General features: G+C 54.9%; 101 protein-coding genes (2 of these 101 cut by a window edge). 64 read left to right on the forward strand and 37 right to left on the reverse strand.

Annotated elements, in window-relative coordinates; genetic code table 11:
- From AC1MKH_RS05155 to AC1MKH_RS05185, 7 genes are all read left to right on the forward strand, one after another.
- Positions 1–2,695, forward strand: the end of a protein-coding gene (locus AC1MKH_RS05155; RefSeq protein WP_327621991.1) for an Ig-like domain-containing protein. 22,577 nt of this gene lie to the left of the window's left edge; only the last 2,695 of its 25,272 coding nucleotides appear in the window; its start codon lies off the left edge, out of view; the stop codon is at positions 2,693–2,695.
- A gap of 173 nt (positions 2,696–2,868) precedes the next feature.
- Entirely contained in the window at positions 2,869–5,061 is a 2,193-nt protein-coding gene (locus AC1MKH_RS05160) for a type I secretion system permease/ATPase (protein ID WP_276222680.1), read from the forward strand.
- Positions 5,058–6,233 (forward strand): beta-barrel domain-containing protein, encoded by a 1,176-nt coding sequence (locus tag AC1MKH_RS05165; RefSeq protein WP_276222678.1) that lies wholly within the window; start codon positions 5,058–5,060, stop codon positions 6,231–6,233. The genes AC1MKH_RS05160 and AC1MKH_RS05165 overlap by 4 nt, the downstream gene beginning before the upstream one ends.
- A gap of 466 nt (positions 6,234–6,699) precedes the next feature.
- Complete coding sequence (ompC, locus tag AC1MKH_RS05170; protein ID WP_276222677.1) at positions 6,700–7,797, forward strand: porin OmpC; 1,098 nt, start codon at positions 6,700–6,702, stop codon at positions 7,795–7,797.
- 182 nt (positions 7,798–7,979) lie between these two features.
- The gene (locus tag AC1MKH_RS05175; protein ID WP_276222674.1) at positions 7,980–9,194 is read left to right on the forward strand and encodes a serine hydrolase domain-containing protein; all 1,215 of its coding nucleotides are present in this window, start codon (positions 7,980–7,982) and stop codon (positions 9,192–9,194) included.
- A 111-nt stretch (positions 9,195–9,305) separates the two neighbouring features.
- Positions 9,306–10,385, forward strand: a complete 1,080-nt coding sequence (locus tag AC1MKH_RS05180) for an efflux RND transporter periplasmic adaptor subunit (protein WP_276222672.1) — start codon at positions 9,306–9,308, stop codon at positions 10,383–10,385.
- 9 nt (positions 10,386–10,394) lie between these two features.
- The gene (locus tag AC1MKH_RS05185) at positions 10,395–13,490 is read left to right on the forward strand and encodes an efflux RND transporter permease subunit (RefSeq protein ID WP_276222671.1); all 3,096 of its coding nucleotides are present in this window, start codon (positions 10,395–10,397) and stop codon (positions 13,488–13,490) included.
- Between the two features lie 38 nt (positions 13,491–13,528).
- On the opposite strand, the gene AC1MKH_RS05190 is transcribed toward AC1MKH_RS05185, so the two are convergent.
- The gene (locus tag AC1MKH_RS05190; protein WP_276222669.1) at positions 13,529–14,518 is read right to left on the reverse strand and encodes an aldo/keto reductase; all 990 of its coding nucleotides are present in this window, start codon (positions 14,516–14,518) and stop codon (positions 13,529–13,531) included.
- 208 nt (positions 14,519–14,726) lie between these two features.
- On the opposite strand from AC1MKH_RS05190, the gene AC1MKH_RS05195 reads away from it, so the two are divergent.
- The 7 genes from AC1MKH_RS05195 to tauD all read left to right on the forward strand — a co-directional run bounded on the left by AC1MKH_RS05195 (position 14,727) and on the right by tauD (position 21,925).
- The gene (locus AC1MKH_RS05195) at positions 14,727–15,848 is read left to right on the forward strand and encodes a ribosomal protein uL16 3-hydroxylase (protein ID WP_149463552.1); all 1,122 of its coding nucleotides are present in this window, start codon (positions 14,727–14,729) and stop codon (positions 15,846–15,848) included.
- Between the two features lie 145 nt (positions 15,849–15,993).
- A complete protein-coding gene (gene mmuP, locus AC1MKH_RS05200) occupies positions 15,994–17,412 on the forward strand; it encodes an S-methylmethionine permease (RefSeq protein WP_276222665.1) in 1,419 nt (472 codons plus the stop codon).
- Positions 17,399–18,331 carry a homocysteine S-methyltransferase gene (gene mmuM / locus AC1MKH_RS05205; protein WP_276222664.1) on the forward strand — a complete coding sequence of 311 codons (933 nt, stop codon included), beginning with the start codon at positions 17,399–17,401 and terminating at the stop codon, positions 18,329–18,331. The genes mmuP and mmuM overlap by 14 nt, the downstream gene beginning before the upstream one ends.
- A 173-nt stretch (positions 18,332–18,504) precedes the next feature.
- Positions 18,505–19,467, forward strand: a complete 963-nt coding sequence (tauA, locus tag AC1MKH_RS05210; protein ID WP_149463549.1) for a taurine ABC transporter substrate-binding protein — start codon at positions 18,505–18,507, stop codon at positions 19,465–19,467.
- Positions 19,468–19,488: 21 nt separating this feature from the next.
- The gene (tauB, locus tag AC1MKH_RS05215) at positions 19,489–20,256 is read left to right on the forward strand and encodes a taurine ABC transporter ATP-binding subunit (RefSeq protein ID WP_276222659.1); all 768 of its coding nucleotides are present in this window, start codon (positions 19,489–19,491) and stop codon (positions 20,254–20,256) included.
- Positions 20,253–21,080: a taurine ABC transporter permease TauC gene (gene tauC, locus AC1MKH_RS05220; RefSeq protein ID WP_276222657.1), complete on the forward strand. Its 828-nt coding sequence runs from the start codon at positions 20,253–20,255 to the stop codon at positions 21,078–21,080. The genes tauB and tauC overlap by 4 nt, the downstream gene beginning before the upstream one ends.
- Positions 21,077–21,925 carry a taurine dioxygenase gene (gene tauD, locus AC1MKH_RS05225; RefSeq protein WP_015965656.1) on the forward strand — a complete coding sequence of 283 codons (849 nt, stop codon included), beginning with the start codon at positions 21,077–21,079 and terminating at the stop codon, positions 21,923–21,925. Before tauC ends, tauD begins: the two co-directional genes overlap by 4 nt.
- Before the next feature lie 114 nt (positions 21,926–22,039).
- On the opposite strand, the gene hemB is transcribed toward tauD, so the two are convergent.
- Positions 22,040–23,014 (reverse strand): porphobilinogen synthase, encoded by a 975-nt coding sequence (gene hemB / locus AC1MKH_RS05230; protein WP_276222653.1) that lies wholly within the window; start codon positions 23,012–23,014, stop codon positions 22,040–22,042.
- Between the two features lie 549 nt (positions 23,015–23,563).
- Here hemB and ehaB point away from each other — a divergent pair.
- Together ehaB and AC1MKH_RS05240 are read left to right on the forward strand one after the other, a co-directional pair.
- Positions 23,564–26,518: an autotransporter adhesin EhaB gene (gene ehaB / locus AC1MKH_RS05235; RefSeq protein WP_276222651.1), complete on the forward strand. Its 2,955-nt coding sequence runs from the start codon at positions 23,564–23,566 to the stop codon at positions 26,516–26,518.
- Between the two features lie 99 nt (positions 26,519–26,617).
- Positions 26,618–27,244, forward strand: a complete 627-nt coding sequence (locus AC1MKH_RS05240; protein ID WP_276222649.1) for a helix-turn-helix domain-containing protein — start codon at positions 26,618–26,620, stop codon at positions 27,242–27,244.
- Here AC1MKH_RS05240 and ampH read toward each other — a convergent pair.
- Entirely contained in the window at positions 27,241–28,398 is a 1,158-nt protein-coding gene (gene ampH, locus AC1MKH_RS05245) for a D-alanyl-D-alanine-carboxypeptidase/endopeptidase AmpH (protein ID WP_327621990.1), read from the reverse strand. The genes AC1MKH_RS05240 and ampH overlap by 4 nt on opposite strands.
- A 438-nt stretch (positions 28,399–28,836) precedes the next feature.
- On the opposite strand from ampH, the gene sbmA reads away from it, so the two are divergent.
- A complete protein-coding gene (sbmA, locus tag AC1MKH_RS05250) occupies positions 28,837–30,057 on the forward strand; it encodes a peptide antibiotic transporter SbmA (RefSeq protein ID WP_276222645.1) in 1,221 nt (406 codons plus the stop codon).
- Positions 30,058–30,075: 18 nt separating this feature from the next.
- Complete coding sequence (locus AC1MKH_RS05255) at positions 30,076–31,176, forward strand: DUF1615 domain-containing protein (RefSeq protein ID WP_276222643.1); 1,101 nt, start codon at positions 30,076–30,078, stop codon at positions 31,174–31,176.
- A 2-nt stretch (positions 31,177–31,178) separates the two neighbouring features.
- Here AC1MKH_RS05255 and AC1MKH_RS05260 read toward each other — a convergent pair whose 3' ends face one another.
- A complete protein-coding gene (locus AC1MKH_RS05260; protein WP_015965649.1) occupies positions 31,179–31,481 on the reverse strand; it encodes a DUF2755 family protein in 303 nt (100 codons plus the stop codon).
- A gap of 241 nt (positions 31,482–31,722) precedes the next feature.
- Between AC1MKH_RS05260 and AC1MKH_RS05265 the strand changes: the two genes are divergently transcribed.
- Positions 31,723–31,944, forward strand: coding sequence for a DUF2754 family protein (locus AC1MKH_RS05265; protein ID WP_276222641.1), 222 nt, complete (start codon positions 31,723–31,725; stop codon positions 31,942–31,944).
- Between the two features lie 7 nt (positions 31,945–31,951).
- On the opposite strand, the gene ddlA is transcribed toward AC1MKH_RS05265, so the two are convergent.
- Positions 31,952–33,046: a D-alanine--D-alanine ligase gene (gene ddlA, locus AC1MKH_RS05270; RefSeq protein ID WP_276222639.1), complete on the reverse strand. Its 1,095-nt coding sequence runs from the start codon at positions 33,044–33,046 to the stop codon at positions 31,952–31,954.
- 99 nt (positions 33,047–33,145) lie between these two features.
- Here ddlA and AC1MKH_RS05275 point away from each other — a divergent pair, with 99 nt between their 5' ends.
- From AC1MKH_RS05275 to idnR, 5 genes are all read left to right on the forward strand, one after another.
- The gene (locus tag AC1MKH_RS05275) at positions 33,146–33,829 is read left to right on the forward strand and encodes an extensin-like domain-containing protein (RefSeq protein WP_276222637.1); all 684 of its coding nucleotides are present in this window, start codon (positions 33,146–33,148) and stop codon (positions 33,827–33,829) included.
- A 168-nt stretch (positions 33,830–33,997) separates the two neighbouring features.
- Positions 33,998–35,242, forward strand: a complete 1,245-nt coding sequence (locus AC1MKH_RS05280; RefSeq protein WP_276222636.1) for a multidrug efflux MFS transporter — start codon at positions 33,998–34,000, stop codon at positions 35,240–35,242.
- A 196-nt stretch (positions 35,243–35,438) separates the two neighbouring features.
- On the forward strand, positions 35,439–36,203 hold the full coding sequence (gene idnO / locus AC1MKH_RS05285; RefSeq protein ID WP_276222633.1) for a gluconate 5-dehydrogenase: 765 nt from the start codon (positions 35,439–35,441) through the stop codon (positions 36,201–36,203).
- A gap of 46 nt (positions 36,204–36,249) precedes the next feature.
- A complete protein-coding gene (locus tag AC1MKH_RS05290; protein WP_276222631.1) occupies positions 36,250–37,539 on the forward strand; it encodes an MFS transporter in 1,290 nt (429 codons plus the stop codon).
- 79 nt (positions 37,540–37,618) lie between these two features.
- Entirely contained in the window at positions 37,619–38,611 is a 993-nt protein-coding gene (gene idnR, locus AC1MKH_RS05295) for a DNA-binding transcriptional regulator IdnR (protein ID WP_149462173.1), read from the forward strand.
- Between the two features lie 24 nt (positions 38,612–38,635).
- Here the strand turns inward: idnR and AC1MKH_RS05300 are convergent, their stop codons facing one another.
- Entirely contained in the window at positions 38,636–39,943 is a 1,308-nt protein-coding gene (locus AC1MKH_RS05300; protein WP_276222629.1) for an ABC transporter substrate-binding protein, read from the reverse strand.
- 317 nt (positions 39,944–40,260) lie between these two features.
- Here AC1MKH_RS05300 and phoA point away from each other — a divergent pair, with 317 nt between their 5' ends.
- Together phoA and AC1MKH_RS05310 are read left to right on the forward strand one after the other, a co-directional pair.
- Positions 40,261–41,688: an alkaline phosphatase gene (gene phoA / locus AC1MKH_RS05305; protein WP_276222627.1), complete on the forward strand. Its 1,428-nt coding sequence runs from the start codon at positions 40,261–40,263 to the stop codon at positions 41,686–41,688.
- Positions 41,689–41,786: 98 nt separating this feature from the next.
- Positions 41,787–42,104, forward strand: coding sequence for a PsiF family protein (locus tag AC1MKH_RS05310; RefSeq protein WP_276222624.1), 318 nt, complete (start codon positions 41,787–41,789; stop codon positions 42,102–42,104).
- 65 nt (positions 42,105–42,169) lie between these two features.
- On the opposite strand, the gene proC is transcribed toward AC1MKH_RS05310, so the two are convergent.
- On the reverse strand, positions 42,170–42,979 hold the full coding sequence (gene proC, locus AC1MKH_RS05315) for a pyrroline-5-carboxylate reductase (RefSeq protein WP_015965639.1): 810 nt from the start codon (positions 42,977–42,979) through the stop codon (positions 42,170–42,172).
- A 137-nt stretch (positions 42,980–43,116) separates the two neighbouring features.
- Between proC and AC1MKH_RS05320 the strand changes: the two genes are divergently transcribed.
- From AC1MKH_RS05320 to ppnP, 5 genes are all read left to right on the forward strand, one after another.
- Positions 43,117–43,569, forward strand: a complete 453-nt coding sequence (locus AC1MKH_RS05320) for a YaiI/YqxD family protein (protein WP_231825154.1) — start codon at positions 43,117–43,119, stop codon at positions 43,567–43,569.
- Positions 43,570–43,842: 273 nt separating this feature from the next.
- Positions 43,843–44,367: a shikimate kinase AroL gene (gene aroL, locus AC1MKH_RS05325; protein ID WP_276222619.1), complete on the forward strand. Its 525-nt coding sequence runs from the start codon at positions 43,843–43,845 to the stop codon at positions 44,365–44,367.
- A 52-nt stretch (positions 44,368–44,419) separates the two neighbouring features.
- Positions 44,420–44,611, forward strand: coding sequence for a YaiA family protein (locus tag AC1MKH_RS05330; protein WP_015965636.1), 192 nt, complete (start codon positions 44,420–44,422; stop codon positions 44,609–44,611).
- A gap of 249 nt (positions 44,612–44,860) precedes the next feature.
- Positions 44,861–45,538, forward strand: coding sequence for an AroM family protein (locus AC1MKH_RS05335; RefSeq protein WP_149462168.1), 678 nt, complete (start codon positions 44,861–44,863; stop codon positions 45,536–45,538).
- Between the two features lie 78 nt (positions 45,539–45,616).
- Positions 45,617–45,901: a pyrimidine/purine nucleoside phosphorylase gene (gene ppnP / locus AC1MKH_RS05340; protein ID WP_015965634.1), complete on the forward strand. Its 285-nt coding sequence runs from the start codon at positions 45,617–45,619 to the stop codon at positions 45,899–45,901.
- Between the two features lie 42 nt (positions 45,902–45,943).
- Here the strand turns inward: ppnP and rdgC are convergent, their stop codons facing one another.
- Positions 45,944–46,858, reverse strand: a complete 915-nt coding sequence (gene rdgC, locus AC1MKH_RS05345) for a recombination-associated protein RdgC (protein ID WP_015965633.1) — start codon at positions 46,856–46,858, stop codon at positions 45,944–45,946.
- Positions 46,859–46,956: 98 nt separating this feature from the next.
- Here rdgC and mak point away from each other — a divergent pair, with 98 nt between their 5' ends.
- Entirely contained in the window at positions 46,957–47,859 is a 903-nt protein-coding gene (mak, locus tag AC1MKH_RS05350; RefSeq protein ID WP_276222615.1) for a fructokinase, read from the forward strand.
- 160 nt (positions 47,860–48,019) lie between these two features.
- Here the strand turns inward: mak and sbcC are convergent, their stop codons facing one another.
- On the reverse strand, positions 48,020–51,157 hold the full coding sequence (sbcC, locus tag AC1MKH_RS05355) for an exonuclease subunit SbcC (RefSeq protein WP_276222612.1): 3,138 nt from the start codon (positions 51,155–51,157) through the stop codon (positions 48,020–48,022).
- Entirely contained in the window at positions 51,154–52,356 is a 1,203-nt protein-coding gene (sbcD, locus tag AC1MKH_RS05360) for an exonuclease subunit SbcD (RefSeq protein ID WP_276222610.1), read from the reverse strand. Before sbcD ends, sbcC begins: the two co-directional genes overlap by 4 nt.
- 193 nt (positions 52,357–52,549) lie before the next feature.
- Between sbcD and phoB the strand changes: the two genes are divergently transcribed.
- The 6 genes from phoB (at position 52,550) to malZ (ending at position 60,836) form a co-directional block, all read left to right on the forward strand.
- Positions 52,550–53,239: a phosphate response regulator transcription factor PhoB gene (phoB, locus tag AC1MKH_RS05365; protein ID WP_015965629.1), complete on the forward strand. Its 690-nt coding sequence runs from the start codon at positions 52,550–52,552 to the stop codon at positions 53,237–53,239.
- 21 nt (positions 53,240–53,260) lie between these two features.
- The gene (phoR, locus tag AC1MKH_RS05370) at positions 53,261–54,547 is read left to right on the forward strand and encodes a phosphate regulon sensor histidine kinase PhoR (protein ID WP_276222606.1); all 1,287 of its coding nucleotides are present in this window, start codon (positions 53,261–53,263) and stop codon (positions 54,545–54,547) included.
- 420 nt (positions 54,548–54,967) lie between these two features.
- Complete coding sequence (brnQ, locus tag AC1MKH_RS05375) at positions 54,968–56,287, forward strand: branched-chain amino acid transporter carrier protein BrnQ (protein ID WP_276222603.1); 1,320 nt, start codon at positions 54,968–54,970, stop codon at positions 56,285–56,287.
- Positions 56,288–56,372: 85 nt separating this feature from the next.
- Positions 56,373–57,728 carry a proline-specific permease ProY gene (gene proY, locus AC1MKH_RS05380; protein ID WP_276222601.1) on the forward strand — a complete coding sequence of 452 codons (1,356 nt, stop codon included), beginning with the start codon at positions 56,373–56,375 and terminating at the stop codon, positions 57,726–57,728.
- Positions 57,729–57,870: 142 nt separating this feature from the next.
- Complete coding sequence (locus tag AC1MKH_RS05385) at positions 57,871–58,851, forward strand: IS5-like element IS5 family transposase (protein WP_000019402.1); 981 nt, start codon at positions 57,871–57,873, stop codon at positions 58,849–58,851.
- Between the two features lie 164 nt (positions 58,852–59,015).
- Entirely contained in the window at positions 59,016–60,836 is a 1,821-nt protein-coding gene (gene malZ / locus AC1MKH_RS05390) for a maltodextrin glucosidase (protein WP_276224735.1), read from the forward strand.
- 1 nt (position 60,837) lies between these two features.
- On the opposite strand, the gene AC1MKH_RS05395 is transcribed toward malZ, so the two are convergent.
- Complete coding sequence (locus AC1MKH_RS05395; RefSeq protein WP_276224734.1) at positions 60,838–61,740, reverse strand: LysR family transcriptional regulator; 903 nt, start codon at positions 61,738–61,740, stop codon at positions 60,838–60,840.
- A 275-nt stretch (positions 61,741–62,015) separates the two neighbouring features.
- Here AC1MKH_RS05395 and AC1MKH_RS05400 point away from each other — a divergent pair, with 275 nt between their 5' ends.
- The 5 genes from AC1MKH_RS05400 (at position 62,016) to AC1MKH_RS05420 (ending at position 69,236) form a co-directional block, all read left to right on the forward strand.
- Positions 62,016–62,657: a hydrolase gene (locus AC1MKH_RS05400; RefSeq protein ID WP_015965623.1), complete on the forward strand. Its 642-nt coding sequence runs from the start codon at positions 62,016–62,018 to the stop codon at positions 62,655–62,657.
- 58 nt (positions 62,658–62,715) lie between these two features.
- Positions 62,716–63,258: an antibiotic biosynthesis monooxygenase gene (locus AC1MKH_RS05405; RefSeq protein ID WP_015965622.1), complete on the forward strand. Its 543-nt coding sequence runs from the start codon at positions 62,716–62,718 to the stop codon at positions 63,256–63,258.
- A 20-nt stretch (positions 63,259–63,278) separates the two neighbouring features.
- Entirely contained in the window at positions 63,279–65,147 is a 1,869-nt protein-coding gene (locus AC1MKH_RS05410) for an amidohydrolase (protein WP_149462160.1), read from the forward strand.
- 142 nt (positions 65,148–65,289) lie between these two features.
- Positions 65,290–67,875 carry a DUF2339 domain-containing protein gene (locus tag AC1MKH_RS05415; RefSeq protein WP_276224733.1) on the forward strand — a complete coding sequence of 862 codons (2,586 nt, stop codon included), beginning with the start codon at positions 65,290–65,292 and terminating at the stop codon, positions 67,873–67,875.
- Positions 67,872–69,236 carry a DUF3999 domain-containing protein gene (locus AC1MKH_RS05420; RefSeq protein WP_327621891.1) on the forward strand — a complete coding sequence of 455 codons (1,365 nt, stop codon included), beginning with the start codon at positions 67,872–67,874 and terminating at the stop codon, positions 69,234–69,236. The genes AC1MKH_RS05415 and AC1MKH_RS05420 overlap by 4 nt, the downstream gene beginning before the upstream one ends.
- 48 nt (positions 69,237–69,284) lie before the next feature.
- Here the strand turns inward: AC1MKH_RS05420 and AC1MKH_RS05425 are convergent, their stop codons facing one another.
- Both AC1MKH_RS05425 and acpH read right to left on the reverse strand, forming a co-directional pair.
- Positions 69,285–69,887, reverse strand: coding sequence for a peroxiredoxin (locus AC1MKH_RS05425; RefSeq protein ID WP_113858772.1), 603 nt, complete (start codon positions 69,885–69,887; stop codon positions 69,285–69,287).
- 140 nt (positions 69,888–70,027) lie between these two features.
- Entirely contained in the window at positions 70,028–70,609 is a 582-nt protein-coding gene (gene acpH / locus AC1MKH_RS05430; protein ID WP_149462157.1) for an ACP phosphodiesterase, read from the reverse strand.
- Positions 70,610–70,703: 94 nt separating this feature from the next.
- Here acpH and queA point away from each other — a divergent pair, with 94 nt between their 5' ends.
- The 9 genes from queA (at position 70,704) to yajD (ending at position 79,309) form a co-directional block, all read left to right on the forward strand.
- Positions 70,704–71,768, forward strand: coding sequence for a tRNA preQ1(34) S-adenosylmethionine ribosyltransferase-isomerase QueA (queA, locus tag AC1MKH_RS05435; protein WP_276224731.1), 1,065 nt, complete (start codon positions 70,704–70,706; stop codon positions 71,766–71,768).
- A 107-nt stretch (positions 71,769–71,875) separates the two neighbouring features.
- Positions 71,876–73,003: a tRNA guanosine(34) transglycosylase Tgt gene (gene tgt / locus AC1MKH_RS05440; RefSeq protein WP_276224730.1), complete on the forward strand. Its 1,128-nt coding sequence runs from the start codon at positions 71,876–71,878 to the stop codon at positions 73,001–73,003.
- Positions 73,004–73,025: 22 nt separating this feature from the next.
- Entirely contained in the window at positions 73,026–73,358 is a 333-nt protein-coding gene (gene yajC / locus AC1MKH_RS05445) for a preprotein translocase subunit YajC (protein ID WP_276224729.1), read from the forward strand.
- Positions 73,359–73,385: 27 nt separating this feature from the next.
- Entirely contained in the window at positions 73,386–75,233 is a 1,848-nt protein-coding gene (gene secD, locus AC1MKH_RS05450; protein WP_327621890.1) for a protein translocase subunit SecD, read from the forward strand.
- Positions 75,234–75,243: 10 nt separating this feature from the next.
- Positions 75,244–76,215 carry a protein translocase subunit SecF gene (secF, locus tag AC1MKH_RS05455; protein ID WP_015965612.1) on the forward strand — a complete coding sequence of 324 codons (972 nt, stop codon included), beginning with the start codon at positions 75,244–75,246 and terminating at the stop codon, positions 76,213–76,215.
- Between the two features lie 113 nt (positions 76,216–76,328).
- Positions 76,329–77,729: a M24 family metallopeptidase gene (locus AC1MKH_RS05460; RefSeq protein ID WP_276224727.1), complete on the forward strand. Its 1,401-nt coding sequence runs from the start codon at positions 76,329–76,331 to the stop codon at positions 77,727–77,729.
- A gap of 81 nt (positions 77,730–77,810) precedes the next feature.
- Entirely contained in the window at positions 77,811–78,176 is a 366-nt protein-coding gene (locus AC1MKH_RS05465) for a VOC family protein (RefSeq protein WP_276224726.1), read from the forward strand.
- Positions 78,177–78,198: 22 nt separating this feature from the next.
- Positions 78,199–78,891, forward strand: a complete 693-nt coding sequence (locus AC1MKH_RS05470) for a helix-turn-helix transcriptional regulator (RefSeq protein WP_276224725.1) — start codon at positions 78,199–78,201, stop codon at positions 78,889–78,891.
- Positions 78,892–78,961: 70 nt separating this feature from the next.
- Entirely contained in the window at positions 78,962–79,309 is a 348-nt protein-coding gene (gene yajD, locus AC1MKH_RS05475; protein ID WP_015965610.1) for an HNH nuclease YajD, read from the forward strand.
- Positions 79,310–79,534: 225 nt separating this feature from the next.
- On the opposite strand, the gene AC1MKH_RS05480 is transcribed toward yajD, so the two are convergent.
- Positions 79,535–80,389, reverse strand: coding sequence for a nucleoside-specific channel-forming protein Tsx (locus tag AC1MKH_RS05480; RefSeq protein ID WP_276224724.1), 855 nt, complete (start codon positions 80,387–80,389; stop codon positions 79,535–79,537).
- A 279-nt stretch (positions 80,390–80,668) separates the two neighbouring features.
- On the reverse strand, positions 80,669–81,211 hold the full coding sequence (locus AC1MKH_RS05485) for a SadB/YajI family lipoprotein (RefSeq protein WP_276224723.1): 543 nt from the start codon (positions 81,209–81,211) through the stop codon (positions 80,669–80,671).
- Between the two features lie 153 nt (positions 81,212–81,364).
- Here AC1MKH_RS05485 and nrdR point away from each other — a divergent pair, with 153 nt between their 5' ends.
- The 6 genes from nrdR (at position 81,365) to pgpA (ending at position 85,458) form a co-directional block, all read left to right on the forward strand.
- Positions 81,365–81,814 carry a transcriptional regulator NrdR gene (nrdR, locus tag AC1MKH_RS05490; protein WP_108474814.1) on the forward strand — a complete coding sequence of 150 codons (450 nt, stop codon included), beginning with the start codon at positions 81,365–81,367 and terminating at the stop codon, positions 81,812–81,814.
- A 3-nt stretch (positions 81,815–81,817) separates the two neighbouring features.
- On the forward strand, positions 81,818–82,921 hold the full coding sequence (gene ribD / locus AC1MKH_RS05495; RefSeq protein ID WP_276224722.1) for a bifunctional diaminohydroxyphosphoribosylaminopyrimidine deaminase/5-amino-6-(5-phosphoribosylamino)uracil reductase RibD: 1,104 nt from the start codon (positions 81,818–81,820) through the stop codon (positions 82,919–82,921).
- Positions 82,922–83,004: 83 nt separating this feature from the next.
- Positions 83,005–83,475 carry a 6,7-dimethyl-8-ribityllumazine synthase gene (ribH, locus tag AC1MKH_RS05500; RefSeq protein ID WP_001021161.1) on the forward strand — a complete coding sequence of 157 codons (471 nt, stop codon included), beginning with the start codon at positions 83,005–83,007 and terminating at the stop codon, positions 83,473–83,475.
- A gap of 21 nt (positions 83,476–83,496) precedes the next feature.
- Positions 83,497–83,916 (forward strand): transcription antitermination factor NusB, encoded by a 420-nt coding sequence (gene nusB, locus AC1MKH_RS05505; protein ID WP_015965605.1) that lies wholly within the window; start codon positions 83,497–83,499, stop codon positions 83,914–83,916.
- A 74-nt stretch (positions 83,917–83,990) separates the two neighbouring features.
- Positions 83,991–84,962: a thiamine-phosphate kinase gene (gene thiL, locus AC1MKH_RS05510; protein WP_276224721.1), complete on the forward strand. Its 972-nt coding sequence runs from the start codon at positions 83,991–83,993 to the stop codon at positions 84,960–84,962.
- Positions 84,949–85,458, forward strand: a complete 510-nt coding sequence (gene pgpA, locus AC1MKH_RS05515; protein ID WP_041686518.1) for a phosphatidylglycerophosphatase A — start codon at positions 84,949–84,951, stop codon at positions 85,456–85,458. The genes thiL and pgpA overlap by 14 nt, the downstream gene beginning before the upstream one ends.
- Positions 85,459–85,546: 88 nt before the next feature.
- Here the strand turns inward: pgpA and AC1MKH_RS05520 are convergent, their stop codons facing one another.
- From AC1MKH_RS05520 to xseB, 4 genes are read right to left on the reverse strand one after another with little or no spacing between them, the layout of a single operon-like run.
- Entirely contained in the window at positions 85,547–86,521 is a 975-nt protein-coding gene (locus tag AC1MKH_RS05520; protein ID WP_276222244.1) for an aldo/keto reductase, read from the reverse strand.
- Positions 86,522–86,578: 57 nt separating this feature from the next.
- Positions 86,579–88,441, reverse strand: a complete 1,863-nt coding sequence (gene dxs / locus AC1MKH_RS05525) for a 1-deoxy-D-xylulose-5-phosphate synthase (protein WP_276222246.1) — start codon at positions 88,439–88,441, stop codon at positions 86,579–86,581.
- Between the two features lie 18 nt (positions 88,442–88,459).
- Positions 88,460–89,359 carry a (2E,6E)-farnesyl diphosphate synthase gene (ispA, locus tag AC1MKH_RS05530; RefSeq protein WP_276222248.1) on the reverse strand — a complete coding sequence of 300 codons (900 nt, stop codon included), beginning with the start codon at positions 89,357–89,359 and terminating at the stop codon, positions 88,460–88,462.
- Positions 89,360–89,602, reverse strand: coding sequence for an exodeoxyribonuclease VII small subunit (gene xseB, locus AC1MKH_RS05535; RefSeq protein WP_108474822.1), 243 nt, complete (start codon positions 89,600–89,602; stop codon positions 89,360–89,362).
- A 210-nt stretch (positions 89,603–89,812) separates the two neighbouring features.
- On the opposite strand from xseB, the gene thiI reads away from it, so the two are divergent.
- Positions 89,813–91,261, forward strand: coding sequence for a tRNA uracil 4-sulfurtransferase ThiI (gene thiI, locus AC1MKH_RS05540; protein ID WP_015965598.1), 1,449 nt, complete (start codon positions 89,813–89,815; stop codon positions 91,259–91,261).
- Between the two features lie 332 nt (positions 91,262–91,593).
- Here thiI and yajL read toward each other — a convergent pair whose 3' ends face one another.
- Both yajL and panE read right to left on the reverse strand, forming a co-directional pair.
- Entirely contained in the window at positions 91,594–92,184 is a 591-nt protein-coding gene (yajL, locus tag AC1MKH_RS05545) for a protein deglycase YajL (protein ID WP_276222252.1), read from the reverse strand.
- Complete coding sequence (panE, locus tag AC1MKH_RS05550; RefSeq protein ID WP_276222254.1) at positions 92,147–93,058, reverse strand: 2-dehydropantoate 2-reductase; 912 nt, start codon at positions 93,056–93,058, stop codon at positions 92,147–92,149. Before panE ends, yajL begins: the two co-directional genes overlap by 38 nt.
- A gap of 127 nt (positions 93,059–93,185) precedes the next feature.
- On the opposite strand from panE, the gene AC1MKH_RS05555 reads away from it, so the two are divergent.
- On the forward strand, positions 93,186–93,677 hold the full coding sequence (locus AC1MKH_RS05555) for a YajQ family cyclic di-GMP-binding protein (protein ID WP_015965590.1): 492 nt from the start codon (positions 93,186–93,188) through the stop codon (positions 93,675–93,677).
- 99 nt (positions 93,678–93,776) lie between these two features.
- On the opposite strand, the gene AC1MKH_RS05560 is transcribed toward AC1MKH_RS05555, so the two are convergent.
- The 8 genes from AC1MKH_RS05560 to AC1MKH_RS05595 form a co-directional block, all read right to left on the reverse strand.
- The gene (locus AC1MKH_RS05560) at positions 93,777–95,138 is read right to left on the reverse strand and encodes an MFS transporter (protein ID WP_276222256.1); all 1,362 of its coding nucleotides are present in this window, start codon (positions 95,136–95,138) and stop codon (positions 93,777–93,779) included.
- 140 nt (positions 95,139–95,278) lie between these two features.
- A complete protein-coding gene (locus AC1MKH_RS05565; protein WP_327621889.1) occupies positions 95,279–96,286 on the reverse strand; it encodes a Gfo/Idh/MocA family protein in 1,008 nt (335 codons plus the stop codon).
- On the reverse strand, positions 96,283–97,647 hold the full coding sequence (locus AC1MKH_RS05570) for an MFS transporter (RefSeq protein ID WP_276222260.1): 1,365 nt from the start codon (positions 97,645–97,647) through the stop codon (positions 96,283–96,285). The genes AC1MKH_RS05565 and AC1MKH_RS05570 overlap by 4 nt, the downstream gene beginning before the upstream one ends.
- A 22-nt stretch (positions 97,648–97,669) precedes the next feature.
- Positions 97,670–98,473, reverse strand: coding sequence for a sugar phosphate isomerase/epimerase family protein (locus AC1MKH_RS05575; protein ID WP_276222262.1), 804 nt, complete (start codon positions 98,471–98,473; stop codon positions 97,670–97,672).
- A gap of 67 nt (positions 98,474–98,540) precedes the next feature.
- On the reverse strand, positions 98,541–100,241 hold the full coding sequence (locus AC1MKH_RS05580; RefSeq protein WP_276222264.1) for an FAD-dependent oxidoreductase: 1,701 nt from the start codon (positions 100,239–100,241) through the stop codon (positions 98,541–98,543).
- A gap of 10 nt (positions 100,242–100,251) precedes the next feature.
- The gene (locus tag AC1MKH_RS05585) at positions 100,252–100,572 is read right to left on the reverse strand and encodes an NIPSNAP family protein (RefSeq protein ID WP_015965584.1); all 321 of its coding nucleotides are present in this window, start codon (positions 100,570–100,572) and stop codon (positions 100,252–100,254) included.
- 13 nt (positions 100,573–100,585) lie between these two features.
- Entirely contained in the window at positions 100,586–102,262 is a 1,677-nt protein-coding gene (locus AC1MKH_RS05590) for an FAD-dependent oxidoreductase (protein ID WP_276222270.1), read from the reverse strand.
- The gene (locus AC1MKH_RS05595; RefSeq protein WP_276222272.1) at positions 102,259–103,080 is read right to left on the reverse strand and encodes a shikimate dehydrogenase family protein; all 822 of its coding nucleotides are present in this window, start codon (positions 103,078–103,080) and stop codon (positions 102,259–102,261) included. Before AC1MKH_RS05595 ends, AC1MKH_RS05590 begins: the two co-directional genes overlap by 4 nt.
- Positions 103,081–103,232: 152 nt before the next feature.
- Between AC1MKH_RS05595 and AC1MKH_RS05600 the strand changes: the two genes are divergently transcribed.
- The 4 genes from AC1MKH_RS05600 to AC1MKH_RS05615 all read left to right on the forward strand — a co-directional run bounded on the left by AC1MKH_RS05600 (position 103,233) and on the right by AC1MKH_RS05615 (position 107,610).
- A complete protein-coding gene (locus tag AC1MKH_RS05600) occupies positions 103,233–103,991 on the forward strand; it encodes an IclR family transcriptional regulator domain-containing protein (protein ID WP_276222275.1) in 759 nt (252 codons plus the stop codon).
- Between the two features lie 192 nt (positions 103,992–104,183).
- On the forward strand, positions 104,184–105,638 hold the full coding sequence (locus tag AC1MKH_RS05605) for a sel1 repeat family protein (RefSeq protein ID WP_276222276.1): 1,455 nt from the start codon (positions 104,184–104,186) through the stop codon (positions 105,636–105,638).
- A 42-nt stretch (positions 105,639–105,680) separates the two neighbouring features.
- The gene (locus tag AC1MKH_RS05610; protein ID WP_276222279.1) at positions 105,681–106,661 is read left to right on the forward strand and encodes a hypothetical protein; all 981 of its coding nucleotides are present in this window, start codon (positions 105,681–105,683) and stop codon (positions 106,659–106,661) included.
- 22 nt (positions 106,662–106,683) lie between these two features.
- The gene (locus tag AC1MKH_RS05615) at positions 106,684–107,610 is read left to right on the forward strand and encodes a tetratricopeptide repeat protein (protein ID WP_276222281.1); all 927 of its coding nucleotides are present in this window, start codon (positions 106,684–106,686) and stop codon (positions 107,608–107,610) included.
- 37 nt (positions 107,611–107,647) lie between these two features.
- Here AC1MKH_RS05615 and AC1MKH_RS05620 read toward each other — a convergent pair whose 3' ends face one another.
- The 8 genes from AC1MKH_RS05620 to ampG all read right to left on the reverse strand — a co-directional run.
- Positions 107,648–108,190, reverse strand: a complete 543-nt coding sequence (locus AC1MKH_RS05620; protein WP_276222283.1) for a GNAT family N-acetyltransferase — start codon at positions 108,188–108,190, stop codon at positions 107,648–107,650.
- Complete coding sequence (locus AC1MKH_RS05625) at positions 108,174–108,485, reverse strand: type II toxin-antitoxin system TacA family antitoxin (RefSeq protein ID WP_276222285.1); 312 nt, start codon at positions 108,483–108,485, stop codon at positions 108,174–108,176. The genes AC1MKH_RS05620 and AC1MKH_RS05625 overlap by 17 nt, the downstream gene beginning before the upstream one ends.
- 186 nt (positions 108,486–108,671) lie before the next feature.
- Entirely contained in the window at positions 108,672–109,562 is an 891-nt protein-coding gene (gene cyoE, locus AC1MKH_RS05630; protein WP_149462128.1) for a heme o synthase, read from the reverse strand.
- Positions 109,563–109,573: 11 nt separating this feature from the next.
- Entirely contained in the window at positions 109,574–109,903 is a 330-nt protein-coding gene (locus AC1MKH_RS05635; RefSeq protein WP_276222287.1) for a cytochrome o ubiquinol oxidase subunit IV, read from the reverse strand.
- A complete protein-coding gene (locus AC1MKH_RS05640) occupies positions 109,903–110,514 on the reverse strand; it encodes a cytochrome o ubiquinol oxidase subunit III (RefSeq protein WP_015965576.1) in 612 nt (203 codons plus the stop codon). The genes AC1MKH_RS05635 and AC1MKH_RS05640 overlap by 1 nt, the downstream gene beginning before the upstream one ends.
- A complete protein-coding gene (cyoB, locus tag AC1MKH_RS05645; RefSeq protein ID WP_276222290.1) occupies positions 110,504–112,495 on the reverse strand; it encodes a cytochrome o ubiquinol oxidase subunit I in 1,992 nt (663 codons plus the stop codon). The genes AC1MKH_RS05640 and cyoB overlap by 11 nt, the downstream gene beginning before the upstream one ends.
- A gap of 19 nt (positions 112,496–112,514) precedes the next feature.
- Positions 112,515–113,462 carry a cytochrome o ubiquinol oxidase subunit II gene (cyoA, locus tag AC1MKH_RS05650; protein ID WP_276222292.1) on the reverse strand — a complete coding sequence of 316 codons (948 nt, stop codon included), beginning with the start codon at positions 113,460–113,462 and terminating at the stop codon, positions 112,515–112,517.
- Positions 113,463–113,921: 459 nt separating this feature from the next.
- Positions 113,922–115,343: the 3' portion of a muropeptide MFS transporter AmpG gene (gene ampG / locus AC1MKH_RS05655; RefSeq protein WP_276222294.1), read on the reverse strand. 54 nt of this gene lie beyond the right edge of the window; 1,422 of the gene's 1,476 nt are visible here — the last part of the coding sequence; its start codon lies beyond the right edge, outside the window; it ends in the stop codon at positions 113,922–113,924.

The following is a 115,343-nucleotide window of genomic DNA, read 5'->3' on the forward strand; positions in this document are numbered from 1 at the left end:
CAGCGGTACGCTGAACTTCGCGCGCTACGCGGACGAGTATCTGGAAGTGACGATTGATGGCACAACCTATAGCTCGCGCACGGGCGATGTGGTTATTGAGCCGAACAAGAACAGTTGGTATGTACAGTTGCAGGATTCGCACGCGCTGGATGTTGGTACTCATGACGTGACGGCGGTGCTGTACAACAAAGACAGTCAGGAGATCAGCCGGGATAAAACGGGCAGTGAACTGACCGTCTCGGCAGCGCCGGTGATTAGCTTTAGTTCAACGGCGGCCACCAGCAGCGATAGCGGAACAGCGATGACTCTCGGGGAGGATGGCACCTGGCGCATTCTGAGCAACTCCACCATCTTTACGCAGAATGGCACCACGTCTTCGACGCTGGGATCGTTTAACTCCGTATCGTTGAACGGAACCGATCGTCAGCAGTCTTCATCGTTTATCGACTTTGACCGTGACGGCCTGATGGATTTGCTGGGATCGGATACGGAATATGGCAACGGTCAGCAGTCGTTTAAGTACAACAGCGACGGCACGTACACCACGTTCCAGGTGGGGTCTTACGGTGTGACCGGGCAAACCAACGATGGCAATGCCAACACCTACTCCTGGTGGGCGGGTGTGATAGGCATTGACTTCGACGGTGACGGCTACGTGGATGTGGCTTACGGCGACGGTACGCCAAACGACTCCGAGGCGCGCGGTGGCTACGACTCGCAACTGGTCATGAACACCAACGGCACCATTCTCGGGTTCGATAAAACCGGGGCCTATGTTTATACCTCCACGACTCAGGATGGCGTGGCGTCCACCAACAACAACAACGCCCAGCCAAGTCGTGAACTGTCGGGCGTTGACCTGAACAACGATGGTTATGTTGACCTGGCTTATCACGGCACGGGCGGGTCGAACACGACCGATACCGGCGGAAGCAGTTCATCGTCGAAACGTCTGGTGATCGTCAGTAATGGCGCGAATGAGGCGGGCAATATGACGCTGACCAACACCCAGATCATCAACGATGTGTTCTACGGTGATACCGGCACGACGGCGAACCGCTTTACCACCATGATGTGGGCAGATCTGAACGGCGATGGCTTTATGGATCTGTTCATTGGCGGGCTGGGTGGACAGGGAGGAAGCTACGGTGCTAACAGTGCCATTTACTATAACGACGGTAAAGGCAATTTGACGCTGGCGGCGAAAGGGATGGGCGCGGGCTACAACGTGCAAAACCTCGGCGATGATATCAGCAGCATGACGTCAATCGCTGTCGACTGGAACGGCGACGGTAAGATGGATGTGATTGAAATTGCTGGGGAAAGGGGCAGCACTGCTCTCGGTAACGCCAATAACATTGTCGCACTGTGGACCAACCAGGGAACGAACGTAACCACTGGACAGGTAAACTGGAGCATGCCGCAAACGCTGTTGCAGAACGCCAACCTGAGCGGAACCTACGTGAGCACCGGCGGTCTCGCCATTGACCTTGACTACGACGGCGACCGCGACCTGGTGGTGTTCAGGGCGCAGGGTGGCGCAACCGCCTACGTTGAGAACAAGAGCGTCATTAAAGACGGCACCAGCATGATCCTGCGTTTAACGGACGCCAACGGCATTAACGTCTTCTATGGCAACACGGTGCTGCTGGTGGATGAAGCGACGGGCAAAGTGGTCAGCTCGCAAATCATCAACCCGCAGGGCGGGGTCAACATGAACGACTCGACGGCACTGGTCTACTTCTACGGGCTGGATGCCAGCAAGTCGTACAGCGCGGTGCTGCTGGCAAACGGTCAGCACTACGGTGGTGTCGAGAACTTCGCCCTGGATAGTTCCGGCACACTGACGTCCGTGGCAAACGTCAACAGCACCTGGGCTGGTCTGAAAGCGGTGGAGAAAAACCATGCTTACGTTCTGACAGCGGAAAGCGGCGCTCGCGCGGAGGACAGCGCGCTGGCCGCCAGCGATGGCAGCAACACCACCGGGATTCTGGGCACGGGTTACAACGACACCCTGTATGCCACGGCGGGCACGCATGTTTACAACGGTGCGGGCGGCAGCGTAGTGGTCTCCGATGAAAACGTCTGGAGTTCAACGGGCGGTATGGACATCGTGGACTACAAACTGGCGGGCGATACGGCGCTGAAGATTGACCTAAGCAATGCCAACGCGCAGGAAACCGGCTTCGGTAAAGCGACCTTCGTCAATATCGAAGGCGTTGCAGGCGGTGGCGGTAACGATGTGTTTACCGGCAGCACCGGCGACAACATCTTCGAAGGGCGCGGCGGCAACGACACCTTCAACATCGGCAACGGCGGCCAGGATACGCTGCTCTACAAACTGCTCAACGAGGCTGACGCCACCGGCGGCAACGGCAGCGATGTGGTGAAAGGCTTCACGCTCGGCACCTGGGAAGGCACGGCGGACTCCGACCGTATCGACCTCAGCGACCTGTTGCAGGGCAGTGGCTACACCGCCAATGAAAGCGCGCACTACATCAACGGCATTGCGCAGATGGACGATCCGAACAGTGAATTGTTGAGCTACCTGAAAGTCACAACAGAAGGCAGCAACACGCTGATTCAGGTTGACCTGAGCGGGGAGGGCGGTGATTTCACCACCCTGGTGACGCTGAACGGTGTCCAGACCGACCTTGCCACTCTGCTGGCAAACCATCAGTTAATCGTAGGCTAACCCTTAACAGACCCGTCCGCCGTGCGCGGCGGGTCTTTGCAGTTCTTTAGCGGCAATGGAGAAATCCTGTCAGCCGCTTTCAAATCTTTACCGCATGGACGGGATAATGGTGAACGGTTTACCCGGACAAACCACTGGCTCATCCCGTCAGGCTGCCACAGGAAGTGATAATAATGAGAACACGAACACAACATGAACCCTGGCTGTTGGCGCTGCTCAGCGTCGCCCGCCATTATCGCCTCGATTTCTCCGAAGAGAATGTCCGAGTTGCGGTGAATCAGGGCAACAATCACTCGGCCCGCGAAATCCAGGAAGATATCGCCCGTCAGCTCGGGCTGGGGCTACGTTACACGCCGCCCGACCTTTCGCTTATCGATCCCTGGCGACTGCCGCTAATAGCGGTGCTCGACAACGACGCCGTTGCGGTTATCTCACGCATGGATGGCGAGGGTAATTTTATCCTGCTGATGAGCGGCGACGGTGAACAGCAAACGGTGGTCAACCGCGAAGAGCTGGCCTCCCGCCTGACCTCGCTGGCCGTGGCCAGGCCGCAGGACACCATTCCCGACGTGCGTGTCGATGAGTACATCAAACCCTATAAGAAAAACTGGTTCTGGCAACTGGCGCTGAAAGACTGGCGGCGCTACAGCGATATTATGCTGGCCGCGCTGGTGGCTAACGTGCTGGCGCTGAGCGGTATGATTTTCTCGATGCAGGTGTATGACCGCGTGGTGCCCTCTCAGTCAGAGGCTACACTGTGGGTACTGTTTGGCGGCGTCATGCTGGCGATTCTGTTTGAATTTACCATGCGTATGATTCGTGTCCATGTTTCCGATATCGTCGGCAAAAGGGCCGATTTACGCATCTCGGACCGCGTCTTCGCACGCGCCTTGCGCCTGAAAAATAACGCCCGCTCCAAATCGACGGGGACCTTTATCTCGCAGCTGCGCGAGCTGGAATCGGTGCGCGAGCTGATCACCTCCACCACCATCAGTACGGTGAGTGACATCCCGTTCTTCCTGCTGTTTGTCTTCATCCTGTGGATGATTGGCGGCCCGCTGGTCTTCGTGGTGCTGCTGGCAATCCCGTTGCTGTTAATCCCTGGCATGTTGATTCAAAAACCGCTGTCCAAGCTGGCCAATGACGGTATGCGTGAAAGCGCGATCCGCAACGCCACGCTGGTGGAAGCGGTGCAGGGTATTGAAGACATCAAACTGCTGCGCGCTGAGCGCCGCTTCCAGAATCAGTGGAACAACAGCAACGATGTTGCCGCATCCATTAGCATGAAACAGCGTTGGCTGACTGGCCTGCTGATGACCTGGACGCAGGAGGTGCAGTCGATTGTTTATGCGGTGGTCTTGCTGGTGGGCTGCTATCTGGTGATGAGCGGTGATATGACGACTGGGGCACTGGTGGGAACCTCGATTCTGGCTTCGCGCACAATCGCGCCGTTGGCGCAAATCTCTGGCGTATTGTCGCGCTGGCAGGCGGCGAAAGTGGCGCGTAAAAGCCTTGATGAACTGATGAAGCGCCCGGTTGATCAGCCGGAGCCGCGCGAGCGCGTGCATCGTACCAATCTGAACGGTAACTACCTGCTGGAAAACGTCGGTTTTTACTACGACGAAGAGGAAAAAGTTAACGTCCTGACGATACCGAAGCTCGAGATTAAAGCCGGTGAGAAGGTGGCGATTCTTGGGCGCAACGGATCGGGGAAAAGTACGCTGCTGCAACTGCTGGCCGGGATGCAGGACCCGCAAACAGGCACCGTGTCGCTGGATGATATCAGTCTGCCGTTGCTGGATGTTGCCGATGTGCGTCGCGATATGGCATTCCTGAGCCAGAATGCGCGTCTCTTTTTTGGATCGGTGCGGGAAAACATCACGATGGGCAGACCGCTGGCCTCCGATGACGATATTCACCGCGCGCTAGCCATGAGCGGGGCGCTGGAGTTTGTGCGTCAGCAGAAAAATGGCCTCAACTATCAGATTCTGGAAGGAGGCTTTGGCCTTTCCGGTGGACAGCGACAGGCGTTGCTCCTGGCGCGCATGCTGATTACACAACCAAATATTGTGCTGATGGATGAGCCAACGGCCTGGCTGGATGAGATCAGTGAACAGCGTTTGATTGGTCATCTTGAGCAATGGATTGGGCGTCGCACGCTGGTGATTGCCACCCATCGGTTGGCGATCCTCCACCTTGTCGATCGCATTATCGTGCTGGATAAGGGCAAAGTGGTTATGGATGGCCCGCGCGATGTCATTCTCAAGCAGCAGCGCCCCGCTGAGGCAGCCAAACCGGCGCAATCCGTTCGGCGCGCCACGCTGAATCGCGCGGCCACAGACCGTAGCAAGGAGGAAACGGTATGAGACGTGAAGATCTCTATGATGGAAACTTTAACGAGCCTCCCTTGCCGCGTGCGACGATTGTCGCCTGGGCGCTGGCGCTGCTGCTGGCGCTCTTTGTGGTCTGGGCCTGGTTTTTCGAACTCGACGAGGTGACGACCGGTAGCGGAACCGTGGTGCCTTCCTCCCGCGAACAGATTATCCAGTCGCTGGAAGGCGGAATTTTAACGCGCCTTAGTGTGAAAGAGGGCGATATCGTTGAGCGCGGTCAGGTACTGGCGCAGCTCGATCGCACCAAGACGGAGTCCGGCGTGCAGGAGAGTATTTCCCGTTACAACGCTGCGCTGGCGCGCGCCGCGCGTTTAAATGCGGAAGTGAACGATACCCCACTGACCTTCCCGGAAGAGTTACATCACTATCCTTCGCTGATTGCGCAGGAAACACGTCTGTATGAATCGCGTCGCAGCAGTTTGACAGAAGGCATTAAGGGGCTTCGGGATGGCATTGTGCTGGTCGATCGCGAGCTGGCGATGACCCAACCGTTGGTTCGCAAAGGGGCGGCCAGTGACGTGGAAGTGCTGCGTCTGCAACGGCAAAAAAACGATCTCAACAGCCGTATCACCGAAATGAACACGCAATATTACGTTCGCGCGCGAGAAGAATTATCGAAAGCGGAAGAGGAAATTGCCGCCCAGCGCTCCGTCATTCGCGGGCGCACGGATTCGCTCGATCGTCTGGAATTTACTGCGCCGGTTACCGGTATTGTGAAAGATATCGAAGTGACCACCGTGGGCGGCGTTATCCCGCCGAATGGCAAATTAATGAGTATGGTACCGCTTGACGATCAGATGCTGATTGAAGCGCATATTTCACCGCGTGATGTCGCATTTATCCACCCCGGTCAGGAAGCGTTGGTAAAAATTACCGCTTATGATTACTCGATTTATGGCGGCTTAAAAGGTGAAGTGGTCATGATTTCGCCCGATACGATTCAGGATGATGTGAAGCGCGATGTGTACTATTACCGCGTTTATATTCGCACTGACCACAACTTTGTCGAGAATAAAAACGGCCATAAATCGCCTATTTTTCCTGGCATGATTGCGACGGTGGATATCCGTACCGGCAGCAAAACCGTGCTCGATTATTTGATCAAACCGTTTAATAAAGTGCAGGAAGCGCTGCGCGAACGGTGAGGGGACCCTCACCCTAACCCTCTCCCTCAGGGAGAGGGAACTGATCGAGCTAACGGTTAAATATGCGCGGTTTTCTCCCTCTCCCTGAGGGAGAGGGCCGGGGTGAGGGGGAAAGCTCACAAACCCACTCCCTCTCCCAATTTCCCACTAATTCCCCTGTTTTTTATTTCTCACCTGATAATACCTCCCGAAATTATATTAGCTAAATATTCATGTTTACTGTTTGTTTACTATTTTATCGCATGATCGTTTTGCGTTAATGAAATGTTTTATCAGGATTGTCTAATTTCGAATTCATCCACCAAATAAGCTAGCTTGATCCTGTTTTTACATTTTGTTACATGTGCCTGCTATTCATTTCTGAATATTTCAATAACGTATAAAACGCTTCACAAAGAAGCACGTATGAATAGTCCTTTTTGGTGTTTCATACTCTTAAAATTAAATATAATGATGGTGGCTTAATATGAAAAAAATTCTCGCAGTCGTTATTCCTGCCATTCTGGCCGCAGGCGCAGCACACGCAGCAGAAATCTATAACAAAGACGGAAATAAACTCGATTTATATGGCAAAGTTGACGCTCGCCATATTTTCTCTGACGACAAAGGCGCTGATGGCGATAACACCTATGTTCGTTTCGGTTTCAAAGGGGAAACGCAGATCAATGACCAACTGACCGGTTACGGCCAGTGGGAATACAACATTCAGGGCAACAAAACCGAAGACGGCGCTGACACCGCAACCCGTCTGGCGTTTGCCGGCCTGAACGCGGGCGAATACGGCAGCTTCGATTACGGCCGTAACTACGGCGTTATCTACGACGTTGAAGCCTGGACCGATATGCTGCCGGTCTTCGGCGGTGATTCGTACACCCAGACCGACGGCTTCATGACCGGTCGTGCGAACGGCCTCGCGACTTACCGTAACACCGGCTTCTTCGGCCTGGTTGACGGCCTGAACTTTGCCGTCCAGTACCAGGGCAAGAACGGTGGCAGCGGCGAAACTAACAACGGTCGCGATAACGTGCTGAAACAGAACGGCGAAGGTTGGGGCGGTTCCGTGTCTTACGAATTCGCTGAAGGCTTCGCAGCTTCTGCGGCGTACTCCGGTTCTAAGCGTACCGACCAACAGCAGCAATTCACGCGTACTCAAAACACGGCTGAACACGCAGAAGCCTGGGCGGGCGGTCTGAAATATGACGCGAACAACCTGTACCTGGCGGCGACCTATGCGGAAACCCGTAACATGACCGGTGGTTCGTATGATTCCAGTACCATCGCATTCGACAAAACTAAAAACATTGAACTGGTTGCTCAGTATCAGTTTGATTTCGGTCTGCGTCCGTCCCTCGCTTATCTGCAATCTCGCGGCGACCATAATGGTTCCGGCGATATGGATATCGTGAAATATATCGAAGTAGGTGCGAACTACTACTTCAACAAAAACATGGCCGTCTACGCAGATTATAAAATCAACCTGCTCGACAGCGATAATGCCAATGTTCAGCGTCAGGGTCTGAATACGGATAACCAGGTTGGTATCGGCGCTGTTTACCAGTTCTGATTAGCCTGAATACGCCAGCCTTTACGCTGGCGTAAGCTTTACTACCCTCTATGCCTGTTATTTGCCGGATGGCATTATGCTATCTGGCAAATACTTTTAGCCTTTTTCCTGCTGTCTTTATCTCTGTCATTCCATTATTATTGCGCGTCGAAAAAGTGCGCTGCGCAGGAAAGAGTGAGATTTTGCTGAAGACTATCCCATTACCGTTAACCCTTCTGATGGGCATGTTCCTGACAGGTTGTCACTCCTCACTTTCCAGTAATCCGGTTGATACGCTGGATACCAATACTTCGCTGCACACGCTCTGCGACGCCCCCTTAAATCAGCAAATAGCACAGCTTTCCCGCGACCATTTTGCCCGCCAGCGTTCCACCGCGCTGGTGATTGGCGTGATTTCACATAATCAGCCGCCACAACTCTTCAGCTACGGTTTTACTGATTCAGATAAACGCGTGCCGGTAACCGGCGATACGCTTTTCGCTGTGGGGTCGGTTACCAAAGGCGTGACCGCTGAAATTGCCGCATTACAGGTGCAGGAAAATAAGCTGGCGTGGCATTCGACGCTCCGGGAATTATTGCCATCTGAGAAAGAACTGAGCCCGGATGCGCAAAAAATTACCGTCGAGCAGCTTGCCAGCCATACGGCGGGCCTGCCAAGACAGGCTTATGATTTGCCGATGTTAGGCAAACTGGTGCGCTACATTTTTACCGGCGAACAGTTTTACGATGATCTGGATCGCGGTGAGTATCAGGATTATCTCAGCACCTTCCGTGCGCCGGATAACGTTCAGGTGAATTATTCCAATCTGGGTTACGCCATTTTAGACAGCGCGCTGGAACAAAATGCCTCGCGAACGATTCCCAACATGGCGCAGCAGGACATTTTCACTCCCCTAAAAATGACGCATACGGGTTACGTGCCGGAAAAACTCCCCGGCTATATTCTGCGCGCGCGCGGGCAGGCGGGGGATCAGCCAAAATTCGTCGCCCGTGGAGAAGTCGTGCCGGAGTGGCGCTTCAGCCATGATATGGTCGGCGCGGCGTCAATGTGGTCAACGGGCAATGACCTGCTGCGCTATTTGCAGGCACATCTCTCCGGTACCGGTGACACACAGCTGGACCACGCTTTTGCTGACGCCATGACCCTTCGTCGCTTCCAGAGCGATGATGACGCGGCGGCCCTGGGCTGGTTAGGCTATTCCGCCTATGGGCAAACCCTGCTCTATCAATCCGGTTTTATAGGTGGTTACAGCAGCTATATCGGCCTGGATAAACGCCACGGCAACGCCATCGTGGTGCTGCAAAACAGTTTTAACTGGCAGAACGACATTGGCCATCGCTTGTTGCTGCGCATGGCGGTTGCCAGCGATCATCCCCGGATCTGCGCAGCGCAGTAACCCGCGTGTCCGCTTGTTTAGACCTGGTTTAGCCCGCTTCTGTAACAATCCCTGTAGTAAAAATGGACGACTTCCTTCACGGAATTTGAAGGAAGACTACAAGGGATATTTATGCCAAAAACCATCCGCCACGCCGTACTCAGCTGTGTGCTGATTGCCTGCTCGTTGAGCCCCGCTTTCGCATCGGCTATTGCCGTTCGCGTTTCTACCGTTGAAAACGTCAGCCATGCCGCCGAGCGCCAGATACCGGGCCGTATCGAAGCGATTCATACCGTTGAGCTGCGCGCACGCATTGAGGGCGCGATTCACACCATTCATTTCCATGACGGCCAGTATGTGAAGCAGGGTGACCTGTTATTTGAACTGGATGACGCGGAACATCAGGCGGCATTGCGCTTAGCGCAGGCAGAGCTAAACAGCGCGCAAGCCACGTTACGTCAGGCTCAGCAAGTGCTCAATCGCTATCAAAGCCTGAAAAGCAGCGACGCCATTAGCCGTAACGATGTGGATAACGCTCGTATGCAGCGCGATGTCGCCAGCGCCGCCGTCGCACAGGCCAGCGCGCGCGTGGAGGCACGGAAGGTCACGCTGGGCTATACGCGCATTACCTCCCCGGTAAATGGCCGTATTGGTCACACACAATTTCATGTCGGCAGTCTGGTGAGCCCATCCAGCGGTACGCTGGTTGATGTGGTGCAGCTCGACCCTATTCGCATCGCGTTCGCGCTGGAAGAGCAGGTCTTCGCCAGCAAAGTCGATCGTCATGCGGACGTTGGTGCGCTGAAAAAAGCGTGGCTGGCGCAGATTGAGGTGGGCGATGCACGCGAAGACGGCGTGCTGACGTCAGTGGATAATCGTATTGACCCGCGTACCGCCAGCGTCACGCTGCGCGCGGAATTTGCCAATCCACGTCATCGTCTGCTGCCGGGCGGCAGTATTAACGTTTGGCTCCGCCCGCAGGAGGCACAGCAGGTGGTCACGCTGCCCGCAGCCGCGGTCATGCAAAACGGCGACGGGTTCTACACCTGGGTTATCTCAAAGGACGATACTGCCGAAAAACGCCCGCTCAAATTAGCCGGGCAGATTGGACAGGCTTATCAGGTGCTGGAAGGCGTGAAAGCCGGTGAGCGCGTGGTGGTCGAGGGTGTGCAGCGCGTGCAAAACGGCGCTGCGGTCCAGGTGCTGAATTAAGGAGCCGCTATGCTGACTTTCTTTATTAAGCGCCCCCGCTTCGCGATGGTGATTGCGCTGGTCATTACCCTGCTGGGCGCGATTGCCCTGAAGATTATTCCGGTCGAACAGTACCCGCAAATCACGCCGCCGGTAGTTAACGTCAGCGCCAGCTGGCCAGGTGCCAGCGCGACCGACGTAGCAGAAGCCATCGCCACGCCGCTGGAAACCCAGCTAAATGGCGTCGATCATATGCTTTATATGGAATCGACCAGTTCTGATGAAGGCAGCTACAGCCTTAGCATCACCTTTGCTGCCGGAACCGATCCCGATCTCGCGGCGATTGACGTACAAAACCGCGTCTCGCAGGCACTGGCACAGCTCCCCGCCGAGGCGCAGCAGAATGGCGTCCAGGTGCGTAAGCGGGCGACCAATCTGATGATGGGCGTGAGTTTATATTCACCGAATCAATCTCACTCGCCAGAGTTTGTCAGCAACTATGCCAGTACCCAGGTGCGTGAAGCGCTGGCGCGTTTGCCGGGTGTTGGACAAGTGCAGATGTTCGGCGCCAGGGATTACAGCATGCGTATCTGGCTGCGTCCGGATCGCATGAACGCGCTTAATATTACGACCGATGATATTTCGCAGGCGCTGCGTGAGCAAAACGTGCAGGGTGCTGCCGGGCAAATTGGTACGCCGCCGGTCTTTAACGGTCAGCAGCAGACCTTGACCATCAAAGGGCTGGGGCGACTAAATGAGGTTGAAGCGTTTCGCCATATCATTGTGCGTACCGGCGAAAACGGCCAGCGCGTGCGGCTGGAAGATGTCGCGACCATCGAACTGGGCGCGCGCAACTATAACGCAGGCGCGCAGCTGAATGGCCACGATTCTGCCTATCTCGGTATTTACCCTACGCCGTCGGCGAATGCGCTTAACGTAGCGGAAAGCGTGCGTGCCGAGCTGGAACGGCTGGGCGCGCGTTTCCCGGCGGATTTAACCTATGAAGTGAAATTCGATACCACCCGTTTTGTCGCGGCGACGATAAAAGAGATTGGGGTATCGCTGGCGCTCACGCTGCTGGCGGTTGTGGTCGTGGTTTCGCTGTTTCTGCAAAGCTGGCGTGCGACGCTCATTGTTGCACTGGCGATCCCTGTTTCGCTGGTGGGGACCTTTGCGGTGCTTTATCTGCTGGGGTATACCGCCAACACATTGAGTTTATTCGCGATTATTCTGGCGCTGACCATGGTCGTGGACGACGCCATTGTGGTGGTCGAAAACGTCGAATCGCTTATGGCAGAAGGCATGAATCGCCGGGACGCCACGGCGAAAGCGTTGCAGCAAATCGCCGGGCCGGTGATCGCCACGTCGCTGGTATTGCTGGCGGTGTTTGTGCCGGTAGCCTTGCTGCCGGGGATCGTCGGCGAGCTGTATCGTCAGTTTGCCGTCACGCTGTCGGCGGCGGTGGTGTTGTCGAGCCTGGTGGCGCTGACGCTCACGCCCGCCCTGTGCGCATTATTGCTTCGTCCGCGCGCTGAGCGCCCGGCGCTGATATTCCGTGGGTTTAATCGTGGGCTGGAAGCCACGCGCCGCATTTATGTTCGGCTGGTGGGGCTGTTCAATCTGCGCCCGCAGCTGGCATTGCTGGCGATAGGCATTGCGGCGGCGGTCACTGCATTTTGTTTCAGCAGCATGCCGAAAGGTTTTCTGCCGCAGGAAGATCAGGGCTACTTCTTTGCCAGCGTGCAGTTACCGGATTCCGCTTCGCTTGAGCGCACGGAGGCGGTAATGGCGCAGGCACGGCAAATTATCGTGGAGAACCCGGCGGTGAGCGACGTTATCCAGGTTTCTGGTTTTAATATTCTCAACGGCACCACCGCGTCGAGCGGCGGGTTTATGTCCGTCATGCTGAAAGAGTGGCACGAGCGCGCGCCGCTGGAGGCGGTGATGGCGTCGCTTCAGCAGCAGCTTTTTGCGCTACCGGAAGCGACCATTATGACCTTCGCCCCCGCCACATTGCCGGGGTTGGGTAATGCATCCGGTTTCGACCTGCGTATTCAGGCGCAGGCCGGACAGTCACCGGATGAACTGGAGAAAGTGACTCAGCAGGTGCTGCGCAAAGCTAATCAGCATGCGCAACTAAACCGGGTCTTCACCACCTGGAGCAGCAACGTGCCGCAGTTGACGCTCACCGTTGACCGCGAGCGCGCGGCGCGGCTGGATGTCCCGGTCTCGCAAATCTTTAATAGCCTGCAAACGGCTTTCGGCGGCACTCGCGCCGGGGATTTCACTATCAACAACCGCTCGTATCACGTGGTGATGCAAAACGAAATGCAGTGGCGGGAACGCGCCGAGCAAATCAGCGAGCTCTACGTTCGCAGCACCGGCGGCGATCGCGTGCGCCTGAGCAACCTCGTGACCATCACGCCAACCGTCGGCGCGCCATTCCTGCAACAGTACAACCAGTTTCCATCGGTGTCGGTGAGCGGATCGGCAGCGGCGGGCGTCAGCAGCAGCACCGCCATGACCGCGATGGCGCAGATTCTGGAAGAATCGCTGCCGGAAGGTTACAGCTACGCCTGGAGCGGAATCTCCTATCAGGAGCAGCAGACGGGAAATCAGGCCATCTGGATTGTGCTGGCGGCGGTGGTGATGGCGTGGCTGTTCCTCGTCGCCCAGTACGAAAGCTGGACGCTGCCAGCAAGCGTGATGCTCTCGGTGCTGGTCGCTATCGGTGGTGCGCTCACCTGGTTGTGGATTGCCGGGTACGCCAACGACGTTTATGTGCAGATTGGTCTGGTATTGTTAATCGCTCTGGCGGCGAAAAACGCCATTCTGATCGTCGAGTTTGCCCGTACGCGGCGGGAAGAAGGGATGTCGATTGTGGATGCCGCGCGCGAAGGCGCGTCACGCCGCTTCCGTGCCGTGATGATGACGGCCGTCTCGTTCATTATTGGCGTCACGCCGATGGTGCTGGCGACGGGGGCCGGAGCGCAAAGCCGCCGCATCATTGGTACCACCGTATTCAGCGGCATGCTGGTGGCGACGGTGGTGGGAATTGTGTTTATCCCTGCGCTGTATGTGCTGTTCCAGCGTTTACGCGAGTGGGCGTACGCGAAGGCGGCATAACCGGTTTGGCCCGGTCAGCGGAGACCGGGCCGTGCGGTTTATTTCCCGACGCGCGCCTGTAAGGCCGCTGGATAACGCTCACCCACGATGCGCACGGTTTCCAGCGCCTGGGTGATTTTTTGCAAATCGGCTGGTGCGAGGACCACTTCTGCTGCCCCCAGGTTTTCCTCCAGACGATGCAGTTTGGTGGTGCCGGGAATCGGCACGATCCACGGTTTTTGCGCCAGCAGCCAGGCGAGGGCGATTTGCGCAGGCGTCACGTTTTGCGCTTTGGACAACTCACCGATAAGCCGTACCAGCTGCTCGTTAGCTTCACGCGCCTCGGCGGCAAAACGCGGCACTTTGCTGCGGAAATCGTCATCGCCGAAGGTGGTATTGGCGGTGATTGCGCCGGTCAAAAAGCCTTTGCCCAAAGGGCTAAACGGCACAAAACCAATCCCCAGTTCTTCCAGTAGCGGCAGAATCGCCTGTTCCGGCTCGCGCCACCACATGGAATATTCACTTTGCAGCGCGGCGACGGGCTGCACCGCATGCGCGCGGCGAATCGTCTCGACACCCGCTTCGGACAAACCAAAGTGTTTTACTTTGCCTTCGGCAATCAAATCTTTCACTACGCCAGCGACATCTTCAATCGGCACTTCCGGGTCAACACGGTGCTGGTAGAGCAGGTCGATAACATCGGTTTTCAGCCGTTTGAGCGAACCTTCAACGGCAACGCGGATGTGTTCCGGGCGGCTGTTGAGGATCTGCTGTTTGTTATCGTCGCCAAAGGTGAAGCCGAATTTGGTGGCGATGACCACCTGGTCGCGAAACGGGGCCAACGCTTCGCCCACCACTTCTTCATTAATATACGGGCCGTAAACTTCTGCGGTATCGAAGAAGGTAACGCCGCGTGAGACGGCGGCGCGAATCAGCTCAATCGCCTGTTTACGATCGGTCGCCGGGCCATAGCCGAAGCTGAGTCCCATGCAGCCGAGACCAAGGGCGGAGACTTCCAGCCCTGACTTGCCAAGTATGCGTTTGTTCATGATTGCGCTCCTGAGAGGGAATTTGCTGTGGGAAGAAGCATAGCGCAACGGGATTCATGTGATTAGACAGGGTGAATCGCTAGAGTTTATGAATCTGGATCATAAATCGCGCAATCAGGCATATCGCGCGCGATTGACCCATGACAAGGCAGCGCTGTTCGTCTGCTCCGTATAATCAGGCCTGTTTGCTCACTGATGGTATGAAAAAATGGCTTATCAACTTAACCTTAACTGGCCGGAGTTTCTTGAGAAATACTGGCAGAAAAAACCTGTTGTACTGAAGAAAGCGTTCGCTGACTTTGTTGATCCGATCACCCCGGATGAACTGGCTGGCCTGGCGATGGAACCCGAAGTCGACAGCCGACTGGTAAGCCATGCCAACGGAAAATGGCAGGCGAGCAATGGCCCGTTTGAGCATTTCGATGGCTTAGGCGAGACGGGCTGGTCGCTGCTGGCGCAGGCAGTGAACCACTGGCACGCGCCATCGGCGGAGCTGGTGCGTCCGTTCCGCGTCCTGCCGGACTGGCGTCTGGACGATTTAATGATCTCCTTCTCTGTACCGGGCGGCGGCGTGGGCCCGCATATCGATCAGTATGATGTGTTTATTATTCAGGGCATGGGCAGCCGTCGCTGGCGCGTGGGTGACAAACTGCCGATGCGTCAGTTCTGCCCGCATCCGGCGCTGTTGCACGTCGATCCGTTTGAGCCGATCATCGATGAAGATCTGGAGCCGGGCGATATTCTCTATATTCCACCGGGATTCCCTCACGACGGCTTTACCCATGAAACAGCGTTGAACTATTCCGTTGGCTTCCGAGGGCCAAACGGACGCGATCTGATCAGCAGTTTCGCTGATTACGCGCTGGAAAACGATCTCGGCAGCGAACACTACAGCGATCCGGATCTCACCGTACGTGAACACGCTGGCCGCATTGAAGAGTATGAACTTGAGCGCCTGCGCGGAATGATGATCGAGATGATCAGCAAGCCGGACGATTTTAAGCAGTGGTTTGGTAGCTTTGTGACTACGCCGCGTCATGAGCTGGATATCGCCCCGGCAGAGCCGCCTTATGAGCCGCAGGAAGTGGTAGACGCGCTGATGGACGGAGAAACGCTGGTGCGTTTGAACGGGCTGCGTGTGCTGAGCGTGAGCGGCAGCGTGTTCGTTAACAGCGAACCGCTGGACGTCAGCGACGCGGCGGCGGCAGATGCGCTCTCCCGCTACACGACGCTTGGCAAGGCTGAGCTGGGCGAGGCGTTAACCAACCCGGTGTTTGCTGAAGAGCTGACGGCGTTGATTAATCAGGGATATTGGTTCTTCGACGAGTAATATAGCGTCCGATTATCTGTAGGCCGGGTAAGGCGCAGCCGCCACCCGGCAATCCTCACCCCCCCATTTTGCATTTCCCTAACATACGCGGTATAACAACACCTTCATCTGGATGTTTAGATGTCCATACGTTTAGAAGGTCATAATGCAAACAACACAACAACAAGGTGGGCAACTCAAGCGCACCATGAAAACGCGCCACCTGATTATGCTGTCGCTGGGTGGGGTTATTGGCACAGGGCTGTTTTTCAACACGGGTTATATCATTTCGACCACTGGCGCGGCGGGAACATTGCTGGCCTATCTGATTGGCGCGCTGGTCGTCTGGCTGGTGATGCAATGCCTCGGCGAGCTCTCCGTGGCGATGCCGGAAACCGGGGCATTTCATGTTTACGCATCCCGCTATCTCGGCCCGGCAACTGGTTACACCGTCGCCTGGCTTTACTGGCTTACCTGGACGGTCGCGCTGGGTTCCAGCTTCACCGCCGCCGGGTTCTGTATGCAATACTGGTTCCCGCAGGTACCCATCTGGGCCTGGTGTCTGGTGTTCTGCGTGCTGATTTACGGCCTGAACGTTATCTCTACGCGCTTCTTTGCTGAAGGTGAATTCTGGTTCTCGCTGGTCAAAGTTATCACCATCATTGCCTTTATTATCCTGGGCGGCGCGGCTATCTTCGGTTTTATTCCAATGCAGGATGGCTCACCCGCGCCGGGGCTGCATAATCTCACCGCAGAAGGCTGGTTCCCGCACGGCGGATTACCCATCCTGATGACCATGGTGGCGGTAAACTTTGCCTTCTCCGGCACCGAGCTTATCGGCATCGCCGCCGGGGAAACGGAAAATCCGCACAAAGTGATCCCGGTTGCCATTCGCACCACCATTGCCCGCTTAATCATCTTCTTTATCGGTACCGTTTTTGTGCTGGCGGCGCTGATCCCAATGCACCAGGCGGGGGTTGAGAAAAGCCCGTTTGTACTGGTCTTCGAAAAGGTGGGCATTCCGTATGCGGCAGATATCTTTAATTTTGTCATTCTGACGGCGATTCTGTCGGCGGCGAACTCGGGGCTTTATGCGTCCGGGCGCATGTTGTGGTCGCTTTCCAATGAACGTACGTTGCCGCACTGTTTTTCCCGCGTCAGCAAAAACGGCGTGCCGCTGGTGGCGCTGTCGGTCAGTATGCTGGGCGGGGTACTGGCGCTCTTTTCCAGCATCATCGCGCCGGATACGGTATTTGTCGCCCTGTCGGCGATTTCTGGTTTTGCCGTGGTGGCGGTGTGGCTCAGCATTTGTGCCTCGCACTTTGTCTTCCGTCGCCGCCATCTGCAACAGGGCCGGGCGCTTAGCGAACTGCAGTACCGCGCGCCGTGGTATCCGCTGGTGCCGGTGCCGGTGCCGGTGCTGGGCTTTATCCTTTGCCTGGTTGCCTGCGTGGGCCTGGCATTTGACCCGAGCCAGCGCATCGCGCTCTATTGCGGGTTGCCGTTTGTCGCGCTGTGTTATGGCGCTTATTATCTGACGCGTTCCCGTCAGCCTGTTCAGGAGATCCAACATGTCGCAGAGTAATCCATTAACCGCCATTCTCGACGCAGAGCCGTTTGTATTGCTGGACGGCGCGATGGCCACCGAACTGGAAGGGCGCGGCTGTAATCTGGCGGATAGCCTGTGGTCAGCGAAAGTGTTGATGGAAAACCCAACGCTGATTCGCGATGTGCATCTCGACTATTTCCGCGTCGGGGCGCGGGTGGCGATCAGTGCCAGCTATCAGGCGACCCCCGCAGGCTTTGCCGCGCGTGGGCTGGATGAAGCGCAGTCTCGGGCGTTGATTGCCCGCAGCGTGGCGCTGGCCCAGGAGGCACGCGAGTTCTATCAGACGGAAAATTCGCAGGCGGGAACGTTGCTGGTGGCCGGCTCGGTTGGGCCGTATGGCGCGTATCTGGCGGATGGTTCGGAATATCGCGGTGATTATCAGCGCAGCGCGGAAGAATTTCAGGCATTCCATCGCCCTCGCGTAGACGCGTTGCTGGAGGCGGGGGCCGATTTGCTGGCCTGCGAAACGCTGCCGTCATTTGCGGAGATTTCGGCGCTGGCGGAACTACTCACGGCATACCCGACGGCGCGCGCCTGGTTTTCGTTCACCCTGCGCGATGCGCAGCACCTCAGCGACGGCACACCGCTGCGTGATGTCATCGCCACGCTGGCCCGTTACCCGCAGGTGATTGCGGTAGGCATTAACTGTATCGCGCTGGAAAACACTAACGACGCGCTACGCCATCTGCATAGCCTGACGCCGCTGCCACTGGTGGTGTATCCGAACTCCGGCGAGCATTATGACGCGGTGAGTAAAACCTGGCACCACCACGGCGAGGCGTGCGATACCTTAGCGCACCATTTGCCGCAGTGGCAGGCGGCGGGGGCGCGGTTAATTGGCGGCTGCTGCCGCACGACGCCTGCGGATATCGCCGCATTGAAACGCCTTCGTTAGCCCTTGTCGGATGGCGTCGCCGCCATCCGATATTTTCCTTCCCCATATCTTATCTATCTAATCCCACTTTTTTTCTAAAAACGAAAAGGCATTAACAAGACGTTTTAATTCCTTTAACAAAATTCCGCGCCCGGAAATACTGCACCCATAACAAGACACAGAGGGAGCAGACAATGGCTATTTCATCGCGTATTTCACTCTTCGCCGCCGCAGCACTGATCGCATTTCAGGCGCAGGCCGTGGACGTTACCATCGCATACCAGACTTCCGCCGAACCGGCGAAAGTCGCACAGGCGGATGACACCTTCAGCAAACTGAGCGGCGCAAAACCTGACTGGCGCAAGTTCGACAGCGGCGCGAGCATCGTTCGCGCGCTGGCCTCTGGCGATGTTCAGATTGGCAACCTGGGTTCCAGCCCGCTCGCGGTGGCCGCCAGTCAGCAGGTGCCAATTGAAGTGTTCCTGCTCGCCTCGCAGCTCGGTAATTCCGAAGCGCTGGTGGTGAAGAAAAACATCACCAAACCAGAAGATTTAATCGGTAAACGTATTGCCGTGCCGTTTATCTCCACCACTCACTACAGCCTGCTGGCTGCGCTGAAACACTGGGGCATTAAGCCAGGCCAGGTACAAATTCTTAATCTTCAGCCACCGGCGATTATTGCCGCCTGGCAGCGTGGCGATATCGATGGCGCATACGTCTGGGCACCGGCGGTGAATGAGCTGGAAAAAGACGGCACGGTGCTGACCGATTCCGAAAAAGTAGGCCAGTGGGGTTCGCCAACGCTGGATGTATGGGTCGTGCGTAAAGACTTCGCCGAGAAGCATCCTGACGTGGTGCGTGCCTTCGCGAAAAGCGCGATTGATGCCCAGCGCGGCTATATCGACAACCCGGAAGCCTGGCTGAAACAGCCGGATAACATCAGCAAACTGGCGCGCTTAAGCGGAGTGCCGGAAAGCGATGTCCCGGGGCTGGTGAAGGGTAATACCTATCTGACCGCCGACCAGCAGGTGAAGGAGCTGAACGGCCCGGTTAATAAGGCGATTATCGACACCGCCGAGTTCCTTAAAGCGCAGGGTAAAGTGCCGGCGGCGGCGACGGATTACAGCCAGTACGTGACCGATCGCTTTGTGAAATAAGGAGTCTGTAAGGAGTCTGTGATGCTGCAACTTTCTCATCTTTATGCCGATTACGGCGGCAAACCGGCGCTGGAGGATATCAACCTCACGCTGGACAGCGGTGAACTGCTGGTGGTGCTTGGCCCGTCAGGCTGCGGCAAAACCACGCTGCTGAACCTGATTGCCGGATTTGTACCGTATCAGCAGGGCAGCATCACGCTGGGTGGAAAACGTGTAGAAGGGCCGGGTGCAGAGCGCGGTGTGGTTTTCCAGAACGAAGGGCTGCTGCCGTGGCGCAACGTGCAGGATAACATCGCGCTGGGTCTTCAACTGAACGGAATGGCGAAGACGGAACGGCTGGAAATCGCCCGAGAAATGCTGAAGAAAGTCGGGCTGGAAGGGGCGGAAAAACGCTTTATCTGGCAGCTTTCCGGCGGACAGCGCCAGCGTGTGGGTATCGCCCGGGCGCTGGCCGCGAATCCGCAGCTGTTGTTGCTGGATGAACCGTTCGGGGCGCTGGATGCCTTTACCCGTGAACAAATGCAAACCCTGCTGCTGAAGCTGTGGAATGACACCGGCAAGCAGGTAATGCTGATTACACACGATATAGAAGAAGCGGTCTTTTTGGCGACCGAGCTGGTGCTGCTTTCGCCGGGGCCGGGAAGGGTGATGGAGCGTCTGCCGCTGGAATTTGCTCGTCGTTATGTCGCCGGGGAGTCCTGCCGCAGCATTAAATCGGACCCGCAGTTTATCGCCATGCGCGAGTACGTTCTGAGTCGCGTATTTGAACAACGGGAGGCCTTCTCATGAGCGTAGTTGCTAATGATAAACCGCGCCTGAAAACGGTGAAGTGGCGCTGGCCGCTTTCCCGCCAGATAACCCTAAGCCTGGCGACGCTGCTGGTGCTGTTAACGGTGTGGTGGGGCGTGGCTGCCCTGCAACTTATCAGCCCGCTGTTTCTGCCGCCGCCGGGGCAGGTACTGCAAAAACTGATAACCATTGCCGGGCCGCAGGGCTTTATGGATGCCACGCTGTGGCAGCACCTTTCGGCGAGCCTGGCCCGTATTCTGGTCGCGCTGCTGGCGGCCGTATTGATTGGCGTTCCTGTGGGGATCGCGATGGGCCTGAACGCCACGGTGCGCGGCATTCTGGATCCGATCATTGAGCTTTACCGCCCGGTGCCGCCGCTGGCCTATCTGCCGTTGATGGTTATCTGGTTCGGTATCGGGGAAACCTCGAAGATCTTGCTGATCTACCTGGCGATTTTCGCGCCCGTTGCGATGTCGGCGCTGGCAGGCGTGAAGAGCGCGCAGCAGGTACGCATTCGGGCTGCGCAGTCGCTGGGTGCCAGCCGCCTTCAGGTGCTGTGGTATGTGATTCTGCCTGGCGCGCTGCCGGAAATCCTCACCGGGTTGCGTATTGGCCTGGGCGTAGGCTGGTCGACGCTGGTCGCGGCTGAACTGATTGCCGCCACGCGCGGGTTAGGTTTTATGGTGCAATCTGCTGGCGAGTTTTTAGCGACCGACGTCGTGCTGGCAGGCATTGCGGTGATTGCGATTATCGCGTTTGTTTTAGAACTGGGGCTGCGCGCGTTGCAGCGTCGTCTGACGCCCTGGCATGGAGAAGTGCAATGAGTGAACGTCTGACCGTCACCCCGCTGGGGCCTTACATTGGTGCTGAAATTAGCGGCGTTGACTTAACGCGCCCGCTGAACGATAACCAGTTTGAGCAACTTTATCATGCGATGCTGCGCCATCAGGTCATTTTCCTGCGCAATCAGGTGATTACCCCTGAGCTACAGCGTGACCTGGCATTGCGATTTGGCGATCTGCATATTCACCCGGTCTATCCTCATGCGCCAGGTGTAGAGGAAATTATCGTTCTGGATACGCATGACAACAATCCGCCGGATAATGATAACTGGCATACCGATGTGACGTTTATCGAAACGCCGCCTGCGGGCGCGATCCTGGCGTCAAAAGAGCTACCCTCCACCGGTGGCGATACGCTTTGGACCAGCGGCATTGCGGCGTGGGAGGCGCTTTCTGAGCCGTTCCGTAAACTGTTAAGCGGCTTGCAGGCGGAGCACGATTTCAAGAAATCATTCCAGGAATACAAATACCGCAAAACCGAAGAAGAGCATCAGCGCTGGCTGGAAGCGGTGGCCAAACACCCGCCGCTGCTGCATCCGGTGGTGCGCACGCATCCGGTAACCGGTAAGCAGGCGTTGTTCGTCAATGAAGGTTTTACGACGCGAATTGTGGATGTCTCGGAGAAAGAGAGCGAGGCGCTGCTGAACTTCTTGTTTGCGCACGTCACGAAACCGGAGTTTCAGGTACGCTGGCGCTGGCAGCCGAACGATGTGGCGATTTGGGATAACCGCGTCACGCAGCACTATGCCAATGCCGATTATTTGCCGCAGCGCCGGATTATGCACCGGGCGACGATTCTGGGGGATAAGCCTTTTTATCGGGCTTGATGGGGGATATGTGCGGGCTGATGCCCTCACCCCGGCCCTCTCCCACAGGGAGAGGGAGAAAACCGGTCCCCTCTCCCTGGAGGGAGAGGGTTAGGGTGAGGGGGAAAGCACCCACTAGCGCAGAATTTTCTTCTCAGCCAAATCCAGCGCAAAGTAGCTAAAGATAAGATCCGCGCCCGCGCGCTTAATCGCACCCAGACTTTCCAGCACCACTTTCTCTTCATCAATCGCATCCGCCTGGGCGGCGAATTTGATCATCGCGTACTCACCGCTCACCTGATACGCGCCAATTGGCAGCTCAGTGCGTTCGCGGATATCGCGCAGAATATCCAGATATGGGCCTGCCGGTTTCACCATCAGGCAATCCGCACCCTGTGCTTCATCCAGCAGCGACTCGCGAATCGCTTCGCGGCGGTTCATCGGGTTCATCTGATAGGTTTTACGGTCGCCTTTCAGTGCCGTGCCCGCAGCTTCGCGGAACGGGCCGTAGAATGAGGATGCAAACTTGGTGGAGTAGGACATGATCGCGGTATCGGTAAACCCGGCAGCGTCCAGCGCCTGACGAATTGCCTGTACCTGACCATCCATTGCCGCAGAAGGCGCGATGAAGTCGGCACCCGCCGCCGCAGCGACAACGGCTTGTTTACCCAGATTCAGCAGGGTTGCATCGTTATCCACGCCGTGATCACACAGCACGCCGCAGTGGCCGTGAGAGGTATATTCACAGAAGCAGGTGTCGGACATGACAATCATTTCCGGCACCGCGTCTTTACAGATACGCGACATGCGCGCCACGAGGCCGTCTTCCTTCCAGGCATCGCTGCCGGTCGCGTCGGTGTGGTGTGAAATGCCGAAGGTCATTACCGAGCGGATACCCGCATTCGCAATACGCTCGATTTCGCGGGCGAGATGTTTCTCCGGAATGCGCATCACGCCAGGCATGGCGTCGATGGCCTTGTAGTCGTTGATCTCTTCTTCAACAAAGATCGGCAACACCAGGTCGTTTAAGCTCAGTGTTGTCTCTTCAAACATAGCCCGCAGCGCAGGTGAGCGGCGCAGACGGCGTGGGCGAGTGATTAAATCGGTCATGATTTGCCTGATGTTTGTGGAACATGCATCCATTGTAACCGAATCACCATCGTGATGTTTTACTAAAGTTGTGCTTATAAAGGAGGAGATCGGCGCAGGGGCGATGAAGACGGTTTCAGGGAATTCTTAAATTATTGCCAATGATGAATTGAATGGCGTTTTAATTGTTTTTATATATAACTATGTTTTTAATTATCGCATCAACCATAGATGCTGATTTTATTTTCAATGGTGGTTTGTTTTTGTATTTATTCTATAAATTGGATAAATGATTTTTTCAAATTTCGAAGGTGAATGTTTTATTTTATTTAGTGGTTTTTTTATGTTTTTATTAGAAAATTGAATTGTTGTTACTTATTGATATTATTGGGTTTGTTGTTGTTTTTGGCGAGCGGTTATCACTCAATTAAGTTGTCCGAATACAGACATTAAGTAAAGATTAATTGAACCTTTTATCCTGTGCATCGCATAATTACACCCGCAACAATACTCATATTGCATTGTTAATTGATGGACCAACGAATATACGTCCCTGAGGAGGGATGACAAATGCACTCCTGGAAAAAGAAACTTGTAGTATCACAATTAGCATTGGCTTGCACTTTGGCAATCGCCTCTCAGGCAAATGCTACAACAACTAACGACATTTCTGGCACGACCTACAATACTTTCCATCATTACGATGATGCCACTTATGCAGATGGTGTTTACTATGATGGTTATGTAGGTTGGAACAACTACGCAACTGACAGCTTCTATAACGGTGATATCTATCCTGTTATTAATAACGCAACTGTCAACGGCGTTATCTCCACTTACTATCTGGATGATGGTATCTCTACCAACACCAACGATAACAGCCTGACAATTAAAAACAGCACCATCCACGGCATGATTACTTCCGAGTGCATGACCACTGATTGTGCTAACGATCGCGATACTGGCTATGTGTACGATCGTCTGACTCTGACTGTCGATAACTCTACTATTGACGATAACTACGAACATTATACTTACAACGGTAAGTATACTGACGGTACCGCAGATACCCACGTTGTTGATGTTTATGATATGGGTACAGCCATCACTCTGGATCAAGAAGTTGATCTGGCAATCCAGAATAACTCTCATGTAGCGGGTATCACACTGACTCAGGGTTATGAATGGTCAGATGTTGACGATAATACCGTTGCTACTGGTGTTAACAGCCAGGAAGTGTTTAACAACACAATCACTGTTAAAGATTCTACTGTGACCTCAGGTTCATGGACTGATGAAGGAACGGATGGTTGGTTTGGTCATACGGGCAATGCCAGCAATTACAGCGGTAATCCTACTGCTGATGATGTTGCAATTGCTGCAATCGCCAATCCGTATGCTGACAACGCGATGCAGACTACTGCAACCTTCGACAATTCAACCCTGATGGGCGATGTTGTTTTCTCCAGCAACTTTGATGAAAACTTCTTCCCGAATGGCGCTGATAGCTATCGTGACACTAATGCTGACGTAGATACTAATGGTTGGGATGGCACAGACCGTATGGATGTGACCCTGAACAACGGTAGTAAGTGGGTCGGTGCTGCAATGTCTGTGCATCAGGTTGATACTGATGGTGATGGCACTTATGACGGTTATGCAGCTGGCACTGATGTGACAGCTACTCTACTCGATGTAGAGGCTAACAGCCTGTGGCCGGGAGTGATCACTCGTATTGTAGGTGTTGATGATCCTGATTCTTTGTATCCTGAAGATAATCATGTTGTTGATACCAGTGTTTACCAGAGCGGCCTGTTCACCGTGACCCTGAACGGTGCTTCAGAATGGGATACTACCAAAACCTCTCTGATTGATACCTTAAGCATCAACAGCGGTTCTCAGGTTAACGTAGCGGATTCAAGTCTGATCTCCGACACGATTTCCCTGACCGGTGGTTCTTATCTGAATATCGGTGAAGACGGCCACGTTGCTACTGATACGCTGACCATCGATAACAGTACCGTTAAAATGTCTGATGATGTAGCTGCGGGCTGGGGCATTACTGATGCAGCTCTGTACGCGAACACCATCACCGTGACTAATGACGGTCTGTTGGATGTGAACGTTGATCAGTTCGATGCTAACCCGTTCCAGGCTGATACCCTGAACCTGACCAGCACTACTGATACTGCGGGTCATATCCATGCAGGCGTATTCGATATCCATAGCAGCGATTATGTAATGGATACCGACCTGGTCAACGACCGCACCAACGACACGTCTAAATCTAACTACGGTTACGGCGTTATCGCGATGAACTCTGATGGTCACCTGACTATCAACGGTAATGGCGACAACGACAACACTGCATCCGTAGAAGCGGGTCAGAACGAAGTTGATAACACGGGCGACAACGTAGCTGCTGCAACCGGTAACTACAAAGTTCGTATCGACAACGCTACAGGTAAAGGTTCTATCGCAGACTACAAAGGCAACGAGCTGGTTTATGTCAACGACAAAAACAGCACCGCGACCTTCTCTGCTGCCAACAAAGCTGACCTGGGTGCATACACCTATCAGGCACAGCAAGTGGGCAACACTGTTGTTCTGCAACAGACTGAGCTGACCGATTACGCAAACATGGCGCTGAGCATCCCGTCTGCAAACACCAACATCTGGAACATGCAGCAGGATACCCTGAACAATCGCCTGAACACCTCTCGTCACGGCTTTGAAGACAATGGCGGCGCATGGGTGAGCTACTTCGGTGGCAACTTCAACGGCGACAACGGCACCATCAACTATGACCAGGACGTCAACGGCATCATGGTCGGTGTTGATAGCAAAATCGACGGCAACAACGCTAAATGGATCGTCGGTGCTGCGGCTGCCTTCGCGAAAGGCGACATGAATGACCGTACTGGTCAGGTGGATCAGGACAGCCAGTCTGCCTACGTCTACTCTTCTGCTCGCTTCGCGAACAACATCTTTGTTGATGGCAACTTAAGCTACAGCCGCTTCAACAACGACCTGAGCGCAACCATGAGCAATGGCGACTATGTTGATGGCGACACTACCGCCGATGCATGGGGCTTTGGCTTGAAACTGGGCTACGACTGGAAAATCAACGACGCTGGCTACGTAACTCCGTACGGCGCAATTTCTGGTCTGTTCCAGTCTGGCGATAGCTACAGCCTGAGCAACAGCATGGATGTCGGTGGTCAGGACTACGACAGCCTGCGTTATGAACTGGGCGTTGATGCTGGTTACACCTTCAACTACGGTGACCAGGCTCTGACTCCTTACTTCAAACTGGCTTATGTGTATGACGATTCCAACAATCACAACGACGTCAACGGCGACAGCATTGACAACGGTGTTGAAGGTTCCGCAGTACGCGTAGGCGTGGGCAGCCAGTTCAGCTTCACCAAAAACTTCAGCGCTTACACCGGTGTTAACTACCTCGGCGGCGGCGATGTTGATCAGGATTGGGGCGCAAACGCTGGTGTTAAATACACCTGGTAATGGCTCTCCGGTAAACGGGGAAGGTGACTTCCCTGTTTAACTGAACGTTACTCATGCCCGTCATTACTATGGCGGGCATTTTTACATGGATGGTAGAAAATGCCTGCATTGAGTAAACCACTGAGCGAATTTGTTACTCTTGATAAGCACTTATCTCCTCGCAGTATCCATTTTGATTTACCGGCTGGCGCTATTATCCTGTCGGAAGATAAAAAGACGGAAAACCATACTCTCGTTTTAACGCAAGGCTCGGTCTCTATCCGACGAAACCCCGGCAATATTATGTTCGGAATGTCGCAAAGCCCGGCTATTTTTGGCCTGGTCGGGGCCATCATGAAAATTCAACAGGATTACACGCTCACCACCGAAAGCGATTGTCGCGGGTACTACTTGCCTGTGCAGGACACGCTGCATTGCCTGACGCGCTATCAATTGTGGCGTGAAGCACTCTACTGGGTGACATGGCAGCATCGCATGCTGGAAGTGCGTGATGCGCAGCTTATTGGCTCCAGCAATTATCAACAAATCCGCAGCACTCTGCTGGTGATGGCAAAGTGGAACGATAATCTGCGTGCCAGAGTTGGCGTGATGAAGTTTATCCAGCACAGAACGAATATTTCACGCTCGGTCATTGCCGAAGTGCTCTCGGCTCTGCGTCAGGGAAATTATATCCAGATGGAAAAGGGCAAACTCGTCAGCATCACGCGTTTGCCCTACGACTATTAAGAGCCTGGAACAGCCAGCGGCTGATTGCCGCTCAGTTCCGTAACCAGATTATTGATACCGTCGCTCATATTGGCGAATCGGGTAAGTGGAGAACGGGTGACTACAACAAATGCGCCCACGTTTTCCTGCGGAATCATTGCCATATAGGTAATGAAACCACCGCCGCCGCCCGTTTTCTGAATAATCCCTGGGCGACCATTTTTCGGCGACATATAGACCCATCCCAGACCCAGCGCATCTGCTTTGCCTGGCACATCCATACCCACTACTCGGGTGAGCTGATTGCGCTGATAAATCAGCGTCTGCATCCGATCCGCCTGATTACTACGATGATAGAAATCAGAAGAGAGATACTGCTGCATCCAGCGCATCATATCGCCAGGCGTGGAATAAACCCCGCCGCTACCGACGGCAGCCAGCGTATTGTTACACGGACTGGCGCCTTTCTCGGCCACCATCAAACGACGGCACTGATCTGGCGACGGCGTAAAGGTGGTGTCTTTCATGCCCAACGGGCGACTGATTTGCTCTTCAAACAGCTGTGAATAAGGTTTCCCGGCAGCATTGCCCAGCGCATCGGCCAGCAGATCGAAAGCCAGGTTAGAGTAGCTGGCTTGGGTACCGGGCGCGGTTTTCAGCGTCGCGTTATTGAGATAAGACCAGCGTTGTGACTGGGTCGGCCAGACAAACACCGGGCGATGCGCCGCGCCGCCCGGCTGCTCGCGCGGCAGCGCGCTGGTGTGCGTGGCGAGGTTCACCAGGCGAATCGGTGAGCCCTGATAAGTTGGCACATGCGCGCCCGGCGGAGCATATTTGCTTAACGGATCATCAAGCTTCACCACGCCCTGGTCGAGCAATTTCACCAGCATCTCGCTGGTCATCAGCTTGGTCAGCGACGCAATACGAATCACTGAATCTAACTGTGGATGCACGTTGTTGCCCGGCCGGGTTTCGCCAAAGCTGCGGAATACGCGCTGGTTGCCATCGATAACCACCAGTGCCATCCCCGTAGCGCCGCTGCCGTAGAAGATATGGTTAGCGTAGCGGTCGACAATATCGGAAGCAAAAACGGGATCGGCGATCGGCTGAGCCGCCTGGACCGATGTCAATGACGCCACGCAGAGCGCGGCAGAAAAAAGCAGACTACGTTTCAACGAAGGCATCCATAAATGAAATGGGGGAACAGTGCGTATTTATACTACTTACACCGTGAATCGGCACCTGAGAAAGCGCCATTAAACGCTATCATAGCGGGAAAAACGTAACGGTGAGTAACCGTGGATATGAAACTTTGTATTGAAGACACACTTTTGTGATCCGTCGCGTATGATAGATAAGATGAATATTCCATTTGTGTCGCTGAATACGGTTAAAACGTGAGTCAAACCTTCCTGGAAACCGCGTTACAACTGAAATATCGTTAAGGCGATTTTGCACCTTTTACCGGCGAACTAAGCGCCTGTTTATCGGTCTCATTGTGCGGTTATCTTTCGTTTTTACGTGGTATCCCTTTGGTTGCAGCGCATGCTGCGACAGGACTTGTGTTGTACACAGCAAACGCCAGAACCATAAGAAGTTAGCAGGAGAGCACTATGTTTAAGTCTTTTTTCCCTAAGCCGGGGCCCTTTTTTCTCTCGGCATTTATTTGGGCGTTGATTGCCGTCATTTTCTGGCAAGCGGGTGGAGGAAGCTGGCTGCTGAATCTGGTTCATGCATCGAAGGATGTCCCGATTAGCGCAGCCCGCTTCTGGTCGCTGAACTATCTGGTTTTCTACGCGTTCTACGCCGTTTGCGTCGGGCTTTTCGCGCTCTACTGGTTTGTGCGCAGCCCACATCGCTGGCAATACTGGTCGGTACTGGGTACCGCGCTGATTATTTTCGTCACCTGGTTTTTGGTGGAAGTGGGCGTGGCGGTCAACGCCTGGTATGCCCCGTTCTGGGACCTCATCCAGCAGGCGCTTACCTCGCCAAATAAAGTCTCTATTAACCAGCTCTATCACGAAGTCGGTATTTTCCTTGGCATCGCCCTGATTGCGGTCACCGTCGGCGTGCTTAATAACTTCTTTGTCAGCCACTACGTCTTCCGCTGGCGTACGGCGATGAACGAACACTATATGGCGCACTGGGATCACCTGCGTCATATCGAAGGGGCAGCGCAGCGTGTGCAGGAAGACACGATGCGTTTTGCCTCCACGCTTGAAGACATGGGCACCAGCTTTATCAACGCCATCATGACGCTAATTGCCTTCCTGCCGGTGCTGGTTACGCTCTCGGCCCACGTGCCGACGCTACCCATTCTGGGCAGCATTCCCTATGGTCTGGTGATTGCCGCGATCATCTGGTCGCTGATGGGCACCGGGCTGCTGGCGATTGTCGGTATCAAACTGCCAGGTCTGGAATTTAAAAACCAGCGTGTGGAAGCGGCGTACCGTAAAGAGCTGGTCTACGGCGAAGATGACGAAGCCCGCGCCACGCCGCCAACCGTGCGCGAACTGTTCAGCGCCGTGCGTCGCAACTACTTCCGTCTCTATTTCCACTATATGTATTTCAACATTGCCCGTATCCTGTATCTTCAGGTCGATAACGTTTTCGGTTTATTCCTGTTGTTCCCCTCGATTGCGGCTGGTGCAATCACGCTGGGCCTGATGCAGCAGATCCTCAACGTATTCGGTCAGGTGCGCGGTTCGTTCCAGTATCTGATTAGCTCCTGGACGACGCTGGTGGAATTGATGTCCATCTACAAACGTCTGCGCAGCTTCGAGCACCAGTTGGATGACAAAGATCTCCAGGAAGTGACCCACACATTTAGTTAATTTCTACAAGGAAGCACGATGACGCCAGTATCACGTTATGTCTCACTCCCGTTAACGTTGCTGGCGGGGCTGGTATTATGCGCCTGTACCAGTCAACAGACGCCAACGTTGAAGAAAGGGGAGAAGCCCGTTGACGTGGCGTCGGTGGTGCGGCAAAAAATACCGGCCAGCGTGAAGGACCGGGAAGCCTGGGCGCAGGCGCTGGCAAAAACCTTTGAAAGCCAAAAGCTGGCACCGACAAAAGAGAATATCTGTTCGGTGCTGGCGGTGGCGCAGCAGGAATCCAACTATCAGGCGGACCCCGCCGTTCCAGGGTTGAGTAAAATCGCCTGGCAGGAGATTGACCGCCGTGCCGAGCGTATGCACATACCGACGTTCCTCGTGCATACCGCCCTGAAAATCACTTCGCCTAACGGCAAAAGCTACAGCGAGCGGCTGGATAACGTGAAAACGGAAAAACAGCTGAGCGCGATTTTTGACGACTTTATCAATATTGTGCCGATGGGGCAGACGCTGTTTGGCTCGCTGAATCCGGTACATACCGGCGGCCCGATGCAAGTGAGCATTGCCTTTGCCGAGGCGCATACGCGTGGTTACCCGTGGAAAATGGACGGCACCGTACGTCAGGAAGTCTTCAGCCTGCGCGGTGGGCTGTGGTTTGGCACGTACCATCTGCTGAACTATCCGGCCAATTACACGGCCCCAATTTACCGATTCGCAGACTTTAACGCAGGCTGGTATGCCAGCCGTAACGCGGCATTCCAGTATGCGGTCAGTAAAGCGACCGGCGTTAAGCTGGCGCTGGACGGCGATTTAATCCGCTATGATAGCGATGACGCGGGGAAGACCGAGCTGGCGGTGCGCAAACTGGCAGGCAAACTTTCGCTGAGTGATGACGAAATCCATCGCCAGTTGAAGAAGGGTGACAGCCTGGCGTTTGAAGAAACCGAGCTCTACAAGGGCGTGTATAAAATAGCGCAGCAGAAAACCGGCAAAACGCTGGTGAAAGAGATGTTACCTGGGATTCAGTTAGAGAGCCCGAAGATCACGCGCAATCTCACCACGGCGTGGTTTGCGAAGCGCGTCGACGATCGTCGGGCGAAGTGTATGGCGAACTAAGATTAGCGCTGGCGACGCCAGCGCATCACGAGCGCCACGAAGCCTAGAATCGCACAGCCGCCCAGGAACGGCACCAGACCAAACAGGGTTCCGACGGCCAGCCCCATTTCTACACGCGGGCGGCCCGTATCCTGCATTTGCATCAAATGCTCGTAAACCCCAGGCGCATGCACCAGCAGGTTTAGCAACTGTGCACCAGCCCAAAAGCAGAGCAGAACGAACACCGCATAGGCGACGTTGCCCGGCGCAGAAGATGCGCTTTTTTTCCCATTCAGGATGAGCTTCGACAAGGCGAAATCTGTCATAAAGACCTCCCGGACTTCATTACATGACCGTGACACTGGCATGAGTGTGACAGCCTTCCTCGCAGGGCAGTATAAGAATTATGGTAATTTCGGTTAAGGATTAGTCCTGGATTACCGGGAGTCGTGCGGCGATCACAAATCTCGAATGTAAACATTTTGCTAACATTAAATAATTGCTGTTCACACCACAGACCCATGGCCGGGGATATGCGAAGATGATTTTTTTATCTCCGGAGCCGTTATGAAGCTGCCTACAAAAATTCGCCGTGACTGGCACTACTATGCGTTCGCTATTGGTCTGATTTTTATTCTTAACGGCGTAGTTGGCTTGCTGGGTATTGAAGCGAAAGGCTGGCAAACCTACGCAGTTGGGATGGTGACGTGGGTGATTAGCTTCTGGCTGGCGGGGTTAATTATTCGCCGCCGCCCGGAGGGCGACGGCGTGGAAGAGGGGGCGAACTAACCCTTTCTTACATTGTCGTTTTGAGGGCGCTATCGGCCTGATGGCGCTCCAGTGCCAGCTCGATTAAACGTGTGATCAGCGAGGTGTAATCCAGCCCGCTCGCCTGCCACAGTTTTGGATACATGCTGATGTTGGTGAAACCCGGTAGCGTATTGATTTCGTTGATCACAACTTCATTCTCCGCCGTCAGGAACACATCGACACGCGCCATCCCGCTGCAACCCAGCGTCTGATACGCCTGCACCGCCACATCGCGGATTTTGTCGTTGATCTCTGCCGGAATCGCCGCCGGAACGACCACTTTCGCGCCATTATCATCAATGTATTTAGTATCGTAGGCGTAAAATTCGCTGTTCAGTACAATTTCGCCACAGGTGCTGGCCTGCGGTTCATCATTGCCCAGCACTGCGCATTCGATCTCGCGGCCTTTAATACCCTGCTCAACCACCACTTTATGGTCAAACTCAAATGCCAGCGCCACGGCCTGTTGATATTGCGCTTCGCTGTTAACCTTGCTGACGCCAACGGAGGAACCCTGATTGGCGGGTTTTACAAACAGCGGCAGGCCCAGCTTCGCTTCCACTTCCGCAAACGAGATACGGTTACGGTTGCTGCGCGTCAGGGTAATAAATGGCGCGATGGCCAGCCCGGCGTCGCGCAACAGGCGCTTGGTGACGTCTTTGTCCATGCAGGCGGCAGAACTCAGGACATCTGAACCCACAAACGGCAGATTCGCCACGCGCAGCATACCCTGAAGGGAGCCATCTTCGCCGAGCGTGCCGTGAACAATCGGGAAAATGACGTCAATGGCGCCCAGCGGTTGGCCGCTTTCTGCGTTGATCAACTGCTGCGAGGTTTTCCCTGGAATTTGCGCCAGCGTCACATCAGAGTGGCGAAGGGCGATTTTTGCCGGGTCCTGCGCATTCAGCAAATAGTTTTGCGCATCATTAATGTGCCACTGACCCTGCTTATCAATGCCCAGCAGTACTACGTCAAAGCGTGTTTTATCAATGGCTTCAACGATATTCTTAGCCGACTGCAGCGACACTTCGTGCTCTGCTGATTTCCCGCCGAAAACAATCCCAACCCGCAACTTCGCCATCTTTAATTCCATCCGTTCCAAACGCAAAACACATAACATACCACGTGATTTCCGGGCTATCTGCCATAATCTTTAACTTTATTGCAGGCAGGAGAGCCGATGAAAATCACGCGCTGGCTGGTATTTGCGGGGCTTATCGCTATTGGCTATGGTGGCTATCAGATGCTGCCATCCTGGTACAATCCATTTACGCCATTAATGCTTAACGATCCGCCCGGTCTGGTGACGCGCTGGAAGCTCAAAGCGATAACGGATGCGCAGTGTCAGACGCTGCTGGCCGAGGCAAATCAGCAAAATCTTATCAGTACGCAGAGCGTGGCGCCGAGCGGCGGCGCATGTCCGCTCACGGATGTGGTACAGGTGCGTGATTTTGGCACGGTGAAACTCAGCAATCGCTTTCTCGCCAGTTGCCGCCTGGCGCTGAGCAGCGCGTTGTATGTGGAACAGCAGGTGAAGCCACTTTCCCGCCAAATGCTGAACAGTGAAGTGACGCGCATTGACCATCTGGGGAGTTTTGCCTGCCGCAATATTTATCATCGCGCCGACGGCCCGCTGAGCGAACATGCCACGGCAAATGCGCTGGATATCAGCGGCTTTCGTCTGGAGAATGGTAAACAGGTTAGCGTGCTGAAAGGCTGGACGCAGCCGCAGACTCAACCGTTCCTGCAAACGCTGCTGGCGATTAGCTGCCAGTATTACGGTAATGGGCTTGGGCCCAGCTACAACGCGGCGCACGCCAATCATTTTCATCTCGGTATGCGCGGCTACGGGCTTTGTCGCTAAGCATAACTCTCTTTTTGGTGGAAATTAAAACGTGAGATCGTTCACAGAAAATAGCAAATCAATGATAAAACCCTAAACTCACCGCGAACGCATCTCTGACAATACCGACTGCCATACAACTTGCTACCCTGTGCACTTGTCCGCATAAGTGAACGAAAACGCGTAGTTATGGAATCCTGGAAGGTAAATCTCATCTCTGTCTGGTTCGGCTGCTTCTTTACCGGCCTCGCCATCAGTCAAATTCTGCCCTTTTTGCCGCTCTACGTGGCGCAGCTGGGCGTCACGTCTCATGAATCACTCTCGATGTGGTCAGGGCTAACGTTCAGTATCACTTTTCTGGTCTCGGCGATTGTCTCGCCCATGTGGGGCAGCCTGGCGGATCGCAAAGGGCGCAAATTGATGCTCCTGCGCGCGTCGTTGGGGATGGCGATTGCCATTTTGCTGCAAGCCTTTGCCACCAACGTCTGGCAGCTGTTTATTCTGCGCGGTGTGATGGGGCTGACGTCGGGGTATATCCCGAATGCGATGGCGCTGGTGGCCTCGCAGGTGCCGCGCGAGCGCAGCGGCTGGGCGTTGAGTACGCTCTCTACCGCGCAGATCAGCGGCGTCATCGGCGGGCCTCTGCTCGGCGGCTTCCTCGCGGATCACATGGGTCTGCGGATGGTCTTTTACATCACCGCGTTTTTGCTGATGATTAGCTTCCTCGTCACCCTGTTTTTAATCAAAGAGGGCGTGCGTCCGCAAATCAGCAAATCAGAGCGGCTGAGCGGGAAGGCGGTATTTGCTTCGCTGCCGTATCCGGGGCTGGTGATCAGCCTGTTTGTCACCACCATGGTGATCCAACTGTGTAACGGATCGATTGGCCCGATTCTGGCGTTGTTTATTAAATCGATGACGCCGGACAGTAACAACATCGCTTTCCTGAGCGGGATGATCGCCGCCGTACCGGGCGTCTCGGCGCTGATCTCCGCGCCACGGCTTGGCAAGCTGGGCGACCGTATCGGTACGGCGCGTATTCTATTGGCGACGCTGTGCTTTGCGGTGGTGCTGTTCTTCGCCATGTCGTTTGTTACCACACCGTTCCAGCTTGGCGTGCTGCGCTTCCTGCTCGGCTTTGCCGATGGCGCGATGCTTCCGGCAGTCCAGACGCTGCTGCTGAAGTACATCAGCGAACGCGTGACCGGGCGAATTTTCGGCTACAACCAGTCGTTTATGTATTTGGGCAATGTTGCCGGGCCGCTGATCGGGGCGTCTGTTTCTGCCATGGCGGGCTTCCGCTGGGTGTTTGTGGCGACAGCGATTATTGTGCTGATTAATATCTGGCAACTGGTGGTGATGCTGCGACGCAGTAAAACCAACCCTCACCCCGGCCCTCTCCCTGAGGGAGAGGGTGAAAAACAGCGTCATATGTAAGCCCAGGCACGGCCAGTTCCTTCTCCCTTGAGGGAGAGGGTTAGGGTGAGGGGGAAAAATGCGACTCCCTCACCCTCATTTCACACAAATGTTCCCTCGATCACAAAACGATCATTTTCCCCACAAGCGATCTTCTCAAAACAACTGTTACGCGTATACAGTTACGCGTAACAGTTCATATGCAAGAGGTTTTTTTATGGGTAATTTGTTTGATTTATCGGGTAAACGCGCGCTGGTAACCGGTTCAGCGCAGGGGATTGGCTTGCTGCTGGCTCGCGGCCTGGCCGAACACGGCGCGGAGGTGGTGATTAATGACATCACCCAGCAACGCGCCACGCAGGCGGCGGATGCCCTGACGGCTGAGGGATTCCGCGCAGTGGGTTACGGTTTTGATGTCACTCATGCGCAGGAGGTCGCCAAAGCTATCGACAACATCGAACAGGAGGTGGGCGCAATTGATATTCTGATTAATAACGCCGGTATTCAGCGACGTTATCCCTTCACTGAATTCCCGGAAGCCGAATGGGATAAAGTGATCGACGTTAACCAAAAATCCGTGTTTTTGGTTTCCCAGCAGGTGGCGAAATATATGATGCAGCGCCGACAGGGGAAAATAATTAATATCTGCTCGATGCAAAGCGAATTAGGTCGCAAAACAATTACGCCTTACGCCGCCTCAAAAGGTGCGGTCAAAATGTTAACCCGTGGAATGTGTGTCGAGCTGGCGGAATACAATATTCAGGTTAACGGTATTGCGCCGGGATATTTTGCTACCGACATGACCGCCACGCTGGTTAACGACGAAGCCTTTTCCGCCTGGCTCTACCAGCGTACGCCCGCTGCCCGCTGGGGAAAACCTGAGGAACTGATTGGCGCGGCAGTTTATCTCGCGGCGCCTGCCTCTAATTTTGTGAATGGTCATATTCTGTTTGTCGATGGCGGAATGTTAGCCGCCGTGTAACAACATAAAATAACGATAGATGATGCTCATCGTCTGAGGATTGAGTATGAAAACACTTAGCAAACTGCCAGTACGCCGCTGGTGGTATTTAATGCCGATTATTTTTATTACCTACAGCCTGGCGTATCTCGATCGCGCGAATTATGGTTTTGCCGCCGCCGCCGGAATTGAAAATGATTTAGGGATCACCAAAGGGACCGCATCGTTAATTGGCGCGCTGTTCTTCCTCGGTTATTTCTTTTTCCAGGTGCCGGGCGCAATGTATGCGGTAAAACGCAGCGTGCGGAAAATGATATTTTTCAGCCTGATATTATGGGGGTTCTGCGCGGCAGCTACCGGCTTCGTCAGTAATATTCCTACATTGATGGCGATTCGCTTTACCCTGGGTATTGTCGAAGCGGCCGTTATGCCCGCCATGCTTATCTACATCAGCAACTGGTTTACCAAAAGCGAGCGTTCACGCGCCAATACTTTCCTGATTCTCGGCAACCCGGTGACGGTGCTGTGGATGTCGATTGTCTCTGGCTATCTGATTCAGGCCTGGGGCTGGCGTGAAATGTTTATTATCGAAGGCATTCCCGCCGTGTTATGGGCTTTCTGCTGGTGGGCGCTGGTGCGCGATAAACCGTCAGAGGCCACCTGGCTCAGTGAGGAAGAAAAACAGACGCTCCAGCAGGCAATGGACAGCGAACAAACCGCCATCAAGCCCGTGCGTAACTACGGTGAAGCGATGCGTTCCCGCAATGTGATTATGCTGTGCGCCGTGCACGCGCTGTGGAGTATCGGCGTCTACGGCTTCATGATGTGGATGCCGTCGATTCTGAAAAATGCGGCGCAAATGGACATTGTCTCCGTTGGCTGGCTGGCCGCAGTGCCTTATCTGGCGGCAATTTGCCTGATGCTGGTGGTTTCATGGCTCTCCGATAAACTGCAAAACCGTAAGCTGTTTATCTGGCCTTTGCTGCTGATTGCGGGCGTCGCGTTCTTCGGGTCGTGGATGTTGGGCACGCAGGCGTTCTGGCTCTCCTATGCGTTGCTGGTAATTGCCGCAGCCTGTATGTACGCACCTTACGGGCCGTTCTTCGCGTTGATACCGGAACTGCTGCCACGCAACGTCTCGGGCGTGTCGATGGGGTTAATCAACAGCTTTGGCGCGTTGGGCGCTTTTATCGGCGCGTGGCTGGTGGGTTATCTCAACGGCATCACCGGCGGGCCTGGCGCGTCTTACACCTTTATGGCGACCGCGCTGTTTGCGTCAGTGGTACTGATGTACTGCGTGCGCGCGCCTGGCGAAACGACACGCGGCGCGCTGCAAACGAATAAAGCCGCTGGCTAAACGGGCTGGATGCAGATCCCGCCCGGCTGTGATAAGGTTCTCTGCGAGCAAAAACAGACATTTTGTCGCAGAGAATCTCATGAAAAACAATCGGATGACATTGCAGGATATCGCTAACCTGGCGGGGCTAAATAAGATGACGGTCAGCCGTTATCTGCGCGACCCTAATCAGGTGTCTGCGCGTAGCCGTGAATTGATTTCGAAAATCATGGAAGAGAACAACTACATTCCCAATCGCGCGCCGGAAATTTTGCTCAATGCGCGCAGTAAAACGATCGGCGTTTTGATCCCTTCGTTCCGTAATCAGATCTTCGCCGATGTGCTGGCGGGGATCGAGTCCGTGACCTCTGCGCATCAATACCAAACGCTGATCGCCAACTACGAATACGATCCCTGTCGTGAAGAGCGGGAAGTGCTGAATCTGCTTTCGTACAACATCGATGGGCTGATCCTCACGGGCCGCCAGCATACGGACAGAATGGTGCAGTACCTGCGCGCCAGCGGTATTCCGGTGGCGGAGTTAATGGACGTTTCCGGGCAACCGCTCGATATTCAGGTCGGCTTTGATAATGAAAAAGCCGCCTGGGAGATGACCACCGCGTTTCTCGACAGCGGCAAGAGACAGATCGCCTTCTTTGGCTCAATGGATGACCCGCGCGATCTCAGTCGATATCGCGGCACGCAAAATGCGCTGGCGGCGCACGGCCTGGAGCCCTACCACCTGGCGCCGAAAACCATCTCTTCGGTTTCACTGGGGCGTCAAATGTTTCAGCAAATGCGCCAGCAGCGCCCGGATATTGACGCGGTATTCTGCACCAATGATGACCTGGCGGTCGGCGTGCTGCTGGAGTGCCAGGCGCAGAATATCAGCGTGCCGGGCGAGCTGGCGATCGCCGGTTTCCATGGGCTGGAAATAGGGCGCGCGCGCCTGCAAAAAGTCGCCAGTGTGGTTACGCCGCGCTTCGAGATTGGCCAGGTGGCCAGCGAATTGCTGCTCAAACGACTGGCGGGTAAAGATGTGCCGGAAAGCGTGAATGTGGGCTATCAGATTTATTACGGCGATACGCTGTGATAACCTCCGCCGCCGGTAAAACCGCTATTCCGCCCACGCATTCTGGCGCTTCAGTTCCTCATTGACCTTGCCGTTAATCTCCTTCAATAATCCCGAAATATCGCTATTACAGTCGGCGTAAATTTTGTTAAATCCATCTGCCGTTATCTGGCGCACCGGGATCCAGTTCGGAATTTGCGGCATATAGCGTCCATCCTTCGCATAGGTTTCCGCGAATACTGCCCATTTCGGATCGGGATGATAATCCGCGATCGCCAGCTTCTTATTCACCGGCAGTCTGACGACCGGCATGGAGCTACTTTGCACCGCCATGCCAATTTCCTGCCCCTCGGGTGAGATCATAAATTCGAGAAACTTCATTGCTGCCGCTTTGTGCTGGCTGGTTTTCATCAGGAATGCGGTGGTACCTTCCGCCATTGATGTCGTACCACCCGGCCCGGCTGGCGGGGGCACTACTGTGTAAGCCGCTTTGCCCGGATCTTTATCAAACAGGGCGATGTGATACGGGCCAGAGGAGTACATTCCGCTCTGACCGGAACGATAGGACGTATTGGCGTCGGCGGTGGTCTGATTGATTGCGCCCGGTTGCGATACGCCTTCACAAACCATGCTGCGCATAAATGTCATCGCCGTGACGGCTTCTTTACTGTCGAGCGCGGCCTTAAATTTACCGGGCTGAGTCGCCACCAGATAATTGCCGCCCGCCTGCCAGAGGTAAGAAGAGGAGAACGAACTGGCGTAGCCGCGCGTGGTGGCGAGCGGCATCACAAAGCCGTAGGTGTCGTTTTTCCCGTTGCCATCGGGGTCGTTGAAAGTAAACGCGTGCGCGACTTTTTTCAGCTCATCCCAGGTGGTCGGGGCTTTCATACCGAGTTTATCCAACCAGTCCTGGCGGATAAACAGGGCATAGGTATGTGCTGAGGTGGGGACGCCGTAAAATTTACCATCGGGCAGCTGCGTTGATTTCCAGGCCGCCTCGTAAACATCTGCGCCGTGTTTCAGTTTTTTCGGGTCGATTTCATCGACTATTCCCAGTTGCACCATTTGCCCAACAATAATGGCATCGTTAAATACGACGTCCGGTAATGCATTTCCGGTTGCCGCGCGCGCCAGTCGTTGGTCGAAATCAGTTACTGCATTGAAATATTTAATTGAAATGCCGGTCTGTTGTTCGAAACTATCCGCCAGTTTTTGATAAATGACTTTCGAATCATTGCTGGCACGAATCCACACGTTAAGTTCTTCCGCGACGGCAGTGTGTGAAAGTGAAAATAACATAGCCAGGCTCAGTGCTTTGGTACGGTATCGCATAATAAGACTCCTGTTCTGCATTAAAGTAAAACATCGTTTTATATAGTGCGGCGCGATACCGTATAGCGGCAAGTGGGCGTGAAAGGCGGGAAAGTGTGACGCGCATAGGATTATTTCCAGAAAGTGTGATCCTGAATGTTTATTTCGTTTTGATGACAGCCTAAGCGGTACGATTTATTTTATTGTTGATAAAGATATCTTTCATTTTCCATCACGGCTCACGTTTTTCTCCTCATGTCCCTGGAAATCGCAAGCATGATAAAAATGTAAAAATAGTGTCATCTCACTGTCATCTCACTTTTATACAGTCGCTTCGATTTTATTTATTTAGTGTTTTCATGGAGATGAGAATAATGAAATACAGCGCACTCTTTGCCGCTTTATTACCTTTGCTGGGAACCCCTGTTATTCACGCAGAAACCACGACTGCACCCGCGCTTGATAGTCGTGCGGCGCAGGGTGATATCACCGCACCCGGTGGCGCACGTCGCCTGAGTGGCGACCAGTCTGCGGCGCTGCGCGCGTCGATTATTGATAAACCGGCGAAAAACATTATTTTGCTGATTGGCGATGGCATGGGGGATTCCGAAATTACCGCTGCGCGCAACTACGCGCTGGGCGCGGGCGGCTTCTTTAAAGGCATTGATGCGCTGCCGCTGACCGGCCAGTACACCCACTACGCGCTGGATAAGAAAACCGGTAAACCGGGCTACGTCACTGATTCCGCCGCCTCTGCCACCGCATGGAGCACCGGCGTGAAAACCTATAACGGCGCGCTGGGCGTGGACATCCATGAGCAGCCACATCAAACGCTGCTTGAGCTGGCAAAATCGGCGGGCCTTGCAACCGGCAACGTCTCTACCGCGGAATTGCAGGACGCGACTCCAGCAGCACAGATTTCTCACGTGACGTCGCGTAAATGCTACGGCCCGAGCGTGACCACGGAAAAATGCCCGACTAACGCGCTGGAAAAAGGCGGCAAAGGCTCCATTACCGAGCAGTTGCTGAACGCGCGTGCTGACGTCACTTTAGGCGGTGGCGCGAAAACCTTTGCTGAGACCGCTACCGCTGGCGAATGGCAGGGAAAAACTCTGCGCGAGCAGGCACAGGCGCGTGGTTATCAGCTGATAAGCGATGCCAGCGGGCTGGCGAGCATTACCGTGGCGAATCAGGACAAACCGCTGCTGGGGCTGTTCTCTGACGGCAACATGCCGGTGCGCTGGGAAGGGCCAAAAGCATCCTATCACGGCAACATTGATAAACCGGTCGTAACCTGTACGCCGAACCCGAAACGTGACGACAGCGTGCCGACGCTGGCGCAGATGACTGACAAGGCCATTACGCTGCTGAGTAGCAACGAAAAAGGTTTCTTCCTGCAAGTGGAAGGCGCGTCGATCGACAAACAGGATCACGCGGCGAATCCGTGCGGGCAAATTGGTGAAACGGTCGATCTGGACGAGGCCGTACAAAAAGCGCTGGCGTTCGCACAGAAAGACGGTAACACACTGGTGATTGTCACCGCTGACCACGCCCACGCCAGTCAGATTGTTGCGACGGATACCAAAGCGCCAGGCCTGACCCAGGCGTTAAACACCAAAGACGGCGCGGTCATGGTGATGAGCTACGGTAACTCGGAAGAGGAATCTATGGAACATACCGGCACTCAGGTACGCATTGCCGCGTACGGCCCACATGCGGCGAACGTCGTTGGCCTGACCGACCAGACCGATCTTTACTACACCATGAAGTCCGCGCTTGGTCTGTAATATTTCCAGTATTCCCGACGGCTAAATAGCGCCGTCGGCTTGTTTTATTTCCGCCAGCGTTCAGAATTGTAAGGATTATCTTATATAAGGATGGTGCAATGAAACTCGCAATACTGGGTGCTTTTGTTTTTGGTCTCTGTTTTGTTTCTACCGCAGGCGCGGCAGATCAAACATTAACGCCGCAGCAGCAGCGCATGCGCGACTGTAATGCGCAGGCAACGGCGAAAACGATCAAAGGTGATGAGCGCAAAACTTACATGAGCGCGTGCCTGAAAGGGCAGGATGCAGCGAAAGAGAAAGGTGTGACGCCTCAGCAGCAGAAAATGCGTGAATGTAATGCGAAATCAACCGAGCAGTCATTAAAAGGCGACGACCGTAAGAAATTTATGAGCGCCTGTCTGAAAAAATCCGCTTAACGCAATCGACTTTTTGGCAAGAAATACGCCCGGCAGATTTTAGCCGGGCGTTTTTATTCAGAGGATCAGGCTTTACTCATTTTCTCTGATTTTTCCATGCAGGCTGCCATGGCTTCGATGACGGCAGAGCGGAATCCTTTTTCTTCCAGTACGCGAACGGCTTCAATCGTCGTGCCGCCCGGCGAGCAAACCATATCTTTCAGTTCGCCCGGATGTTTACCCGTCTCCAGCACCATTTTCGCTGAACCCATCACCGCCTGTGCGGCAAATTTATAGGCCTGCGCGCGCGGCATCCCGCCCACAACGGCCGCATCGGCCATCGCTTCGATAAACATGAACACATACGCCGGTGCGGAACCGCTGACGCCGACGACCGGGTGAATCATCTGCTCGGCGATAATTTCGGCTTCACCAAAGCAGCGGAAAATATTCAGCACATCGGCGGTATCTTCCGGTGTGACCAGCGCATTTGGCGTAACGGAGGTCATTCCTGCGTTCACCAGCGACGGCGTATTTGGCATCGCACGGACGATTTTACGATCGTGGCCCAGCGCGCGCGCCAGCTGATCGAGCGTGATGCCTGCGGCAATAGAGACCACCAAAGAATCTTTATTAAAGCTGGAAGCGACTTCGCTCAGCACTTTAATCATGATGCCTGGCTTCACGGCACCGAAGACGATGTCCGCCACCTGGGCGACTTCCTGCGCGCTTTCGGCTGCGTTAATACCGAACTGATCGTGCAGGGCGGCGACTTTATCCGGCGATGGGGTATAGACCCAAATCTGGCCCGGCAGCACCTGACCGCTGGCAATCAGGCCGCCAAGAATTGCTTTACCCATATTCCCGCAGCCGATGAAGCCAATCTTCTTGTCCATGATGTCTCCCATTGTGTGTTTTTTTATTAGTGTACCTTTATAGGCGATTTGTCGCGACGAGTAACCTGAACATTACGCGACAGCACGCGCCGGGCATGTCATCATTACGTACCGTTTTGCCAAATTCAGGAGAGGTAATGACAATTTGGGTTGATGCGGACGCCTGTCCGAACGTCATCAAAGAGGTACTGTTTCGCGCGGCGGATCGTACACAAACGCAGGTGACGCTGGTGGCAAACCAGTATCTGCGCGTGCCCCCATCACGTTTTATTCGGGCGATGGTGGTGCCAAAAGGTTTTGACGTTGCCGATAACGAAATAGTGCGCTTGTGTGAACCGGGCGATCTGGTGATCACTGCCGATATTCCGCTGGCAGCAGAAGTGCTGGAAAAGGGCGCGGCGGCGTTAAACCCGCGCGGCGAACGTTACAGTAACGCGACGATTCGCGAGCGTTTAACCATGCGTGATTTTATGGACACCATGCGCGCAAGCGGCGTGCAAACCGGCGGCCCAAGCACGTTGAGCCAGCGCGACAGACAACAGTTTGCGGCGGAACTGGATAAATGGCTGCTGGCGGCAAAACATCCTTAATGTGAATTTCGTCACAAAAATGTGTTACCGTTTGCACCGTCTGCTCGCTTGTCAACGAAGCCTGCTTTCGTGTACATTTATCTAAACAATATGTGACACTTTTTCTTTACGCTTTTACACGTACTGTTTTCAGGCATATTTGTGCTTGTCTTACAGAGTCTGGATAGTTCTGTAACTCTATATTTACACTTACTTGTGTACTAGTTTGGTGATATCATTCTTAATTCAGATATGTGTCCCGCATCTTCATCGTTCCAGGGAGAACGCCAGGTCATGACTCAGCCTATTTTTTTGATTGGCGCGCGTGGTTGTGGAAAAACAACTATAGGTCAACGGCTTACCCATGCCTGTGATTTTCACTTTGTGGATACCGATCAAGTATTGCAACAGCGTGCCGGCATGACAGTCGCCGATATTGTGGTGCGAGAAGGCTGGGCCGGTTTTCGTGCCCGCGAGACGCAAACGCTGCAGTCCGTCACCCAACCGGGAACGGTCGTGGCGACGGGAGGGGGCATCATTCTGGCTGAAGTGAATCGCGACTTTATGCGTCAGAATGGCGTGGTGATTTACCTCAATGCGCCGGTATCCGTCCTGGCGGGCCGCCTTGAAGCCTTCCCGGAAGCATCGCAGCGCCCAACGTTAACGGGGAAACCGATCACTGAAGAAGTGGCGGATATCCTGGCACAGCGCGATGCTCTCTATCGTCAGACGGCGCACCATATTGTTGATGCATCGGCCTGCCCGGACGATGTTGTCGCTCAAATACTGACCGAACTGCGTCTTGCCCGCGCGTCCTGATCCCGCTATTGCCTATACTTAACGCTCTGACTAGCAAAAAAAGGAAGAGCGGATGCCAACGAACCCCCCGTATCCACGCGAAGCGCGTATTGAAGTTGTTGAGAAAGGACAGCCCGGCCAGACGGTCACCTGGTATCAATTACGCGCAGACCACCCCACACCCGATACGCTGATTAGCGAGCACACCACGAAGCAGGACGCGCTTGACGCCAAACAGCGCTATGAAGACCCTTCCAAAAGCTAACTCCTCGCAATAAGGCCCTATAATTAAAGTGGTTATATCGGGCCTTAATCACACTTTTTACTTATCGCAACTGTTATTAAAAGGTTAAAGTTAAGTTATATCAGGAGCGTGCCGGAATCATCCGGAACCTTTACATTCCGCCTGATAAATGAGCTGCTACGCTTCTGAACGGTGTTTTTTCATCCATCCAGGTGGCTAAGTGGTTAAAAGAGCCGTGTGCAGGCAGTGGTTGTAAAGAAGGTACATAACATGAATACGACGTTGGCGATTCTGACGGTAGGGGTTGTACCCGTCAAAGAAGTGTTGCCACTACTCACTGAGCACATCAGGGAAGATCAGATTACCCATAAGAGTTTGTTAGGGAATCTGAGTCGTGAGGAGGTTATGAAGGAGTATGGGGCGCAACCGGGAGAGGAGACAATCCTGGCGTTGCTTAACGATAATCAGCTGGCTGAAGTCTCCCGTTCTAAAATTGAACGCGACCTGCAAGCCATCATTGAAGTGCTGGATAATCAACAGTATGACGTCATTCTGTTGATGAATACCTTTAAACTGCAACATCTGGTGGCGCGTAATGCGATGCTGATCGAGCCCCAGCGGATTATTCCGCCATTAGTGGCGTCTATTGTTGAAGGCCATCAGGTTGGCGTGATCGTGCCCATTGAGGAGATCCTTCGCGCGCAACAGGAGAAGTGGCAGGTTCTGCCCTCTGAACCCTATTACGAACTGGCAAACCCGATTCACGGCACCGATCTTGAACTGGTGACCGCCGGGGGAAAACTCATCGAGCAGGGCGCGGATGTACTGGTGCTGGACTGTCTAGGCTTCCATCAGCATCACCGTGATTTGTTACAAAAAGCGCTGGATGTCCCTGTTTTACTGTCAAATGTGCTGGTCGCCAGGCTGGCGGCAGAATTATTGGTTTAACACTCTGATTTCGCGTGACAGGCTTCTGTTCGCAACCCTATATTGAGTCATTAAACACAAGACAATAAGGGCCTGTTTATGCTTCAAAGCAATGAATACTTCGACGGAAAAGTGAAATCGATTGGATTTACCAGCAGCAGCACCGGGCGCGCGAGCGTCGGCGTGATGGCGGAAGGCGAGTACACCTTCGGCACCGCGCAGCCGGAAGAGATGACGGTAGTCAGTGGTGCGCTGAATGTGTTGCTACCGGGTGCAACCGAGTGGCAAGTGTATACCGCTGGTGAAGTGTTCAACGTGCCCGGCAACAGCGAGTTCCATCTGGAAGTGGCGGAACCGACGTCTTATCTTTGTCGTTATCTGTAAGTGTGTCTCCTTCCTGCTGCGGCAGGAAGGAGATGTGAAGCATTAACGCTGCGCTTCCCCGCCTAACCCCTCAACCAGGCTCTTAATCAGAGCAGCCAGTTCCCCAGTCATCAGGATAAAGTCAGCGTCAAAACGCGCGGCGTAGTCTTCTCTGTCGATATCTTCGTTCTGGTCACGCAGTTCATCGCTGAACTTCAGACGCTTAATTGAACCATCGTCGCACATCACAAACTGAATGCGTTGCTGCCAGTCGAGCGCCAGTTTGGTCACCAGCTTACCGGCTTCGATATGCACCGCAATTTCATCACAAACCAGATCCTGTTTCTTCGCGCGGATCACGCCGCCATCTTCGAGGATCGCTTTCAGTTCTGCTTCGTCGAGGATCTGGAAGCTTTGCGCAGCCGAACCGGAACGCACCCATTCGGTCAGCGTCAGTTCGATTGGGTTTTCCATCGTCAGCGGGACAACCGGCAGTGAACCCAGGCTTTTACGCAGCAGGGCGAGGGTGTCTTCCGCTTTTTTAGCGCTGGCGCAGTCAACCATAATCAGATCGTTCACGGTGTCGATCCACATCATCGTCTGGCTGAAGCGGCTGAAGGCGCGCGGCAGCAGAGAGTGCAGCACTTCGTCTTTCAGCGAATCTTTCTCGGTTTTTTTCAGCTTACGACCCTGATCGGCTTCCAGCTTGTGGATCTTCGCTTCCAGCGCCTGCTTCACCACCGGAGACGGCAGGATCTTCTCTTCTTTACGGGCGCAAATAATAATCTGACCGTTGGCCGTGTGGGTCAACGCGTCGCTTTGCGACGAGCCCATCGGCGGAACCCAACCGGTTTTCGCCATATCCTGGCTTCCGCACGGGGTGAAAGTCCATTCAGCGAGCTGTTTTTCCATCTCTTCGGCGCGCAAAGAAATGTCGCGGCTGAGACGATAAACCATTAAATTTTTGAACCACAGCATGATATTTCCCACGGCTTTATCGTTAAATTCAGCGGGCATGATAACGAATTGTCTCTATGCTTGCATTGTTAATCGGGGAATTTCAGAAGGAGCGTTCTGTGCGTATTGGGATTGATCTGGGCGGGACAAAAACGGAAGTCATCGCGCTAAGCGACAAGGGAGAGCAGCTGTTCAGGCATCGCTTACCGACGCCGCGCGACTATCGTGAAACGATTGAAAACATTGCTCATTTGGTGGCAATGGCCGAAGAGGCGACCGGGCAAACGGGAACGGTTGGAATAGGTATTCCTGGCTCGATTTCGCCCTACACCGGGGTGGTGAAAAACGCTAACTCCACGTGGCTGAACGGGCAGCCGTTTGATAATGATCTCAGCGAGCGTCTGAGCCGGGAAGTGCGTCTGGCGAACGATGCCAACTGCCTTGCGGTGTCCGAAGCCATTGACGGCGCGGCGGCGGGGGCACAAACGGTGTTTGCGGTGATTATTGGCACCGGTTGCGGGGCAGGCGTGGCGATTAACGGGCGTTCGCACATTGGCGGTAACGGCACGGCGGGCGAGTGGGGGCATAATTCGCTGCCGTGGATGGACGACGACGAGCTGCGCTATCGTGCGGAAGTGCCGTGCTACTGCGGGAAACAGGGCTGTATTGAGACCTTTATTTCCGGCACCGGCTTTGCGATGGATTATCATCGGCTTAGTGGTAAACCGCTGAAAGGGCGCGAGATTATGCAACTGGTGGAACAGGGTGATGCGCTGGCGGAGCAGGCGTTCAGCCGTTATGAGCAGCGTCTGGCGAAATCGCTGGCGAACGTGGTGAATATTCTCGATCCGGACGTGATTGTGCTGGGGGGCGGGATGAGTAACGTTGATCGCCTGTATAAAACAGTGCCGGAGTTAGTGAAACCGTGGGTGTTTGGCCGCGAGTGCGAAACGCCGATTCGCAAAGCGGTGCACGGTGATTCCAGCGGCGTGCGCGGCGCGGCGTGGTTGTGGCCGTTGTAGGGGACGCGTTCGGGGGCATTGTGCGGCTATTTCCCCCTCACCCTGGCCCTCTCCCTCAAGGGAGAGGGGACCGATTGTGCGCGATGTGGTGTTCTCCCTCTCCCTGTGGGAGAGGGCCGGGGTGAGGGCATCAGCGCGCACATTTCCCCACATTTCCATTTCACTCCACCGCAAACACCTTATCCAGCCTGCTATACCCGAGCCCGTTAATTTTCTTCACTTTTATCTGCACCGGAATGCGCTCTTTCATCGCCTCAACGTGGCTAATCACGCCGATGATTTTGCCGCTGGCGTTGAGCGCATCCAGTGCGTCCAGCGCCGTGTCGAGGGTTTCGCTGTCCAGCGTGCCAAAGCCTTCGTCAAGGAACAGCGAATCGATGCGCGTTTTGTGGCTTACCAGGTCAGAAAGTGCCAGCGCCAGCGCCAGGCTGACGAGGAAACTTTCGCCGCCGGATAGGGTTCGCGTGTCGCGTACCGCGTCCGCCTGCCAGGTATCGACCACTTCCAGTTCCAGCGCTTCGCTGGCTTTACGTTGCAGCAGATAGCGCCCGTGCAGGCGGCTAAGCTGGTCATTCGCCAGCCACACCAGGTTATCCAGCGTCAGCCCCTGGGCAAATTTGCGGAATTTATCGCCCTCTTTGGAGCCAATCAACGCATTCAGGTGCGCCCAGTCTTCTACCTGCGCGCTGGTTTTTTCAATCTCCAGCAGCAGGTTTTGTTGCTGGCGGCGATTCTCTTCATCCTGTTTCAACTGCTGGCGAAGTTCTCCCTGACGCGCGCTGTTTTCCCGCAACTGCTGGGCCATCAGCGCCAGTTGGGTTTGCACCTGTTCAAGTGAGACATCATCGCTAAGCGTTGCCGGGCGTTGGGCCTGATGACGTTGCAGCGCATCTTGTGCCTGAGTATGCAGCGTGCGGCACTGCTGAAGCTTGCTCTCCAGCGACTGTTTAAGTTGCTCCAGGCGCTCGCGCTCAGGCTGTTCCAGCAATGCGGCCTGAAACGCCGCGCGGTCACTGAATTGTGATTCCGCCAACGCCTGGTCGAACTCGCGCTCGGCCTGATCCAGACGCTCTTTTTCCAGCGCTTCCTGCTGCGACAAGGTTTGCCACTGGCTGGCGAGCGAGATGCAATCGTTGTGGATCTGCTGCCATCCTTCCAGCGAAACAGGCGTTGTCTCTTCGATTTCACACGCAGGCAGCGTGTCCAGCAACGGCTGAAGCTGGGCGAGTTTATGCTGCGTTTCACCGTGCTGTGTCTGCTGGCTTTGCCAGAGCCGGTTTTCCTCTTCGCGCGCCGCCAGCCAGGCGTTCTCTTCCCCGGCAAGCGGTGCGGTGAGCGAAAGCGTCGCCAGTTGAGCCTGCAACGCCTCGCGGCGCTGGGTGAGTTCGTTCTGTGCCTGCGCAATCTGCTGCTGGAGGTCGGTTACCTGCTGTTGCAAATTCAGCCGCTGACTGTGCTGATAAAGCTGCTGTTCGTACTCTTCCTGTGCGGCAAGCCACTCGCTAATCGCTTCCTCGGCGCGTAGCGTCACGCCTAACGCGGCCGTCACCTCCTGCCATTGAGAGGTAAGCGCTTGCTCCTGCTGAGAAAGAGACTCCAGCTCGCTTTCTTCAACCTGCTGTTGTTTTTGCAGGGCATCCTGCTGGCCGCGCAGGGTTGCACCTTCTTCCGCCAGCCGTTTGACGTCGCGCTCCAGTACATCGCGACGCGCCTGATTCACGCCTGGCGTCAACGCCTGGTATTCCGCAATCGCCGGATGCTCGGTGGCACCGCACAGCGGGCAGGCGCAACCGGGTTGCAGCCTGGCGCGTTCGGCTTGCAGACTCACAATGGTTGCTTCCATCTCGCACAGCGCGCGGACGTCGTTCAGTTGCTGGTTTTGCTCTTTGTAACGCTGGCGGCGATCGGTCAGCTCAGTGGTCAGTTTTTCCAGCTGCTGGCGACGGTTGCTCTGTGCTTCTATCAACTGCTGACGCCGCTTTTGCAGCGGCAGGAACCGTGCATGCAGCGTGGTGAGCTGTTGGCGCAACGGGCGCGCGGCGCTGTGCGCGTTAATGGCGTTGGTGGCTTCGGCCAGATTCAGCGTCAGCGTGGAGGCCGGTAACTGGGCTAGCTGTTTTTCCAGCGTACTCAGGCGCTGCTGGTTGTTCTGCAACTGCGTGTTTTCACGCGCCTGTAACGCAAACGCAGCGCGCCAGCCGGTGAGTTCACTGCCCCAGTGTTTGAAACGATCGTGCTCCTCAAGCCACTGGTTAAGCTGAGTTTGCGTTTGCTGCAACCCGCGCATCTGTTCAACTGCCGTGGTGCGGATACGGTTACGGTGCGTGGTTGCTTCATGTAAGCGAGTATTTACTTGCAGCGTTTGCTGCTGGGTTCTGGCAAGCGTGATTGCCTGCTCCTGAAGGTGCGCCCAGCGCGGGCGCAGCAGCTCCGCCGGTTGGGCGCGGCGTAACGTTTCCAGCTGGGGCTGCGCAGCTGCCAGGGCCTGTTCTGCGGCGGTGAGCGCTTCCCGGGCGGTATGCGTTTCGCGGGTCAGTTCACTCTGGCGCAGCAACCACTGCTGCTGATGTTGGGCGATTATCTGCTGCTCCAGTGCGGCTTTCTCTTCGAGAGTAAGCGCCTGCAAACTTCCCAGCAGTGACTGTTGCTGCTCTTCACTTAGCAGCACCATTCCGGAGGATTGCGCCTGAAGCTTTTCCAGCTCGGTCCGCGCCTGCTTATGTTTTTCAAATACTTGTGCAGAAATTCGCCCATAAATTTCCGTGCCGGTGAGTTCTTCCAGCAGCTCGGCGCGTTCTTTGGGGCGCGCATTAAGGAACGCGGCGAACTGCCCCTGCGACAGCAACATCGAACGGGTGAAGCGCCCGTAATCGAGGCCGCTCAACGACGCGATAAGTTCGAGCTTATCTTTGACTTTATCGGCCAGAATTTTGCCGTCATCGCGACGCGCCAGCTCAACGCGCGGCGCCTGTAGGTTGCCGTCCGGCTGATTGCGCGCGCGGTTCTGGCTCCAGAATGCGCGATAGGCCACGCCCTGTACTTCAAACTCAACTTCCGCCAGACACTCGGCGGTGTCGCGGGTCATCAGATCGTTTTGCGATTGCGATACCGTGTTGAGGCGCGGCGTTTCGTGATACAGCGCGAGACAGATGGCGTCCAGCAGGGTGGTTTTCCCCGCGCCTGTCGGCCCGGTGATGGCAAACAGGCCGTTGCTGGCAAACGGTTCGGCGGTGAAATCGATTTTCCACTCGCCTTTCAGCGAGTTAAGGTTCTTCAGGCGCAGGCTGAGGATTTTCATGGCTGCGGCTCCTCATCAAGCGAGTGAACGGTGAGATCAAACAACGCCTTCAGGCGCGCCTGCTGGGGTTCTTCCAACGTTTCCAGCGCCAGCCGACGCTGGAAAACCTCTTCAACTTCCAGTTCGCTCAGGGTTTCACGCAGGCTGTTGTCCAGAATGCGCTGACGCTGTTCGCGGCTGCGCCGGACCAGCAGCACATCAACGGGTAAATCATCGGTGATGACCTGAATTTTACGCTGAATATCATGCAGATACTCATCGCTGGTGATTTCGATATCCAGCCAGACCGGGGGCTCTGACGGGGCATCGCGATACTGCGCCAACTGGCTGCTGATGCTGTCAAAGTCGCCCTTAATAACCGCCAGCGGTTGCGTGGCCGGGACATCGAGTGGCGTGACGTCCTGAAGCTTACCCTCGACAAAGGTCACCTGGTTAACGCTCTTACTTTTCCCCGTTTCATCGAAGCTGAGCGGGATAGGCGAGCCGCAGTAGCGAATATGCTCGCTGCCACCAATTTTCTGCGCGCGATGAATATGTCCGAGGGCGATGTAATCGGCGGGCGGGAAGTTTTGCGCCGGAAAGGCATCCAGTGTGCCAATATAGATGTCACGCACGGCATCACTTTTGCTGGCACCGACGGTGGTCAGGTGGCCGCTGGCGATAACCGGCAGCGGGCGGTCGCCGCGCAGCGTACAGGCCTGCTGGTATTGTTTCTGATAGTAGTCAGTAATGGTTTCCAGTAAATGCTGCTGTTTTTCCGCACCGGAAAGCCCGGCCTGGCTGACGACGATATCGCGCGGGCGCAGAAACGGCACCGGGCAGAAAACAGCGCCAGGTGTGCCGTCGCGGCGATTCAGAATAAAAGGTTCATGCCCGGCGCTGGCAATCACCGTAGTATTCAGGAACGACAGAATATCGCGCGATTCATTCAGCGTGGCGACTGAGTCATGATTGCCAGCAAGCACCACCAGATGACAGCCGGTTTGTTGCAGATTCACCACAAAGCGGTTGTAGAGTTCGCGCGCATAGCTTGGCGGCGAGCCGGTATCAAAGATATCGCCTGCCACAATAATGGCGTCTACCTGTTCGCGTTGCGCGGTCTCCAGCAGCCAGTTCAGAAATGCATCGTGTTCTGCGGCACGGCTTTTACTGTAAAAATTCTGGCCTAAGTGCCAGTCTGAAGTATGAAGAATTCGCATCGTCGTCCCTGTGGGGAAAAAAGCATAGCCGGGATTATACATTCCCCGGCAGCAGGATCGACGGGTGTATTCCGCGAGTGTCATATTTCGTAAAGCGCCATCATTTTACGGTCATGTTTTTCATAAAACTGTCATAAATCTGACGCATAATGACGCCGAATGTATACTGATGGCTAAAAAAACAGGGCATAAAATGGCGAGACGCATTCTGGTCGTTGAAGATGAAGCACCCATCCGCGAAATGGTCTGTTTCGTGCTGGAGCAAAATGGTTTCCAGCCGATTGAGGCGGAAGATTATGACAGTGCGGTGAATCAGCTCAATGAACCCTGGCCCGATCTTATTCTGCTCGACTGGATGCTACCGGGTGGCTCAGGGCTACAGTTTATTAAACATCTCAAGCGTGAAGCGCTGACCCGTGATATTCCGGTCATGATGCTGACGGCGCGCGGTGAAGAAGAGGATCGCGTACGCGGTCTGGAAACCGGCGCGGATGATTACATTACCAAACCGTTTTCCCCAAAAGAGCTGGTGGCGCGCATCAAAGCGGTCATGCGCCGTATCTCTCCGATGGCGGTGGAAGAGGTGATTGAGATGCAGGGCCTAAGCCTTGATCCCACCTCGCATCGCGTGATGACCGGGGAAAACCCGCTCGATATGGGCCCGACCGAATTTAAGTTGCTGCACTTCTTTATGACGCATCCTGAACGTGTCTATAGCCGTGAGCAACTGTTGAACCATGTCTGGGGCACTAACGTTTATGTGGAAGATCGCACGGTGGATGTGCATATTCGCCGCCTGCGTAAAGCGCTGGAACACAGCGGCCACGATCGTATGGTGCAAACCGTTCGCGGCACGGGCTACCGTTTTTCGGCTCGTTTCTGAATGTTGACAGGAGTGTGACGCGTGCTGGAACGGCTGTCATGGAAAAGACTCGCCTTTGAGCTTTTCTTGTGTTGTCTCCCGGCCCTGATATTAGGGCTGCTCATCGGCCATCTTCCCTGGTTTCTGCTGGCGGCAGTGACCGGGTTGTTGATTTGGCATTTCTGGAATCTTTTACGTCTTTCCTGGTGGTTATGGGTTGATCGCAGCATGACGCCGCCGCCGGGGCGCGGTAGCTGGGAACCCCTGCTGTACGGTCTGAACCAGATGCAGTTGCGTAATAAAAAACGCCGCCGCGAACTGGGGAATCTGATTAAACGCTTTCGTAGCGGCGCAGAATCGCTGCCCGATGCGGTGGTATTGACCACCGAAGAGGGCGCAATCTTCTGGTGTAACGGCCTGGCGCAGCAGCTGCTTGGCCTGCGCTGGCCGGACGACAGCGGGCAAAATATTCTTAACTTGTTGCGTTATCCAGAATTTACGCAGCATCTTAAACAACGCGAGTTTCTTAAACCGCTGCATCTGGTGCTCAATAATGGGCGTCATCTGGAAATCCGTATCATGCCCTATACCGACCGGCAGTTGCTGATGGTGGCGCGCGACGTCACGCAAATGCACCAGTTGGAAGGCGCGCGGCGCAACTTCTTTGCCAACGTCAGTCATGAGCTGCGTACGCCATTGACGGTGTTGCAGGGCTATCTGGAAATGCTTCAGGAGCAGGTACTGGAAGGGGCAACGCGCGAAAAAGCGCTGCATACCATGCGTGAACAGACGCAGCGTATGGAAGGGCTGGTGAAACAGCTGCTGACGCTATCGAAAATTGAAGCTGCGCCGACCCTGGCCCTCAATGAAAAGGTGGATGTGCCGATGATGCTGCGGGTGGTCGAGCGGGAAGCGCAGACCCTCAGTCAGCGTCAGCATGAACTTCATTTTGAGATTGATGACACGCTGAAAGTGCTGGGTAATGAAGAGCAACTGCGCAGTGCGGTGTCGAATCTGGTGTACAACGCGGTGAATCATACGCCTGCCGGCACGAAAATCACCGTGCGCTGGCAGCATGCGCCACACGGTGCGCTGTTTAGCGTGGAGGACAACGGGCCTGGCATCGCGGCGGAACATCTTCCGCGTTTAACCGAGCGTTTTTATCGGGTGGATAAGGCGCGCTCCCGCCAGACCGGCGGCAGCGGATTGGGGCTGGCGATTGTAAAACATGCGTTGAATCATCACGATAGCCGTCTGGATATTGAAAGCCAGCCAGGGAAAGGAACATGCTTCAGCTTCCTGCTACCGGAACGTTTAATTGCCAAATAAAGCGTCTGAACAGGCGCTTGTCACGATGAGTTTCCACAGACCAGCCCCGGCTGGTCTGTTTACTTTGCAGTCAATTTGCCCTCGAATAATTAATGAACAACTGACGCTTTTTTGTTCGCACGATCAGCCATGTGTTTTTCCTATATCTGGTTATTCGTTCCAGGTTTGTCTTTACTATCGGTATAATCGTCTGGTTTTGCGATCCCATATTGCTTTAAAACGTTATAAGCGTTTAAATTGCGCCTAATGCAGTAGGAATCAGACTGTATTTACGTAGCAAATCAAAAAACTATTCTTCCTCACGCTACGAAGGGAGCATATCCCGCTGAGTTTGTTGCTTGTTTCCTCTGAAAGATTCCGTTGGAGCGAGCGCAAAGTTTTTTATTTGTACAACACCACATCCACAGGCAGTAGTTACATATGACCCATCAGTTAAAAACACGCGATATCATCGCTCTGGGCTTTATGACCTTTGCGTTGTTTGTCGGCGCTGGCAACATCATTTTCCCTCCAATGGTCGGTTTACAGGCGGGTCCGAACGTCTGGATCGCCGCGCTCGGCTTTTTGATTACCGCAGTCGGTCTGCCTGTGTTGACCGTTGTCGCGCTGGCAAAAGTTGGCGGTGGCGTCGATAGCCTCAGCACGCCAATTGGTAAAGTCGCAGGCGTCCTGCTGGCGACCGTTTGTTATCTGGCCGTAGGCCCGCTGTTTGCGACGCCGCGTACCGCGACCGTTTCCTTTGAAATCGGTATTGCCCCGCTGACTGGCGATGGCGCGATGCCGCTGTTTATCTACAGCCTGGTCTATTTTGCGCTGGTGATTCTGGTTTCCCTGTATCCGGGCAAACTGCTGGATACCGTTGGCAACTTCCTGGCACCGATGAAAATTCTGGCGCTGCTGGTACTTTCCGTAGCGGCGGTTATCTGGCCTGCAGGCCCGATCAGCGAAGCGCTCGACGCTTATAAAACCGCACCGTTCTCTAATGGTTTCGTGAATGGTTATCTGACCATGGATACCCTGGGCGCGATGGTGTTTGGTATCGTTATCGTTAACGCGGCACGTTCTCGCGGCGTCACCGAAGCGCGCCTGCTGACTCGCTATACCATCTGGGCGGGCCTGATGGCCGGTGTTGGCCTGACGCTGCTGTACCTGGCGCTGTTCCGTCTGGGTTCCGATAGCGCGCTGCTGGTCGATAAGAGCGCGAACGGCGCGGCGATTCTGCACGCTTATGTGCAGCATACCTTCGGCGGGGCGGGCAGCTTCCTGCTGGCGGCGCTTATCTTTATCGCCTGTCTGGTTACCGCTGTTGGCCTGACCTGTGCGTGTGCGGAGTTCTTCGCGCAGTATCTGCCGCTGTCTTACCGCTCGCTGGTGTTTATTCTGGGTATCTTCTCGATGGCGGTCTCCAACCTGGGGCTGAGCCACCTGATTCAGATCTCCATTCCGGTGCTGACGCTTATCTATCCGCCATGTATCGCACTGGTTGTATTAAGCTTTACCCGCGGTTGGTGGCATAATTCGACCCGCGTAATTGCACCAGCGATGTTTATCAGCCTGATGTTTGGTATCCTTGACGGCATCAAAGCATCGGCCTTCGCTGATGTGTTGCCTGGCTGGACGGCGCGTCTGCCGATGGCGGAGCAAGGCCTGGCCTGGCTGCTGCCGACGGTGATAATGGCGGTTCTGGCGATTATCTGGGACCGTGCCGCAGGCCGACAGGTAACGTCTAACGCGCATTAATTTTCGCGCGATAACAATATGTTCAACCACGGGACTTCGCGTCCCGTGGTTTTTTGTTTTTTGGTAAGAAATGGCATTGGATACAATGGAAAACAACAAGCTGAAGCGCGGGCTAAGTACCCGACACATTCGCTTCATGGCGCTAGGGTCGGCAATTGGTACCGGGCTGTTTTATGGTTCCGCCGACGCAATCAAGATGGCCGGGCCGAGCGTACTGCTGGCCTATATTATCGGCGGCGCGGCGGCGTATATCATCATGCGCGCGCTGGGCGAAATGTCGGTGCACAACCCGGCAGCCAGTTCTTTCTCGCGCTATGCACAGGAAAACCTCGGCCCGCTGGCAGGCTACATCACCGGCTGGACTTACTGCTTTGAAATCCTGATTGTCGCGATCGCCGACGTGACCGCGTTCGGCATCTATATGGGCGTCTGGTTCCCCGATGTGCCGCACTGGATTTGGGTGTTGAGCGTGGTGATGATCATTTGCGCCATCAACCTGATGAGCGTGAAGGTCTTTGGTGAGCTGGAGTTCTGGTTCTCCTTCTTCAAAGTCGCCACCATCATCATCATGATCGCCGCCGGTTTCGGCATTATCATCTGGGGGATTGGCAACGGCGGGCAACCGACCGGCATACATAACCTCTGGAGCAACGGCGGTTTCTTCAGTAACGGCTGGCTCGGCATGGTGATGTCGCTGCAAATGGTGATGTTCGCCTACGGCGGTATCGAAATTATCGGTATTACCGCAGGTGAAGCGAAAGACCCGGAGAAATCCATTCCGCGCGCCATCAACTCGGTACCGATGCGTATTCTGGTGTTCTACGTGGGCACGCTGTTTGTGATTATGTCCATCTACCCGTGGAACCAGGTCGGCACCGACGGTAGCCCGTTCGTGCTGACTTTCCAGCATATGGGCATCACCTTCGCTGCCAGCATCCTGAACTTTGTGGTGCTGACGGCCTCACTTTCAGCGATTAACAGCGATGTGTTCGGCGTGGGGCGTATGCTGCACGGCATGGCCGAGCAGGGCAGCGCGCCGAAAGTGTTTGCTAAAACCTCGCGTCGCGGTATTCCGTGGGTCACCGTGATGGTGATGACCATCGCGCTGCTGTTTGCGGTGTATCTGAACTACATCATGCCGGAAAACGTCTTCCTGGTGATCGCCTCGCTGGCGACCTTCGCCACCGTGTGGGTGTGGATTATGATCCTGCTGTCGCAGGTTGCCTTCCGCCGTCGTCTGTCGCCGGAAGAGGTGAAAGCGCTGAAATTCAAAGTGCCTGGCGGTGTCACTACCACCATCATTGGCCTGATTTTCCTCGTCTTTATTATCGGGCTGATCGGCTATCATCCGGATACGCGTATTTCCCTGTATGTGGGTTTTGCGTGGATTGCCCTGTTGCTGGTGGGTTGGGCGATTAAATCGCGCCGTAGCCGTCGTTAACATGCGCAATAGGTTGGCCTGATAAGCGAAGCGCCATCAGGCAAAAAATAGTTAAATCGAAGCCCGATAACTAGGGAAGGTGCGAACAAGTCCCTGATATGAGATCATGTTTGTCATCTGGAGCCATGGAACAGGGTTCATCATGAGTCATCAACTTACCTTCGCCGACAGTGAATTCAGCAGTAAGCGCCGTCAGACCAGAAAAGAGATTTTCTTGTCCCGCATGGAGCAGATTCTGCCATGGCAAAACATGGTGGAAGTCATCGAGCCGTTTTACCCCAAGGCTGGTAATGGCCGGCGACCTTATCCGCTGGAAACCATGCTACGCATTCACTGCATGCAGCATTGGTACAACCTGAGCGATGGCGCGATGGAAGATGCTCTGTACGAAATCGCCTCCATGCGTCTGTTTGCCCGGTTATCCCTGGATAGCGCCCTGCCGGACCGCACCACCATCATGAATTTCCGCCACCTGCTGGAGCAGCATCAACTGGCCCGCCAATTGTTCAAGACCATCAATCGCTGGCTGGCCGAAGCAGGCGTCATGATGACTCAAGGCACCTTGGTCGATGCCACCATCATTGAGGCACCCAGCTCGACCAAGAACAAAGAGCAGCAACGCGATCCGGAGATGCATCAGACCAAGAAAGGCAATCAGTGGCACTTTGGCATGAAGGCCCACATTGGTGTCGATGCCAAGAGTGGCCTGACCCACAGCCTGGTCACCACCGCGGCCAACGAGCATGACCTCAATCAGCTGGGTAATCTGCTGCATGGAGAGGAGCAATTTGTCTCAGCCGATGCCGGCTACCAAGGGGCGCCACAGCGCGAGGAGCTGGCCGAGGTGGATGTGGACTGGCTGATCGCCGAGCGCCCCGGCAAGGTAAGAACCTTGAAACAGCATCCACGCAAGAACAAAACGGCCATCAACATCGAATACATGAAAGCCAGCATCCGGGCCAAGGTGGAGCACCCATTTCGCATCATCAAGCGACAGTTCGGCTTCGTGAAAGCCAGATACAAGGGGTTGCTGAAAAACGATAACCAACTGGCGATGTTATTCACGCTGGCCAACCTGTTTCGGGCGGACCAAATGATACGTCAGTGGGAGAGATCTCACTAAAAACTGGGGATAACGCCTTAAATGGCGAAGAAACGGTCTAAATAGGCTGATTCAAGGCATTTACGGGAGAAAAAATCGGCTCAAACATGAAGAAATGAAATGACTGAGTCAGCCGAGAAGAATTTCCCCGCTTATTCGCACCTTCCTTAACTGAGGGGAATTAAATGATGTTGAACGCCTGGCATCTGCCTGTCGCACCCTTTATTAAGTCGCACGACGATCGCTTGTCGATTACCTTGTGGCTGCGCGGAAACGACCTGCCGCAGCGCATCACGATGCGTGCGGAAATTGACAATGAAGAGTGCGTCCTGCCGATGAAACGCCTGAGCAAATCACCGGTACCTGGCGTGACGGCCTGGCGTGGTGAGATACCGCTCGACAGCGGGCAGCCGCGCCGCCGCTATGCTTTTAAGCTCTTGTGGCAAGACCGCCAGCTTTGGTTTACGCCAAAAGGATTTAGCCGTATTCCGCCCGCGAAGCTTGAGTTGTTTGCGGTCGATCTGCCCGACAGCGGCCCGCAGTGGGTGGCCGATCAGATTTTCTACCAAATCTTTCCTGACCGTTTTGCCCGTAGCGAAACGCGCACGCCGGAACAGGATAAGGTTTATTACCACCACGCCGCCGGGCATGACATCATTCTGCGCGATTGGGATGCGCCGCTAACGGCGAATGCCGGTGGTTCGACGTTCTACGGCGGCGACCTGGACGGTATCAGCGAAAAGCTGCCGTATCTGAAAAAACTGGGCGTGACCGGGCTGTACCTGAACCCGGTTTTCACCGCGCCAAGCGTGCATAAATATGACACCCAGGATTATCGCGAAGTGGACCCGCAGTTTGGTGGTAACGCGGCCTTGCTGCGCCTGCGCGAAAATACCCAACGCGAAGGTATGCGCCTGATCCTTGACGGCGTGTTTAACCACAGCGGTGATACGCATGCCTGGTTTGATCGGCAGAATAATGCAAGCAGTGGGGCATGCCACAACGCGTCGTCGCCGTGGCGCGACTGGTACAGCTTCTCGCCGGAAGGCCGCGCGCTGGACTGGCTGGGCTATCCAAGCCTGCCGAAGCTTGATTATCAGTCCGAATCGCTGGTCAACGAAATCTATCGCGGCGAAGAGAGCATCGTACGCCACTGGCTGAAAGCGCCGTGGAACATGGACGGCTGGCGGCTGGATGTGGTGCATATGCTGGGTGAGGGGGGCGGCGCACGCAATAACCTGAAGCACGTCGCCGGAATAACCCAGGCGGCGAAAGAGACACGCCCGGACTCTTACGTGTTCGGCGAGCATTTTGGCGATGCGCGCCAGTGGCTACAGGCCGATACGGAAGACGCGGCGATGAACTATCGCGGCTTTACACTGCCGGTGTGGGCGTTTCTGGCCAATACCGATCTCTCTTACGATCCGCAAAAAATCGATGCGCAAACCTGCATGGCGTGGATGGAAGATTATCGCGCGGGGCTATCGCATCAGCAGCAGTTACGGATGTTTAATCAGCTTGATAGCCACGATACCGCACGCTTCAAAACGCTGTTGGGCAAGGATGTCGCCCGATTAGGGCTGGGCGTGGTGTGGTTGTTCAGTTGGCCAGGTGTGCCGTGCATCTATTATGGCGATGAAGTCGGCGTGGACGGTGCGAACGACCCGATGTGTCGTAAGCCGTTCCCGTGGGATAAAAGCCAGCAGGACGGTGAACTGCTCGCGCTTTATCAGCGGATGGCGAAGCTGCGTAAAAAGAGTGAAGCGTTGCGACGCGGCGGCTGTCAGGTGCTGTACGCTGAAGATAACGTGGTGGTGTTTGCGCGTGTTCTGAAGAGGGAGCGGGTGCTGATCGCCATTAACCGTGGCGAGGCCTGCGAAGTAGTGCTGGAAGATACGCCGCTGCTGAGCTTTGACTCGCTCATGCAGCGGGAAGGCAGCGGCGAAAATCAGGATGGCGTACTGACGCTTCCTGCGCTGTCGGCCACGGTGTGGTCCGGCGAGTAAATCAGGGGTAAAGCGGGGCGGTCAGATTATGGTTAATCACCGCCTCGCGCCACCAAAGCTGTGCCAGCCCATCATGGCCGTTGCGCCAGGCGATATAGGCCACATCTTTTTGCCGACACGATACGACCGATTTTTCCACCAGATCGCCAGAGGCTATCCAGGGGTGAGCGATATGACGCGGCAGGAAACCGCAGCCTATTCCGGCGCGCAGCAGCGTGACCTTAGAGTGAAAATCATCGGTGCGAATCTGTTCCTGTTCATCAATGAGATTGGAACTGATTGGGCGACACTGACGGGCGCTATCGCTAATCACCACCGCACGGAAGCGAACTATTGTTTCCGCACTGATGGGCTCCACTTCTTTCGCCAGCGGGTGCGACGGCGCGATGACAAAGGCGTTATCCAGCATGCCGAGCATCTGCCATGACCAGGCCGCAGACGTGGGGGGATCGTTAATTGCACCCAGAATAATATCCGCGCCGTTATGCGTTAATTCTTCCCAGGAACCCGCCAGCGTATGATGACTGAAATTCAGGCGAGTTTGCTTATTTTTCGTGTAAAAGTCTTCGATGAGCGGTAACAGTGAGGCGAACGGAAAAGAGTCATCCAGCGCGATGGAAAGCTCTTTTTCCCAGCCGGAATTCACCTGCACCGCCTGTTTTTCCAGATCGTGCGCGGCGCTGAGCAACACGCGGCCCTTCTCCAGCATCATTCTGCCGGTATCGGTAAACTTTGCGCGATGCCCTGAACGGTCGAGAAGCGTAATTTCGAGTTCGCTTTCCAGTTTCAGCACCATATAGCTGAGTGCGGCAGGGGTTTTATAAAGCGACTCCGCCGCGGCAGCAAAACTTCCGTGTCGGTCAATCGCGTCAAGGATTTGTAAAACGTCCAGATTAATACGCATAACGTTAATTATTTCCCGAATAAAATCTTACCTGTTTTAACAAAAACCACGGCAACTATGCTAGTAATGAAATTTCTGAAATCAATAGTTTGCGTGCTAATTTATGATAACCCGTTCATTTCATAACATAATATTTACCGTCATCGAACCATAAATTTTCTTTAACAACTCGTTAAAAATTTCCCGCTATACTCACTCTGCATTCTGATTCAGTATCCACCTGTCATTTAGTCCTAAAATTTCCACTTAACTTATTGCTTAAGAAGGTGTTTTTTATGTCTATTCGGGAACTGATCGATCCATCTAACTCCACCCTCATTTTTATCGACCATCAACCGCAAATGTCTTTCGGCGTGGCGAATATTGATCGTCAGACGTTGAAAAATAACACCGTCGCGTTGGCGAAAGCCGGGAAAATTTTTAACGTTCCAACCATTTATACCTCCGTTGAAACCAAAAGCTTCAGTGGCTATATCTGGCCGGAACTGCTGGCGGTTCACCCGGAAATTAAACCGATTGAACGCACTTCCATGAACTCCTGGGAAGATGAAGCTTTCGTGAAGGCGGTAAAAGCCACCGGACGTAAAAAGCTGATTATTTCTGCCCTGTGGACTGAGGTTTGTCTGACCTTCCCGGCATTAATGGCGCTGGAAGAAGGTTTTGAAGTTTATGTGGTTACCGATACGTCTGGCGGTACCTCTGTGGATGCGCACGAACGTTCCATCGATCGTATGGTTCAGGCGGGCGCAGTTCCGGTAACCTGGCAGCAGGTGCTGCTGGAGTACCAGCGTGACTGGTCACGTAAAGAAACTTACGACGCAGTGATGGATCTGGTTCGTGAGCACAGCGGCGCCTATGGTATGGGCGTGGATTATGCTTACACCCTGGTTCACGGCGCGCCGGAACGCAAAGCGTAATGACGACGACGGGGGGCGAAACGCTTCCCGTCAGAATGCGACAGCAAGGAAAACCGTCATGACGCAAAAACATGTAACGCTGGTGATTACGCATGCGCTGCGTCCGGAAGATGCGGACCAGTATGAAGCCTGGCTCGGCAAAATCATGCCCGTTGCCGCAGAGTATCCCGGCCATCTTGGCGCTAACGTTATTCGCCCGGCGGACGGGCAGGGTGCCTGGAATATCATCATTCGCTTCGATACCCTGGAGCACCTCTACGCCTGGACGCAGTCCGAAACGCGCAAACAGCTGGTGGATGAAATCACTCCGTTGTTAGCCGAAGGCGATCACACGGAAGTTCGTACCGAAGCGGCGTTCTGGTTTACGCCACCGTCACCGCACGTGCGTCAGCCAAAACAGTGGAAACAATTTCTCATCACGCTGCTGGTGATTTTTCCCAGCACCAACCTGGTGCCGTGGGTAACCGGCGCGCTGTTCCCCGCCCTACAGGGCTCCTTGCTGCTTCATTTCATTAACGATGCCTGTGTGGTTGCGCTGGTTGTCTGGCTCTGGATGCCCATCGTGACCCGACTATTCGCCGGATGGCTTAAGAAAGCCTGATCCGGTTTGAGGAGAGTGACATGTCACAAAAAGCCACACTGATCCTGAACCAGGGACGTATTCACACGCTCGACCGTCAGCATCCGCTGGCGGAAGCGGTGGCGATTGCCAACGGTAAAATTCTGGCAACAGGCAGCAACGATCAAATTATGTCGTACGCGGGCGAAGGCACGCAGATTGTCGATCTGAAAGGGCATACGGTGATCCCAGGGCTGAATGACTCGCACCTGCACCTGATTCGTGGCGGCCTGAACTACAACCTTGAACTGCGCTGGGAAGGTGTACCGTCGCTGGCCGACGCGCTGAGAATGCTGAAAGATCAGGCCGATCGTACGCCGTCGCCGCAGTGGGTGCGCGTGGTGGGGGGCTGGAGCGAATTCCAGTTTGCCGAACGCCGCATGCCAACCATTGAAGAGCTGAATGAAGCCGCGCCGGATACCCCGGTGTTTGTGCTGCATCTGTACGATCGCGCGCTGCTCAACCGCGCGGCGCTGAAAGCCGTTGGTTATACCAAAGAGACGCCAAACCCGGCGGGCGGCGAAATCGTGCGTGATAATAACGGCAACCCAACCGGGATGCTGATCGCCAAACCCAACGCGATGATCCTCTACTCGACGCTGGCGAAAGGGCCAAAACTGCCGCTGGAGATGCAGGTGAACTCGACTCGCCAGTTTATGCGCGAGCTGAACCGCCTTGGGCTGACCAGCGCCATTGATGCCGGCGGCGGCTTCCAGAATTACCCGGAAGATTACGAAATCATCGAAGAACTGCACGCTAAAGAGCAGATGACGATTCGTATCGCCTATAACCTGTTCACGCAGCGGCCAAAACAGGAACTGGAAGATTTCGAGCGCTGGACGGATATGCTCAAACCGGGCCAGGGCACCGATTTCTATCGCGCAAACGGCGCGGGCGAAATGCTGGTCTTCTCGGCAGCGGATTTCGAAGACTTCCTCCAGCCACGCCCGGATCTGCCGGAAGGGATGGAAGATGAGCTGGAGCGTGTGGTGCGCCATCTGGTGGAACATCGCTGGCCGTTCCGTCTGCACGCCACCTATGACGAATCGATCAGCCGCATGCTGGATGTGTTCGAAAAAGTGAACCGCGACATTCCGTTTAACGGCCTGCACTGGTTCTTTGACCACGCAGAAACCATTACTGAACGTAATATCGAACGTGTTAAAGCGCTGGGCGGCGGGATTGCGGTACAGCACCGCATGGCATTCCAGGGCGAATACTTCATCGAGCGTTACGGTAAAGAAGCGGTGAAACATACCCCGCCGGTCGCCAAAATGCTGGCCGCCGATGTGCCTGTTGGCCTGGGAACGGATGCCACCCGCGTGGCGAGCTACAACCCGTGGACCGCGCTTTACTGGCTGGTTTCTGGCCGCACGGTTGGCGGCATGGCGATGTATGACGATGAAAACCGTCTGCCGCGCGATGTGGCGCTGGAACTGTGGACCGCAGGCAGCGCGTGGTTCTCCAGCGAGCAGGGTAAAAAAGGGCGCATCGAGAAAGATCAGCTTGCCGACCTGGTGGTGTTGTCGAAAGACTACTTCAGCGTGCCGGAAGAAGAGATCAAAGGCATTGAATCGGTGATGACTATCGTGGATGGCAAAGTGGTGTATGCCGCCGGTCACTTCACTCCGCTGGCGCCGCCTGCGATTCCGGTCGTTCCAGACTGGTCACCGGTGGTGAAAGTGCCGGGCCATTATCGCTCTGCGCCGCCGGTTGCCGGAAAAATGGGCGCCGTAGTGCAGATGCACCAGTGCTGCGGTAGCTGCGGCGTACACGGCCATCAGCATGATATCGCGCGTAAATCGTCGATTCCTGTCTCCGATGAACAGGCATTCTGGGGCGTGCTGGGCTGTTCCTGCTTCGCGTTCTGATGCTATCGTTAACCGGATGGGGCCTCCCATCCGGTTTTTTGTTGTTCTCTTCTGAAAATCCCTCCTCGTTGCAAAGATTAATGGCGTAAATGCAACCATTTGTGTCAATCTGCGTTTATCCGTGCTGGCTAAAGGTGGAAACATGGACGAGCTTGTAATCCTTGGCTGTATCGTGCTGTTCTTTGCGCTGGTGGTGGTGCCCATCCTGGCGATTGTCGCTATTAATCGTACTTCCGCCATGCGCTATGAAGTTTCGTTGCTTCGTCGTCGGCTGGAGGAACTGGAGCAACGCGGTGTTAACGTTGCGCCGGAGCTAAAATCAGTCTCGGTGGTTGAACCGGTGATTCCCATCGCCCCCTCTCAACCTGAGCCAGCCAATCCCTGGCAGCCCACAGAAAAAGACGCGCCGGTATCACCGCCCGAGCGCGAGACGCCATCGGCATTTGGCGGCGTATTCACTTCATTATTACGCTGGTTTATGCAGGGTAACCCACTGGCTAAACTGGGTATTCTGCTGCTGTTTCTTGGGCTCTCTTTCCTGTTGCGCTATACGGTCGAGCACGCGCTATTTCCGCTGGAGCTGCGTCTTGTGGCGACGGCGCTTTGTGCGGTGGTGCTGCTGGCTATCGGCTGGCGATTGCGGCATAAACAGCGTGTCTATGCGTTGATCCTGCAAGGTGGCGCGACGGGCGTGCTTTATCTCACCGTATTCGGCGCATTTCGCCTGTGGCAAATGTTGCCGATGACGCTGGCCTTTGCGCTGCTGGTGCTGATTTGTGCGGCAAGCGTTGGCCTGGCGGTGCTGCAAAATGCCCTGAGCCTGGCGATGCTGGCGAGCCTCGGCGGCTACCTTGCGCCAGTGCTTCTCTCTACGGGAAGCGGCAACTACATTGCGCTGTTCTCTTTCTACCTGCTTCTGTCCATTGGCATTCTGGCAATTAGCGCGCGGCAACACTGGCGCGAACTGAATCTGTTAGGGCTGCTTTTCACCTTTGGCGTGGGCGGATTGTGGGGCATGAATGATTATCGCCCTGAATACTGGCTTAACTGCCAGCTGTTCCTGATCGCCAATATCCTGATTTTCGGCGTCCTGAGCGTACTGTTCTCCTGGCGATCGCAGGAAAAAGGTAAACGTGTGGTTGACGGCGTGCTGCTCTTCGCGCCGCCGCTGATTGGCTTTGGAATGCAGTACGTCATGACGCAGCACATGACTTACGGCCCGGCGATTAGCGCACTGGGTTATGGCGCGTTTTATCTGGCGCTGGCGTGGCTGGTGCTGCGTCGATTCCCGTCGGCGGAACGTACCCTGGTGCTGGCCGCGCTGGCGCTGGGCGGCGCATTCACCACGCTTGCTATTCCGCTGGCGCTTTCCGCACGCTGGACGGCGATGGCCTGGGCGCTGGAAGGTGTGGGTGTGCTGTGGTTAGGCATACAGCAACAGCAGCGGCGCATGAGTTTTAGCGGCACCGCGCTATTACTGCTGGCACTGGGCAGCGGCGTCTGGGCCCTGGCGGACGAAACCACGCCGCTCTCCATCATGATGATTTTTGCTGTACTCAGCCTTAGCTGGCTCGCCGCCGCCTGGTTGTGGCGCGCAGAAATACGACGTCTGAGCCTGGCGCTGTTAATCGGCGGCGTTGCATTCTGGGTGATTGCCCTCGCGGGTGCGGCACAACTCGTCACTACCCAGGACGCGACGACAGGATTTGTCCTGCTCGCGTTGATATCCCTCTCGGCCTGGGCCTGGCGTTTTATGCGCCAGCGTCTGGCATGGGGGGAACTCGGTTTCGCACAGTGGCTGCTCTGGCCCGCCATGCTGTTGATGCTGTGCGAGCAAATTCATCAGCAGCAAATTTTCGCCGCAGGCTGGCACAATCTGGCGTGGGTGATTGCGCTGCCGTCTGCGCTCACGTTGCTTTATCGTGATGACAGTACGGTGCCATCGCGCCTTTCGCAGGGGCTGCATCTCGCGTTGTTATGGATGCTGATGCTCGCATTTGGGACCGAACTGCTGTGGTATGTGCAGTCGCTGCCGTGGGGCATGAGCGCCTGGCAAAGCGGCCTGCTGATGGCGGCGGGGGGGATTACCATTCTGCTGATACACGCCGCGCTTCGCCGGGCATGGTGGCCGTTCTGCCGCTGGCCGGAAATGTATGGCGGCGTGGCGATTGCCCCCGTGGCGGCCCTGCTGCTTGGTTTGCTGGTACTGAGCAACGTGCAAAGTGGCGTGGTCTATCGTCAGCTTTATCTGCCGTTGATTAATCCTTTGGAAGAGGGGGCGGCGTTTGCGCTGCTTGGGCTTTATGTGGCGGAACGCGCTGTTCGGCGTCATCTGCCGTCAGCGTGGCGCGCATCCGGCGCGTTGCTGCTTGCCGGGCTGGCTTTCTGGTGGCTTAACGGCATGCTGATGCGTGCGCTGGCGTGGTATGGCGACGTTGCCTGGGATTTCAGCGCACTCTGGCAGTCGCGGCTAATTCAGACGACCTTTGCGCTGTTCTGGATGCTGATAGCGCTCATTATTATGATTCGCGCAACGCGCAACGTCTCACGCAAAATGTGGCTGTGCGGTGCCGCGCTATTAGGCGTGGTAATCATCAAACTGATGCTGGTCGATAGCGCAGGCGGCGGTGGTCTGGCGCGCGCGGTGGCGTTTATTGGTGTGGCGATACTGGTATTGATTGTTGGTTATTTCTCGCCGTTGCCACCCAAAGCAGGAGAGCAAAAATGAAACGGATAAAAGCGATGGTGTGCAGCCTGCTTCTGGCGGGCAGTTCCTCCGCCTTTGCGGCGGAATCCCCGCGTGACTACGCCACGGGAATGACGCTGGAAACGTCTTCGTCATCACCCTGGTATCGCGTGGCGTTACCGCGTGAGGTCTATCAGCACAGCGCCTGGCCAGACTTGCGGGACGTTCGTGTATTTAATCAACAGGGCGAGCGCGTTCCCTTTACGTTAATGACGAAGCCAACGCCGCCTGCCGTCGCGGATTCGGTCGCCCTGCGCCTGTTTCCTTTAGCGGCCTCGCCGATCGCCACGACGGATGCCGGTGCGCCGCAGACGATCCGCCTGAAGGCAGCCAATGGCGTGGAAATTAACCTTCAGGGCGATGAGGCAAAATCGGTGGGTCAGAGCTATTTACTGACCTTACCGGACAGCCGGGAAGCGTCGCTACACCTGACGCAGCTGCGGCTGGACTGGGCGGCATCGAGCACAAGCTGGCAGGGTAAAGCTTCGGTTTACGCCAGCCGGGATCTCAGCCACTGGCAGCGCGTTCAGGAAAATGCGCCGCTGATGGATCTTTCCCGTGACGGCGAACGGTTGAAGATGAACACTGTGGCCGCCGAATTGACGCTGTCGCCCAAAGGCAGACGTTACTTGCTACTGGTTCTTGACCCACAAACGCCCATGCCGGAGTTAAAAGGCGTAATGGCCGTGGCGCAACCGCAAGAGCCGCTTACTGAGCGTATTCAGCTCCCGGCTGCGGTCGCCAAAGCCACATCAACCGAGGCCGTCTGGCAATGGGATCAACCGCAACCGTTAAGCGCGCTTTCCATCACGCTGATGGAAGAAGGGGTTTTGCCGGTCGATATCGCCTGGCGAAGCGATGAGAAAAGCGAATGGCGACCACTGGCAAAAAGCGTGTTGTATAACGTCAACGATCAAGCGCAGGAGGCGTTTCCGCTCTCTGCGAATGTTGTCGAGGCCATTCGTATTACCACGGTGGATGCCCATCTGCCGCAAACGCTGCCGAGGGTAAGCGGCGAGCGTGAGGTTAAAGTGCTGGTCTTTAATGCACAGGGCAAGGGCCCCTATATGCTGGCCTGGGGAAATAAGGCGGCGGAAAACGTCGCGTTGAGTCTGAAGCAGTTGATTCCTGAAGCGCTCCCGGCGAGCAAAAACATCGAGACGCTGCCCTGGGCGCAGCCGCTGGAGGCCGTCAAACTGGGCGGTGACGCGCGATTGCAGGCAGTGAGTGCGGGTGAACAGCAGAAACTGTGGGTAGCCCTCGCGGTGTGGGCTGTGCTTATCGTTGGCGTGGGGGCGTTGCTGATGGTGGCGTGGCGAATCTGGCGAGAAGCCCGGCGCTAAAAACAAAAAAGGCTCGCCTGCGCGAGCCTTTTCTTATTCGTCCGCCAATTACAGGCTGGAGACGTTTTCGGTCAGATATTTTGCAACGCCGTCCGGGGACGCCGCCATACCTTCTTTACCTTTTTCCCACTGCGCCGGGCACACTTCGCCGTGCTCTTCGTGGAATTGCAGTGCGTCAACCATACGCAGCATTTCGTCGATGTTACGACCCAGCGGCAGGTCGTTAACGACCTGGTGGCGAACAACGCCGTTAGCGTCGATCAGGAAAGAACCACGCAGCGCCACGCCCGCGTCCGGGTGTTCGATGCCGTAGGCTTTCTGGATTTCGCGTTTAATGTCAGCAACCATCGCGTATTTCACCGCACCGATGCCGCCTTTATCGACCGGGGTGTTACGCCATGCGTTGTGAACGAATTCGGAGTCAAAGGAAACACCGACCACTTCTACACCGCGTTTCTGGAACTCTTCGTAGCGTTTATCGAACGCGATCAGTTCAGACGGGCAGACAAAGGTGAAGTCCATTGGCCAGAAGAACAGCACGGTGGCTTTGCCGTTGGTGTGCTGTTTGAAGTTAAAGTTTTCAACGATTTCGCCGTTACCGAGCACTGCCGCAGCGGTAAAGTCAGGAGCCTGACGAGTAACCAGAACCATGGGTTCTCCTTTGAGTATAGAAAGTAAGTAGTACGCAACGCGGGCCAGTATAGAGAGTGAACCGCAATGACTCAAAGAGGCTACAGCAATCGATATTTAAAGTTCTGCCTATTAATAGACAAATGTTTGACAGGTCAGGATTAAAGCTCGCGTGCTTTGGCTTGCGCCATCATCTGCGGATAAAACTGCCAGAACTGTTTTTCCAGTTGCGCATAATGCTGGTCTAAATCGTGCCAGGAGTCGCGCAGGGCGTCCAGTTTCGGACGTCGGCTGGCCATGCCGTTAAGCACGCGCTGAATAAATTCCATTTCGCGATAGCGCTCCAGCCAACGTTCTGACCAAAGGTAATCGTTCAGATTCACGAAGCGCGGCGGCGAATCCGGCAGAATCAGTGACACCTGCTCATGGGCGTACTCGACGAACTCCGGCAGCGCCATCTGTGGCGAAAGCTGCGACCAGTGTCGCGAAAGAAAATGGTCCCACATCACATCGAGCGTAATAGGCGCGACGCGCCGCGTTTGCGGGCGGAACCATTCCAGGGCTTCTTTCACCTCAGGCAGGTTATCGGTCATCACGTCGATGCGCCGATGCATGTAAATCCCGTCGACCACCTCGGCCGGGTAGCTGTTATCCGGATTGCCGCGCACAAAATCGGCCAGCAGATTGCCGGACAACGAGCTGTCGGCGAGGTACGCGAGATGCAGGTGAGCTAAAAAATTCATCGATTATTATCTATCCAGAGGGGGATAGGGTTGCAGGGAGAACGCCCCGGCACTAGACTACCCGCCTCATTATTAAGTCCAGAGTCTTAGAGTCATGCGCCTTGCCGATTTTTCCTTTGAATTACCTGAATCCCTGATTGCCCACTATCCACAGCCTGAGCGCAGCGGTTGCCGCTTGCTGTCGCTGGACGGGCCGACAGGCGCGCTGACGCACGGTACTTTCACCGATCTGCTCGATAAGCTCAACCCTGGCGATCTTCTGGTCTTTAATAATACCCGCGTCATTCCTGCGCGTCTGTTCGGTCGCAAGGCCAGCGGCGGCAAGATTGAAGTGCTGGTTGAGCGTATGCTCGATGATAATCGTATTCTGGCACATATTCGCGCCTCTAAAGCGCCGAAGCCGGGTGCAGAACTGCTGCTGGGCGATGACGAAAGCATCAATGCGACTATGGTTGCACGTCATGACGCGCTGTTTGAAGTGCAGTTTAACGATGAGCGCCCGGTGTTAGACATTCTTAACAGCATCGGCCACATGCCGCTGCCGCCGTACATCGATCGCCCGGATGAAGACGCCGACCGCGAACTTTATCAAACCGTTTACAGCAGCCGCCCTGGCGCTGTCGCGGCGCCAACGGCCGGCCTGCACTTCGACGACCCACTGCTGGCGAAGCTTCGCGAAAAAGGCATTGATATGGCCTTTGTGACCCTGCACGTGGGCGCAGGGACTTTCCAGCCGGTGCGCGTTGAGAGCATTGAAGAGCACACCATGCACTCCGAATATGCGGAAGTGCCGCAGGACGTGGTTGATGCGGTGCTGGCGGCGAAAGCGCGTGGTAACCGCGTGATTGCGGTCGGCACTACCTCTGTGCGTTCGCTGGAAAGCGCGGCACAGGCGGCGAAAAACGACCTGATTGAACCGTTCTTCGGCGATACGCAAATCTTTATCTATCCGGGCTATCAGTACAAAGTGATTGATGCGCTGGTGACCAACTTCCACCTGCCGGAATCGACGTTGATTATGCTGGTTTCCGCGTTTGCGGGCTATAAAAACACCCTGCACGCTTATCACGAAGCGGTAAAAGCGGAATATCGCTTTTTTAGTTACGGTGATGCGATGTTTATCACGTACAATCCGCAGGCCATTAACGAACGTCCCTGATTGGGGCGTGTTTTTCCCCCTCTCCCTCAGGGAGAGGGCCGGGGTGAGGGTGAACCTCACCTCGCAACATTAACCATCAGACTGTCTCTCTGATGCAGGAGAATAGCGTGAAATTTGAACTGGACACCACCGACGGACGCGCACGCCGTGGCCGCCTGGTCTTCGATCGTGGCGTAGTGGAAACGCCTGCTTTTATGCCCGTCGGTACCTACGGCACCGTAAAAGGCATGACGCCGGAAGAAGTTGAAGCCACCGGCGCACAGATTATCCTCGGCAACACCTTCCACCTGTGGCTGCGCCCGGGTCAGGAAATCATGAAACTGCACGGCGACCTGCATGACTTCATGCAGTGGAAAGGCCCCATCCTCACTGACTCCGGCGGCTTCCAGGTCTTCAGCCTTGGCGATATTCGTAAGATAACCGAACAGGGCGTACACTTCCGTAACCCGATCAACGGCGATCCTATCTTCCTCGATCCAGAAAAATCGATGGAGATTCAGTACGATCTCGGTTCTGACATCGTGATGATCTTCGACGAATGCACGCCGTATCCGGCGGACTGGGACTATGCTAAACGTTCCATGGAGATGTCTCTGCGCTGGGCCAAACGTAGCCGTGAGCGTTTTGACGGCCTCGGCAATAAAAATGCGCTTTTTGGCATCATTCAGGGCAGTGTTTACGAAGATTTACGAGATATCTCCGTTAAAGGTCTGGTAGATATCGGTTTTGATGGCTACGCTGTCGGCGGCCTGGCAGTAGGCGAACCGAAAGCAGACATGCACCGCATCCTGGAGCACGTCTGCCCGCAAATCCCTGCTGACAAACCACGTTACCTGATGGGCGTTGGTAAACCAGAGGATCTGGTTGAAGGCGTACGTCGCGGTATCGATATGTTTGACTGCGTTATGCCAACGCGTAACGCGCGCAACGGTCACCTTTTCGTGACCGATGGCGTGGTGAAAATCCGTAATGCGAAGCATAAGAGCGATACCAGCCCACTCGACGCTGAGTGTGATTGCTATACGTGTCGCAATTATTCACGTGCGTACTTGCATCATTTAGACCGTTGCAACGAAATACTGGGCGCACGTCTCAACACGATTCATAACCTTCGCTACTATCAGCGTTTAATGGCTGGTTTACGCAAGGCTATCGAAGAGGGTAAATTAGAGAGCTTCGTGTCTGATTTTTACCAACGTCAGGGGCGAGATGTTCCAGCTTTGAACGTTGATTAATATTAATAATGAGGGAATTTTAATGAGCTTTTTTATTTCTGATGCGGTAGCAGCACCGGGTGGCGCAGCACAGGGCAGCCCGATGTCTCTGATTCTGATGCTGGTGGTGTTCGGTCTGATTTTCTACTTCATGATCCTGCGCCCACAGCAGAAACGTACCAAAGAGCATAAAAACCTGATGAACTCCATCGCCAAAGGTGATGAAGTGCTGACTAACGGTGGTCTGGTTGGTCGCGTAACCAAAGTAGCGGAATCTGGCTACATTGCTATCGCGCTGAACGACACCACTGAAGTGGTTATCAAACGTGACTTCGTAGCTGCCGTTCTGCCGAAAGGCACCATGAAGGCGCTGTAATTTACTGTTTTCCCAAAGGGAACTGCCGTGTTAAACCGTTATCCTTTGTGGAAGTACATCATGCTGGTCGTCGTGATTATCGTCGGCCTGCTTTACGCACTTCCCAACCTGTATGGTGAGGATCCGGCTGTTCAGATCACTGGTGCGCGCGGAGTCGCCGCCAGTGAGCAAACGCTGATCCAGGTCCAGAATACTTTACAACAAGAAAAAATCACCGCTAAGTCTGTGGCACTGGAAGAGGGCGCTATTCTTGCGCGCTTCGACTCCACCGACGTCCAGCTGCGTGCTCGTGAAGCGCTGCTGAGCGTGCTGGGTGATAAATACGTCGTGGCGCTGAACCTTGCTCCTGCGACCCCGCGTTGGTTGGCGGCCATTAAAGCCGAACCGATGAAGCTGGGTCTTGACCTGCGTGGTGGTGTTCACTTCCTGATGGAAGTGGATATGGACACGGCGCTCGGCAAGCTTCAGGAACAAAATATCGACAGTCTGCGCAGCGATCTGCGCGAGAAAAACATTCCGTATTCCAATATTCGTAAGTCAGATAACTATGGTCTGACGATTCTGTTCCGCGACAGCGCGGCACGCGATCAGGCGAATACCTGGCTGAGCACTCGTCATCGTGACCTGGTTATTACTAATCAGGGCAGCAACCAGCTGCGTGCAGTCATGAGCGATGCGCGTCTGAGCGAAGCGCGCGAATATGCGGTACAGCAGAACATCAACATCCTGCGTAACCGTGTAAACCAACTGGGTGTGGCCGAGCCTGTGGTACAGCGTCAGGGTGCGGATCGCATCGTCGTTGAACTGCCGGGTATTCAGGATACCGCGCGTGCGAAAGAAATTCTGGGCGCTACCGCGACGCTGGAATTCCGTCTGGTGAATACCAACGTTGACCAGTCCGCTGCCGCATCTGGCCGTGTGCCGGGCGACTCTGAAGTGAAACAGACCCGCGAAGGTCAGCCGGTTGTGCTGTACAAACGCGTGATTCTGACCGGTGACCATATCACCGATTCCACTTCCAGCCAGGACGAATACAACCAGCCGCAGGTTAACATCTCGCTGGATAGCGCAGGTGGTAACACCATGTCTAACTTCACCAAGGACAACATCGGTAAACCGATGGCGACCCTGTTTGTGGAGTACAAAGACAGCGGTAAGAAAGATGCGAACGGTCGTTCTGTACTGGTGAAACAGGAAGAGGTGATTAACATCGCCAACATCCAGTCTCGCCTGGGGAACAGCTTCCGTATCACCGGCATCAACAACCCGAACGAAGCGCGTCAGCTCTCTCTGCTGCTGCGTGCCGGTGCGCTGATTGCGCCGATTCAGATTGTTGAAGAACGTACTATCGGCCCAACTTTGGGTATGCAGAACATCAAACAGGGCCTGGAAGCATGTCTGGCGGGTCTGGCAGTTTCTATCCTGTTCATGATTTTCTTCTACAAGAAATTTGGTCTGATCGCGACCAGCGCGCTGATTGCTAACCTGGTACTGATCGTCGGTATCATGTCACTGCTGCCAGGGGCCACGCTGAGTATGCCGGGTATTGCGGGTATCGTGCTAACCCTTGCGGTGGCGGTCGACGCCAACGTACTGATCAACGAACGTATCAAAGAAGAGTTGAGCAACGGGCGTTCGGTGCAGCAGGCAATCAACGAAGGTTATGCGGGCGCATTCAGTTCCATCTTTGATGCGAACATCACCACGCTGATTAAAGTTCTGATCCTGTATGCAGTCGGCACCGGGGCAATCAAAGGCTTTGCTATCACCACCGGTATCGGTGTGGCAACGTCGATGTTTACCGCAATTGTCGGTACGCGTGCCATCGTAAACCTGTTGTATGGCGGCAAACGCATCAACAAGCTGTCAATCTGAGGAGTGCGTTGTGGCACAGGAATATACTGTTGAACAATTGAACCACGGCCGTAAAGTCTATGACTTTATGCGCTGGGATTACTGGGCTTTCGGCATCTCTGGCCTGCTGTTGGTGGCTGCCATCGTCATTATGGGCGTACGCGGCTTCAACTGGGGGCTCGATTTCACCGGTGGTACGGTAATCGAAATTACGCTGGAAAAACCGGCTGAAATTGATGTGATGCGTGAAGCGCTGCAGAAGGCGGGCTTTGAAGAGCCGCAGCTGCAGAACTTTGGTAGCAGCCACGACATCATGGTCCGCATGCCGCCAACTGAAGGCGAAAATGGCGGTCAGGTGCTGGGGAGCCAGGTTCTGAAGGTGATTAACGAATCCACCAATCAGAACGCGGCAGTGAAACGCATCGAGTTCGTTGGGCCGAGCGTGGGTGCAGACCTTGCGCAAACCGGTGCAATGGCGCTGATCGTGGCGCTGATCTCTATCCTCGTTTACGTCGGTTTCCGCTTCGAGTGGCGACTGGCGGCGGGTGTGGTTATCTCACTGGCGCACGACGTTATCATTACGCTGGGGATACTCTCGTTATTCCATATCGAGATTGACCTGACTATCGTGGCATCGTTAATGTCGGTTATCGGTTACTCGTTGAACGATAGCATCGTGGTATCTGACCGTATTCGTGAAAACTTCCGCAAAATTCGTCGCGGGACGCCTTACGAAATCTTTAACGTGTCACTGACCCAGACGCTGCACCGTACGTTGATCACCTCCGGTACGACGTTAGTGGTTATTCTGATGCTGTACCTCTTCGGTGGTCCGGTACTGGAAGGCTTCTCACTGACCATGCTGATTGGTGTTTCTATCGGTACCGCTTCTTCTATCTATGTTGCGTCTGCACTGGCGCTGAAACTGGGTATGAAGCGCGAGCACATGCTGCAGCAGAAAGTCGAGAAAGAAGGGGCGGATCAACCGTCAATTCTGCCGTAAGACGACTCTCCCGTCAGAATCGGAATCCCGGTCGCAAGGCCGGGATTTTTTTATTACAGCCTCGCCAATATTGGTTACTCTCCGTGGATGGCCTTTGACATGGAGTAACGCCAGTGACCATCACACTCGATTCACTTTCTCTGCAAACTGTACCGCAGCCAGCCGTCTGGCATCATCTGCCTTCCGTTACCTTAAACGACGACACTCTGCGCGATCGCAAAGCTAAAGTGCTGGCCGGGATGGCCTCTCGCGGGCTGGACGCGCTGGTGATTTATGCTGACAAAGAGCACGGCGGCAATTTTGAGTATCTCACCGGATTTATCCCGCGCTTCGAAGAGGCACTGCTGGTATTGCACAGTGAGGGGGATGCCGTGCTGGTGCTCGGTAACGAAAATCTGAAACTGGCGGCGCATGCGCGGCTGGAAAACCGGGTGGTGCACGCCCCATGGTTCTCCCTGCCTAACCAGCCGATGGACAATCAACAATCACTGCCGGATGTCCTGAACAGTGCGGGTATCGTTACCGGAAAAAACTATGGCCTGGTGGGCTGGAAACTGTTTACCGGTGCGCAAGATGACGCCTGGAAGATGTTTGATCTCCCGTCTTTTATCGTTGAGGCTATTCGTCAGGCGGCAGGGCCGGAAGCCACGCTGTGCAATGCCACCGGGATTTTTATCTCGCCAGAGCACGGTGCGCGAACGGTCAATAACGCCAATGAACTGGCACACTACGAGTACGGCGCGAATCTGGCATCAACGGCGATTCTCGATGCCCTGAATGCCATCGAGCCAGGGAAAACTGAAAAGCAGATCGGCGCATTGCTTGCGGCCCAGGGGCAGCCGAATAACGTCGTGATGATTGCCGCAACCGGCGATCGCTTCGCCAATGCCAATCTTTACCCTGGCGATAAACATATACAGCGCGGTGACAAATTCTCGCTCACCACCAGTTACAAAGGCGGCCTGAGCAGCCGTGCGGCGTATGTGGTGGCGGATGAAAGCGAACTGGCGCCGGAGGTGGCGGATTATCTCGACGTGGTAGCGAAACCCTACTATCGCGCCGTCGTGACCTGGCTCACCCACATTCGCCCAGGTATGTTGGGCAGTGAAATGTATGCGCTGATTGAACGGGTATTGCCGAAGGCGGAGTATCACTGGCACCTCAATCCGGGCCATCTGGTGGCGGATGAAGAATGGCTGTGCTCGCCGATTGGCCCGGACTCCAGCGCACCGCTGCGCAGCGGTATGCTGCTGCAAATCGACATCATTCCTTCCCGCGCAGGTTACGCCGGAGCCAGCATTGAAGACACGGTAGCGCTGGCTGATAAGCCGCTGCGAGATGAGCTTGCGCAGGCGTACCCTGAACTGTGGAACCGGGTGTTAATGCGTCGCCATTACATCAAAGAGCATTTAGGCATCAGCCTGCCGGACGAGGTGTTGCCGTTGTCGAATACGGTGGGGTATCTGCGCCCCTGGTTGCTCGACCCAACGCGAGCGTTGGCGTGTACATCTTAACGCTCAAGACTACTGACAGTACGCTGTCAGTAGTCTTGTCATACACTCCTCCTGAACTTATTCATGATGTCAGGAGGATGTATGAAAAACGTGGTTAATTGGTTTGAAATTCCCGTTACAAATATGGAAAGGGCAATTGCATTTTATGAACGGGTAATGCAAGTGTCGTTACGGCGAGAAGTTATGGACAGTGCAGATATGGCTATTTTTCCCTACGATGATCCTGCGACGGGCGGAGCATTAGCAAAATTTGAAGGTATGGCACCTTCGCTTCAGGGAACGCTGATTTATCTCCATACAGATGATCTTATAGCATCACTTAAGCGTGTTGCTTCCGCAGGAGGGGCCTGTGTTTTCGGTCCCGTTGAGCCTGGTGACGATATCGGTACTATTGCCCTGTTCACAGATAGTGAAGGTAATCGTGTAGGTTTACATCAACCGGCGTAAGCCACAACGATTTGGAATTCATATGACTCGACGCGCCGACCGTCTTTTTCAGATAGTGCAGATCCTGCGAGGTCGACGACTGACGACGGCGGCGCTATTAGCAGAGCGTCTTGAAGTCTCTGAACGCACAATCTACCGAGATATCCGTGACCTCTCATTGTCAGGCGTTCCGGTCGAAGGGGAGGCAGGAAGCGGTTATCGCCTGATGTCCGGTTTCGATCTCCCGCCTTTAATGCTTACTCAGCCTGAATCTGAAGCGTTGATTGTGGCAATTCGCCTTCTGAAAACCTGGGGCGGCGATTCTATTGCTCGGTCACTGGAGTCGGCGCAGGAAAAGGTACTGGCGATTTTACCGGATGAAAGCCGCCGTAAGGCCGAGCAGGCGAGGATTTTTGCGCCTGATTTTGGTACTCAGGCTCATTCACGTAGTGTCTTTGATCTCATCCATCGGGCCGTTTCGACGCAACGCGTACTGGCATTGCACTACCGCGATGAGGCGGGGCATCTTTCCTGGCGAAATGTGCAGCCACTGGGAATTTTTTTTGGAGGCGAGCACTGGATAGTGGTTGCATGGTGTGAGCGAAGGGTGGATTACCGTTGTTTCCGTCTTGATCGATGTCTGCAAGTTACCGCGCTTGAGCGGCATTTTATTGAAGCAGCAGATCGCTCGCTAAGTGATTTTTTGCGTAAAGTTCAAAATGAAGAGAAGGTGTAAAACGGAGATTGCTAAAAGGCTGTCTTCGCGGGAAACTGTCCAAAACCTTTAATTTCATTACCGAGCAATTATGGCCATCATCCCTAAAAACTACGCGCGGCTGGAAAGCGGCTATCGCGAAAAAGCACTGAAACTGTTTCCGTGGGTCTGCGGGCGTTGCTCGCGCGAGTTTGTTTACTCGAACCTGCGTGAGTTAACGGTTCACCATATGGATCACGACCACACCAATAACCCGGAAGATGGCAGCAACTGGGAGCTATTATGCCTGTTCTGTCACGATCACGAGCACTCGAAATATACCGAAGCGGATCAATACGGTTCGACGGTGATTGCCGGGGAAGACGCGCAGAAAGACGTGGGCGAGGCTAAGTACAATCCCTTTGCCGATTTGAAAGCGATGATGGATAAGAAGAAGTAACAAAAAAGCACCGACGTTGAGAACGTGCGGTGCTTCAGATTGCTGACAACGTGCGCGTTGTTCTTGCCGGATGCGGCGTAAACGCCTTATCCGGCCTACAAAATATTGCAAATTCAATATATTGCAGTAACGTTGTAGGCCTGATAAGCGCAGCGCATCAGGCAATGTTGCATTTGTTACCAGTCTCAAGCACCGACGTTGAGAACGTTCGGTGCTTTTTTCTGATTAGAAGTTGTAACCCGCCACCAGATACCAGCCGAAGCCGTTGGATTTAATCGGCTCAGCCTGCCATACCGGCTCGTCGCCATCTTTCCACTGACCACCGTTATGGAAGTAACGCGCGACCACAGAGTAGTGCCAGTGATCGTAGTTCAGCGCCAGAATGTGGCTGGACGCGATAGAGTTGCTGGTGCGGTACTGATCGTCGCCCAGGTCTGAACCCCAGTCGAAGTTGGTGAAGCCGATGTAGCTCAGCTTACCGCCCCACAGGTCAGTAATCGGCACGAAGTATTTGATTTTGAAACGATAGCCATCCCACTCGTTTTCGTTGGATGCGCCATAGTTCTGCCACTGATACTTGGCATAGACGTTCAGAGACAGCCCCATCGGCAGGCCGGTATCAATATCGGTACCCAGACCCATATACCAGGTGCTCTGACGGCCTTCGCTGTTGCGGCCCATATCGTAGATATAGTTGTTCGCGAAGTACCACTCTTTGAACGGACCAAAGCTCAGGTCAGTATTGGTCAGCTTGTCGATAGAGAAACGCGGCTCGATTTCCATAAACAGCGGGGAACCGTGGTTCCAGATCCCGCGGGAGTTGCTGTCGCCACCGAAGAAACGCGGCGCATCGACGTAACCGTAGAAATCAAACCAGTCTTTCTTGGCGAACGCTTCATATTCCAGATAGGTGTCGTTACGCAGCGTCGGCCCGAAACGGGTGTGGTAGCTGCCTACCACGTTGACACTCTGATGCCACCAGTCGGAAAGATATTGCGGTTTGTCATTTTCTGCTGCACCGGCAGTGAAAGACGCGGAGAGTGCTACTAAAGCACCGGCTGCTAATAATGTTTTTTTCATATGTTTGCCACTGATAAAAAATCCCTAACGGGAATGAAAGTAAGCGTCGAAGCTTTACAAAATGTTTCGTATTTCTGCGTGCCTATTATAAGAATCATTGCTCACAAAAATCAGTTACGGGTCACACATTTTTCATATACGTAATCGATTGCGTTCACGTTTGCGTAGATTGAACGGCGGCGATTGTACCTGCCATATCAATGATTGCCAATCTTCAGCAAAAAGAGATGAATGGATGGGGGGGAATTTGCGCCAGAGATGTCTGGCGCGAAGTCGCGTTTACTGTGCGGTGGCTGGCTGAATATCGTGAACGCGGACAAAACCGAGTTGATCCGGCGTGATGCCGTTCAGCTGTAGCGGAATATCGACATCGCTGGGCGCGAGAATACTGGCTGGCGCGTTAATGAGCTGATTCTGCACGTTAACTTCCTGAAAGTTATCGGTAGTGCCCTGAATCTGACCGTATTCTACGGTGCCGCTAAACGCCGGTAACGCATCGTTAGACTCGCCCTGAATACGCAGCGTCACCGCCGTACCCTGTGAATTTGGCGCGATGTTGCGCAAAGACAGGCGCAGCGTGCCTATCTGGCTCTTCAGCAGCGCAGGCGTATTGGAACCGGGGATGATGTAGGCGCCGCTGGCAGATTTCGCATTCAGCGCGTTCTGCTGGCTGATCTTCACCGTTTCTTTGTTCAGTTTGGTCATTTCCTGATTGAGCGTACTGATACTTTCGTGCATCTGACGAACCTCGGCTTGCTGTGCGCAGGCGGTCAGGCTAAAGAGGCTTCCCAGTACGGCAATTCTTAGGTAACGTCTTGTCATTATGTCTGTTTCCTTATGGTCGGGATCACGTAATGGTAGATCGCAAAAGGGATTCTGGCATCGATCCATTGTCTCAAAAACGCTCTTCCTTTGTTGTCGAGCCATATCAGGGTAAAATAGGTTTCAGTTACCACCTCATAGTCAGGACGATGTATGCACTGCCCATTCTGTCTCGCCGTAGATACCAAAGTGATCGACTCTCGTCTGGTTGGCGAGGGCTCCTCCGTCCGCCGCCGTCGGCAATGCCTGGTTTGCAACGAACGTTTCACCACGTTTGAAGTGGCTGAACTGGTGATGCCGCGCGTCGTAAAAAGCAATGATGTGCGCGAACCGTTCAACGAAGACAAGCTGCGTAGCGGCATGCTGAAAGCGCTGGAAAAGCGTCCCGTCAGTGCGGATGACGTCGAAATGGCGATTAATCACATTAAATCGCACCTGCGTGCCACCGGGGAACGTGAAGTGCCAAGCAAACTGCTGGGTAACCTGGTGATGGAACAGCTGAAAAAGCTCGATAAAGTGGCCTATATCCGCTTTGCGTCGGTTTATCGCAGCTTCGAAGATATTAAAGAATTCGGCGAAGAGATCGCTCGTCTACAGGACTAAGCTATGCACGACGAAATGTACATGGCGCGCGCGCTGAAACTTGCCGCGCGTGGTCGCTTCACCACTCATCCTAACCCGCGTGTCGGCTGCGTCATTGTCAATCAGGGCGAAATCGTCGGCGAAGGTTTTCACTACCGGGCCGGTGAGCCGCACGCGGAAGTTCATGCGTTGCGTATGGCTGGTGAAAAAGCCAAAGGCGCGACGGCGTACGTGACGCTTGAACCCTGTAGTCATCATGGTCGCACGCCGCCTTGCTGCGACGCGCTGATTGCCGCAGGTGTTTCCCGCGTGGTGGCCGCCATGCAGGACCCCAATCCCCAGGTGGCCGGACGCGGGCTTTATCGCCTGCAACAGGCGGGTATTGAGGTCAGCCACGGCCTGATGATGAGCGAAGCGGAAGCGCTGAACAAAGGTTTCCTGAAACGCATGCGTACAGGCTTCCCGTATGTTCAGCTGAAACTTGGCGCGTCGCTGGACGGGCGTACGGCGATGGCGAGCGGCGAAAGCCAGTGGATTACCTCCCCGCAGGCGCGTCGCGATGTGCAGCGTCTGCGCGCAGAGAGCCACGCAATTCTCACCAGCAGCGCCACGGTGCTGGCCGACGACCCGGCGTTAACCGTGCGCTGGAACGAACTGAGCGCGGAGACTCAGGCGCTTTATGCCGAGGAAAACCTGCGCCAGCCGGTGCGTATTGTGGTCGATAGCCAGAACCGCGTCACGCCGGAGCACCGCATCGTTCAGCAGCCAGGCGAAACCTGGTTTGCCCGCACCCAAAGCGATGAGCGCAGCTGGCCAGAGAGTGTAAAATCGATTACTACGCCGGAACATAATGGGCATGTTGATCTGGTTTTACTGATGATGCAGCTTGGCAAACAGCAGATTAACAGCATCTGGGTGGAGGCCGGGCCGACGCTTGCTGGTGCGCTGATTCAGGCGGGTGTCGTTGATGAGCTTATTGTCTACGTAGCGCCTAAACTATTAGGCAGCGATGCGCGCGGATTATGTGTTCTGCCGGGGCTTGAGAAACTGGCCGACGCCCCCCATTTCAAATTCAACGAGATACGCCATGTAGGCCCGGATATTTGCCTGCATTTGACGAACGCGTAATGCCTCCTGAAAAGGGAAGCAGCGCACAGAATATTATGATAAAATCCGCCCCCCTGCGGGGCAAATGAACCCAAAGGAAGAGTATGAACATTATTGAAGCTAACGTTGCTACCCCGGACGCTCGCGTCGCCATCACCATTGCGCGTTTCAACAACTTTATCAACGACAGCCTGCTGGAAGGTGCGATTGACGCCCTGAAACGCATCGGTCAGGTCAAAGATGAAAACATTACCGTTGTTTGGGTGCCTGGCGCTTATGAACTGCCACTGGCGGCTGGCGCGCTGGCGAAAACCGGTAAATATGACGCGGTGATTGCGCTGGGTACGGTTATCCGTGGCGGTACTGCGCACTTCGAATATGTCGCTGGCGGGGCAAGCAATGGCCTGGCGCACGTCGCTCAGGACAGCGAAATCCCGGTAGCCTTTGGTGTTCTCACCACTGAAAGTATTGAACAAGCCATCGAACGCGCTGGCACCAAAGCCGGTAACAAAGGTGCAGAAGCTGCACTGACCGCGCTTGAAATGATCAACGTATTGAAAGCCATTAAGGCCTGATTTTTTTGTAAGGGGAATTCCGTGAAACCTGCTGCTCGTCGCCGCGCCCGTGAGTGTGCCGTTCAGGCGCTTTACTCCTGGCAGTTGTCCCAGAACGACATCGCCGATGTTGAATACCAGTTCCTGGCGGAACAGGACGTCAAAGATGTAGACGTAATGTACTTCCGTGAACTGCTGTCCGGGGTGGCGACTAACAGCGCGTACCTCGATGGATTGATGAAACCTTACCTGTCTCGTCTGCTCGAAGAGCTGGGTCAGGTGGAAAAAGCGGTGCTGCGTATCGCGCTGTTCGAGCTGTCCAAACGTGATGATGTGCCGTATAAAGTGGCCATCAACGAAGCTATCGAACTGGCAAAAACCTTTGGCGCTGAAGACAGCCACAAGTTTGTCAACGGCGTGCTGGATAAAGCAGCTCCTGCAATCCGCCCCAAGAAAAAGTAATCTGCAGGCCGGTGCGAGTGTGGTTTTTGCCGCATTCCCCGGCCTTGTTTTATTCTTCTGCAGAGGCATAACGTATGGCATGCGGCGAATTTTCCCTGATTGCCCGTTATTTTGACCGCGTAAAAAGCGCCCGCTTTGATGTTGAAACCGGAATCGGCGACGACTGCGCGTTGCTCAATATTCCCGAAAAACAGACCCTGGCAATCAGCACCGACACTTTAGTGTCCGGCATTCATTTTCTTCCTGATATCGACCCCGCCGATCTGGCGTATAAAGCGCTGGCAGTGAACGTCAGCGATCTCGCGGCGATGGGCGCAGACCCGGCATGGCTGACGCTTGCCCTGACGCTGCCGTCGGTGGATGAAAGCTGGCTTAAAGCGTTCAGCGATAGTCTGTTTGAACAACTTGATTACTACGATATGCAATTGATTGGCGGCGACACGACGAAAGGTCCGCTTTCCATGACGCTGGGTATTCACGGCTATGTCCCCGTCGGCAGGGCGCTGAAGCGCTCGGGCGCAAAACCGGGTGACTGGATTTACGTCACCGGTACGCCGGGGGATAGCGCTGCCGGGCTGGCGATTCTACAGAACCGCCTGACGGTGAGCGATGAAACGGATAACGCGTATCTGGTTAAACGCCACCTGCGCCCAACGCCGCGCATTCTGCAAGGGCAGGCGCTGCGCGACCTTGCCAGTTCGGCGATCGATCTTTCCGACGGTCTGGTTTCCGACCTCGGCCATATTCTGAAAGCCAGCGAATGCGGCGCGCGAATCGACCTGGATGCACTCCCTTATTCTGAGGCGATGCAGCGTCATGTTGACGGCGAACAGGCGATGCGCTGGGCGCTTTCAGGCGGAGAAGATTACGAACTGTGCTTCACCGTACCGGAACTTAACCGTGGCGCGCTGGACGTGGCGTTAGGCCATCTTGGCGTGCCGTTTACCTGCATCGGCCAGATGAGCGCTGACGTAGACGGAATGCATTTTCAACGCGGCGGCGACGTCGTGACGTTCGACTATAAGGGATTCGATCACTTTGGCTAGCAAAGACGTGGCGAAAAGCCGTCTCAATTTACGCAACCCCTGGCACCTGCTGGCGGTCGGTTTCGGTAGCGGCTTAAGCCCGATTGTGCCGGGGACAATGGGCTCGCTGGCTGCGATTCCCTTCTGGTATCTGATGACCTTCCTGCCGTGGCAGCTCTATTCGCTGGTGGTGATGCTCAGTATTTGTATCGGCGTGTATTTGTGTCACCAGACGGCAAAAGACATGGGCGTCCATGACCACGGCAGCATCGTGTGGGATGAGTTCGTCGGCATGTGGATTACGTTGATGGCGCTGCCGACGATGGACTGGCAATGGGTTGCCGCCGGGTTTGTGATTTTCCGTATTCTCGATATGTGGAAACCGTGGCCGATTCGCTGGTTCGACCGCAACGTTCACGGCGGCATGGGGATTATGGTTGATGACATCGTCGCCGGGGTGATTTCGGCGGGGATACTGTATTTTATCGGGCATCATTGGCCGATTGGAATAATGTAGCGTGCTGTTTGCCGGATGGCGCTTCGCTTATCCGGCCTACAACCATCACCGTAGGCCGGATAAGCGAAGCGCCATCCGGCACGACTCCTTACTTAAACCCTACCACCGGATGCGGCTGATACGGCGTTTCCAGCTCCGCAATCTGTTCCGGCTCCAGCGTTAAATCCACCGCGTTCAACAACTCATCTAGCTGCTCTTCCCGCGATGTGCCGATAATCGGTGCCGCCACCCCCGGTTTGCTCAACAGCCACGCCAGCGCCGTCTGCGCGCGGGTAGCGCCAAGGTCTTCCGCCACGTGCGCCAGCCGGTCGGCAATTTGCGCATCGTTCGCCTCGGTGGTGCTGTAGAGCGTGTTACCAAACTCATCGGACACCAGACGCGCCGTGGTTTCTCCCCACGGACGTGTTAAGCGTCCACGCGCCAGCGGACTCCAGGGGATCACCGCGACGCCTTCGCGGCTGCACAGTGGCAGCATTTCATTCTCTTCTTCACGATAAATCAGATTGTAGTGATCCTGCATGGTGACAAACGGCGCCCAGCCGTGCTGTTTTTGCAGCGCCAGCGCATGGGCAAACTGGCGTGCGTGCATCGAGGACGCGCCGATATAACGTGCTTTCCCCGCTTTCACCACATCGTTTAACGCTTCCAGCGTCTCTTCAATCGGCGTGCTGTAATCCCAGCGGTGAATTTGCAGCAGGTCGACGTACTCCATCCCCAGGCGTTTCAGGCTGTCATCGATGGAGCGTAGAATTTGCGCGCGGGAAAGTCCTTCCGCCAGGTCGCCGACCTGATGATAAACCTTGGTGGCAACCACGACGTCTTCACGACGGGCAAAATCTCGCAGGGCGCGGCCTGTTATCTCTTCGCTGCTGCCGTCGGAATAGCTGTTGGCGGTGTCGAAAAAATTAATGCCGCCTTCAAGGGCGCGCTGGATGATAGGGCGGCTGCTCTCTTCGGGTAAGGTCCAGGCGTGTTTGCCCCGATCCGGTTCGCCAAAGGTCATGCAGCCCAGGCAAAGACGGGAAACCCGAAGGTCGGTGTGTCCTAAGAGATTGTATTGCATGGTTCCGCTCCTGCTTTTAAGGTTTACCTTTAAGCATAGCAGGAGCGGAGAGGGGAGTTATGCCAGCCAGCTCGCGATTTTCGCTTCGATGCCTGCCGCGTCAAGACCGAGGTCGGCGCGGATCTCTTCCTGAGTGCCCTGCGGAATGAAGAAGTCCGGCAGGCCAAGGTTCAGCACCGGCACCGGTTTACGGTGCGCCATCAGCACGTCGTTCACGCCGCTGCCCGCGCCGCCCATAATGGCGTTCTCTTCCAGGGTGACCAGCACGTCGTGCTGCGCTGCCATTTCAAGAATCAGGCTTTCATCAAGCGGTTTCACAAAACGCATATCCACCAGTGTGGCGTTGAGTTTCTCGGCGACCGCTGCGGCTTCAGGTAACAGCGTACCGAAGTTCAGAATGGCGATTTTCTCACCCTGACGTTTCATCACGCCTTTGCCCAGCGGCAGTTTCTCCAGCGGCTGAAGTTCCGCGCCAGTGCCACAGCCGCGCGGGTAGCGCACCGCGCTTGGGCCGTCGTTGTAGTGATAGCCGGTGAACAGCATCTGGCGGCATTCGTTTTCATCGCTCGGCGTCATGATGACCATTTCCGGGATGCAGCGCAGGAACGAGAGGTCAAACGCGCCCTGATGCGTCTGCCCGTCAGCGCCGACAATCCCCGCACGGTCGATGGCGAACATCACCGGCAGTTTCTGGATAGCCACATCGTGGATAACCTGGTCGTAGGCGCGTTGCAGGAAGGTGGAGTAAATCGCCACAATCGGTTTGTTCCCGCCAATCGCCAGGCCGGCGGCGAAGGTCACCGCGTGCTGTTCGGCGATTGCCACGTCAAAGTACTGGTCAGGGAATTTTTTCGAAAATTCGACCATGCCGGAGCCTTCACGCATTGCAGGCGTAACCGCCATTAATTTGCTGTCTTTAGCCGCCGTTTCGCACAGCCAGTCGCCGAAAATTTTGGAATAAGAGGGCAGACCGCCGCTGCTTTTCGGCAATTTTCCGCTGGTATGGTCAAATTTCGGCACCGCATGGAACGTAATAGGGTCTTTTTCAGCGGGCTCGTAGCCGCGTCCTTTTTTGGTCATGATGTGCAGGAACTGCGGGCCTTTCAGGTCGCGCATGTTTTTCAGCGTATTCACCAGACCCAGCACATCGTGGCCGTCCACCGGGCCGATGTAGTTAAAGCCCAGCTCTTCAAACAGCGTGCCGGGTACCACCATGCCTTTGATATGTTCTTCAGTGCGCTTGAGCAGTTCTTTAATCGGCGGTACGCCGGAGAACACTTTTTTGCCGCCTTCGCGCAGAGAAGAGTAGAGCTTGCCGGAAAGCAGTTGCGCCAGATGGTTGTTCAGCGCGCCGACGTTCTCGGAAATCGACATCTCGTTGTCGTTCAGCACGACCAGCATGTCTGGTTTGATATCGCCCGCGTGGTTCATCGCTTCAAACGCCATGCCAGCGGTAATTGCGCCATCACCAATGACGCAAACCGTGCGACGCTGCTTCTCTTCACGCGCGGCGGCAACGGCGATGCCAATCCCGGCAGAAATAGAGGTAGAGGAGTGGCCGACGCTTAATACGTCATACTCACTCTCGCCGCGCCACGGGAACGGGTGCAGGCCGCCTTTCTGGCGAATGGTGTCAATCTTGTCGCGGCGTCCGGTCAGGATTTTATGCGGATAGGCCTGATGACCCACGTCCCAAATCAGCTGATCGAACGGCGTATTGTAGACATAGTGCAGCGCCACGGTGAGCTCCACCGTGCCAAGCCCGGAGGCGAAGTGTCCGCTGGAACGGCTCACGCTGTCGAGCAGATAACGACGCAGTTCATCGCACAGCTTCGGCAGGCTCTCTTTTGGCAGCAGGCGCAACTCCTGAGTGGAATCGACCAACGCCAGGGTCGGGTATTTGGCAATATCAAAACTCATCAGAGACTCATTTATTGTTTATTTGTCGCGCAGGATGATGTAGTTCGCCAGCGCTTCCAGTGCAGTCGTATCCAGTGACTGTGCGGCCAGTTCAGTTAACGACTGACGGGCCTCTTCAATCAGGTCACGGGCTTTAGTGCGGGCTTGCTCAAGGCCCAGCAGTGCGGGATAGGTGCTTTTGCCTAATTGCTGATCGGCACCCTGGCGCTTTCCGAGGGTCGCAGTATCGCCCACCACATCCAGAATGTCATCCTGAACCTGGAATGCGAGGCCGATACATTCAGCGTACTTATCCAGCAGTGGCAGGGCGCTGCGGCCTTTCTCGCCCGCGCTCAATGCGCCTAAGCGCACAGCGGCGCGAATCAACGCACCGGTTTTATGACGGTGAATACGCTCAAGCGCTGCCAGATCAACATGCTTACCCTCTGCATCGAGATCCAGCGCCTGACCGCCGCACATTCCGGCGACGCCGCTGGCCTGTGCCAGCTCAGAAACCATCGCCAGACGATCGCGGTCCGACACGTTGGTCATCGGCGCATCACTCAGTATAGAAAACGCCAGCGTTTGCAGGGCATCGCCGGCCAGAATTGCATTCGCTTCGCCAAATTTAATGTGGCAGGTCGGTTGGCCGCGACGCAGATCGTCATCGTCCATCGCCGGAAGATCGTCATGCATCAGCGAATAGGCATGAATGCACTCGACGGCGGCTGCGGGGGCGTCCAGCGTGAGCTGATCGACGCCAAACATTTTCCCGGTCGCGTACACCAGGAACGGGCGCAGGCGTTTACCGCCTAATAATGCGCCATACTGCATCGCTTCAACCAGCGGAGTGTTCTGAAAGGGCTGAGGCTCAATAAAACGCCGCAACGCGCTGTTGGCGTGTTCGACGCAGGCATTTAACTGCTGCGAAAAATCCATTTATTCATTGTCCGGCGTAAAAGGAGTCAGAGAGGCGTTATCGTTATCTGCCAGCAGGATCTGCACGCGTTGTTCCGCCTGTTGCAGTTTGGCCTGCCCCTGACGCGCAAGCTGTACGCCGCGCTCGAATTCGTTCAGTGCCTCTTCCAGCGGAAGATCGCCGCTTTCGAGACGATTAACGATCTGTTCCAGTTCGGTGAGTGCAGTTTCGAAACTGGCCGGGGCTTCATTTTTCTTTGGCATAGTGAATGATCAGCTCTTTTTATATCGCGATGGCGACTATGGTAGCCCAGTCGCGTCCTGAATCAAATAACACACAATGGTATATGGGAAAGCGCGCAGCTTAACCTCGAAGATGGTATACTCCGCGACCTGGATGCAGGTACCCCGGTGCGCTGCAGTACAAATTTTACCTACAGCCCGCATCGGGCTTGCCAACGAACCATTGCCGCCATGAAGTTTATCATTAAATTGTTCCCGGAAATCACCATCAAAAGCCAATCTGTGCGGTTGCGCTTTATTAAAATTTTAACCGGGAACATTCGTAACGTTCTAAAGCATTATGACGAGACGCTTGCCGTTGTTCGTCACTGGGATCACATCGAAGTCCGCGCGAAAGATGAAAATCAACGCCTGGATATCCGTGACGCTCTGACCCGTATTCCGGGCATCCACCATATTCTTGAAGTTGAAGATGTGCCGTTCACCTCGCTGCATGACATCTTTGAAAAAGCGCTGGTGCAGTACCGCGATCAAATTGAAGGTAAAACCTTCTGCGTGCGCGTGAAACGTCGTGGTAAACACGAATTCACCTCGATTGAGATCGAACGCTACGTCGGCGGCGGCCTGAATCAGCACGTTGAATCGGCGAAAGTGAAGCTGACCAACCCGGACGTCACCGTTAACCTGGAAATAGAAAACGATCGCCTGCTGCTGGTGAAAGGCCGTTATGAAGGTATCGGCGGTTTCCCGATCGGTACCCAGGAAGATGTGCTGTCGCTGATTTCCGGCGGCTTCGACTCCGGCGTTTCCAGCTACATGCTGATGCGTCGCGGCTGTCGCGTCCATTACTGCTTCTTTAACCTTGGCGGTGCGGCGCATGAAATCGGCGTTCGTCAGGTGGCGCATTACCTGTGGAACCGCTTCGGCAGCTCCCACCGTGTGCGTTTTGTCGCCATTAACTTCGAACCGGTGGTTGGTGAAATCCTCGAAAAAATCGACGATGGCCAGATGGGCGTAGTACTGAAACGCATGATGGTCCGTGCGGCGTCGAAAGTGGCTGAACGCTACGGCGTACAGGCGCTGGTCACCGGTGAAGCACTGGGCCAGGTTTCCAGCCAGACGCTGACCAACCTGCGTTTGATTGATAATGTTTCCGATACGTTGATTCTGCGCCCGCTGATCTCCCACGATAAAGAGCACATCATCAATCTGGCGCGTGAAATCGGTACCGAAGACTTTGCGCGTACCATGCCGGAATATTGCGGCGTGATCTCGAAAAGCCCGACGATCAAAGCGGTGAAGGCGAAAATCGAAGCGGAAGAAGAGCACTTCGATTTCAGCATTCTCGATGACGTGGTGGCGAATGCCAACAACCTCGACATCCGTGAAATTGCGCAGCAGACCGAGCAGGCAGTGGTGGAAGTCGAAACCGTCAGCGGTTTTGGCGACAACGATGTGATTCTGGATATTCGTTCCGTTGATGAGCAGGATGACAAACCGCTGAAAGTGGAAGGCGTGGAAATTGCTTCTCTGCCGTTCTACAAGCTGAGCACCCAGTTCGGCAACCTCGACCAGAGCAAAAACTACCTGCTGTGGTGCGAGCGCGGCGTAATGAGCCGCCTGCAGGCGCTTTACCTGCGCGAGCAGGGCTTTGCCAATGTGAAGGTCTATCGCCCGTAAGTGCATGGTTATTGCTGAAGAAAAAACCTCGCGATGCGAGGTTGAGATTGATAACAAACGCAACATTGCCTGATGCGCTACGCTTATCAGGCCTACAAGTTTTCTGCAACATATTGAATTTGCGGTGTTTTGTAGGCCGGATAAGGCGTTTACGCCGCATCCGGCAAGAACAGCGCGCACTTTGTCAGCAATCTGAAACCTCGCGATGCGAGGTTTTTTTATGGCTGCGGTTTGGGAGTGTCGGATGGCGGCTGCGCCTTATCCGACCTACAAGATACCCAGGCTACCCGGTAGGCCCGATAAGCGCAGCGCCATCGGGCATTTCAAACGGGTTACTCGTAGTAGTTATAAATCCCCGCCGCCATCACCAGCTGTGAGGCAACTTCATGGGCTTTTTCACGCCCAACCAGTAGGTCGATAATCTTCAGGCCAAAATCAATCGAGGTGCCAGGCCCCTGGCTGGTGAGCAGGTTTACACGCGGATCCCACGCGACGCGTCTGTCCATCCACTGATCTTCCGGGATCTGATCTTTTAGCGTCGGGAAGCCGGTCATATTGCCGACAGGGAAGAGATCGTGCGGTACCAGTACGGTGGCGGGAGCGGCGCAAATTGCGGCCACAATCCGCCCGGAGAGATGGAACTGACGCACGGTTTCAACCAGCAGCGGGCTATCGCGGAAGCACTCTGCGCCTTTAATGCCACCCGGCAGGATGATGATGTCGTAATCGCCATCGGCGACTTCCACCAGCGGGGCATCGGCCAGCAGCTTCACGCCGCGCGAGCAGACGATAGTCAGGTTGCCATCGCTGGCGACGCTTGCCGTGGTGACGTTAATGCCGCCGCGAACCAGCAGGTCGATCGTGGTGACGGCTTCCGTCTCTTCACTACCAGGTGCGAGGCAAATCAGTGCCGACGCGCTCATATTCACTCTCCTTACGTTTAATCTGTTCATACAGGCGGGTGTTTTCCGGCAAGCTAAGGCCGTGGGAGCGGGCGCGTCGGAGCAGGTAACCGGTGATATAGTCGATTTCCGTGTGTCGCAGCGCCCGAACATCCTGAAGCATGGAGGAGATATTTTCTCCTGTGCGTTCAATCACCTGGGTGACGTAAAATAGCAGATTTTCCGTCGAAGTATGAATGCCTTCCCTCGCCATGGTATGCGCGACTTCCGCGCAGATAAGCTCAACCTGCGGTAAATGCTGGCTCAGTTCTCCGTTCGGGCAGTTCATCAGCGCGGTCAATGGGTTAATCACGCAGTTTACCGCCAGCTTGCGCCACATCGCCGAGTGGATGTTATCGTGCCAGGCGACATCGGGCAGAACGTCCTGTAGGGTAACCGCCAGATGGCTGTAATCGCGGTCGTAGTGTTTGGCCGGGCCAATGTGCGTGGTGCCGTTGGCGACGTGAATGATGATGTTGCCATCCCGGCGGGCGGCCTGCGTGGTTGCACCCAGCAGCAGCGGCTGCGTAACGTCGTTCAACTCTTCTACTGTGCCCATGCCGTTATGGATAAGCAAAATAGGGGACGTTGCCGGCAGTTTCTTTGCCAGCGTTTTTACCGCGTCGGAGACCTGCCAGGCTTTTAGCGTCACCAGCAAAAGGTCGCTGTGCGCCAGAAAGTCGGGGTCGTTGGCGGTAACGGACTGATTAAATACCGTGCCATCCAGCTCAAGCAGATTTACGCTACAGTAAGGCTGGGGGACGCGTAGCCAGCCCTGAACATCAAATCCTTTTTTAAATAACGCCGTGAGCCATAGCTGGCCCAGCGCGCCACATCCTAGTACTGTAATTTTCACACTGCCTCCTGAACGGCGTTGACACCCAAATTATAGCCTGAGGCGCTAAGCTTTCGGGGATAACAAGTTGAGTTATGCCGCGTTGCAGGTATTATGCAACGCAAAAGTCACTGAGGGAGAGGAAAAGATGCCATCTTTCGATATTGTCTCTGAAGTTGATCTTCAGGAAGCACGCAACGGCGTGGATAACGCGGCGCGTGAAGTTGAATCACGTTTCGATTTTCGCGGCGTAGAAGCGAAAATCGAACTGAACGATGCGAATAAAACCATCAAAGTGCTGAGTGAGTCTGATTTCCAGGTCAACCAGCTGCTGGATATTCTGCGCGCCAAACTGCTCAAGCGCGGCATTGAAGGGACGTCTCTTGATGTGCCGGAAGAGTTTGTGCACAGCGGAAAAACCTGGTTTGTGGAAGCGAAGCTGAAGCAGGGGATTGAGAGCGCGATTCAGAAGAAAATCGTTAAGCTCATCAAAGACAGCAAGCTGAAAGTGCAGACGCAAATTCAGGGCGAAGAGATTCGCGTGACCGGGAAATCCCGTGATGATTTGCAGGCGGTAATGGCACTGGTGCGCGGCGGCGATTTAGGCCAGCCGTTCCAGTTTAAAAACTTCCGCGATTAATCTGTATTGCCGGATGGCGGCTTCGCCTTATCCGGCCTACGGGGATGTTATGCTGTTACCGTAGGCCCGATAAGCGTAGCGCCATCGGGCATTTCAGGCTCAGGCGATGATAGCCTGCTCCACCTCAAACCGGTTGGTCACTTTGCTGTCGATTTTAACGTAAGCCGAGCGCTCATCACCCACCAGCAGCACCTCTTTAATCCCTTCTTTCGCCAACAGCCGCGCCTTCAGGGCATCATCAACCTCGACGCCGTCGGGAATTTCAATGCGTAAACTGCTGACATAAGCCGGTTCGCTCATGGTGATGGCGACCAGCATCCAGATTGTCGCCAGCAGTGCACCCGCCAGGAACACGGTTTGCGAATCGAAGAAGCCGTCAATCCAGCCGCCCAGCGAGCCGCCAATCGCCACGCCGAGGAACTGGCTGGTGGAGTAAATACCCATCGCCGTGCCTTTGTAGCCCGCCGGAGACTCTTTACTGATCAGTGACGGTAGCAGCGCTTCCATCAGGTTAAAGGCGAGGAAGAAAATCTGCACGCCTGCCACCAGCGCCCAGAAGTCGTTGCCGGAACCCCACAGCACAATTTCTGCAATCAGCAGCAGGGCGATACACAGCAGAAACACGCGCTTCATTTTGCGCTTCACTTCGGCATAAATAATAAACGGCACCACGGCGATAAACGAGACCAGCATGGTGACCAGATAGATTTTCCAGTGCTCGGGGGCCGGGAAACCTACCGCTTCCAGCTGGCCCGGCAGGGCGACAAAGGTAGACATCAGCAGAATGTGCAAACACATAATGCCGAAGTTCAGGCGCAGCAGTTTTGGCTCCATTAGCACTTTGCTAAAGCAGCCTTTTACCATGCCCGATTCGCGGTTCAGCGTGTGATTATGACTGTTTGGTACTACCCACAGCGTCAGTAGAATGGCCAGCGACGCGAGGATGGCGATCATCCAGAACAGCGCGTGCAGGCCCAGCTTGTGGGTGATAATCGGCCCTAATACCATGGCGATCGCGAAGGTGACGCCAAAACTCACGCCGATAAACGCCATTGCTTTGGTGCGGTTCTGCTCGCGGGTGAGGTCGGAGAGCAGCGCCATTACGGCGGCGGCGATCGCCCCGGAACCTTGCAAGGCGCGCCCAAGAATAATGCCCCAAATGGAGTCTGAGAGCGCGGCAATCACGCTACCGGCGACAAAAATCATCAGCCCGCCAATAATCAGCGGCTTGCGGCCAATGCGGTCGGAGAGTAAACCAAAGGGGATCTGGAAAACGGCCTGCGCCAGTCCGTAAATACCAATCGCCAGGCCAATTAGCGCTTCGCTTGCGCCTTGCAGAGCCATACCGTATGTGGTCAGAACCGGCAGGACCATAAACATGCCGAGCATGCGCAACGAAAATACGGTCCCTAAACCCCAGGTGGCGCGCAATTCACCCGGCGTCATTTTGTAATCGTTCATTCCCACCTCATTATTAATCGCCCCATAGTGTAGTGCGGAGCGCAGGCAGGGTAAACAGAGTGTTAATGAGCAAATATTACATTCGTGAATTATTTGTGCTGTATAGAAAAAGGCCCCTGCGCGGGGCCCTGGTCTGAAGGTCAAATTGCCTGGCGAATCTCGTCGATCACCTCCAGCGATCGCAGTGCATCGGCGGCGTCGATAATAGGCGTCGCCTCGCCGCGAATGACGGCAATAAAGTGGTTCAGTTGCAGGATAAATGGGTCGATGGCGTCTATGTGCAACGTTTCACTGATAAGCGGCTCGTGCCAGCCGCTTTTCTCGCCGTAGCGCCACCAGCGCATCTGCGGTATCGCCAGCGCGCCCTGCGTGCCGGAAATCAGGTAGCAGTTTTCCGGCGTATGCGCGTAAATCGGGTTCTCCGCCGAGTTCATCTCCCAGCTCCATGGGCTGACGCTGCAATCGCTTAACACCGCGCTGCCCAGCGTGCCGCGTGCGAAACGCAAATTCACCACCGCGCTGTCCTCGTTGGCAAAGCCTCGCGTTTCGCTGGAGGCCATCGCCTGTACCTCTTCAATTTCGCCCAGCAGATAGCGCATCAGATCGATATCGTGCACCAGGTTGACCAGCAGCGGCCCCGCGCCGAGCTCGCGTCGCCAGCTCACGTCAAAATAGTCGTCCGGTTTTTGCAGTATCCAGTGGGCGGAAACAGCGACAATTTTGCCGAGTTTGCCGCTATCGATGAGTGTTTTCGCTGCCGCCGTCAGGGCGTTATGGCGGCGATGATGGCCAACTAATACCGGCACGTTGTGCGCAAGCGCTGCGTCCACCAGTTCACGTGCGCGCTCAGGGGATTCTGCCACCGGTTTTTCCACCAGCACCGGAATACCGCGTGTTACGCAGGCCAGCGCGCAGGGTACATGCAGGGTGTTTGGCGTGGCGTTAATCACCCCGTCTGGCCTGATTTCATCGAGCATTTCCTCGACGTCAGCAAACCACGCAACGCCGAGTTCAGTGGCCAGTTCCCGCGCCTGTTCAGAGGGATCGGCAAGCGCCACCAGCGTGGCGTCTGACGCATGCTGAATAACCTCGATATGTTTGCGCCCGATGGCGCCCGCGCCGATCACGGCGAGTCTTGTCGGATTCATGATGGGCTCCTGAGCGAAGAGGTAACGGGAGGAACATGGTCGGGTTGGCCCGAGGCAAACCAGCCTTTTGCCGCGACGCCCAGCACGGTGAGCAGCGCCGGAATTCCCAGCAGCAGGAAGACGGTTTCAAATTTGAGGTCCATCGCCAGCATTTCAGCCCCGGCAAAGGCGCTGAGGATCGCCCCGATACGCCCGACGCCGTGCATCCAGCTTGAACCGGTGGCGCGCGCCTGGGTGGGATAAAATCTCGCAGAGAGCGCGTTCATGCCGGTATTCGCACCGTTCAGGCAGGCGCCGCTAATCAGCGCCAGCAGGCACAGTAGCGTGAAGCTGGCGGCCGCAAAACCAATTGCCATCGTCACCAGCCCGCCAACCGCAAAAATGGCTCCCAGCGCCCGATGTGGGTTAATGCGGTCCATCAGCCACCCGGCAAACAGTGAGCCCACTGTGCCGCCCGCCTGATAGATGGCGGTCATAATTGCCGCCTGGCTAACGGTGAGACCAATCTCTTTCACCAGCGTAGGCAGCCAGCTACCGAGGATGTAAACCAGAAACAGCCCCATAAAGTAGATGAGCCAGAGCATCAGCGTGCCGAAGCGGTATTGCGGTGAGAGCACAATGCGCATTGCGTTGCCGCTGACGGGCTGTGTCGGCAAAACAAAACTGACGTTATCGGCTATCTGGCCCGGATAGAGCCGCTGGAGGATCGCGCAAATCTGCCCGGCGGGGGCTTGCTTGATCACCAGAAAACGCACGGACTCCGGCAGCTTCCACAACAGAATCGGCACAAACAGCAGCGGCAAAATGCCGCCCAGCGCCATCAGTGAATGCCAGCCGTACATTGGGATTAGCCATGACGCGGTAAAGCCGCCAATCGCCGCCCCGAAGGTGAAACCGCAGAAAATTACCGTAATGATGAACGAGCGCTTACGTTCAGGCGCATATTCCGAGACCAGCGTACTGATATTGGGCATCGCGGCACCGAGGCCCAACCCGGTCATAAAGCGGAAGAAAATCATCTGTTCGATGTTCTGCGAAAAGGCGGTGGCGACGGTCCAGAAACCGAAGAAGAAGACGCTGTTAATGATTATCTTCTTGCGCCCCAGCCAGTCGGCGAGCGGGCCGGAGAACATCGCCCCCAGCGCCAGGCCAATCAGCGCGGTGCTGATCACAAAGCCCAGTTCATGGTTGCTGACGCCCCATTCCTGTTTCAGCACCGGGGCGATAAATCCCATGATGGCGATATCAAAACCGTCCAGCGCAATTACGGCAAACCCTAAAAAAATCACCAGCTTCTGATAGCGGCTGAGCGGCTGGGTGTTAATTAACTCTCTGACGTCCAGGCGTTGAGTCTGAGCCATAACGATTCCTCGGGTGAGTGATTCACAGGAAGGACTGCGCGGCGTTAAACAGCAGCTGTGCGCGTTGTTGGGCGGGAAGGGCACCTTGTGCGCCCGCCAGCGGAACTTCGAGAGAAACGGGGATTGTGGCAGGCAACGCCGCCAGCAAACCGCGTAAATCGAGGCCGCCTTCGCCCGGCACTTTTCGTGCGCTGCGCGCCTGGTAAATCAGCTCATCGGTGGTGTCAGGGATTTGTGCAGGGGCATCGCATAGCTGCATATAGTTCAACTGGGCAGCCGGAATGTCAGCCAGCGTGGTCAACGATTCCCCCGCCCGCCAGAAGTGAATCGCATCGACCAGAATGCCGACGTTGTTCTGCCCGCTGGCGGTAATCAACGTCTGCGCGTCACGTACGGTTTTCACCGCCGTCCACGGCATCGGTTCGAGGTTCATGGTCAGGCCGTACTGTTTCCCGGCCTGCGCCAGGCGCGCCAGATTCTCCGCGCAGCGGGCAACGTTGTCGTCATTTCCGGCGACCAGCACCTGCTGTGCTTCCAGACGCGCGGAGGTTTCCAGGAAGGGAAGCAGGGCGTCAAGATTGAAATCTGGCGTTAAACGTACAATCTCCACGTCCGATACGCGAACCCCCGTTTCCCGCAGCGCAGCAAGGGTTTCGCGCACGGTTGCGGTGTCGCCAAGCATATCGTAATCAGGATCGGTCGGCGTGGCGGGGAGCAGGCGCAGGCCAACGTGCGTAAAGCCCGTTTCGGCGGCGATGCGCACCTGTTCCGGTGGCGGAACGTCGAGCATCGTCAGTGCAGCAAGAGACAAGGAACGCGTGTTCATAGGGACTCCAGTACAGTTGCAGGTAAGGTTTTTGTTATGTTTTGGCCTTCCGTGGCAAAGCGATGTATTACGCTGTTTTTGTTATGTTTGCGGCAAGGTTTTTGCCCACCAGATACCCGAAAGTCATGGCCGGACCAAGCGTAATGCCGCCGCTGGGGTAGAACCCCTGCATGACGCTCGACATATCGTTCCCCACGGCGTACAGGCCGGGGATGGGCTGATGTTGGTCGTTCAACACCTGCGCATGTTCATCGGTCAGCAGGCCGCTGAACGAGCCCAGCGAACCGGGCAGAATGCGCACGGCGTAATACGGCCCCTGTTTTATCGCGCCCAGCGTCGGGCTGGGTTGATGCGTGGCATCACCCTGCGCGCAGTTGTAGGCGGATGCGCCGCGTTGAAACTCTTCATCCACACCGCGTTCGGCAAAACCGTTGAAGCGCGCGACGGTTTCAACCAGCGTGGATGCATCGATCCCACAGTTTTGCGCCAGCATTTCCAGCGTCTCGCCGGATTGCAAATAGCCGTTGCGCAGCCACGCCTTAACGTGAAACGGCGTGGGCCGCGCGTGGCCTAATCCGTAACGGCTCAGCGTGCGCTGGTCTGCCAGCAGCCATGCCTGCGGTTTTTCACCCTCTGGCGTCGCGGCAATTAACGCGGCGATAAAATCGTGGTAGGAATCGGCTTCGTTGGTGAAGCGTTTCCCGCTGGGTAACACGGCGATAAACCCCGGCTTGGCACGTTCGACGAGATGCGGGAACGCGAGCTGCAACCCGCTTGCCAGCGTGACGCGTGATACCGGCGCCCAGGCCATGGGGTGCTTGAGATTGTGCTCAAAATGACCGCCAGCCGCTTCGCCAAGCCGGATGCCATCGCCCTGATTCCCCGGCGGCGCGGCGGAAAAGTGGCCGTAGCCCTGACGCGCGTGCGGCACTTCCTGCGCCAGCCGCGCTTTATCGTGCGGAAATCCGCCGCAGGCCAGCACTACCGCGCCAGCGCTGACGGTTATCTCGCCTTCATCGCTATCGAGCACCGCGCCGATAATCTGCCCGTTCTGCTTCAGCAATCGGGCTACCGGGGCGTTCAACTGAAACTGAACGTCTGCATCCAGCGCCGAGCGCAGCAGGCGCGCGACCAGCGCATTGCCATTCACCAGATGCTGCCCACGTCCGTAGCGCAGACGCTGCCAGTTGTGGCGCAGCAGGCGACGGGTGGCGTAGAACGCCGATCGTGGTGAACGGGTGGCATTGAAAAAATGCGCCATATCCGCACCGCCCGCGATCCCCATGCCTGCCAGACTGATCGTCTCCAGCGGGGCGCGTAAACGGTGTAGCCAGTCACCCAGACCGCGTCCATCGTAAGGCTGTGCGGTGACCGAGCGCCCGCCGGTGGCAAAGCCGGGGGAGTTGTGAAAATCCGGCATTTTGCTGCCGGAGAGAAACTGCACCGCGGTATGCGAGCGAAAGAAATCGACCATCTCCGGGCCGTAGCGCAGAAATGTCTGCAAGCGCGCATCGGCAGGGCGGCCATCCATCTCCGCATTCAGGTAGGTAAGCGGGGCGGATTCCTCTTCATTGAAGCCCTCTTCACGTGCCAGCGGATTGCGGGGTATCCACAGCCAGCCGCCGGACCAGGCGCTGGTTCCGCCAATCACCGGCTCTTTTTCCGCGACCAGCACCCTCGCGCCATGCAGCGCGGCGCTGACGGCAGCGGATAACCCCGCTGCGCCGGAACCGACCACCAGAACATCTACCTTTACCTGCCTGCTCATCTCGGGCTCCTTATTGCAGCGGGGAGAAATCGGTCGGGCGCATCAGCACTGATTCCAGACGCTCAACCGCCGCCAGCTCGCGATTTTTACGCGAGAAGGTCAGCCAGCGTTCGTCCTGGGCCATGCGGCCACGGCGAACCAGACGGTCATCCAGGCTTTCATACGCCCAGATATGCACCACCTGATTCACCACGCCAATTTCGGTAAAGAAGAAGCCAATCAGTTTGCCGAGATGCTCGGTTTGCACTGCATACGCATCGCTCTTATACAGCGCCAGCCAGTCGGCCATTTTCAGAGGATTGATGGTGTAGGTGCGTTTTTCGTAGATCATGTTGTTCTCCTGGTTAAAGGGATTGTTGTTGAACCATATGTTTCGCGGCGAGATAGCCGAAGGTGAGCGCCGGGCCGAGCGTAATGCCGGGGCCGGGATAGGTGCCCGCCATCATGGAATCCATGTCATTACCGACCGCATACAGGCCGGGAATGGCCTCGTTTTGCTGATTCATCACCTGCGCGTCGGCGGTGGTGACCAGCCCGCGCGAGGTGCCTAAATCGCCGGTGTAAAGGGTGATGGCGTAGAACGGACCCTGACTGAGCGGCGCGTTGCAGGCGTTCGGTTGATGCGCCGGGTCGCCCATCGCCCGGTTGTAGCTGTTCCCGCCTTTGCGGAATTCGCTGTCGGTGCCGTTAGCGGCATCGCGGTTGTAGCGCGCGACGGTCTCTTCCAGCGTTTGCGGGTCGAGGTTGAGCTGCTGCGCGAGCGCGGCAAGGGTATCGGCTTTATGCAAATATCCCGCGTTGATCAGCGCGTCGTTATTAACCGGGGCCGGACGCGCGAGGCCAAGACCGTAATTTTTCATCGCCAGGGCATCACCAATCAGATAGCAGGGCGCGTTTTCCGGCTGCTGCTGCATCGCGCTGGCGAAGTGGTGGTAAGAGTTCGACTCATTTACAAAGCGAACGCCGCGCTGATTGACGGCAATTACGCCCGGTTTCGCGCGGTCGGTAACCAGATGCGGGAAGCGCTCTTCCGTGCCGTCCGGGTGACGTAAAACCGATACCGGTGCCCAGAAAAAGTTTGAGGGGAGATTGGCACCTTCTTGCGCGCCGACGCGGCCCGCCAGCTGAAATGCCGCGCCGTCGTTGGTGGCGGGCGACATGGTGAAATGTTGCTGCGTGGCCGGACGGAACTGCGCGGCAATCTGCCCGGCAGCAAAACCGCCTGCTGCCAGCACCACGCCGTAGCGCGCGCGCAGCTGTTCTTCTTTGCCTTCGCGTTTGAGGGTGACGCCCGTAACGCGCCCCTGTTCTTCGATTAACGCGGTCACATTGACGTTCAGCGCCAGGTCCAGCCCTTTGCGCAGTGCCAGTGTCGCCATCCGCGCAATCAGCGCGTTGCCCATCGCCAGACGCGTACCGCGCGGGTGACGCAGGCGATCGCGACCGTAGCGCAGCAGCAGGCGCGAACAGTGACGGAACGACGTCCACGAACGGCGCATATCCAGGAAGTGCTGAATATCGACGCGATTGACCATCATGCCGCCAAACAGCAGCATCCCCGGCGGCGGAGATCGCAGAGTGCTGAAGTGCTCGCCCAGCTCGCGACCGTCAAATTCCACCACTTCCAGCGCGCGACCCGCATCGACCGCCCCGGCTTCATCCGGGTAATAATCAGGTGAAAGCGGGCGCAGGCTGTATTTCACTGCGCCTTCCTGCTCAAGGAATGCCAGCGCTTCGCGTCCGGATTCCACAAACGCATCCACCAGCGCCGGGCGGTAATTCGCATCGCCAATGATGGTGCGCAGATAGGTTTTGATGGCGTCCGGTGAACCACTTTTACCCGCCTGGCGAGCCTGGTCGGTGTCGTTGATCCACACCGCACCGCCGGAAATCGCCGATGTGCCGCCAAAGTGCGGCGCTTTCTCCAGCATCAGCACCGACAAGCCTTTGCAGCAGGCCGTGACCGCTGTAGCAAAGCCCGCCGCGCCGCTGCCGATAACGATCACATCCCAGTTTTTCATGCGGCTACCTCGTGCTCACCAGGGATTGCGCCAATAAACTGGCCCATCAGTTTCATCTGCGCCAGAGCCATTTCAGGGCCGGTTTGCGCCGTGCAGCCGCGCGTTTGCGCAAAGGCCAGCAGTGGGGTGATCACCGGTGCGGTAACTACATCGGCGACGTGAGTGCTGTTTTGTAAGGTATCGAGCAGGGCCTGTGGCAACGGCAGCGGATCAAATCCCTGCATCCCCGCCGGAGATCCGTTGACCAGCAGGTCGAGGCCTGCAAGCGAAGAGGGCAGTTCACTGAGATGGACTTCCGGGAAGTGCGTCGCCAGACGGTTTTCCAGCCGCTGACGCGTGGCGTCATCCCGGTCGTACAGCGCCAGGTGGCTGATGCCCGCTTCACACAATCCCCAGGCAATCGCGCTGCCGACGCCACCGCAGCCGGACAGCAATGCGCTTTTCCCCGCCGCGGCAAAACCGTGCGCTTCGGCGGCCAACTGGAACCCGACGCCGTCGAGCATGTCGCCTTCCAGACGCCCGTCGGCCAGTTTTCTGACCACGTTCACCGCATTGAGATGGCGCGCGCGCGGCGTCAGGTTGTCCAGCAAGCCGGCAACACGCTGTTTATGCGGGACGGTAACCAGCACGCCGCTCATGTTCTGCCACCCTCGCAGGGCATTCAGGTAATCGGCAACCGCTTCCGGGGCGATATCGACCGGGATCATGACTTTGTCCATCTGCGTATCGGCAAAGTAGCGGTTGAAGTTTTCCGGCGATTTCACCTGTGTGATGGGATGCCCGAGTACAGCCACGATTTGCGTAAATCCACTGACCATTTTTCATCTCACTTGTTAATCAAATGTTGATTGAGTATTTCAGCGGATCCGGTGACCAACAACGCAGAATTCGGACAGGTGGGTTGTTAATCGCACTAACAGTGCGATAATCGCAGTAAATGGGCTTGTTTGTTGCGAAAGTGTGAACGACTATGCAAAATCAGATTCATTCCCGCGATTTGATCGTCGGCCTGCAAAAAGGGCTGGCGATTATTCAGCTTTTCTCCAAAGAACATCCGCGCCTGACGGTACCGCAGGCGGCGAAAATGAGTGGCCTGACGCAGAGTGCGGCGCGGCGATTTTTCCTGACGCTGGTGCATGAACGCTATCTCTGCACCGATGGTCGCTACTACTGGCTGACGCCCAAAGCGTTGCGGCTGGGGCAGGCGTACGTCGATTCCGCCCAGTTCCCGCGTATGGTGCGCCCCATCGTTGAGTACATCGCCAGCCGAACGGAAGAGCATGCGTCGGTGGGGGTGATTGATGAAAATGAACTGGTGTATATCGCGCGCAGTAAGCACACGCCGTTTAACTCGACATCGGTGCGCCTCGGCGAGCGCGTGCCGGTGTACTGCACGGCGGGTGGGCGTTTATGGCTGGCGTCGCTGCCGGAAGCGGAGTGCGAAGCGGTGCTGCGGCAAATCAAGCGTGAGCGCCGCACGCCGTACACCGCCGTTGAGATTGATGAACTGATGGCGCGTATTGCGCTGGTGCGTCAGCAGGGCTACGCCACCATCGAGCAGGAATTTGAAATCGGCATGCTGGTGGTTGCCGTACCGCTGGCCGACAGAGAAGGGCTCTACTGGGGCGCGTTGAGTTTGACCAGTCATCAGTCGCGTACGTCGCTGGATGCGCTGTGCCGGGATCATCTTGATTTGCTGTATAGCGCACGAGAAATGCTGGTGAGTTAATTTTTATCAGGCCAGTAAATAAATGCATTTTTTGATGAAAATACACTTTTACGATCGGTAGAAGTGTTATTTTTCTGTGGTTTATTAACCTCGCTTTTGATTGTTTAAATATCAGTTGGGCGAATATAAAACTATTTAAATATTTTTAAAATCTATTAAGTGTCGTCAAAAAATAAATTCAAGGACGAATGGATGTTGATAAATAAATGGAATTGGCTGTTTTTAGTATTGTCAGTTTCCGCGGTATGCCAGGCTGCCGATGATGCTGAGGGATATTATCACTCGCTTGCTGATGGAGAAAGCAAGGCGCTGTCCGGTTTGCAGGCGCTGGCGAAAGCGAAAGATCCCGACGCGCTAATGACGCTGGGTTTTGTCTATGAATACGGTGTTTCAGTTTCTGCCAGTGTCGAAAAAGCCCTCCACTTCTACGAGCAAGCCTGCGATCTGGATAGCCGCTACGGCTGCTACAGCGCGCGCTATTTTTACCAGTATGGCCAGGGCGTTGCGCAGAATACCACCCGCGCTCAGGCGCTTGCCGACAAAGCGAATAAAGAAGATATCCACGTTGATGCGACAACGCTTAATGAGCTGGTCGATGAAATCTATTCGGCAAAAGCTGCGGCAATAAAAGATCCCGGCCAGCGTTTTGCCTTTCTCCAGATGGTGATGAGTTACGCCAATACGGGGAATGAACTTCTTATGAATCGTCTGGGCTTCTCAAAATCAGATGTATTGAATCTTGCTGAATTTTGGGCGAAAGATAACGATCCCGACATTACATTTCTGGTTGGCCAGCTTTATGATGCCGGGTTCGTTAAGGTGGCCAATAAAGACGCGTTTAGAATGGAGTGGTATCGCAAGGCGGCGGAACTGGGCCAGTCTGGCGCCCAGAATATCCTCGGGCTTTTATATGCAACGGGAGAGAAGGGCGTTAAACCGGATATTCAGCAAGCGCTCAAATGGTATGAACGGGCTGCGAAGCAGGGTAACAAAGATGCATTAATCAATCTCGGCGCGATTTATTATCTTGGCGAGCAGGTTGATATTGATTATGCCAAAGCATTCCAGCTTTTTGATACGGCGAAAGAGCAGGGGAGCGCCATTGCGTGGCGTTATCTGGCCTGGATGTACACCAACGGGCAATATGTGCAGACCGACTGCAAAATGGCCGCCGACTATTTTGATCAAGGGCAGAGCAGGGTGGGGCGGGTTGACGGCTTTTTAGCCACCTGTGAAAAAGACAAGCTGGCTCGCGAAAAGGGGAGGGACGAACTGCCTGTGCTGACGCTGAAACAGGTGGGCTCGTTTATCGGCGGTAAAAACGATAGCTACGCCTGCCAGCTCAATCTGCAAGTTGATACCAACCATATTGGCGAAGTTGCCAATATGCGCGTGGGGTTAAACGTCAAAAATCGAGAAGGCGCGGTACTGACAGATATCGCGTCGTTTGCTCCGTTTGGCATGAATACGCTCAATCGCAACCTGGAAGGATATGAACATAATTCGCTCAGTCAATCCACATTGCTGCATATTGAGGATAACGCGTTTTGTGGTGAGCTGACCTTTGAAATGACCCATGCGACGGCAAAAATTAATGGCAAAGATGTGGATTTATTAAAGGCGGGAAGTTTGACGTTGGTCCAGTAAGATTACCCGATGGTTTTAATTAAACATTTTGAAAGGATTGCGATGATGTTTACGAATAGTATTAAATTCTGGAGCATATGCTTGCTCCTGCTGTGTTCCATACCAACCGCCTTTGCGCAAAGGACAATCACGCCAGCGGATGAACAGCAAATTAGCGCATTGATTTACCGGTGGAATGCTGTGTTGAATGCCGAAAAAGGCGCACAATCAGATTCTCTTTATGCTGACAAAGTGAAGTGGTATGGCGAGGAAATGACCTCGCAAAACGTTATTAATAATATTCAGGATTTCCTTAATAAAAATAAACAATATGAGCAAAGCATTGTTGATAAAATAAAAATACAAATCTTTGACCGTTTCGACATCGATAAGAATACCGATATTCTGCGTGTGAATTTTGTTAAACAGGCTGGATTAACCAGCGACAAACAACAGTACTATCCCGCTGAATTTTTAGTTAAAAAGGGAGCTAATGGGTGGCGAATTGTCAGTGAAACGGACAACATCACGCAGGCCAATCAAAACAAAGATCTCGCTTATCTCGTTGCAAAAGGAAAGTTTGATGGCAAAAACAGCAGCTACGCCTGGATGACGGAAGAGAATCCGCTTACAGGCGGCGCATGTCTGGGTGATGAGGATGGTTCCTACGCATGTCAGTGCAACTTGTGGAATAGCAACCTTAAGATACAGCCCGTCAAAATAAGGCAGTGCCTGGTGGGGGCTGTTGAAACCATAAAAGATCTGGATGGAAGTGGCCGCGATCGCGTTGCGCTGATCCCTGACTGGTGGAGTAGTACATGGCGAGTGGTTTATCTCTACGACATCCAGCAGGGGCAATGGATTAAAACAATGCCTTCTTTCTCAATGCATATTAGCCTTCAGGAAGGTACTACGGCTGATGCGCTCTTCCAGCCAGATCCTCAGCATCCAGGAATGGTAAAAGTGACGGATGTGGATATTGATGAAAATAGTGGCATACCCGAGCTTAAAGTCGAAACGCGTAAGTTATGGGAGTTAAAGTAAGCTAGCTTTTAAGAGGTAATAGGTGAATTTCAATAATAGGATTTTACTGCTTTGTAGCCTGATACTGTCATCAGGCTGTCTGGCAGTAGGGAAAGCTCGCGAATTATATGATCGTGGGTTAGTTGAAAAACCAGTACCTAAACTCCTGAGCGAGCTGCGCGATATGGCCAATAAGGGCGATGCGCAGGCGCAGGCATTGCTGGGTTGGGAATATTACCAGCCCAGGTATGACACGACACCTGATATTCAGGAAGCCTTAAAATGGTTTACGTTAGCCGCTGAACAGGGAGAGAGTGAGGCGCTGCTGGCGCTTGGTCAAATCTACTATTCCGGCGAGCTGGTCCGTGTGGATTACGCGAAAGCTTACTCATTCTTTAATCAGGCCGCAAAGCATGGAGAAAAAGCGGCCTGGTCGAATTTGGGGCTGATGTATGCCAATGGGCAGTACGTTGAGGCGGATTGTTCTAAAGCGAAGGAATATCTGGATAAGGGCGAACACATTTTCACAGGCCCGGAGGATTTTCTTTCCGCTTGCCGAAAAGATAGTGTTGATCGAAAAACGGCGAGTGCCACGTTACCCGTGCTGAAACTCCAGCGCGTGTATATGTTTTTGGCGGATGAAAATGACAAATTTGCCTGTCGATACGGCGTTATGGTGAGTACCAATAAACTGGGTGAAGTCGCAAACCTGCGCGTCACGCTAGGTATAAAAAACAACGCCGGTAAGGAGATAACGCAAACATTGGGCTTCGCGCATTTCGGTATGAACAGGATGGATATTAATTTCACCGATTATATCGGGAGTTCATCTTCCAGCGATGCGGAACTTGTCATCTATAAACCTGAATTTTGTTCTGCTGTGAAGTTCAGGATAACCGCAGCGACGGCAACCATTAACGGCAAAGACGTTGATGTTGCGAAAGCGGGGATTTTAAAACTGGCACCATAAATCTGTCGGATGGTTTCAGCACCATCCGACAAAATGTCTACGCTGCAATAATATGCTGAATGGCTAAAAACATCGGCACAGCGCCAAAGGCATTCGGCGTATCCGAAAGTTGCACAAAACCGAGGTGTACATAAAAATTAATCGCTGCCGGGTCAGCGTCGAGATAGACTCCTTTAATCGGCAATGCCTGGTGGATGATTTTGACATGCTCAAAAAAGTCGCACAACAAATCCTGACCATAGCCCTGTTTTTGGTATTTACGCGCCACGCCAAGCATGACCAGCCTTACGACGCCTATTTCTGACGGTTGCGAGCCTTGCAATACGCCCGACACGCGTTGTTTTTCCAGCGAGTAGGCGGTAAAGGTGCAGATGCCGATAAGTTCGCCGCTGTTACTGTCGATAAGTGCTTTTGCAGCACAGTCACTGTTACGCACGCTCTTCTTAAGTGACGTGCGAACAAATTTATCGATAACGGGGTTACCGCAATCGAAGTGTTTTTGCCCCGGGTAGGTAATGTCAGACTGATAATTACAGGAGAGCATCGGGGTGAGGGCCCGCTCCTCAGGCAGATTGACCATCGCTCTTTTTCCTTCTCATTAACGCCTTGAGTGCGAGCGTCGGCTGAGCAGGTTCCGCGATGAGCTGATTCATCAGTTCCCAGCTTTGATTCGAAAGCTCGCGACGACGCTGGTTATCCAGCACGCTTTCGGCGCGTTCCATGGCGGCGCTCAGGATAAAGGCGCTTAAATCTAACCCAACGGCTTCGGCAGCTTCGCGAAGTCTGTTCTTGGCGTCGGAGCTGGTTTTCAGTTCAACCCGCGCGTTTTTCAGCGCTTTCTCGACGTCGGGCAGAGTGGCGGTTTTACCAGGCATGATTGACCTCTTAATGTGGCTGAATGAAATCCTGGTGATGGATTCCATACATAGTACGGCTGTTAGCCGTATGAAATAATCTATACCCAAAGCGTTATCGCGTCAAACGATACGGTTAATAGCCGTATATTGAATTGCAGACAATAAAAAACCCGCCGCAGCGGGTTTTTTCACATCCTTCAAACCTTACCAGACGTACGTCAGCAGGCTTTGGGAGTTCGGGACCATAAAGTCGATGGACATCATTACAGAGAGCGCGGTAATGGCGATGATGGAGAAGCCGAAGAGCTTGCGCGCCCAGACCTTATCATCTTCCACTTTATAACCGCGCAGCGCCATGCCGAGCCACCACACGCTGACGGCCGCCGCAACGATCAGGTATTTATAACCTGCATAGCCGCCAAGCGTCAGCATCAGGGTAGCGATAGCAAACGCCACGATGTACAGCGTGATGTGGTTTTTCGCCACTGAAATGCCTTTCACCACCGGCAGAACCGGAATGTTCGCCGCCTGATAATCCTTGAAGCGGAAAATCGCGATGGCGTAGGAGTGAGGCATCTGCCAGAGGCTGAAAATCGCCAGCAGGATCAGCGCGCCGCTGTCAAACGTACCGGACACCGCGCAGTAGCCAATCACCGGCGGCGCAGCGCCGGAGAGAGAGCCAATCAGCGTGCCGTAGACGGAATGGCGTTTCATGTACAGGCTGTAAACGCCGACATAAACCACAAACCCCATCACGCCCAGCCAGCAGGCCAGCGGGTTAGCGCCGAACCACAGCAGCATGAAGCCAGCAATACCCAGCAAGGTGGCGTAGACCAGCGACGTTTTAGGCGCCATCAGTCCTTTGACCAGCACTCGGTTTTTCGTACGTTCCATCTTACGGTCGATGTCACGATCGATGTAGTTGTTGAATACACAACCCGAGGCGACCACCAGAGACACGCCAATCAGCGTCGCGACAAACAGCGGGTAATCGATGCTGCCCTTGGAGGCCAGCAGGAAACCGCCGATCACGGAGATCAGGTTGCCAAAAATGATGCCTGGTTTCGTTACTTGCAGGTATTGCTTAAACATCATACTCGCCGCTCTTAGTGAACCATCATGTTGTAGTTCAGGTTCCACATAATCCAGATGGAGCCTACAACCACGATGGCAATGATGATCACGGTGAAGACAAACGCAGTCAGGTTCCAGCCTTCGTCAGACTTCGAGTTCATGTGCAGGAAGTACACCAGGTGTACCAGAATCTGCACCACCGCCGTTACCAGAATGGTTCCCAGAATCACCGCCGGCGACGCTATACCCGTCATCACCATCCAGAACGGAATAACCGTCAGGATGATGGACAGGATAAAGCCCGTCATATAGGACTTCACGCTGCCGTGGGATGCGCCGTTGTGATCGGTAGAATGACTCATTACATCGCCCCCATCAGATAAACTACAGAGAACACACAGATCCACACTACGTCCAGGAAGTGCCAGAACAGACTCAGGCACATGATACGGGTGCGGTTAGTGCTGGTCAGCCCGCGACGGGAAACCTGAATCATCAGCACGGCCATCCAGATAAGACCAGAGGTGACGTGCAGACCGTGGGTACCTACCAGCGCGAAGAACGCGGACAGGAAGCCACTGCGATCCGGGCCCATACCTTCAGCAATCAGGTGATGGAATTCATAGATTTCCATCCCGATGAACCCTGCCCCGAAAAGGAAGGTCAGAGCGAGCCAGGAAACGACCTGGCTCTTGTTGTTTTTGTACATGGCGATAGCCGCCATGCCATAGGTAATGGAGCTGAATAACAGCAGGAAGGTTTCCACCAGAACGAACGGCAGTTCGAAGATGTCCTTACCGGTCGGGCCGCCTGCTGTGCCGTGCATCAGCACGGCATAGGTCGCGAACAGACAGGCGAACAAAATACAGTCGCTCATCAGGTAGATCCAGAAACCGAATACCTTATTCGGGCCTGCATCGTGGTGCCCATGTTCGTGCGCGTGGGCGTTATGCGCCAGAGTATCAGTTGCCATTTTTCAGCCCTGCCTTAGAAATCTCATCGAAATGCTGGTTTTCCAGTTTTTCGACTTCAGCGACCGGCACGTAGTAGTCCACGTCCTCGTCGAAGCTTTTCACAATCCAGCTGATAACAATGCCCGCGAAGCCGACGATTGCCATCCACCAGATATGCCAGATCATGGCGAAACCGAAGATAGTCGCGAAGGCGGCAATCACGATGCCCGCACCGCTGTTTTTCGGCATATGAATTTCTTCATATTTCGCTGGCTGTTTGTACGCTTCGCCTTTCTCTTTCATTTCCCAGAATGCATCGCGTTCATGGATCTGCGGCACAATGGCAAAGTTATAGAACGGAGGCGGGGAAGAGGTTGCCCACTCCAGCGTACGGCCACCCCATGGGTCACCGGTCAGGTCACGGTTCTGGTCGCGGTCGCGAATAGACACGTAGAACTGAATCAGCTGGCACAGGATACCCAGAGCAATCAGTGCCGCACCACAGGCTGCAACAACCAGCATGGTGTGGAACTGCGGGTCAATCTGCTGGCTGAGGCGACGGGTCATGCCCATGAAGCCCAGCACGTACAGCGGCATGAACGCCACGAAGAAGCCGATGATCCACAACCAGAATGCGCGTTTACCCCAGGTTTCGTTCAGCGTGAAACCAAAGGCTTTCGGCCACCAGTAGGTCAGACCTGCGAAGCACCCGAAGACCACACCACCGATAATTACGTTATGGAAGTGCGCAATCAGGAACAGGCTGTTGTGCAGCACGAAGTCTGCGCCCGGTACCGCCAGCAGTACGCCGGTCATACCACCTACAGAGAAGGTCACGATAAAGCCGATAGTCCACAGCATGGCTGAGTGGAATACGATACGGCCCTGGTACATGGTGAACAGCCAGTTGAAGATCTTCACCCCGGTCGGGATGGCGATAATCATCGTGGTAATACCGAAGAAGGCGTTTACGTTCGCGCCCGCACCCATGGTAAAGAAGTGGTGCAGCCAAACGATGAACGACAGGATGGTAATACACACGGTCGCCCACACCAGTGAGGTGTAGCCAAACAGGCGTTTACGCGAGAAGGTCGCCGCGATTTCGGAGAAGACACCGAATACCGGCAGAACCAGGATGTACACTTCCGGGTGGCCCCAGGCCCAAATCAGGTTGATGTACATCATCATGTTGCCGCCCATATCATTGGTGAAGAAATGGGTGCCCAGATAGCGATCCAGGGTCAGCAACGCGACGGTAACCGTCAGAATTGGGAAGGAAGCAATAATCAGGATGTTGGCGCACAGTGATGCCCAGGTAAATACCGGCATCTTGAACATGGTCATGCCCGGTGCACGCATCTTGATGATAGTGACGAAGAAGTTGATACCCGTAAGCGTTGTACCGACACCGGAGAGCTGCAATGCCCATATCCAGTAATCGACCCCGACGCCCGGGCTGTATTCAATTCCCGACAATGGCGGATAGGCCAGCCAACCGGTCTGTGCGAACTCACCGACGCCCAGAGAAAGGTTAACCAGAATCACACCGACAACCGTAAACCAGAAGCTCAGGTTGTTCAGGAACGGATACGCAACGTCACGCGCACCAATCTGCAGCGGAACCACGAGGTTCATCAGACCGATAACGAATGGCATCGCCACGAAGAAGATCATGATAACACCGTGAGCGGTGAAGATCTGATCGTAGTGGTGCGGCGGCAGGAAGCCCGCCTCGCCCGCGGAAGCCAGCGCCTGCTGGCTACGCATCATGACGGCGTCGGCAAAGCCACGCAGCAGCATGACGATAGCGACGATGACATACATAATGCCAAGGCGTTTGTGGTCGACCGAGGTCAGCCACTCTTTCCAAAGGTAGCTCCACTTACCGAAATAAGTGATCGCTGCCAGTATCGCCAGTCCCCCGACGATAATTGCAGCTATCGTTACCATGACAATTGGTTCATGGAACGGCACTGCATCCAGTGTCAATTTTCCGAACATCGTTTTCTTCCTCGGCCCCTTAGTGAGCGGCTTCCGCGTGGCTCATGTCCATGCCTTCCATCCCTTCATGCGCTGCGTGCTCGCCTTCAGGTTGGGACATTTTCATGTTTGTGTCGTGAGACATAAATTTGCCCGTAATAGCCTTAAACAAATCCGGTTTCACGCTGGAGAAGTACTCCACCTTGTTGTATTCACTCGGTGCAGCCACTTTCTCAAATGCCGCCATGTCATCCATGGTGTTCCCAGACTGTTTCGCTTTCGCGACCCACTGGTCGAACGCGGCACGATCCGGCGTCGCAATGGCTTTGAACTTCATACCAGAGAAGCCCGGGCCACTGTAGCTGGCGGAAATACCGTCATAGATACCCGGCTCGTTCGCGATCAGGTGCAGGTTAGTCTGCATACCGGCCATCGCGTAGATCTGGCTACCCAGACGCGGGATGAAGAAGGAGTTCATCACGGAGTTCGAGGTCACTTTGAACTGCACCGGAACGTTCGCCGGGAAAGCGATTTCGTTAACGGTAGCAATGCCTTGTTCCGGATAGATGAAGAACCATTTCCAGTCCAGAGAAACCACTTCAATAGTGATAGGCTTCTCGTCATGGGCTAACGGTTTGCTTGGTTCAAGAGCGTGCGTGGTTTTCCACGTCAGTACGGCGAGGAAAATGATGATCAGAATAGGAACCGTCCAGACCACAGCTTCCACTTTATTGGAGTGTGACCAGTTCGGGCTATACTTCGCATCTTTATTACTCGCACGGTACTTCCAGGCGAAACCAACTGCCATCAAGATGGCGGGAATAACGACAATCAACATCAGGCCGAAAGCCGTCAGTATGAGCGAACGTTGCTCCAGTCCTATCTGTCCTTTGGGGTCAAGAAGTGCAGAATCACAACCACTGAGTAAAACCGTGCCTGCGATTAATGACAACCATCCCAAACTTTTATTGTATTTCCTGAGTCTCATGTAACGACCTCAATTCCACGGGGTTTGGTGGCGCTTAAAGCGTGTGGGTATTTTACGGGAAAGTTACATTACTGTAAATGCGAATGGCACTCTGTCAGTTATCTGTTACTAGGTTCTGCCGTCGATGTCACACATGTTGCCAATTGTGTCTATTTTTCAGGCAGATTGCCCATTTGACGGGTGTTATAACGAAGGGGGGATAAAAAGCACATATGAAATGTCAATTGGTATAACCATTGTCAATAATATACAAATAATTAACAATTAATCATCAAATCCGCGACAAATCAGTAAAGAGAAAATAATAGAACGGTTGCTGAATCGGTTAATGAAATAAAGCACTTTTTATTGGTTCCAGTAATTTCCAGAATTCTAAAAAGCACGAAACAACAAATTATCCAGTTGGTTCATGGGAGTCCAAAATAATTACATATCGTGATTACAAAGGACTCGCATGATTTACATCTGATGCGTTTTACGTAGCGCCAGATAATCGAGCACGCAACCGACTAAAATCCCGGCAATGGCAATCAATGCTCCGGCTTCCAGAACGCTGGTCGAGAAGGGGAGTGACGCCAGATCCAGCGCATCAATTACCAGCATGACCAGCCACGCGCCTAACAACAGTGCGCCAATGAGCAACAGACGCAGGGCAAAGCGATAGCCCCCACTGAAGGTGCTGCGCGGCATAAACTGTTCGGTTTGCTGGGTATATTCCAGCGTCCGGCGGCAGACAAGCAGCAATAAAATTCCCGGAACGGCGGCGATAACCGAGAACAGATAGAACGTCGGCCAGCCGTGTGCTTCAACGAACCAACCGGCGATAGGCCCCACGTAGACGCGGCCCACGGCAGAAAGCGCCGATAACAGGGCGAACTGGGTGGCTGAGAACGACTTGTTACACAGCGTCATCAGCAGCGCGACAAACGCCGCGGTTCCCATCCCGCCGCACAGGTTTTCGAAGAATACCGCCGCGCCCATCGAGAAGAGATGTTTATCGGTGACCGACAGCAGCCAGTAACCCGCGTTCGATACGCCTTGCAGGATGCCGAAAATCAGCAATGCCCGGAACAGCGTTAAACGCTGCATTAACACGCCGCCGTACAACGCGCCGACAATGGTGGCGAACAGGCCAAGGGTTTTGTTTACCATTCCGACTTCACCGGCATCAAAACCGACGCCGCGAATCAAAAAGGTGGTGGTCAGGCTCATGGCGAAGGCATCGCCCAGCTTGTACATCACGATCAGCAACAGAATCAGCCACGCATTGTTGCGACCAAAGAAATCCTTTAACGGCGCAACAACGGCCTGTTCCAGGCTGCGCGGCACGGGAATGACGTCGCTGGGCTCTGGCGCGAGCAGGGTGGCGATAATACATGGTACCAGCAGTGCTGCCATCAGCCAGTACATGCCTTGCCAGCCCAGCCATTTATCGGCCAGCCACAGCGCCAGACCGCCGGAAACCAGCATCCCCAGGCGATAGCCGAGCACGCTGATTGCCGCGCCTGCCCCGCGTTCTTCCGCAGGCAACACGTCGGTTTTCCAGGCGTCGAAGACAATATCCTGCGAAGCGGAACAGAAGGCGATCACCACCGCCAGCGCCGCCATCCAGCGCAGCTGTGAGGCGGGCTCAAGGAAGCCCATCGCGGCAATAGCGATCAACAGCAAACATTGCGTGGTCAGCAGCCAGCCGCGACGGCGGCCCAGGAACGGCGGCGTGTAGCGATCCATCACTGGCGACCAGAGAAACTTAAAGACGTAAGCCTGGCCGACAAGGGAGAAGAAGCCGATCGTTTTCAGATCGATGTTTTCGACGGTCATCCACGCTTGCAGCGTCCCGGAGGTGAGCGCAAGGGGTAAACCGGAGGCAAAACCAAGAAT

It is taken from the genome of Pseudocitrobacter sp. CD920760 (assembly GCF_057782505.1).

Coding starts and splice junctions, on each gene's coding strand:
- AC1MKH_RS05565 (WP_327621889.1), bottom strand. CDS start 96,286: ATGAATCCGACAAGACTCGCCGTGATCGGCGCGGGCGCCATCGGGCGC.
- AC1MKH_RS05415 (WP_276224733.1), top strand. CDS start 65,290: ATGGACGAGCTTGTAATCCTTGGCTGTATCGTGCTGTTCTTTGCGCTG.
- AC1MKH_RS05605 (WP_276222276.1), top strand. CDS start 104,184: ATGTTGATAAATAAATGGAATTGGCTGTTTTTAGTATTGTCAGTTTCC.
- rdgC (WP_015965633.1), bottom strand. CDS start 46,858: ATGCTGTGGTTCAAAAATTTAATGGTTTATCGTCTCAGCCGCGACATT.
- AC1MKH_RS05600 (WP_276222275.1), top strand. CDS start 103,233: ATGCAAAATCAGATTCATTCCCGCGATTTGATCGTCGGCCTGCAAAAA.
- AC1MKH_RS05160 (WP_276222680.1), top strand. CDS start 2,869: ATGAGAACACGAACACAACATGAACCCTGGCTGTTGGCGCTGCTCAGC.
- AC1MKH_RS05385 (WP_000019402.1), top strand. CDS start 57,871: ATGAGTCATCAACTTACCTTCGCCGACAGTGAATTCAGCAGTAAGCGC.
- ppnP (WP_015965634.1), top strand. CDS start 45,617: ATGCTTCAAAGCAATGAATACTTCGACGGAAAAGTGAAATCGATTGGA.
- AC1MKH_RS05580 (WP_276222264.1), bottom strand. CDS start 100,241: ATGAGCAGGCAGGTAAAGGTAGATGTTCTGGTGGTCGGTTCCGGCGCA.
- AC1MKH_RS05265 (WP_276222641.1), top strand. CDS start 31,723: ATGAAGCTGCCTACAAAAATTCGCCGTGACTGGCACTACTATGCGTTC.
- AC1MKH_RS05195 (WP_149463552.1), top strand. CDS start 14,727: ATGGCTTATCAACTTAACCTTAACTGGCCGGAGTTTCTTGAGAAATAC.
- AC1MKH_RS05635 (WP_276222287.1), bottom strand. CDS start 109,903: ATGAGTCATTCTACCGATCACAACGGCGCATCCCACGGCAGCGTGAAG.
- AC1MKH_RS05400 (WP_015965623.1), top strand. CDS start 62,016: ATGTCTATTCGGGAACTGATCGATCCATCTAACTCCACCCTCATTTTT.
- phoB (WP_015965629.1), top strand. CDS start 52,550: ATGGCGAGACGCATTCTGGTCGTTGAAGATGAAGCACCCATCCGCGAA.
- yajC (WP_276224729.1), top strand. CDS start 73,026: ATGAGCTTTTTTATTTCTGATGCGGTAGCAGCACCGGGTGGCGCAGCA.
- ispA (WP_276222248.1), bottom strand. CDS start 89,359: ATGGATTTTTCGCAGCAGTTAAATGCCTGCGTCGAACACGCCAACAGC.
- AC1MKH_RS05590 (WP_276222270.1), bottom strand. CDS start 102,262: ATGAAAAACTGGGATGTGATCGTTATCGGCAGCGGCGCGGCGGGCTTT.
- AC1MKH_RS05310 (WP_276222624.1), top strand. CDS start 41,787: ATGAAACTCGCAATACTGGGTGCTTTTGTTTTTGGTCTCTGTTTTGTT.
- yajL (WP_276222252.1), bottom strand. CDS start 92,184: ATGAGCGCGTCGGCACTGATTTGCCTCGCACCTGGTAGTGAAGAGACG.
- brnQ (WP_276222603.1), top strand. CDS start 54,968: ATGACCCATCAGTTAAAAACACGCGATATCATCGCTCTGGGCTTTATG.
- thiL (WP_276224721.1), top strand. CDS start 83,991: ATGGCATGCGGCGAATTTTCCCTGATTGCCCGTTATTTTGACCGCGTA.
- sbcD (WP_276222610.1), bottom strand. CDS start 52,356: ATGCGAATTCTTCATACTTCAGACTGGCACTTAGGCCAGAATTTTTAC.
- phoA (WP_276222627.1), top strand. CDS start 40,261: ATGGAGATGAGAATAATGAAATACAGCGCACTCTTTGCCGCTTTATTA.
- AC1MKH_RS05395 (WP_276224734.1), bottom strand. CDS start 61,740: ATGCGTATTAATCTGGACGTTTTACAAATCCTTGACGCGATTGACCGA.
- AC1MKH_RS05485 (WP_276224723.1), bottom strand. CDS start 81,211: ATGACAAGACGTTACCTAAGAATTGCCGTACTGGGAAGCCTCTTTAGC.
- AC1MKH_RS05480 (WP_276224724.1), bottom strand. CDS start 80,389: ATGAAAAAAACATTATTAGCAGCCGGTGCTTTAGTAGCACTCTCCGCG.
- ddlA (WP_276222639.1), bottom strand. CDS start 33,046: ATGGCGAAGTTGCGGGTTGGGATTGTTTTCGGCGGGAAATCAGCAGAG.
- AC1MKH_RS05240 (WP_276222649.1), top strand. CDS start 26,618: ATGCCTGCATTGAGTAAACCACTGAGCGAATTTGTTACTCTTGATAAG.
- nrdR (WP_108474814.1), top strand. CDS start 81,365: ATGCACTGCCCATTCTGTCTCGCCGTAGATACCAAAGTGATCGACTCT.
- tauD (WP_015965656.1), top strand. CDS start 21,077: ATGAGTGAACGTCTGACCGTCACCCCGCTGGGGCCTTACATTGGTGCT.
- idnR (WP_149462173.1), top strand. CDS start 37,619: ATGAAAAACAATCGGATGACATTGCAGGATATCGCTAACCTGGCGGGG.
- AC1MKH_RS05405 (WP_015965622.1), top strand. CDS start 62,716: ATGACGCAAAAACATGTAACGCTGGTGATTACGCATGCGCTGCGTCCG.
- AC1MKH_RS05190 (WP_276222669.1), bottom strand. CDS start 14,518: ATGAACAAACGCATACTTGGCAAGTCAGGGCTGGAAGTCTCCGCCCTT.
- ompC (WP_276222677.1), top strand. CDS start 6,700: ATGAAAAAAATTCTCGCAGTCGTTATTCCTGCCATTCTGGCCGCAGGC.
- AC1MKH_RS05575 (WP_276222262.1), bottom strand. CDS start 98,473: ATGAACACGCGTTCCTTGTCTCTTGCTGCACTGACGATGCTCGACGTT.
- malZ (WP_276224735.1), top strand. CDS start 59,016: ATGATGTTGAACGCCTGGCATCTGCCTGTCGCACCCTTTATTAAGTCG.
- AC1MKH_RS05420 (WP_327621891.1), top strand. CDS start 67,872: ATGAAACGGATAAAAGCGATGGTGTGCAGCCTGCTTCTGGCGGGCAGT.
- AC1MKH_RS05520 (WP_276222244.1), bottom strand. CDS start 86,521: ATGCAATACAATCTCTTAGGACACACCGACCTTCGGGTTTCCCGTCTT.
- tauC (WP_276222657.1), top strand. CDS start 20,253: ATGAGCGTAGTTGCTAATGATAAACCGCGCCTGAAAACGGTGAAGTGG.
- AC1MKH_RS05275 (WP_276222637.1), top strand. CDS start 33,146: ATGAAAATCACGCGCTGGCTGGTATTTGCGGGGCTTATCGCTATTGGC.
- acpH (WP_149462157.1), bottom strand. CDS start 70,609: ATGAATTTTTTAGCTCACCTGCATCTCGCGTACCTCGCCGACAGCTCG.
- AC1MKH_RS05640 (WP_015965576.1), bottom strand. CDS start 110,514: ATGGCAACTGATACTCTGGCGCATAACGCCCACGCGCACGAACATGGG.
- proC (WP_015965639.1), bottom strand. CDS start 42,979: ATGGACAAGAAGATTGGCTTCATCGGCTGCGGGAATATGGGTAAAGCA.
- idnO (WP_276222633.1), top strand. CDS start 35,439: ATGGGTAATTTGTTTGATTTATCGGGTAAACGCGCGCTGGTAACCGGT.
- AC1MKH_RS05255 (WP_276222643.1), top strand. CDS start 30,076: ATGACGCCAGTATCACGTTATGTCTCACTCCCGTTAACGTTGCTGGCG.
- AC1MKH_RS05555 (WP_015965590.1), top strand. CDS start 93,186: ATGCCATCTTTCGATATTGTCTCTGAAGTTGATCTTCAGGAAGCACGC.
- AC1MKH_RS05595 (WP_276222272.1), bottom strand. CDS start 103,080: ATGGTCAGTGGATTTACGCAAATCGTGGCTGTACTCGGGCATCCCATC.
- ribD (WP_276224722.1), top strand. CDS start 81,818: ATGCACGACGAAATGTACATGGCGCGCGCGCTGAAACTTGCCGCGCGT.
- yajD (WP_015965610.1), top strand. CDS start 78,962: ATGGCCATCATCCCTAAAAACTACGCGCGGCTGGAAAGCGGCTATCGC.
- AC1MKH_RS05320 (WP_231825154.1), top strand. CDS start 43,117: ATGACAATTTGGGTTGATGCGGACGCCTGTCCGAACGTCATCAAAGAG.
- cyoA (WP_276222292.1), bottom strand. CDS start 113,462: ATGAGACTCAGGAAATACAATAAAAGTTTGGGATGGTTGTCATTAATC.
- aroL (WP_276222619.1), top strand. CDS start 43,843: ATGACTCAGCCTATTTTTTTGATTGGCGCGCGTGGTTGTGGAAAAACA.
- mmuP (WP_276222665.1), top strand. CDS start 15,994: ATGCAAACAACACAACAACAAGGTGGGCAACTCAAGCGCACCATGAAA.
- hemB (WP_276222653.1), bottom strand. CDS start 23,014: ATGACCGATTTAATCACTCGCCCACGCCGTCTGCGCCGCTCACCTGCG.
- ribH (WP_001021161.1), top strand. CDS start 83,005: ATGAACATTATTGAAGCTAACGTTGCTACCCCGGACGCTCGCGTCGCC.
- AC1MKH_RS05410 (WP_149462160.1), top strand. CDS start 63,279: ATGTCACAAAAAGCCACACTGATCCTGAACCAGGGACGTATTCACACG.
- AC1MKH_RS05585 (WP_015965584.1), bottom strand. CDS start 100,572: ATGATCTACGAAAAACGCACCTACACCATCAATCCTCTGAAAATGGCC.
- proY (WP_276222601.1), top strand. CDS start 56,373: ATGGAAAACAACAAGCTGAAGCGCGGGCTAAGTACCCGACACATTCGC.
- AC1MKH_RS05165 (WP_276222678.1), top strand. CDS start 5,058: ATGAGACGTGAAGATCTCTATGATGGAAACTTTAACGAGCCTCCCTTG.
- mmuM (WP_276222664.1), top strand. CDS start 17,399: ATGTCGCAGAGTAATCCATTAACCGCCATTCTCGACGCAGAGCCGTTT.
- AC1MKH_RS05620 (WP_276222283.1), bottom strand. CDS start 108,190: ATGGTCAATCTGCCTGAGGAGCGGGCCCTCACCCCGATGCTCTCCTGT.
- xseB (WP_108474822.1), bottom strand. CDS start 89,602: ATGCCAAAGAAAAATGAAGCCCCGGCCAGTTTCGAAACTGCACTCACC.
- AC1MKH_RS05300 (WP_276222629.1), bottom strand. CDS start 39,943: ATGCAGAACAGGAGTCTTATTATGCGATACCGTACCAAAGCACTGAGC.
- cyoB (WP_276222290.1), bottom strand. CDS start 112,495: ATGTTCGGAAAATTGACACTGGATGCAGTGCCGTTCCATGAACCAATT.
- cyoE (WP_149462128.1), bottom strand. CDS start 109,562: ATGATGTTTAAGCAATACCTGCAAGTAACGAAACCAGGCATCATTTTT.
- AC1MKH_RS05610 (WP_276222279.1), top strand. CDS start 105,681: ATGATGTTTACGAATAGTATTAAATTCTGGAGCATATGCTTGCTCCTG.
- AC1MKH_RS05465 (WP_276224726.1), top strand. CDS start 77,811: ATGAAAAACGTGGTTAATTGGTTTGAAATTCCCGTTACAAATATGGAA.
- AC1MKH_RS05280 (WP_276222636.1), top strand. CDS start 33,998: ATGGAATCCTGGAAGGTAAATCTCATCTCTGTCTGGTTCGGCTGCTTC.
- sbmA (WP_276222645.1), top strand. CDS start 28,837: ATGTTTAAGTCTTTTTTCCCTAAGCCGGGGCCCTTTTTTCTCTCGGCA.
- AC1MKH_RS05180 (WP_276222672.1), top strand. CDS start 9,306: ATGCCAAAAACCATCCGCCACGCCGTACTCAGCTGTGTGCTGATTGCC.
- AC1MKH_RS05185 (WP_276222671.1), top strand. CDS start 10,395: ATGCTGACTTTCTTTATTAAGCGCCCCCGCTTCGCGATGGTGATTGCG.
- AC1MKH_RS05260 (WP_015965649.1), bottom strand. CDS start 31,481: ATGACAGATTTCGCCTTGTCGAAGCTCATCCTGAATGGGAAAAAAAGC.
- AC1MKH_RS05470 (WP_276224725.1), top strand. CDS start 78,199: ATGACTCGACGCGCCGACCGTCTTTTTCAGATAGTGCAGATCCTGCGA.
- AC1MKH_RS05335 (WP_149462168.1), top strand. CDS start 44,861: ATGAATACGACGTTGGCGATTCTGACGGTAGGGGTTGTACCCGTCAAA.
- dxs (WP_276222246.1), bottom strand. CDS start 88,441: ATGAGTTTTGATATTGCCAAATACCCGACCCTGGCGTTGGTCGATTCC.
- sbcC (WP_276222612.1), bottom strand. CDS start 51,157: ATGAAAATCCTCAGCCTGCGCCTGAAGAACCTTAACTCGCTGAAAGGC.
- tauB (WP_276222659.1), top strand. CDS start 19,489: ATGCTGCAACTTTCTCATCTTTATGCCGATTACGGCGGCAAACCGGCG.
- AC1MKH_RS05425 (WP_113858772.1), bottom strand. CDS start 69,887: ATGGTTCTGGTTACTCGTCAGGCTCCTGACTTTACCGCTGCGGCAGTG.
- AC1MKH_RS05625 (WP_276222285.1), bottom strand. CDS start 108,485: ATGCCTGGTAAAACCGCCACTCTGCCCGACGTCGAGAAAGCGCTGAAA.
- tauA (WP_149463549.1), top strand. CDS start 18,505: ATGGCTATTTCATCGCGTATTTCACTCTTCGCCGCCGCAGCACTGATC.
- thiI (WP_015965598.1), top strand. CDS start 89,813: ATGAAGTTTATCATTAAATTGTTCCCGGAAATCACCATCAAAAGCCAA.
- AC1MKH_RS05290 (WP_276222631.1), top strand. CDS start 36,250: ATGAAAACACTTAGCAAACTGCCAGTACGCCGCTGGTGGTATTTAATG.
- AC1MKH_RS05570 (WP_276222260.1), bottom strand. CDS start 97,647: ATGGCTCAGACTCAACGCCTGGACGTCAGAGAGTTAATTAACACCCAG.
- AC1MKH_RS05560 (WP_276222256.1), bottom strand. CDS start 95,138: ATGAACGATTACAAAATGACGCCGGGTGAATTGCGCGCCACCTGGGGT.
- queA (WP_276224731.1), top strand. CDS start 70,704: ATGCGCCTTGCCGATTTTTCCTTTGAATTACCTGAATCCCTGATTGCC.
- AC1MKH_RS05330 (WP_015965636.1), top strand. CDS start 44,420: ATGCCAACGAACCCCCCGTATCCACGCGAAGCGCGTATTGAAGTTGTT.
- ehaB (WP_276222651.1), top strand. CDS start 23,564: ATGCACTCCTGGAAAAAGAAACTTGTAGTATCACAATTAGCATTGGCT.